Genomic DNA, 112,100 nt, shown 5'->3' with positions numbered 1-112,100 from the left:
ATGTCGTTCCTGATCGCGGTGCCGACGGGCGTGAAGTTCTTCAACTGGACGGGCACGATGCTCAAGGGCTCACTGTCCTTCGAGACGCCCATGCTGTGGGCGGTCGGCTTCCTGGTGTCGTTCCTGTTCGGCGGCCTCACCGGCGTGCTGCTCGCCTCGCCGCCGATCGACTTCCACGTCACGGACACGTACTTCGTGGTGGCGCACTTCCACTACGTGGTGTTCGGCACCGTCGTCTTCGCGACCTTCGCCGGGTTCTACTTCTGGTGGCCGAAGCTCACCGGCAAGATGCTCGACGAGCGCCTCGGCAAGATGCACTTCTGGACGCTCTTCGTGGGCTTCCACACCACGTTCCTCGTCCAGCACTGGCTGGGCGCGGAGGGCATGCCCCGGCGGTACGCCGACTACCTGGACGCCGACGGCTTCACGGTGCTCAACACCATCTCGTCCATCGGCGCCTTCCTGCTGGGCCTGTCCACGCTGCCGTTCCTCTACAACCTCTGGAAGACGGCCAAGTACGGCGAGAAGGTCGACGTCGACGACCCCTGGGGCTTCGGCCGCTCCCTGGAGTGGGCCACCTCCTGCCCGCCGCCGCGGCACAACTTCGTCACGCTCCCCCGGATCCGCTCGGAGTCCCCGGCGTTCGACCTGCACCATCCGCGGTACGCGGCGTTCCGGGCGCCGGACGAGCAGACGGAGCACCCCGGTCCAGGGCCCGGCTGAGCAGGTCCCGGGCCGCCTCGATCCGGTCGAGCAGCTCCACGGGCTCGACCACCTCGAACTCGAAGCCCAGGAACAGCACGTGGAAGACCAGGAACTCCAGGCTGGCCGCCCCCGTGCGCAGCAGGCAGGTGCTCTCGGTCTCGGCCTCCAGGGTGCCGTCCAGGGGCCGCACCCGCCGCGTGGCCTCCTCCAGGGAGACGAACAGGCGGACCGTGGACCGCTCGGCGTACGCGCCCGTGGACACGCCCCGCGAGACATACGCGGCGAGGTCGTCGGCGGGCGGTGTGCGCGGGGCGCAGCGCGGGCCGTGCGGGGGCTTCGGCGTGATCCGGTCGACGCGGAAGGTGCGCCAGTCGTCGCGGTCCAGGTCCCAGGCGACCAGGTACCAGCGGCGCTCGGTGCACACCAGGCGGTGCGGCTCGACGACGCGGCGGCTCGAACTGCCGTGGTGGTCGCGGTAGTCGAAGCGGAGCCGCTCGGAGTCCCGGCAGACCGCCGCCAGTTCGGTGAGGACGGCGGAGTCGACCGGCTCCTCGTGCGGGGTGTGCAGCATCGGCACGGTGAACGCGTTCAGGGTGCTCACGCGGCGCCGCAGCCGGTGCGGCAGCACCTGTTCGAGCTTGCCGAGGGCGCGTACGGAGGTCTCGCCGATGCCCTCGATGCCCTGCCCGGCGGCGGTGCGCAGGCCGACGGCGACGGCGACCGCCTCGTCGTCGTCCAGGAGCAGCGGGGCAGCTCGGCCCCCGCGCCGAGCTGGTAGCCGCCGCCGGTGCCGGGGCTGGCGTTGACGGGGTAGCCCAGCTCGCGCAGGCGGTCGACGTCGCGGCGGATGGTGCGGGGCGTGACGCCGAGCCTCTCGGCGAGGTCGGCGCCGGACCACTCGCGGTGCGCCTGAAGCAGGGACAGAAGACGGAGCAGCCGTGCGGAGGTCTCCAACATGCGGCCATTCTCCCGCCCATTGCGGACATCCCCTGTCCTCAGCCCCCCTCCCACGAGAGCCACCCAGCCCATCCGACACTTGAGGACGAGCAGCGCCACATCAAGCCCGCCCGGCGTTTGAGGGCGAGCGCGCAGCGCGACAATCAAGCCCGTCCGGCGTTTGAGGACGAGCCGCGAAGCGGCAATGAAGGCGGGGGTGCCAGGGGGCGGCAGCCCCATGGTTTCGGGAAAGGGGCGGGTCAGGGGCGCCCCGCGAGGATCAGCCCCCGGCCACCACCCGCACCCGTACGGACAGGTCGTTGTCGTTCGTGTAGTACGGACCGACCTCCACGCCCCCGACCCGCGTCACCGGGTACGTGAAGATCGGCTTCTTGTCCGCCACGTCGTCCAGGAGCCGGGCAAGGCGGACCCGGGGCCCATCAGAACCGCGGGGGCGCAGCCACAGGTCCCAGGGGCCCTCGCCGTCGGCGAGGTCGGCGTAGCGCAGGGCGAAGGTGAACTCCGGCGGCTCCGGGGCCGCCTCGACCGCGACCACCCGCTGGGGGTCGGCGCGCAGCACGGCCTCGACGGACGCGGCGGCGGTCAGCTCCGTGCCGTACACGCGGGCCCGGCCCGTCAGCCCGGCGTCGGTGATGTCCAGCTCCCCGGCCTCGGCGTGCGGGGCGCGCACCCAGCTCCGTACGGAGAGGTTGCCCTGCTTGGTGGCGTAGGGGATGCGCACGGAGACGTGGCCGCGGCTGCCGCTGGGGGCGCGGTCCACGAGGGAGCGCAGGTCGTTGACGCCGGGCACGAGGCGGCGCGGCTCGCCGCCCTCGACCAGGGCGTAGGCGTTCCAGCGGCCCTCGGCCAGCTCCACGCTGCTGGGCAGCGCGGCCCGCAGGCGGCCGTCGGCGGACGGCGTGAGCGGCAGCCGGACCTCGTCGGCGGGGTCGGAGTCCCGCAGCCGCAGCAGCAGGTGGACGGCGCCGCGCTCGCCGGGGTCGGTGACGTCGAAGGTGAGCCCGCCCGCGGAGTCGGCGATGCAGTCGGCGCGCGGCGCGGGCGCCTGGTCACGGGCGCCGGTGCCGTCGCTCGCTCCGTCTCTCGTGTCCCGCGTGAACACGGCCGTCATGCCAAGCGCCCCTTCGTCGGTGCGGTCCTTCCGGCGTCACGAACGGCGTACGCCCGGGTGAGCAGGGCGCCGCGCGCGCGGTGCAGCGAGCCGCGCATCCGGCCGCCCAGCGAGCCGCCGCGCTGGAGCATGCCGGTGAACATCGCCTCGTAGCGCTCGGCGATGCGGGTCGGGTCGAAGCGCTCGGAGTCCTTGAGCGCGGCGCCCGCCATGCGCTGGCGGAGCGCGTCGTCGTTGATCAGCTCCAGCAGTCCGCCCGCGATGGCGTCGGCGTTGCCGACCTCCACGAGGCGGCCGTCGACGCCGTTGGAGATGATCTCGCCCGGGCCGTGCGGGCAGTCCGTGGAGACCACGGGCAGGCCGCAGCGCATCGCCTCGACGATGGTCATCCCGAAGGACTCCAGGTTGGAGGAGACGGCCGCGATGGAGCCCTTGGCCCACTCCGGCTCGATGGGGTGGGCGGGCCCCATGAGGAACACGTGGTTGTACAGGCCGAGGTCGTCGATGAGCCTGCGCAGCTTGTCCTTCTGCTTGCCGCCGCCGTAGATCCGCAGGCGCCAGTCGGGCCGCTCGCGGCGGACCGTGTCGAAGGCGCGGATCAGCAGGTCGTACCGCTTGACCGGGGCGAGCCGACCGGCCGCGACGACCCACTTGTGGGAGCCGTCGGCGGGCTCGATGCCGGGGGCGGGCACCGGGTTCGGCACGGCCTGGACGTGCACGCCGGGCAGCCGCATCCGCTTGCGGTAGGCCTCCGCGTCGGCCTCGGTGGTGGTGGTGAGGACGTCCAGGCGCGGGTAGACCCGGCGCAGCTGGAGGCGCAGCTCCTTGGTGTGGCTGTCGAGCGTGAGGTGCTCCTGGCCGACGCGCAGCACGCCGCGCCGGGTCTGGCGCGCGATGTGCACGTTCAGACCGGGCCGGGTGCCGACGACCACGTCGGCCCTGAGGGCCCCGAGGTGGGCGGCGATGCGCTCGTCGGTCAGGGCGCTGTACTGGGCGTAGCGCCCCTCGGCGCTGGGGAAGACCCGGGCGGGCGTGCGGTGGGCCTCGCTGTCGCCCTCGTAGCCGGGGGCGTCCTTCCTGATGTCGACGAGGTGGCTCAGTCTGATGCGCGGGTCAGGCGCGAAGACGGGCTCGTCCCGGTGCCTCAGGACCGAGACGATCTCCACGTCGTGCTGCTCCGCCAGCGTGTTGGCCAGGTTGTATGTGGTCCGGATCGTCCCTCCGATCCCGTAAGCGTTGTGAATCAGGAAAGAGATATGCATACGTACCCGTATTCCGCGCTTCCCTGCGGACAGTCCGTCTCGTCCGCCTAGCAAGGGGTTAGACGGGAATCTCAGGCCAACGGTTGGGTCGGATTCACGTCTTGTTTCCGAAGGGATGCCCGATCGACACCCGGAACCCGGAACTCCCTGGGGGGTACATCGATCATGGCTGGTAGGAGAGCTGCGGCACCGTGAAACAGGTGCGATCCATGGCACCCTGTGTGACCCAGCCCTCGTCGTCCTTCCAGCGGGCCACCGACACGCACGTCCTGCGGGTCGCGGGCGGCTCGGCGCGCCGCTGGTACGTCACGGGCAGCAGCAGCCCGTCCGCGTCGTAGGGCTTCCCGCGGTCCATGAAGCGGTCCACGCACCGGCTCGTGACCTCGGCCGCGGCAGCCAGGCAGGACTTCGCGGCGTCGGTGAACCACAGGGCGGCCGCCCAGCCCTCCAACTGCCACTGGGACAGCGCGTCCGGCCCCTTGCCCGCCGCCTTCATCCCGGCGCGGAACGCCCGCACGGCCGGGTGGTCCGCGTCCTCGTAGTTGCGGCTTGATCCCGTCGCCCACAGGGCGTTGCGGCAGCGGGGCGCGTCCTTGTAGTCGTCGGCGACGGAGGCCGACCAGTTCTGGACGTTGGTGACCTTCGCGGTGACGTCGGCGCCGACGTCGTCCATCGCCGCGCACAGGCGCGCGTTGCCGTGCGTGTCCATCGCGTCGAAGACGACGTCGGCGCCCTGGTCCTTGAGGTCGGCCGCGGCAGCGCGGAAGTTCGGCAGGGCGAAGTCGACCTGCTCGGTGACCACCTTGTAGCCCTCCCGCTCCAGGCCGCGCTTGACCAGGCGGGCGTACGCGGCCGACGCGGCCTGGTTGTACGAGACGACGGCGGCCGTGCGGGCGCCCTGCTCCCGCTTGAAGTAGCGGTACACCTCCGTGCCGCCGACCAGCTTCCCGTCCCAGCCCGTCTCGCCGTCGCGGGGCGCGAGGCTGCCGTAGATCCCGTACAGGTGCGGATGGGCGTCGTACGCGGAGCCGATGGGCTGGCCGCCGATGTCGGGCACGCCCGCCTTCGACACCCGGGAGGCGCCCGCGTAGTCCAGGACGGTGGTGGCGACCAGGGCGACGACCTTCTGCTCGTCGAGGAGCTTGTGCACGCAGTCGTTGTTGCCGACGCCGCTGCCGCCGTCGTCGCAGGTGTGCACCTCGACCGTGCGGCCGCCGATGCCGCCGCGCTCGTTCAGCCGCGCGAAGTAGGCCTTGGCGCCGTCGCGCGGCCCGGTGAAGGCGGAGCCGCCGACGGGGCTGGTGGCGCTGGTGATGATGCCGACCCGCACGGGCGGGCCGCCGCCGTCGGGGGCGCGCCGGTCGGGCGTCGCTCGAAGTCGCTCTCCGGGAGGCGGCTGCCGCAGGCGGCGCTCGCCAGGAGCGCCGCCGCCGTCAGCACGGCCGCGAGGGCCCGCCCCCGGCCCCGGGCCTCAGCAGCCCGGGCCCGGCGACGCATTGCCGCTCAGCTTCACCAGCGCGCACAGGGTCTTGACGGACACCTTCCAGGTGTCGTCCTGGTTCACGGCGGTGCCGCTGGCGCCGGGCAGCGCGGTGGCGCCCTTCAGGGTCAGCGCGTAGGTCACGTCGGCTTCCTTCGCGGAGGTGAACTCGACCTTGGCGACCCGCGCCTGGACCTGCCTGCCGCGCTCGTCGCCGCTGAAGGCCTGGAGCACCTGCCGCATCCTGGGGCCGTTCTCCAGGACGGCCTCCTTGTCCTTCAGGGACACCTTCGGGTCGAAGAACCTCTGCCAGTTCTCCCGGACCTCCTTCTCGGCGGCGGCCGGGTCGGCGGGCGCGGTGGCCGCGCGCGACGGGGCGCTCGACTCCACGGACGGCTCGGGCGGCGGGCTGCTCTCGTCGCCCCCGCTGTCGTCTCCGCAGGCCACGGCGGCCGGGGCGATCAGCAGGACCGCGGCGGCCGCCAGCGCCGCGCTCCGCACCCTTCCCCGCCGGGGAACGCTCCCCCGCCTGGGACCTGTCCAGAGAACCATCTGGCTCACCACCGGATGTTGATCCGGGCCATCAGCGCCCGGTGCTTTCAGGGTCAGCTTCCAGAAGGCATAGTGCAAGCCATCGACGGACATGAACAGACCCGCACGGACCCATGACGTCTCCCAGGGGGCCTGGATGACCTCTCCCGCCGCCTCGCGCACGGCCCGGCTGCGGGCGGTGCACCCCATGCTGTGGGCGGCCTTCGCGGCGCTCGCCACGGGCGCGGTGCTGTGCGTGATCGGCTGGTACGGCATCTCCGGCGAGCGCTTCGCCGAGCGGCAGCTGCCCTATCTGGCGTCGTGCACGGTGCCCGGCGCCGCGCTGATCATCGCGGGCGCGATCCTGCTCGCCCACGGCCGGAGCGCCCTCGCGGCGGCGCGCGTGGAGGAGCTGTACGGGCTGCTCGTCGCCGTCGAGGGGCAGGACCCGGCGTCCGTGCGCGCCGAGCGCGCGGCGGCCCCGGTCGCGACCAGCGACGCGCTGCGGGCGGTCCCCGGCGGCACCCTGTGGCACCGCGCGGACTGCCCGCTGGTGGCGGGGAAGCCGGAGGCGGCCCCGGTGGACGCGGTGGCCCTCGCGGAGGGGGCGCTGACGCCGTGCCCGATCTGCGCGCCGCCCCCGCCCCAGAACACCACCGGCACCGATACCCGCACCGACAAGGGCGCCGCCACGCCCGACGCCCCGGACGAGTCCCCCGCCGCCCAGGACCCGGAGGGCTGACCCGGTGGCGTCCCTGAGCTACGACCTCACCCTGGCCGGGCTCTCCGTCGGCGGCGCCGCCGCCCTCACCGGCATCGGACTGATCGTCACCTACCGCGCCACCGGCGTGCTCAACTTCGCGCACGGCGCCATCGCCATGGTCTGCGCCTATCTGCTGCGCCAGTGCACCGTCGCGTGGGGCTGGCCGCTCTGGCTCGCCGCGGCGGTCACCCTGCTCGTCGTCGCGCCCGCCCTCGGCCTCCTCCTGGAAGCCGCCGTGTTCCGCCCGCTCGCCGTCCTCGGCGGCGACCCGGCGCAGACGCTCGTCGCGTCGATCGGCGTGTTCGTCCTGCTCGTCGGCGGCGCCGCCCTCGTCTGGGGGCAGGGCGCCCGCGACGACGTGCCCACGCTGGTGTCCGCGGACCCCTGGGGCCAGCTCGCGGCCGCCGTGGCACTGGCGCTCGGCGTGTGGGCGCTCACCCGGTTCACCCGCTTCGGCGGCGAGCTGCGCGCGGTGGTCGACGACCGCCGCCTCGCCGTGCTCGCCGGGATCGACGCGGACCGCGTGGCCTCGGCGGGCTGGGCGTTCGGCTCGTTCACGGCGGGCCTGACGGGCGTGCTGCTCGCTCCGTACGTCCGCCTCGACCCGTACGGCATGCCGCTGCTGGTGATGGAGGTCGTGGCCGTCGCCGTGGCGGCCCGGATGCGGTACCTGCCGGTGGCGATCGCCGTGGCGCTCGGCGTCGGCGTGGCCCAGAGCCAGCTGACCCGTCTGCACCCCTCCGGCTGGGCCGAGCCGCTGCTCCAGGCGGTCGGCGCCAACCTGTTCGTGGTGGCGCTGCTGGTCGCCGCGCTGGTCCTGCCGGGCATCGGCACCGGTGACGCGCTGCCCCGCACGGCCACCGCCCGCGTCCCGACACCGCCCGGCGCCTGGATAGTGGCCGTGGTCCTCTTCCTGCTGCCGCTGGGCCTCGCGGGCTCGGACCTCACCACGTCCGTGCAGGTACCGGCGCTCGGCGTCATCCTGCTCTCCCTGGTGGTCGTCACCGGCAGGGGCGGCCAGATCTCGCTGGGCCAGGCGGCGTACGCGGGCCTCGGCGCCCTCTTCACCGCGCTGCTCGCCAGCGGCCGCTTCCCCGGACTGCCCGAGCTGCCCGCGCTCGTCGCCCTGGGCGTCGCCGTGCTGCTGGTCGCACCCCTCGGCCTGCTCACGGGCTGGCCCGCGATCAGCCGCCACGGCCTGGCGCTCGCCCTCGCCACGTTCGCCGTGGGCGTCGGCGTGAGCCGCTTCGTGTTCGCGCAGCCGTACGCCACGTCGGGCCTGACCCTCGACCGGCCGTCCGGCTTCGGCGGCGACCGCGCGTACTACCTCCTCGAACTGGTCCTGCTCGGCGGCGCCCTGCTTCTGGTGGCGGCGCTGCGCCGGGGCCGCACCGGCCGCGCGCTGGCCGCGATGCGCGACCACGAGGCGGGGGCGGCGGCGTCAGGGGTGGCGGTGCGCCGCCTGAAGCTCGCCGCGTTCGTCGTCGGCGCCGCGCTGGCCGCCCTGGGCGGCGGCATGCTCGGGATGGGGCTGCGCGCCTTCGACCCCGGCTCGTACGACCCCGTGCGCGGGCTGCTGTGGTTCGCGGCGGTCGTCGTGCTCGGGGCGGACAGCCTCCTGGGGGCGCTGCTGGCCGCCGCGCTGCTGGTGGGGCTCGACGCCGGGACGCGGGGCGGGGTCGCCGCCGCCGTCATCGGGGTCCTCGCCATCCTGGTGGGGCGGTTCCCCGGGGGGCCGTACGAGGCCCTGCGGGCGGCGACCCGGCGGCTGCGCCGACGCGCCTCGCTCACTCCGCTGGGGCTTCGGGTCAGGGCGGCCCTGGCGACCGGGACCCCGGCGCTGGCGGGCGCCTCGGCGGCGGGCACCCGGCAGCCGGGCGGCGCCCTCCCGTCCCCGGGTTCCCGGCTCCGCTCGGACCGGGGAGGCCCCACGCGCCCGCCCGGCGGACCAGCCGCCCACACGGGCGACGGCACGACTCCGCCCACGCCCAAGAGGCGCACCCCGCAGGGGGCCGCCCCCAAGGGGCTCACCCGCGGCGTGGCGCACGACGCGCTCCGTGCCCGTCACCTCCGCCTCAGCTACGACGGATTCACCGCCCTCCACGACGTCTCCCTCGTCGTGGCCCCCGGCCAGGTCACCGCCGTCGTCGGGCCCAACGGGGCCGGGAAGAGCAGCCTCTTCCACTGTCTGGCCGGGACGCTGCGGCCGCAGCGGGGGCGGGTGCTGTTCGGGGAGCGGGACATCACGCGGCTCCCGGCACACGCGCGGACCCGTATCGGGGTGGCGCGGACCTTCCAGCAGCTGGCCGTCTTCCCGACGCTGACCGTGGCCGAGAACGTGCGGGTGGGCGCCGAGCAGGGGCGGGTGCGCGACCCGGCGGCGCCGGAGCGGGCGCTGCGGCTCCTCGGCCTGGAGGGCGTGCGCGACCGCCCGGCCGCCGGGCTGCCCACCGGTACGCTGCGCCGCGTCGAGCTGGCCCGCGCCCTGGCGGGCGACCCGTACGTGCTGCTCCTGGACGAGCCCGCCGCGGGCCTCGACACCGCCGAAGTGGCCGCGCTCGCCCGGATCCTGCGCGCCCTCGCCGCGGACGGCACCGCGCTGCTGGTGGTGGAGCACGACCTGGACCTGGTGGCGGGCCTCGCCGACACGGTGCACGTGCTGACGGCGGGCCGGATCGTCGCGTCGGGCCCGGCGCACGAGGTCCTCGACGGCGGGACGCCCCCGTGAGCACCCTCGAACTGCGCGCCGCCCGCGTGCGCTACGGCCCCCTTGAGGCGCTGCACGGCGTGAGCCTGGCCGCGCCCGCGCCGGGCCTGACGGTGCTGCTCGGCCGCAACGGCTCCGGCCGCACCACCGCGCTGCGCGCCCTCGCGGGCGCGGTGCCGCTGTCCGGGGGCGCCGTCGTGTGGGAGGGCGTGGACGTCACCCGGCTCGCCGCGCACGAGCGCGCCCGCCGGGGCGTGTGCTTCGTGCCGGACCGGCGGGCGGTGTTCGGCTCGCTCACCGTCCGCGCGAACCTGGAGCTGGCGGGCGCCGACACCGGAATCGCCCCGGCCCTCGCGGCGTACCCGGAGCTGGGCCCGCTGCTCGCCCGCCGCGCGGGCACGCTCTCCGGCGGCGAGCAGCGCATGCTGGCGGTCTCCCGCGCCCTGCTGGCCGGGGCCCGCGCGGTCCTGGTCGACGAGCCCGTGCAGGGCATGGCGCCGGAGGTGGCGCGGCGTACGTACGGCCTCCTCGCGGCGCTGCCCGCGTGCGTGGTGGTCGCCGAGCAGCACCTGCCGTCCGGGCTGCGCAGGCGCGCGGGCCGGACGGTGGTGGTGCACGAGCTGCGCCGCGGCGCGGTGGTGTTCAGCGGGGAGGCCGCCGAGCACGTGAACCGCGCCGACCGCGCCGGGCGGGGCCCCGGCGGGGGGCCGCTCACTTCGCCGGGATGACGAGGACCGTCCCCACGGCCAGGCGGTCCGGCTTCGGCCCGATCACGCGCCGGTTGGCCTGGTAGAGGGCCTTCCAGCCGCCCTTGACGCGGTAGCGCCGGGCGAGGGAGCTGAGGGTCTCGCCCGCCTTCACCACGTGGGTGCGCCGCTCGGGCCGCAGCGCGTCGTCGGCGAGGTCGGCCTCCTTGACCTTCTTCGAGCAGACCGGCCAGGCGCCCCAGCCCTGGTTGAGCAGGACCTTGCGGGCCACCTTGATCTGTTCGTCGCGGGTGGCGAGGTCCGCGCGGGGCGCGTACGCGAGCCCGCCGTGCTCCTCCCAGGTGGACTGCTTGAACTGGAGCCCGCCGTAGTAGCCGTTGCCGGTGTTGATCTGCCACCGGCCGCTGCTCTCGCACTGGGCGAGGCAGGCCCACGGCCCCTTGGCGCGGGTGCATTCGCCCATGGAGACGTACGCGGTGGCGGGTGCGCCGGGCCGTGGGGGTGGCGGCGCCGCGGTGACCGACGGCGCGTCCACGGCCGCCGCGCCCAGGGACAGGGCCGCGGCGGCGAGCAGCGTCACGGACCGCGGCCGGTTGCGGGGCCGCGAGTCCATCGGGTGCGTCGAGTGCATCGGGCCACGTTACGCAGGGCCCGCGCGGGCCCCGGCCGTGACGCGCCGTCACGGGCGCGGCCCCACCCGGTCGGCGGACGGGGCGGGGCCGCGCGTGCGTGCTCCGCGGCCGACGGCGCGTCGGCGGCGGCGCGGGGACGGGGTCGGCTCAGACCGTCAGGCGCTGGCCCGGCACGATCACGTTCGGATCACCGCCGATGACGGCCCGGTTGGCGGCGAAGACCCGCTGCCAGGAGGTGCCGTGGGCGGCCGCGATGCGGCTGAGCGTGTCGCCCTGGCGCACGGTGTGGTTGCCGTGGCCGCCGGGCGCGGTGCGCTGGTTGCTCCGGTCGCTGTGGCCGGGCGCGCGGTACTGCTTGACGGGCTTCGGCACGGCCTGCCGGGGTGCCGTGGACCGGGGCGCGGGCTGCGGGGCGGCCGCCCCGGCGCCGCGCCGGACGCACCGGCGCGGGCGGAGCAGGACGGCCAGGCCCCCCAGCCCTGGGCGCGCTGGACCTTGGCGGCGATGGCGATCTGCTGCGCCTTGGACGCCTTGTCGGCGGTCGGCGCGTAGGCCGTGCCGCCGTACGCGCGCCAGGTACCGGCGGAGAACTGGAGTCCGCCGTAGTAGCCGTTGCCGGTGTTGATCTGCCAGTTGCCGCCGCTCTCGCAGCGGGCGATCCGGTCCCATACTCCGCTGTCCGCGGCGGCCTGACCGGTCGCGGCAAGCAGTCCCAGCGGGGCGAGGAGCGCGGCGCCGCCGATCACTGCGGTCTTGCGAAGGTACTGGGGACGATCGGACATGACTTTCCCTCTCCAAGGACCCGGGCTCCCCCGGGCTCCGCGGCCCCGCACGCATCCGGCGCCGGGTGCCGCCGAGCCCCGCCCGCCGAGGGTGTCGCTTGGCCGCACCGTGGTTCGGAACAGCTCGGTGGTGCGATCGGCGGGCGTGCCCGAGCGGTGCTCGTTGCACACGGCGGTGGAATCTAGGAGCCCGCTCGCCCTGATATCAACCGACTCCTTGTCATTCCAGGCCAGTTGACTGTTACTGCGGGTATCATCGATTTTCGGACACCCGCTTTCTCCATAGATGTCCGCATTTACCTCCCCGCCCGCCCGGGGATCTGTGACTCACTTCACCGCGTCAACTCCCTTGCGCCCCGCAGTCGTTGGCGCGGAGTGACGAATTCCGGGCGCATTCTCACGCTCCGCTGCGGATCGTTCAATCCCATGCCCTCCCGCGCGTGACTTGTGCCACTGATCGCCCGTTGTCTCCTTTATGAGCCGGGCACCACCCGGACCACCCACGCATCGATCCCGAGGAGCCACCCGTGCCGCGCATGCTCGACCTCAGCGACGAGGTACGCGCCGAGATCGGCGATGAAGAAGCCGACCGCCTGCTCGCCGGAGAGAACGCCCCGGGCGCCTACGACTGCACGTCGTGCCGGACGCCGGGCGACTCGGAGCGCGAGCGCACCAGCACGGTCCTGTTCGTCGGCGACGAGACCGCCGTGCTCGCCTTCGCCCACGCCGCCTGCCTGCCGTCCCAGATCGTCGAGGTCTCCGAGGAGCAGCTCCAGGGCGCCGTGCGGTCCATCACCGGCGAGGACGCCACGGCCGCCGCCGCGCCGGACGCCGCCCCCGACCACGCCGTGCTCGGCGTCACCAGCGGCCTCGTCCTGATCGAGGGCGAGCTGCGCCCCGCCCTCGTCGTCGAGCCGACCGGACCCATCGCCCGCCCCGGCGCCGCGCCCGGCGGCGGCGACGACTTCCTGCCGCTGCTCATCGAGCACGGCTTCATGCCGGTGACGTCGCTCGCCGGCGTCCCGCCGACGCTGCACGGCTGGTCGGTGCTGCTCGCCATGGGCCAGCTGCACGCCATCCTCCAGCCCGGCACCGGCGGCGGCCCGCAGGTCGCCTGGTGGCAGGCCCACCAGCCGCTCCAGGTCACCGAGGCCTGGCGCACCGCCGCCACCAAGTACCAGTCCGCGCTGCTGTTCGCGGCCCCCGCGGGCGCCATCGGCCGCCAGCCCCGCGAGGACCTGCTGCGCGACGCCCTGGACCGCGCGGCGTCCCAGGGCCAGCTGGTAGCGGGCACCATGCCCCTGGCAGGCACGTGACCGCCGTCGCCGCGCGCCGTGGCCGCGGGGGCGGTGCCGTGGCGGTGGGCGCCGGGCACCGCTCCACCGGGCGGACACCCAGGAGGACCCCGGACAAATGCGGGCGCGGCCCCCGCATCCCGACGGCCCCCCGCCTCGTTGGCACTGACGTGCACGTATACGAGCCCTCACACCACCGGCCGTACCAGAGCCCCATCCCCTCCATGCGCGCCGCGCAGGACACGATGGCGCCCGCCTCGGCCACGCCGATCTACGACGCGCTGTACTCCGAGTACCTCAGGGCGTTCCGGGCCCTGCCCGGCGACCGGACCGGCGAGGAGGAGCTGAGGTTCACCGGCTTCGGCCCCGGGCCCTACGGCACCCAGCACGGCCGCCCCGACCCCCGCCACCACACCCCCCGGCACGACCCCCGCCAGCCCGGCTTCCACGTCGCCCGGTACGGCCAGCCCAGCCAGGCCGACCACCACGGCTACGGCCACCTGTTCCCGGCCGCGCTCCCCCCGGGCCCGCGCCGCGGCTGACCGGCCGCCCCCCGAACGCCGATGCCCGGCCCTCCCCCGTGGGAAGGCCGGGCATCGGCACGCCGTGGCCGCGGGCGGCGGCGTCACCGCGTACGGCGGCTACTTCTTCTGGCTCTTCTGGCCGCGCTTCTCGCGCACCCGCACCGAGATATGGATCGGCGTGCCCTCGAAGCCGAACTCCTCGCGCAGCCTGCGCTCCACGAAGCGGCGGTAGCCGTGCTCGATGAAGCCCGAGGCGAACAGGACGAACCGCGGCGGCTTGGTGCCCGCCTGCGTGCCGAACAGGATGCGCGGCTGCTTGCCGCCCCGGACCGGGTGCGGGTGGGCGGCGACCAGCTCGCCCAGGAACGCGTTCAGACGGCCCGTCGGCACGCGCGTCTCCCAGCCCGCGAGGGCCGTCTCGATCGCCGGGACCAGCTTCTCCATGTGCCGCCCGGTGCGCGCCGACACGTTCACGCGCGGCGCCCAGGCCACCTGGCCCAGCTCCGTCTCGATCTCCCGCTCCAGGTAGTAGCGGCGCTCCTCGTCGAGGGTGTCCCACTTGTTGAACGCGAGGACGACCGCGCGGCCCGCCTCCACCGCCATCGTGACGATGCGCTGGTCCTGGACGCTGATGGATTCGCTGGCGTCGATGAGGATGACCGCGACCTCCGCCTTCTCCACGGCGGCGGCCGTGCGCAGCGAGGCATAGTAGTCGGCGCCCTGCTGGAGGTGGACGCGCTTGCGGATGCCCGCCGTGTCGACGAACTTCCAGGTGACGCCGCCCAGTTCGATCAGCTCGTCGACCGGGTCGCGGGTGGTGCCCGCCAGTTCGTTGACGACGACGCGCTCCTCGCCCGCGACCTTGTTCAGCAGGGAGGACTTGCCGACGTTCGGGCGGCCGATGAGGGCGATGCGGCGCGGGCCGCCGACGGCCGTGCCGAAGGTCTGCGCGGGCGCCTCGGGCAGCGCCTCCAGGACGGCGTCCAGCATGTCGCCGGTGCCGCGGCCGTGCAGCGCGGAGACCGGGTGCGGCTCGCCGAGGCCGAGGGACCACAGCATCGCCGCGTCCGCCTCGCCGCTCGGCCCGTCGACCTTGTTGGCGCACAGCACGACGGGCTTGCCCGCCTTGCGCAGCAGGCGCACCACGGCCTCGTCGGTGTCGGTGGCGCCGACCGTGGCGTCCACGACGAAGACGACGGCGTCCGCCGCCTCGATCGCGTACTCCGCCTGGGCGGCGACGGACGCGTCGATGCCGAGGACGTCCTGCTCCCAGCCGCCGGTGTCGACGACCTTGAAGCAGCGCCCGGCCCACTCGGCCTCGTACGTCACCCGGTCGCGGGTCACGCCCGGCTTGTCCTCGACGACGGCCTCGCGGCGGCCGATGACGCGGTTCACCAGCGTCGACTTGCCCACGTTCGGGCGGCCGACGACGGCGAGGACCGGCAGCGGGCCGTGCCCGGCCGCCTCGATGGCGCCCTCGACGTCCTCGACGTCGAAGCCCTCTTCGGCGGCGAGCTCCATGAACTGCGCGTACTCGGCGTCGCCAAGCGCACCGTGGTCGTGCTCGACGTGCTCCGCCGAGCCCGCGTCCTCGGGCTGGTTCTGGTCGTTCATGAAGTCCGTACCTCGTCGTTCATCGTGGTGATCGGTGACCCGTCGTACGACAGGCCACTACTGAAAGTCTTACTCAGCGCCCGGTGAGGCGCCTGGCGTTTTCCAGGTGGGCGGCCAGCTTCTCCTGGATGCGCACGGTCGCCTCGTCCAGCGCCTTGCGCGTACGCCGCCCCGTGCCGTCGCCCGCCTCGAAGGGGTCTCCGAAGACGACGTCGACGCGGGCGCGCAGCGGCGGCAGATGCCGTACCAGGCGGCTGCGCCCCTCGGTGCTGCCGAGGACCGCCACCGGCACGATCGGCGCCCCCGAGCGCACCGCGAAGTACGCGAGCCCGGCGCGCAGCGACGCGAAGTCGCCGTCGCCCCGGGTGCCCTCCGGGAAGATCCCGAGGACCCCGCCGCCCTCCAGGACGGCCAGGGCGTCGGTGATCGCGGTGCGGTCGGCCGTGGACCGGTCGACCTCGATCTGCCCGATGGAGTGCAGGAACGGACCGAGCGGCCCGACGAACGCCTCCTTCTTGATCAGGAAGTGCGCCGGGCGGGGCGCGACGCCCATGACCATGGGGCCGTCGAGGTTGTGCGAGTGGTTCACGGCGAGGATCACCGGGCCGCTCGCCGGGACCCGCCAGGAACCGAGCACCCGCGGCTTCCACAGGCCGTACATCAGGCCGACGCCGATGCGCCGTCCGACCTCGGCGCCGCGCTCGGATGCCGCTGCGGTCACTTCCCGGCCCGCTTCTCCTCAACGAGGGTGACGACGCACTCGATGACCTGCTGGAGCGTGAGCTCGGTGGTGTCCACCTCGACGGCGTCGTCGGCCTTGGCGAGCGGCGACGTCTTGCGGCTGGAGTCGGCGGCGTCCCGCTTGATCAGGGCCTCGCGCGTGGCGTTGACGTCGGCGCCCTTCAGCTCGCCGGAGCGGCGGGCGGCACGGGCCTCCGGCGACGCGGTGAGGAAGATCTTCAGGTCGGCGTCGGGCAGGACCGTGGTGCCGATGTCCCGGCCCTCGACGACGATGCCGCCGGTGGCCGCGGCGGCGATGGAGCGCTGCAGCTCGGTGATGCGCGCGCGCACCTCCGGGACGGCGGAGACCGCGGACACCTTGGAGGTGACCTCCTGCGTGCGGATCGGGCCCGCGACGTCCGTGCCGTCCACCGTGATCGTCGGCGCGGACGGGTCGGTGCCGGACACGATCTCCGGCTTCGCGGCGACCGCGGCGATCGCGGACGGGTCGGTGAGGTCGATGCCGTTGTGCACCATCCACCACGTGATCGCCCGGTACTGGGCACCGGTGTCCAGGTAGCTCAGGCCGAGCTGCGCCGCGACGGCCTTGGAGGTGCTGGACTTGCCCGTGCCGGAGGGCCCGTCGATGGCGACGATCACGGTGCCTGCGGCGCTGTTTTCCACGGTTTCCACGGGCTGCGGGTGCCTTTCTCGGGGCGCGGGTCGGGGTGCGGGACGCGTACGACGCCCCGCACAAGGTTACTGGCTTCCGAGCCCCGCCGTCCGGGCGTCCCCACCGGGGCGGTCACTGCCGCAGGGCCCAGCCCCGCTCCCGCAGCGCGGCCGCCAGCGGCCCGGCCGCCGCGGGCTCCACCATGAGCTGCACCAGACCGGCCTGCTGGCCCGTGGCGTGCTCGATGCGGACGTCCTCGACGTTGACCCCGGCGGCCTCGGCGTCGGCGAAGATCCGGGCGAGCTGGCCCGGCTGGTCGTTGATGAGGACCGCCACGACCTCGTACGCGGACGGCGCCGAGCCGTGCTTGCCGGGCACCCGGGCCTGCCCCGCGTTCCCCCGCCGCAGCACCTGCTCCACGCCCGCGGCGCCCTCGGCCCGCTTGGTCTGGTCGGCCGACGCGAGGCCCCGCAGCGCGGTGACGGTCTCCTCCAGGTCGGCGGCGACGTCCGCGAGCAGGTCGGCGACCGGGCCGGGGTTGGCGGACAGGATGTCGATCCACATGCGCGGGTCGGAGGCGGCGATGCGGGTGACGTCCCTGATGCCCTGGCCGCACAGCCGCACCGCCGACTCCTCGGCGTTCTCCAGGCGGGCCGCGACCATGCTGGAGACCAGGTGCGGCATGTGCGAGACCAGCGCGACCGCCCGGTCGTGGGCGTCGGCGTCCATCACCACCGGGACGGCCTGGCACTGCGCGACCAGTTCCAGCGCCAGGTTCAGCACCTCGGTGTCGGTGTCCCGCGTGGGCGTGAGTACCCAGGGGCGCCCTTCGAAGAGGTCGGCGGACGCGGCGAGGGGGCCGCTGCGCTCACGGCCCGACATGGGGTGCGTGCCGATGTACGGCGTCAGGTCCAGGCCGAGCGCCTCCAGCTCGCGGCGCGGGCCGCCCTTGACGCTCGCCACGTCCAGATAGCCGCGGGCCAGGCCGCGGCGCATGGCGTCGGCGAGGGTCGCGGCGACGTGCGCGGGCGGCACCGCGACCACGCACAGGTCCACCGGGCCCTCGGGCTCCCCCGCCGTCCCGGCGCCGAGCGCGGCGGCCGTGCGGGCCTGCTCGGAGTCGTGGTCGGCGAGGTGGACGGCCACGCCCCGGCGGGCCAGGGCCAGGGCGGCGGAGGTGCCGATGAGGCCGGTGCCGATGACGAGGGCGGTTCTCACTGGGCTCTCACTGGACGGTGTCCCCCGTAGCTTCCGTGCCGCTGCCGTACGTACCGACGTACGGCAGCGCCTGTCTGTCGTCCGTACAGCCTAGTCACCGCCGGTGACACGCCCGCCCGGCGCTCACCCGCCGGGCGGGCGGGCGCCGGGCGGCGCGGGCCTCAGAGCCCCTGCTCCTTGATGATGTCCTCCAGGGAGCCGCTGGGCACCTGCCCCTGCGGCGTCAGCTTGTCGACGACCTGCGGCAGGTCCTTGGCGATCTCGTCGGCCGCCTGGTCGGGCGAGACCCCGGCCTGCTGGGCCACCTGCTGGAGGGTGTCGTCGGGCAGGGCCTGCTTGAGCTGCTCACCGGTCACCGGCTGGTTCTCGCCGGTGCCGACCCACGACTGGGCCTGGTCGGCGAGGCCCGCCTTGGTGAGCCCGTCGAGGAGGCCGCCCAGCGGGTTGCCACCGCCGCCCTTGCTCGTGAGCGCGCCGAGCAGGGCGCCGAGGATGTTGCCGCCGCCGGAGGGACCGCCGCCCTGGCCGCCTCCGCCGAGGAGACCGCCGAGGAGACCGCCCAGATCGTTACCCGCCATGGTCGTGCCTTTCGCTTCGCTGGCCGGACCCTGCCAATGTCACCTGATCGCAGGCGCTTCGCCACTCAGGCCCGGCTCCCTCGCGGGTGCGCCCCAGCCCCAGACCCGCCCCTTCCCGAACCAGGGGCGGCTGCCCCTGGCACCCCGCTTCCATCACCGCTCCGCGGCTCGTCCTCAAACGCCGGACGGGCTTTCTCCCGGCGGAACCGTACGCTGCCGCCATGGACAGCCCCCACGACCTGGTCACCGCCCACACGATCTACGCCTGCGTCATGGGCTCGCACGCCTTCGGCCTGGCCACCGACGACAGCGACACCGACCGCAGGGGCGTCTTCCTCGCGCCCACGGAGCTGTACTGGCGCTTCGAGAAGCCGCCCACGCACGTGGACGGACCGGCCGAGGAGCGGTTCAGCTGGGAGCTGGAGCGGTTCTGCGAGCTGGCCCTGCGCGCCAACCCGAACGTCCTGGAGTGCCTGCACTCCCCGTACGTGGAGCAGCTCACGGACACCGGTCGCGAACTGCTCGCGCTGCGCGGGGCCTTCCTGTCCCGGCAGGCCCACGAGACCTTCGCCCGCTACGCGCTCGGCCAGCGCAGGAAGCTGGAGGCGGACGTCCGCACGCACGGCGCCCCGCGGTGGAAGCACGCCATGCACCTGCTGCGCCTCCTGATGAGCTGCCGCGACCTGCTGCGGACCGGCGAGCTGACCGTCGACGTGGGCGACCAGCGCGAGCCGCTGCTCGCCGTCAAGCGCGGCGAGGTGCCCTGGCCCGAGGTGGAGGCGTGGATGGCGCGGCTCGCCGCGGCGGCCGACGCGGCGGCGGACCGCACCCCGCTGCCGCCGGAGCCGGACCGCCGCCGCGTGGAGGACTTCCTGTTCCGCGCGCGCCGAGCGTCAGCCCTGCGGGCCTGCCAGGCGCACCCGGACGACCAGGTCGTGCAGGGCGGTGAAGGCGTCATGGGCGCCCGGCAGGGCTGAGTCGGCCTGCGCGGCGTCCAGGGCGGCGTGCAGCCTCCCGACGTCGGCGGCGACCCGCGCGCGGTCCACGTCGGCGCCGCCGTGCTCGGCCTCGCTCTTGGCGGCGACCAGCTCGGGCAGGTACGCGGGCGCCTCGGCGACCTCGTCGGCCAGCGTCGGCAGATGGGCCACGACCGCCCCGGCGCGCATCAGGTGGATCCCGGTGAGCAGCACCCGGAAGGTGTAGAGCAGCGGCTTCAGCTCGCCGTTCTTCTCGAACAGCCGCCACTGGGTCTTGGCGAACCCCCGGTAGTGGTGGGCGTGGTGGCTGGTCAGGACGCTCGGCGCAAGCGCGGCCAGCTCGGCGTGGGTGTCGGTGGTGTGCGCCACCAGCGGGGACAGCAGCTGTTCCAGGACATAGCCGTTGTGCCGCAGCATGAGGCGGGCGAACTTCCGCAGATCGTGCGTGACGAGGTCCATCTCGACGCCGTCGCGGACCCACATCCGCGACCGGGTCTCCTCCGGCTCCCGCAGCCCCACGAGCGCCGCCACGGGCAGCAGGTGCACGCCCCGCAGGTCCACGTCGGAGTCCCGGGAGGGAAACCCGTACAGATGCGCCCCGGAGACCGTCGCGAACAGCAGGGGGTCGGTCTGCTCGGCCACGACGGCGCCCAGGTCGACGCCGATGTCGATGCCGGTGCCCAGGTCCACGCTCATGCCTCGCCGTCCCAGAGCGCGCCGAGTTCCAGCAGCTCGCCCCGGTAGGGGTGCTCGATGTGGTCGGTCCACGCCGCGGGCCAGGTGTCCGCGCCGCCGTGCGCCCCGGCGAACGCCCCCGCCAGGCAGGCGATGGAGTCCGAGTCGCCCGCCGTGCACGCGGCCCGGCGCAGCGCGGTGACCGGCTCGTCGACGAAGAGCAGGAAGCACAGCAGACCGGTGGTCAGGGCCTCCTCGGCGACCCAGCCCTGCCCGGTGGCCCCGCACGGGTCGGCCTCCGGGTCGGGGCCGCGCAGGGCCGCGGCGAGCCGGTCGAGGGCGCCGAGGCACTCGTCCCAGCCGTACGCGATGAACTCCTCGGCGCTCGCGGCGTCGCCGTGCGTCCACAGGTCGCCGAGCCAGCGCTCGTGGTACGTGCCGCGCTGCTCGGCCGCGTACGCCCGCAGGTGCCCGACGAGCTGCCCGGGGTCCGTGCCCTCGGCGAGGAGGCGGACGGCGTACGCGGTGAGGTCGGAGGCGGCGAGCGCGGTGGGGTGGCCGTGGGTGAGGGCCGCCTGGAGCTGGGCGGCGCCCGCCCGCTCCGCCGCGCCGAGGCCGGGGGCCAGCGCGACCGGCGCGACCCGCATGTTGGCGCCGCAGCCCTTGGAGCCCACCTGGCTCGCGTCCTGCCAGCGCACACCGGTCTTGAGGCGGTAGCAGGCCTGGAGGCAGGTGTTGCCGGGCGCCCGGTTGTTCTCCGGCGACCGGTACCAGTCCACGAACTCCTCGCGCACCGGCCGCTCCAGGCCCGCCGGTGTGAGCGGCCCGTGCTCCAGGGCGGTGCGCAGGCCGTGGCCGAGCGCCAGCGTCATCTGGGTGTCGTCGGTGACGATCGCGGGCCGGGGCAGCTCCATCTCGCGCCAGGGGCCGCACTTGGCGAGGATCGACGGCACGTCGTTGAACTCGGTGGGGAAGCCGAGCGCGTCGCCGAGGGCGAGGCCTATGAGGGCGCCGGTCGCGGGGCGCTGCGTACGGGTCATGCGGAGGGGCGTCCTTCCGTGGGGCCGGTGCGGGAACGGCGACGGCCGCCCGCGCGCGGGTGCGCGGGCGGCCGTCAACGTATCCGGCGCGGGGCCTACAGGTCGACTTCCTTCATCAGCATGCCGACCTCGGTGTTGGACAGGCGGCGCAGCCAGCCCGACTTCTGGTCGCCGAGCGTGATCGGGCCGAAGGCGACGCGGACCAGCTTGTCCACGGGGAAGCCCGCCTCGGCGAGCATGCGGCGCACGATGTGCTTGCGGCCCTCGTGCAGGGTGACCTCGACGAGGTAGTTCTTGCCGGTCTGCTCCACGACGCGGAAGTGGTCCGCGCGGGCGTACCCGTCCTCCAGCTGGATGCCGTCCTTCAGCCGCTTGCCCAGGTCGCGCGGGATGGGCCCGACGATGTGCGCCAGGTAGGTCTTCTTCACGCCGTACTTGGGGTGGGTCAGGCGGTGGGCCAGCTCGCCGTGGTTGGTGAGCAGGATGACGCCCTCGGTCTCGGTATCGAGACGGCCCACGTGGAACAGGCGCGTCTCGCGGTTGGTGACGTAGTCCCCGAGGCACTGCCGCCCCTCGGGGTCCTCCATGGTGGAGACGACCCCGGCGGGCTTGTTCAGCGAGAAGAACTGGTACGACTGCGTGGCCACGGTCAGGCCGTCGACCTTGATCTCGTCCTTCTCGGGCCGGACCCTGAGGCCCTGCTCCAGGACGATCTCGCCGTTGACCTCGACGCGGGCCTGCTCGATCAGCTCCTCGCAGGCGCGCCGCGAGCCGTAGCCCGCGCGGGCGAGGACCTTCTGGAGGCGCTCGCCCTCCTGCTCGGCGCCGGGGAAGGTCTTGGGGAGCCTCACGTCCTTCTTGCCCGCGTACCGCTCGCGGTTGCGCTCCTCCATGCGCGCCTCGTACTCGCGGGAGCGCGCGGGCGCCGGACGGCCGCGACCGGTGCCGCGCTGGTCCTGGGAGCGCTTGGGGCCGCCCTTGGCGCCGCCGCGCGCCGCGGAGCCGCGGCCCGACTTGGGGCCGTCCTGGGTGGCGCCGGGGCCCACGTCGTAGCGGCGCTCCTCGGGGCGGGGCTTCTTGGGGCGGCCGCCGCCCTGCTTGTCGTCGCGGTTGTTCCCGGCGCCGCGGTAATTGCCGCGCCCACCGCTGCTGCCGCGGCCGCCGCTGTTGCCACCACGGCTCCCGCCGTTGTTTCCGCTGCTGTTCCTGCCGCTGCTGCTTCGCATCAAAGTTCCGTCTTAGGTCGGCTGCGTCTCGTCGTCCGGTGCGTCGGGCGCGTCCGGATCGAACGACGGAAGTCCTTCCTGCGTCTCGGCCTCGATCGCCTCCGCCTCCGGGAGGAAGGGCGCGAGCTCCGGGAGCTCGTCCAGACCGCGCAGGCCCATCCGCTCCAGGAAGTAGTTCGTCGTCCTGTACAGGATCGCACCTGTTTCGGGTTCCGCGCCCGCCTCCTCGACCAGACCCCGCTGGAGCAGGGTGCGCATGACCCCGTCGCAGTTCACGCCGCGCACCGCCGAGACCCGGGAGCGGCTGACCGGCTGCCGGTAGGCGACGACGGCGAGGGTCTCCAGGGCCGCCTGGGTGAGCCGGGCGTGCTGCCCGTCCAGGACGAAGCCCTCCACGGCCGGGGCGTACGCGGGCCGCGTGTAGTACCGCCAGCCGCCCGCCACCAGGCGCAGCTCGAAGCCGCGGCCCTGGGCGGTGTACTCGTCGGCCAGCTCCCGCAGGGCGACGGCGACGGCCCGCCGGGGCCGCTGGAGGACCTTCGCCAGGTGTTCCTCGGTGGCGGGCTCGTCCACGACCATCAGGACGGCCTCAAGGGCGGGCTTCAGGTCCAGCTCGGCGACCTCGGCCCGCAGCTCCCCCACGGGGCTGTCGATGCTCACGCCTTCTCCTCCCGAGGCTCGGGGGCCCGGTCGAACTCGTCGGTCACGGTCGGTTCCGCGTCGCCGTCCCCGCCCGTCCAGCGCACCCTCAGGTCGCCGAGGGCGTCCTCCTGCTCCAGGGCGACGGCCTTCTCCCGGTACAGCTCCAGGAGGGCCAGGAAGCGGGCGACGACGGTGAGGGTGTCGTCGGGCCCCAGCTCCTCGATCAGGCCGCGGAAGCTGACCTCGCCGCGCTCCTTGAGCCGGGCGACGACGACGGCGGCCTGCTCCCGCACCGACACCAGCGGGGCGTGGATGTGGTCGACGTACACCTGCGGCTTCGCCTTGGGCTGCATCGCCTTCACGGCGAGCTTGGCGAACCCCTCGGCGCCGATGCTGATGACGACCTCGGGCAGCAGCTCGGCGTGGTGCGGTTCGAGGCCGACGGTACGGGGGTAGCGCCGCGCCTCGTCGTCGAGCCGCCCGCTGAAGATGTCCGCGATCTGCTTGTACGCGCGGTACTGGAGCAGCCGTGCGAACAGCAGGTCCCGGGCTTCGAGGAGGGCGAGGTCGGCCTCGTCCTCGACCTCGGCGGCGGGCAGCAGCCGGGCCGCCTTCAGGTCGAGCAGCGTCGCGGCGACGACCAGGAACTCGGTCGTCTGGTCCAGGTCCCAGTCCGGCCCCATGGCGCGGATGTGCGCCATGAACTCGTCGGTTACCTTGGAGAGCGCGACCTCGGTGACGTCCAGCTTGTGCTTGGAGATCAGCTGGAGCAGCAGGTCGAACGGCCCCTCGAAGTTGTCGAGCCGCACCGTGAACCGGCCGTCGTCCGGCTGCTGGCGCTCGTCGACGTCGTGGGCCGTCGCACCGGACCCTTCCGGAGCGTCATCAGGGGGGTCCGCCGGGTGCGGCCCCTCGGTTTCGGGAGGGGGCGGGTCCGGGGAAGCTCCCGCAGCCGCCCCGCCCCACCCCAACCGGCGGCGTCCGGACGGCGAGGGTGCGGCGGCGCTGCTCGCGGAGGTGCTGGACATCACGCGGAAAGGTACCGCTACCGCCCGCGCAGACGTCGTACGAGGATGCTCGCGTCCCCCCGCGATTCGAGGTCCGCGAGGACGACCGCGACGGCCTCGCGCACGATGCGCCCGCGGTCCACGGCGAGCCCGTGCTCGCCGCGCAGCACGAGGCGCGCGTGCTCCAGGTCCATCAGCTCCTCGGCGGAGACGTACACGGTGATCTTCTCGTCGTGCCGCTCGCGTCCGCTGGGGCGCCGGTTGGCGGCCCGGCCGCGGCGGCGCGTCTGCGTGGTGGCGGCGCCGCTCGCGGACTTGGCCCCGGTGCCAGAACCTTCCTGCGCGGAGCGGCGTCCGCCGCGCTTGCCGCCGTCGCCCTCGGCGCGGCCGCGGGGCGCGGCCGCCGGCTCGGCGCCGTCCGCCGGGTGCTCGCCGGACTCGGCCTCGCCCTGCGCGTCGGCGGGGGCGTGCGACTCCTCCGCCGCGGCCTCGTCGCTCTCGCCCGCGGGGGCGGGCACCCGCGCCTCGCCGTTGGTCTGGCGCCGCGGGCTGGACGGCTGGAGCGCCATCCCCCCTGTCGTACGGAACAGTTCGTCGGCTCCGGGCAGACTCACTCGGCGTGACACCGGGCGAGCACCTCCCTGGCGAGCTGGCGATAGGCGGCCGCGCCCACCGAGTTCGAGGCGTACGTCGTGATCGGCTCACCGGCGACCGTGGTCTCCGGGAAGCGCACGGTCCGCCCGATCACCGTGTGGTAGACGTGGTCGTCGAAGGCCTCGACCACGCGGGCGAGGACCTCGCGGCTGTGCACCGTGCGCGAGTCGTACATCGTCGCGAGGATGCCGTCGAGCTCCAGGTCGGGGTTGAGCCGCTCCTGGACCTTCTCGATGGTCTCGGTGAGCAGCGCCACGCCGCGCAGCGCGAAGAACTCGCACTCCAGCGGGACGATGACCTTGTGGGCGGCGGTCAGCGCGTTGACCGTGAGCAGGCCGAGCGAGGGCTGGCAGTCGATCACGATGTAGTCGTAGTCGGCCATCAGGGGCTTGAGCGCGCGCTGGAGCGTGGACTCGCGCGCGACCTCGCTGACGAGCTGCACCTCGGCGGCGGAGAGGTCGATGTTGCTGGGCAGCAGGTCCATGTTGGGGACCGCGGTCTTCAGCAGGACCTCGTCGGCGGACATGCCCCGCTCCATGAGCAGGTTGTAGACCGTGAGGTCGAGCTCCATCGGGTTCACCCCGAGGCCGACCGAGAGCGCGCCCTGCGGGTCGAAGTCGACGAGCAGGACCCGGCGGCCGTACTCGGCGAGCGCGGCGCCCAGGTTGATGGTCGACGTGGTCTTGCCGACGCCGCCCTTCTGGTTGCACATCGCGATGATCTTCGCGGGACCGTGGTCGGTCAGCGGGCCCGGGATCGGGAAGTACGGCAGCGGGCGCCCGGTGGGGCCGATGCGCTCGCGGCGCTGGCGGGCAGCGTCGGGGGCGAGCGTGGCCGCGTACTCGGGGTCGGGCTCGTACTCCGCGTCGGGGTCGTAGAAATGACCCTGGGGCAGTTCCTCGTAGTCGGCGAGGGGGGTAGGGGTGGTGTTGTCGCCACTCCGGTCGCCGGCCATGGCGTTCACGTGTTGGCCATCCATGATCTGGGGTGCTGACTGTGTCGGCTGCGGACTCTGGCGGGCTTCGAAGGTGCGGACAGCGACGGAGCCGACACCTTGGAGCCCGACGGGGCCCTGGCCCCTTCCAGGCATTCCTGGTTGACCACCCCCGGGAGCAAATGTCGACTCATTCACAAGTCGTCTTACCTCCTTGGTGACCAGGAAATTTCTAGATAGGTCAGCGTGGCACCATGCCGACGGTTGGCGACTCTATGGCGTGTCACCGCTCCGCAGCAACACAATCCGCCGGACCCGGCCCGATGTGTCGGCAACCGAACACCCCGGTGTCAAGGGCGTGTGGTGGGTCGCGCACACGTTTCCGGGGTGGGCGAAACGGTTAAAGGGTTACGTTCACGGCGAGTTGACCGTGTCCGCGCCGAACCGCCGACGGCCGGACCCCTCGCAAGGTCCGGCCGTCGGCGTGAGATTGACGACTTTTGTTGACGTTCTTGCCGTTCGTCGTCGGTCGCGGCGTCAGCCGAGCAGCGAGTCCAGCTCGACGTGCTCGTAGCCGTGCGCCTCGGCGACCTCCTTGTAAACGACCTTGCCGTCGTGGGTGTTGAGGCCGAGGGCGAGCGCGGGGTCGCGGCGCAGGGCCTCGACCCAGCCGCGGTTGGCCAGCTCCACGATGTAGGGCAGCGTGGCGTTGGTCAGCGCGTAGGTGGAGGTGTTGGGCACCGCGCCGGGCATGTTGGCGACGCAGTAGAAGACCGACTCGTGCACCGGGAAGGTCGGCTCGGCGTGGGTGGTCGGACGGGAGTCCTCGAAGCAGCCGCCCTGGTCGATCGCGATGTCGACAAGGACACTGCCCGGCTTCATGCGCGAGACCAGCTCGTTGGTGACCAGCTTCGGGGCCTTGGCGCCCGGGATGAGGACGGCGCCGATGACCAGGTCCGCCTCCAGGCAGGCCTTCTCCAGCTCGAAGGAGTTGGAGACGACGGTCTGGATCTTCGTGCCGAAGATTTTGTCGGCCTCGCGGAGCTTGTTGATGTCCTTGTCGAGCAGGGTCACGTGGAAGCCCATGCCGATGGCGATCTGCGCGGCGTTCCAGCCGGAGACGCCGCCGCCGATGACCACGGCCTTGCCCGCGGCCACGCCCGGGACGCCGCCCGGCAGGACGCCGCGGCCGCCGTTGGCGCGCATCAGCTGGTAGGCGCCGACCTGCGGGGCCAGGCGGCCCGCGACCTCGGACATCGGGGCGAGCAGCGGCAGCGCGCGGCTGGGCAGCTCCACCGTCTCGTACGCGATGGCGGTGGTGCCGGACTCCAGGAGGGCGTCCGTGCACTCCTTGGAGGCGGCCAGGTGCAGGTAGGTGAAGAGCGTCTGGTCCTTGCGGAGGCGGTGGTACTCCTCCGCGATGGGCTCCTTGACCTTCAGGAGCAGGTCGGCCGAGGCCCAGACCTCGTCGGCGGTCTCCAGGATCTCGGCACCGGCCGCGACGTACTCGTCGTCCGTGATCGAGGAGCCGACACCGGCGTTCCGCTCGATGACGACCTGGTGGCCGTGGCGCACCAGCTCGTGCACACCGGCGGGGGTGATGGCCACCCGGAACTCGTTGTTCTTGACCTCGCGGGGGATGCCGACCTTCACGTCGATCACGGTCCTTGGCTCAGAGGGGGATATGGGGCAAAGCAGTACAGACCGGTACGCACTGAGCGCATCGGAAGACACCACGTGAGAACGCGGCGGAGCCATTCTAATTAAGGATTTCTCGCTGTCTAGCCTTCCAAAGCATCAATCCCGGCCGGATGCACTACGGATTTCGTAGGCGGAAGGGCCTGCTTCATCGGGGTGGTCCAGCCCCGCGACCTCGGCACTTCCGCCGGAACCGGCACGTCCAGGGGACCCGTCGCGCCCGCCGGGCCCCACGGATCCCGTACGCGGTTCCCCTCCCAGGATGCGCTCGGCGGCGGCGCGGTGCAGCCGGGCGGCGGCCGGGTCGCCGAGCCGGTCCTGGGTGTCCGCGAGGCGCACCTGGAGCGCCGCGAGCAGCCGCGTGTCCTCCGCCCGCCGCGCCCACTCCAGCGCCTCCTGGCAGGTGCGCAGGCTCTCCTCGGGCCGCCCCGCGTACTCCTGCACCCGCGCCATCTCGCTCAGCGCCCGCGCCCGGCTCGGCACGTCACCGGTCTTGCGGTACCCGGCGGCGGCGGAACTCCAGTTGCGCAGCGCCTCCCCGTAGCGGCCCGCGTAGGTGTGCACGGTGGCGATGCGGCCGTGCAGCCGGGCGGCGTCGGCGCGCTCGCCGCGGGCCTGGCGGTGGGCGAGTGCCCGCCCGTACCAGTCGGCGGCCCGCTGGAAGTCGCCCAGCTCCTGGTGGGCGCCGCCCACGGATTCCATCGCGCGGCCCGTCGCGTACGGGTCCTGGGCGGCCCGGGCGCAGTCCAGGGCCGCCCGGTAGCGGGCCAGGGCGTCGTGGGTGCGGCCCGTGCGGGCGTCCAGGTCCCCGAGGTTGAGCAGCGCGGCGGCCTGCTCGCGCGGCAGGTCGCGGCGCTCGGCGACGTCGAGGACGAGCTGGTGGATGCCGTACAGCTCCGCGGCGGCGCCCTCGGTGCCGCGGTGTGCCACCAGGGCGCGGGCCAGGGCCGACATCAGGCGCCGGGCGAGCGTGTCCAGCTCCCCGTCGGCGACCGCGAGCCGGGCGGCGGCCAGCAGCGCGGGCTGCCGGATCCGCAGCCACTCGGCGGCGGCGCGCGGGGTCGGGAAGCGCAGGGCGCGGGGCAGCCCGGCGAGCCGCTTGCGCGCGGCGGAGTCGGCGGGTTCGGTGACGGCGCGGCAGGACTGGAGCAGCCGCACGGTCCGCTCCAGCATCCGGGCGCGCGCCAACTGCACCTCCCCGGGCCGGTCCTGGGTCTGCGTCAGCTCCTTGAGCAGCGGCACCAGGCAGCCCGGCACCTCGTACTGCGGCAGGGCCGAGGCCACCGACCGCAGCAGGCCGAGCGCGACGAGGTCGTCGAGCGTGGCGTGCGCGGCGGACACCGAGCAGCCCGCGAGCGCGGACGCCGTGTGCGGGTCGACGTACCCGGCGGGGGCGAGGCTGAGCAGCCGCAGTATCCGCGCGGCGGGGGCGGGGAGCCCGGTGTAGGCGTGCCGGAAGACGCGGGCGAGGCCGGTGTCCGGCCCGCCCGGGGCGTCGGTGCCGCTCTCGGGGTGCTCGCGGACCTGCTTGGCGAGGTCGGCGACGGCGGCCTTGGGCCGGGCGGCGAGCCAGCCCCCAGCCAGGACGAGCGCCGCCGGGTGCCCGCCGCAGGCCTCGACCAGGCTCTCCGCGGAGCGCGGGTCGACGGTGATGCGCACCGAACCGGCGCTGCGGGCCAGCAGGTCGAGGGCGGCCTTGGTGTCCAGGCCGCCCAGGGTGCAGGGCCGCACGTCGGGGATGCCGGTGAGCGGGCCGCCGGACACCGCGACGGCCAGGCAGTCGGGGGCGTCCGGGAGCAGCGGGTCGACCTGCTCGGCGCCGAGGGAGCCGTCCCCGGCGGCCACGTCGTCCAGGATCAGCAGGGCGCGCCGGTCGGCGAGCGCGGTGCGCAGGATCGCGGACAGGTCGTCCTCGTCGGCCCCGGCGGGGGCGGGCACGCCGAGCGCGTCGAGGAGTTCGCGGGCGGTGCGCTCGGTGGGCACGGGGGTGCCGTCGGGGTCGGTGAGCCGGGCGCGCAGGACGCCGTCGGGGTAGTCGCCCTGGATCTGCCGGGCCAGCTCCTCGGCGAGCGCGGTGCGCCCGGAGCCGGGGCGGCCCGCGATCAGCAGGACGCGGGCGCGGGGTGCCTTGCGGCCCGCGAGGGTGTCGAGCCCGGCGCGGTCGATGTCGGCCCGGAGTTCCTTCAACTCCCGGTGGCGGCCCACGAATTGGCCCGGGCCCGGGTCGGCCGCCGCGCTCGGGGGCGGCGGGGCGGCGCCGCTCGCCGCCCCGTCCGTGTCGAGGGCCTGATCCGTCACGGGTACCGCTCCCGTCCGCCTGCGCACGAGCCCGCCGGGACTCCGGTCGGGACGCTTTCAGAGCCTAGTTCAGGCCCGGCCGCCTTCCCGGCCGTACGCCGCGCACAAGTCGCCCGATCGGATCAGGAGATGGTCACACCAGCGCGCGGCGCGACCCCCGCCGAGGGCGTGAACGGCTCCGCTCAGGCCGTGAACGGCCGCGCGGGCCACGGCGCCTCGGCCGGGCGCAGCGCGTCCAGGCCCTCGCCCCGGAGCGCGGCCGTGAGCGACAGGACGCCCACGACCAGGCAGTTGTTGTGCAGCTCCCCGGCGAGGACACCGCGTACCAGGTCGTCCAGGGGAACCCGCGCGATCTCCATGTCGGCTTCCTCCTCCTCGACCTCGAAGCGCTCGCCCTCGGCCTCGGCGAGGTCCCGGGCGAGGAAGATCCGCACGGCCTCGTCGCAGCCGCCCGGCGTGGTGTAGACGTCGGTGAGCACCCGCCAGTCCTCGGCCTTGATGTGCGCCTCCTCGTACAGCTCGCGCTGCGCGGCGTGCAGGGGGTTCTCACCGGGCACGTCGAGCAGGCCCGCAGGGATCTCCCAGAGCTTGTGGCGCACGGGGTGGCGGTACTGGCGCACCAGGACGACCCGGCCGTCGTCGTCGAGGGCGAGGACGGCGACGGAGCCGGGGTGCACCTGGTAGTCGCGGCGGGACACCGAGCCGTCGGGCATGACGACGTCGTCGGTGCGCACGGAGGTCTTGTTCCCGACGAACGGCGTGGCCGTCGCCGTGACCTGCCACTCCTCCGCGGTGTCCTTGATCGTCATGTCGTCCTGTCCTCCCACACGCGCATACGAAAGCCGGGGTGCGCGCCCCCGTGAGGGCGGCACCCCGGCAACCGTATCGCTCTTGGACTACTTGCCCGTCTTGCGCTGCACGGCGGCCTTCACCAGGCCCGCGAACAGCGGGTGCGGGCGGGTCGGGCGGGAGCGCAGCTCGGGGTGCGCCTGGGTGGCGACCAGGTAGGGGTGCACCTCGCGCGGGTACTCGACGTACTCGACGAGCTTGCCGTCCGGGGAGGTGCCGGAGAACTGGATGCCCGCCTTCTTCTCCAGGTCGGCGCGGTAGGCGTTGTTGACCTCGTAGCGGTGGCGGTGGCGCTCCTCGACGTACTCCTTGCCGTCGTACACCTCGCGCACGATGGAGCCCTCGGCGAGCTTGGCCGGATACATGCCAAGGCGCATGGTGCCGCCCATGTCGCCCTCGCCCGCGACGATGTCCATCTGCTCGGCCATGGTGGAGATGACCGGGTGGGAGGTGGCGGCGTCGAACTCGGTGGAGTTGGCGTCGGGGATGTCCGCGAGGTTGCGGGCGGCCTCGATGACCACGCACTGCAGGCCCAGGCAGAGGCCGAGCAGCGGGATCTTGTTCTCGCGGGCGTAGGTGATCGCGCCGACCTTGCCGGTGACGCCGCGGTCGCCGAAGCCGCCGGGGATGCAGATCGCGTCGACGTCGGCGAGCTGCTTCTTGGCGCCCGCCGGGGTCTTGCAGTCGTCGGAGGTGACCCACTTGACCTTGACGCGCGCCTTGTTGGCGAAGCCGCCCGCGCGCAGCGCCTCGGTGACCGACAGATAGGCGTCGGGCAGGTCGATGTACTTGCCGACGAGCGCGACGGTGACCTCGTGGTCGGGGTTGTGGACGCGGTCGAGCAGGTCGTCCCAGGTCGTCCAGTCCACGTCGCGGAAGGGCAGGTCGAGCTTGCGCACGACGTAGGCGTCCAGGCCCTCGGTGTGCAGCACCTTCGGGATGTCGTAGATCGACTTGGCGTCGATGGCGGCGACCACGGCGGCCTCGTCGACGTCGCACATCAGCGAGATCTTGCGCTTGATGGCGGTGGGCACGTCGCGGTCGGCGCGCAGCACGATCGCGTCGGGCTGGATGCCGATGTTGCGCAGGGCGGCGACGGAGTGCTGGGTCGGCTTGGTCTTCAGCTCGCCGGACGGGCCGATGTAGGGCAGCAGCGAGATGTGGACCACGAAGACGTTGTCCCGGCCGACCTCGTGGCGGACCTGGCGGACGGTCTCCAGGAACGGAAGGGACTCGATGTCGCCGACCGTGCCGCCGACCTCGGTGATGACGACGTCGACGTCGTCGGTGGCCATGCGGCGGATGCGGTGCTTGATCTCGTTGGTGATGTGCGGGATGACCTGGACGGTGTCGCCCAGGTACTCGCCGCGCCGCTCCTTGGCGATGACCTGCGAGTAGACCTGGCCGGTGGTGACGTTGGCCGAGCCGTCGAGGTCGACGTCGAGGAAGCGCTCGTAGTGCCCGATGTCCAGGTCGGTCTCGGCGCCGTCGTTGGTGACGAACACCTCGCCGTGCTGGAAGGGGTTCATGGTGCCCGGGTCCACGTTCAGGTACGGGTCGAGCTTCTGCATCGTGACCCTGAGGCCCCGGGCCTTGAGGAGCGCACCCAGGCTGGAGGCCGTCAGACCCTTGCCGAGCGAGGAGGCGACACCCCCTGTGACGAAGATGTGCTTGGTCGTCGTGGATGTGGGTGGCATGGCCAAGAGGGGGCTCCCGTGCGTCGCGGTCTGGGGTGCGTACCGGCGCCTCCCGGCGGTTCGGGGGGAGGTGCCGTCGCTGCGGTTCGGGGGTTCGATGACCACCGGCTCACGGGCTACCAGGGTATCAGCGACGGGAGGGGGCCGCTTCCGGCCACGTCTTGACACGCGCCTTCACGTCACGTACATGATCTCCACTCCGCGCACACGTCGGTCACGCGGTGTCATCGCGGAACGGTCCCCTCGCGGTCCCGAACTCGTTCGGCCTAACCGGGTTGCCCGGACGAGGCGACAATCCCCGGGTATGCCGATGTATCTTGCTCGGACACTCACTGCCGAGCCGAGTACGCGGGTGGAACCATCCCCCGTCGGCTTTCTGGACATCGCCGGAAACATCCGGGCCCGGCAGTTCGTTTCAAACGTTTTGAGCGAACCCTTGACCGTAGGACGAGCGCCCTTGAGCGGGCGAACGTGGCCGTTTGAATGGGGATGCACGTGGCCGGGCGCATCGAGGATTACGCACTCATCGGAGACATGCAGACCGCGGCGCTGGTCTGCCGGAACGGCACGGTCGACTGGCTGTGTCTGCCCCGCTTCGACTCCCACGCCGTCTTCGCCGGTCTGCTCGGCACCGAGGAGCACGGCTTCTGGCGCCTGGGCCCCGCCCACGCGCCGGGCGCCGAGCCCCCGGCGGCGACCCGGCGCACGTACCGGGGCGACTCGCTGATCCTGGAGTCCGAGTGGGACACCCCGCGCGGCACGGTCCGGGTCACCGACTTCATGCCGCCGCGCGACACGGACGCCCCGCAGCTGGTGCGGATCGTGGAGGGCGTCAGCGGCCGGGTGCCGATGCGCTCGGCGCTGCGGATGCGGTTCAGCTACGGGCGCGTGGTGCCGTGGGTGCACAAGGTCGACGGGCGCACGGTGGCCGTCGCCGGACCCGACTCGGTCTGGCTCGACACCCCCGCCGAGACCTTCGGCAAGAACCTCACGACGTACTCGGACTTCACCGTCGCCCCCGGCGACCGCATCGCCTTCACCCTGTCCTGGCAGCCCTCGCACAAGCAGCCGCCCGCCCACCCCGAGCCGGAGTCCGCGCTCACCGCGACCGAGGAGTTCTGGCGCGAGTGGGTCGAGCAGTGCACGTACCACGGGCCCTACCGCGAGGCCGTGGTCCGCTCCCTGATCACGCTGAAGGCCCTGACGTACGCGCCCACCGGCGGCATCGTCGCGGCCCCCACCACCTCGCTGCCCGAGGACATCGGCGGCTCCCGCAACTGGGACTACCGCTTCACCTGGCTGCGCGACGCCGCCATCACGCTCTCCTCGCTGCTGCGCACCGGCTACCGCGAGGAGGCCCGCGCCTGGCGCGAGTGGCTGCTGCGCGCGGTCGCGGGCGACCCGGAGAACCTCCAGATCATGTACGGCATCGCGGGCGAGCGCGAGCTGGGCGAGGCGGAGCTGGACTGGCTTCCGGGGTACGAGAACTCGGCCCCCGTACGGGTGGGCAACGGCGCCGCCCACCAGCTCCAGCTCGACGTCTACGGCGAGGTAACCGAGGCCCTGCACCTCGCCCACATGACCGGCCTCGCCCGCAACGACTACGCCTCGCTGCTCCAGCTCAAGCTGATCCGCTACCTGGAGACCCACTGGGACCAGCCGGACGAGGGCATCTGGGAGGTGCGCGGCCCGCGCCGCCACTTCGTGCACTCCAAGGTGATGGCCTGGGTCGCCGTCGACCGCACCATCAAGCTCATCGAGTCCGGCGACGCCGACGGCCCCCTGGACCGCTGGCGCGACCTGCGCGACGACATCCACCGGGACGTCTGCGAGAAGGGCTACGACAAGGGGCGGAACACGTTCACGCAGTCGTACGGCTCCAAGGAGCTGGACGCCTCGCTGCTGCTGATCCCGCAGGTGGGCTTCCTGCCCCCGGACGACAAGCGCGTCATCGGCACCATCGAGGCCATCCAGCGCGAGCTGTCCACGCCCGACGGCTTCATCCTGCGCTACCCGACCTCCGGTGACGACGCGGGCGTGGACGGCCTGGAGGGCGACGAGGGCGCGTTCCTCGCCTGCTCGTTCTGGCTGGCCGACGACCTCGCGATGATCGGCCGCGTGGACGAGGCCCGCAAGCTCTTCGAGAAGCTGCTCGCCCTCCGCAACGACCTCGGTCTGCTCGCCGAGGAGTGGGACCCGCGGCTGCAGCGCCAGGTGGGCAACTTCCCGCAGGCGTTCAGCCACGTCCCGCTCATCGACACCGCGCTGCGGCTCACGGCCTCCGGCGCCTACGGCGGGTAATCGGTCCTGCGGTGCCCCGGCCCCCTTCCGGGGCCCCGTCGGCGGCCGGGTCCCGGCCGCCAGGACACCGGTACGGCGACTTCGCGCCAACCTCCGTCCACCGCGGTACAACCGGAATGGGATCTTCCGTTCGAATGCGGTCGGGTAGCGTCCGCCCCATGGACAGTCAGGACACCCAGGGCGGCATCACCGTACAGCGGGCGCTGGAGCTCCCGGGCCTGCGCGGCGGGCTCCCGGAGGTCGTCGCGGGCGCCGACCGGCTCCAGCGGACCGTGCGCTGGGTGCACGCGGGCGAGGTGCCGAACATCGCCTCCCTCCTCAAGGGCGGCGAACTGCTCCTGACCACCGGCCTCGGCCTCGGCGCCCGCCCCGCCGAACAGCGCGCCTTCGTCCGCGACCTCGCCGCGCGCGGCATCGCCGCCCTGGTCGTCGAGCTGGGTCCGCGCTTCTCCCGGCTGCCCGCCGCCCTCGTGGACACCGCGCGCACCGCCGGACTCCCCCTGGTGCAGCTGCACCGCGAGGTGCCGTTCGTCGCGGTCACCGAAGAGGTCCACACCGAGATCGTCAACGGCCACTACGCCCTCCTGCGCCGCGCCGACGAAATCCACCGGCGCTGCACCCAGGCCCTCCTCACCGGCGGCGGCGTGCCCCAGGTCCTGGCCGTCCTCGCCGAGTTCAGCGGCAACCCGGTGTTCCTGGAGACCGCCGAGGGCCGCCTGCTGTACGGGGCCGGGGCCGACGGCGCCTGCGCGGACCCGCTCCAGGTGTGGGAGGGCCTGCGCGGACGCCCGTCCGACCGGGACGAGCCGCCCGCGGGCACGGTCCTGGTCGACGTGCCCGGCGGCGGCCCCGGCACGGGAGCGGTACGGGCCCGGCTCGTGCTGCTCGCCGTGGAGTCACCGCTGCTGCCGGTCCACCGAACGGCGGCCGAGCGGGCGGCGAGCAGCCTCGCGGTGGTCCTGATGCAGGCCCGCCAGGAGGAGGAGTTGGCGGCCCGCGGCCGCGGCGACTTCCTCACCGACCTCGCCGAGGGCCGCATCACCGCCGACGACGCCCCCGCCCAGGCCCGCGTCCTCGGCTTCAAACCGGGCGCGAGCCCGCTGCTCCCCGTCGTGATGCGGCTCGCCGACGCGGCGGCCGGGCCCCCGCCGGGCGGCGGCTGGGCCCAGCTCGCCCGCACGGTCGCCGAGGAGCTGGCGGCGGTGGGCGCCCCCGTGCTGCTCGGTGTGCGCCCCGTGGAAGGGCGGGTTCCGCTGCTGCTCGCGCTGCGCTCGGAGGCGGAGCGCACGGCCGTCGCCGACCGGGTCGCCGCGGCGCTGCGGGCCGGGGTCGAGCGGGCCGGGATGCGGCGGGCGGGCGGACCGCCACCCATCGTGGTCGTCGGCGTCCCGGGCGGCTGGGCCGCGGCCAGCGCCGGGCTGCGGCACGCGGCCGAGACCGCGACGGCCGCCCAGGGCCTGCCGGAACGGCCCTGGTACGACGCCCGGCGTCTCGACATCGACCTGCTGCTCTGGCGGCTGCACAGCCATGACAACACCGCCCTCGCCGCCTTCGTGGACCGCGCCATCGGCCCGCTGCGCGCCCACGACCGGCGCGCCAAGCCCCCGCTGCTGCCCACCCTGGAGACCTACCTGGCGCACGCGGGCCGCAAGGCGGAGACCGCCCGCGAGCTGCACCTGAACCGCCAGACCCTCTACAACCGCCTCGCCCGCATCGGCGAGCTGCTCGGCACGGACCTCGACGACCCCCAGACCGTGCTCGCCCTGAGCCTGGCCCTGCGGGCGCGGCGGCACGTGCCGGTGCGCTAGGCCGTGTGCGCCGCTACAGGGCCCGGGGCTACAAGGCCCGGGGCTACAGGGCCCGGGGCTGCGTCAACTCGTCGTACACGCTGAGGACTTGCGCGACCGTCTCGTCCTCGGTCGGCCAGGTCGCCGCCTGCGCCGTGCCCCGGTCCCGCAGCGCCGCCCGGCGCCCCTCGTCGGGGAGCAGGCCCACCACGGCGTCGGCCAGGGCCCGCGCGTCGCCGTACGGCACCAGCTCGGCGGCGTCGCCGACCAGTTCGGGGACGCCACCGACCGCCGTCGCCACCAGCGGCACCCGGGCGTGCAGCGCCTCCTGGGCGAGCAGCGCCCGCGACTCCCAGCGGCTCGGCAGCACCGCGAGGTCGGCGGCCGCCAGCAGATCGGGCACGTCCTCGCGCCGCCCCACCAGGCGCACCGGCAGGCCCTCCGCGTCGACGCGCGCCTGGAGCGCGGACCGCAGCGCCCCCTCCCCCGCGATCACCAGCAGCGGCGCCGGGTCCAGACGGCTCCACGCGTGCACGGCGTCCAGCAGGACGTCGTACCCCCGGTGGGCCTCCAGGGCGCCGACCGCGAGCAGCAACGGGCGGTCCACCGCACCCAGTTCCGCCCGCAGCTTGTGGCGCGCCCCACCGCCCTCGCCGTCCGCCGTGGGCACCGGGCGGCGCGGCGCGGGCAGCGTCACCGGCGCGAGCCGGGCATCGCGCGCGCCCCGGCTGCGCGCCCGGTCGACGAGGTCGGACGAGGTGCCGAGCACCACGGCGGCGGCCCTGGCGACCCGCCGCTCAAGCAGCCGCACGGCGTGGGCCCGGGCGCCCGAGGCCTGCGCCCGGGTGTGCCAGGTGACCACGAGCGGCACCCGGCGGCCGGTCAGGGCGAGGGCGGTCCGCAGCCCCGCGTGCAGACCGTGCGCGTGCACCAGGTCGGCGTCCGCGCACGCCGCGCGGAGCGAGGCCACCGAGGCCGGGTCGCCACGGCGCGGTACGGCGATGTGGCGGGCGCCGCTGCCCGCGAAGTCGTACACCTGGTCGGCCTCGTCGGGGGCGCACACCGTGACGCGCACGCCCCGCGCCGCGAGCCCCACGGACAGCGACCTGACGTGCGCGCTGCTTCCGGCACTGCCGCCGCCCAGGACTTGCACAGCGTGCAGCGGCGTCTGGCCCTGCGGTGCGGGGCTGCTCACGTGGCTCACGTGGCCGGGGCTCCTGGGTCGGGTCGGCGGCGGGCGGCGCGCCGACGGGTGGGTGGGCGCCGGCTGACGAGGCGGTCGGTCGACCGCCTGTTGCTGCGCCAAGGATGCCAGTCCCTGGGGACCGTCCGGCACTGCCGAAAGGTCCCTTCGGCATCGGGCCGGACAACTTCGCGTACGGGATCACCCACACGGATGAGCGCGGGCGACGCGTGGCGCCGGTCCACGCATCTTCGCAACCCCGGGCCCCACCCGAAAGCCTCCGACACCATTCGGCGCGCCCTCGCTCGCGGACCGCGCCGGGGCCGCCCCTGGCACCCCGCCTTGTCGCCGCTTCGCGGCTCGTCCTCAAACGCCGGACAGGCTGGAAATAGCCCGTCCGGCGTTGATGCAGCGGGGGCCACCCGGCAGGGCCCGGACCCCGGCGTCAGCCTTCGCGCGCCGCCGCCAGCAGTTCCTCCGCGTGGGCCCGCGCGGTCACCGAGTCCTCCTGGCCCGCCAGCATCCGCGACAGCTCCCGCACCCGGGCCTCCCCCTCGAGCACCTGCACCCCGGACCGCGTGACGGACCCGTCGTTGGTCTTCTCGACCAGCAGCTGCCGATCGGCGAACGCCGCCACCTGCGGCAGATGGGTCACGACGACGACCTGCGCGGACTTGGCGAGCTTGGCGAGCCGCCGCCCGATCTCCACCGCGGCCTTGCCGCCGACGCCCGCGTCGACCTCGTCGAAGAGGTACGTGGGCACGGGATCCGTCCCGGCGAAGACGACCTCGACGGCGAGCATCACGCGGGACAGCTCACCGCCGGACGCCCCCTTGGCGATGGGCCGGGGCGGCGCCCCGGGGTGCGGGGCGAGGAGGAGTTCGACCTCGTCGACGCCCGCGGGCCCGTACGCGACCGTACGCCCGTCGATCTCCACGCCGTCGGGGTCGTCGGTCTGCCGGACGTCGATGGTGACGCGGGCGTGCGGCATGGCGAGCGAGGCCAGCTCCTCGGTGACGGCGGCCGCGAAGCGGGAGGCCGCCTCGACCCGGGCCTCGGTCAGGGCGCGGGCCAGCTCGGCGAGTTCGGCGCGCAGCGCGTCCCGCTCGGCGGTCAGCTCGGCGAGCCGGTCGTCGTCGCCGTCGAGTTCGGCGAGCCGGGCCGCGCCCTGCTCGGCCCAGGCGAGGACCGCGCCGACGTCCTCGCCGTACTTGCGGGTGAGCTGGGTGAGCGCGGCGCGGCGCTCCTCGACGGCGGCGAGCCGCAGCGGGTCGGCGTCCAGGTCGTCGGCGTACCCGGCGAGTTCGCCCGCCACGTCGGCGACGAGGATGCCGATCTCGCCGATGCGGTCGGCGAGATCGGCGAGCGCGGGGTCGTGGGAGCGCACGGACTCCAGGGCGCGGTGGGCGCCGCCGACGAGGGTGGTGGCGTCGACGCCCTCGGGGTCCTCGGGGTTGCCCGCGAGCGCGGCGTGCGCGGCCGTGGCGGCGGAGGCGAGCGCCTCGGCGTGGCCCAGGCGCTCGGCCTCGGCGGCGAGTTCCACGTCCTCGCCCGGGCGCGGCTCGACGGCCTCGATCTCCTCCAGGCCGAAGCGCAGCATGTCGGCTTCCTGGGCGCGCTCGCGCGCGCGGGTGGTGATCTCGTCCAGCTCCACGGTGACGGCCCGCAGCCTGCGGTACGCGGCCGTGTACTTCTCCAGGGGCACCGAGACCCGGTCGCCCGCGTACCGGTCGAGGGCGCCGCGCTGCCGGGCGGGCTTGAGCAGGCCCTGCTGGTCGCTCTGCCCGTGGACGGCGACGAGGTCGTCGGCCAGCTCGGCCAGGACGCCGACGGGCACGGACCGGCCGCCGAGGTGGGCGCGGGAGCGGCCCTCGGCCGAGACGGTGCGGCTGATCAGGAGGGCGCCCTCGTCCAGCTCGGCCCCGGCCTCCTCGGCGCGCAGCGCCGCGGACGCGCCCGCGGGCACGGCGACGCGCCCCTCCACGACCGCCGACTTGGCCCCGATCCGCACCAGGGCCGGGTCGGCGCGGCCGCCGAGCAGCAGGCCGAGGCTCGTGACGACCATCGTCTTGCCCGCGCCGGTCTCGCCGGTCACGGCGGTGAAGCCGGGCGACAGCTCGACGACGGCGTCGTCGATGACTCCGAGCGACCGTATCCGCATCTCCTCCAACACGCACCTGACCATACGAGGTTTCCCCCCGGGTCGCGACGTCGCCCCTGCGTTCTCCGGGGAAGCCGCTGCTCGAAGCCCGCTCGGTGCACCCGCGCGGCGTCACCTTTTCGGCTGCGACGCGTTGACCCGGTGGCTCCCCACGGGAGTGGGGTTAACCCCCGGCCGACCCTCGGGTGATCTCCATGGCGGGCGGTGGCCCTGGGGCCCCACCATGATCACCATGACTACGGGACTGGCACGGGCGGCGCTGCGGGCGCACCGCCCCGCGTTCATCGGCACGGCCGTGGCGGCGCTGTTCGCCGCGACGGTGGTGAGCGCGTCGACGATGGTGCTCCGCAGCACGAGCACGGACGGGCTCTCCGCCGAGGCCCGCCACCGGCTCACGGAGAACGCCGTGGGCGACATGGCGGCGGTGCTCCTGATCGGCTCCGTCTACATGTCGGTGTTCGTGGTGGCCTCCACGATGGGCACGGCCGTCGTCCAGCAGCACCGCGAGCTGGCCCTGGTGCGCTCCATCGGCGCCCGGCCCCGGCAGGTGCGCCGCGCGGTGGCCCGGCAGGCCCTGGCGGCCTCCGTCCCCGCGGCCCTGGTCGGCTTCGCGCTCGGCGGGGTGCTGGCGCGGGTGTGGTTCACGGGGATGGTGGAGCACGGCCTGGTCCCGGCCGAGGTGACGTTCCGGTTCAGCTGGCTGGCGCTGCCGGTGTGCGTGGGCGTCGCGGTGGTGACCTCCGCGCTCGCCGCCGTGCTGTCGGCCCTGCGGTTCTCGCTGCTGCGGCCCGCCCGCGCGCTGGCCGAGGCGACGGCGGGGCGCAAGGGGCTCGGCTGGCTGCGGGCGCCGCTCGGGGTGCTGGCGATCGCCGGTGCCGTGGCCCTGTCGGTGCTGCTCTCACGGCAGCCCGCGGACGAGGCCAGCGAGGGCGCCTTCCTCGTCCTCATCCTGTTCTGCGCGGGCGCGGGGCTGCTCGGCCCGCGGATCATCGGGCCCGCCGCCTGGCTGGTGTCGGCGGCGGTCGGCCGGTTCGGCGGCTCCGCGGCGCGCCTGGCGATGCTGAACGTGCGCTCCCAGCCGCGCCGCTTCTCCGCGGCGGTGGTGCCGCTGCTGCTCGTGGTCGGCTTCGGCGTCACCAAGGTGGCCATGCACACCACGGCCGAGCACCACACGGGCTCGGCGGGCAGCACCGGCGAGGTCTGGCTGGACTACATGGGCACGTCGCTGTACGCGGGCTTCGCCGCGATCGCCTCGGCGAACACGCTCGCCATGATCTCCTTCGAGCGCCGCCGCGACCTGGCGCTGCTCAGGGTCGTCGGCTCCCAGCGCCGCCAGGTGCGGGCGATGGCGGCGTGGGAGGCGGTGGTCGTGGCGGGCACGGCGCTGCTCGTCGGCGGCGCGATCGCCCTGGTCACCCTCGCGCCCATCCTCAGCACGGCGTTCGGCTCGGCGGTGCCGTATCTGCCGGGCGCGGTCGTGGCGGGCATCGCGGCGGGCGTCCTGCTGCTGACGCTGGGGGCGACGGGCCTGCCGGTGACGGCGGTGCTGCGGCGCCGGGCGATCTCGGTGGTCAGCGGCACCTGACGCGCCGACGGGCGCGCCCGAGCGGCGTACGGCGAGTCCAGCGGGAGCCCCTTGGGCGACGTACGCCGAGTCCAGCGGGAACCCCCTGGGCGGCGTACGCCGAGTCCAGCGGGAGCCCCCTGGGCGGTGTACGCCTAGTGCGGCGCCCCGCGCCACCCCGACACCGGCAGGGCGAACTTCGCGACGAGCCGGTCCGTGAACGACGCGTGGTGCAGCCGCGCCAGCCGCACCGGCACGGCGCCCCGGCGCACCTCGACGCGGGCCCCGGCGGGCAGCTCGACGGTCCGCCGCCCGTCGCACCACAGCACCCCGTGCGGCGTGTGCGGCTGCACCTCGACGGCGAGCACCGAGTCCGGCGACGTCACCAGCGGCTTGGCGAACAGGGCGTGGGCGCTGATCGGCACCATCAGCAGCGCCTCCACCTCGGGCCACACCACGGGCCCGCCCGCCGAGAACGCGTACGCCGTGGAGCCCGTCGGCGTGGCGCACACGATGCCGTCGCAGCCGAAGCCGGTCACCGGGCGCCCGTCGATCTCCAGGACGACCTCCAGCATCCGCTCCGCGGACATCTTCTGCACGGCGGCCTCGTTCAGGGCCCAGTCGCGGTGCACGACGTCGCCGTTGCTGTGCACGACGACGTCGACGGTCATGCGCTCCTCGACCTCGTAGGCCTTGGTGACGACCCGGTCGACGACCTTGTCGAGGTCGTCGCGCTCGGCCTCGGCGAGGAAGCCGACCCGGCCCAGGTTCACCCCGAGCATCGGCACGCCGGAGGCGCGGGCGAACTCGGCGCCGCGCAGCAGCGTCCCGTCACCGCCGAGCACGATCAGCAGCTCGCACCCGTCGAGGCAGGCGGGCGTCGCCTCCTTGACGAGCCGCACCTCGTCGGGCAGCGGCAGGTCCACCGCCTCCGCCTCCAGGACCCGCACGCCCAGGCCGCTGCGCAGCAGCCCCTGCACGACGAGTTCGGCGCTGCGGATGGCCGCGGGCCTGCCGGTGTGCGCCAGGAGAAAAACAGTACGAGCTCGGGTCTGACTCAACGGGGCCCCTCCGCCACGGCACGGTCGACGTCCGCCGGGTCCAGTTCCGGCGCACCGGCGCGCAGCCACAGAAAGTACTCGACGTTGCCGGAGGGCCCGGGCAGCGGGCTCGCGGTCACCCCGCGCACGCCGAGGCCGAGTTCGCCCGCCTGCCGGGCCACCGTGCGCACGGCCTCGGCGCGCAGGTCGGGCGAGCGGACCACGCCGCCGCTGCCGAGCCGCTCCTTGCCGACCTCGAACTGCGGCTTGACCATGAGCACGAGGTCCGCGTCCGGGGCGGCGCACCGCACCAGCGCGGGCAGGACGAGCCCGAGCGGAATGAAGGACAGGTCGCCGACGACCAGGTCGACGGGCACGCCGTCGATGAGGTCGAGCGTCAACTCGCGTACGTTCGTACGGTCCTTGACGGTGACCCGGTCGTCGCTCTGCAGGGACCAGGCGAGCTGGCCGTAGCCGACGTCGACGGCGACGACGTGCGCGGCGCCCGCGCGCAGCAGCACGTCCGTGAAACCGCCGGTGGAGGCGCCCGCGTCCAGGGCGCGGCGCCCCTCGACGACGAGCCCGCGCGGGACGAAGGCGGCCAGTGCCCCGGCCAGCTTGTGGCCGCCGCGCGAGACGTAGTCGGGGTCGCCGTCGTCCTGGGCGACGACGATCGCGGCGGCCGTCTCGACCTGCGTGGCCGGTTTGGCCGCGACGGTCTTGCCGACGGTCACGCGACCGGCGGCGATCAGTTGGCTTGCGTGCTCGCGCGAGCGCGCGAGCTTCCGGCGCACCAGCTCGGCGTCGAGGCGACGGCGTGCCACTCCTGCCACGGTGGGTTCAGCTCCTGTTGTCGTACGAGGGACCCGGCACGGGTGGTCCGGGGCGAGCGTCAAGGGCGGTCAGCGCGTCGCGCAGGCCCCGGTGGACATCCTCGTACACCTCGATGTGGCCGTCCGTGGCGAGGTGGTCGACATCGCCGAGGCGGCTCAGCCCGGCGTCCACGTCGGCGTCGCCGGTGGGGGTGCGGGGCACGCCCAGGGGGGCGGGGGCCGCCGGGTCGTGCTCCGGGTCGGCGGGCGGCCCGGCGGCCGGGGCCTGGGGGGCCTCGGGCCCGGCGGCGGGCGCGCCCGGAACTTCCAGCTCCGGGCCCCCTTCGGGCCCGTGGGAGTCGTCGCTCATGCCATGACGCTACCCCGAAGCGGCGCGGTACCGTCGATCACGATGGCGACCTTGGCGGAGTGCCGCAGCGCGCTCGACCGGCTTTCGGACAACCTCGCGGGCGCCGACGGCGACGTGCGCGCCGCGGCGGCGCTCGACCGCACCCTGAGCTGCCACGTCACCGACCTGGACGCCACCTTCACCGGCCGTCTGCGGGGCGGCCGGATCGAGGTGGCGGGCCACCACGGCGGCCCGCCGCGCGAGCGGGCCCGGATCCGCCTGGCGTTGACGGGCGACGACCTGGTGGCGCTGGTGTCCGGTCGACTGGACTTCGCCCGCGCGTGGGCCTCGGGCCGGGTGCGCCTTGAGGCGGGCCTGGGGGACCTGCTGCGGCTCAGGAAGCTGCTGTAGCCGCCTGGCGGGCGCGGCGCGCCGCGGGCACCACCAGCGGCGTACCGGTCTCCGGGTCGTCGATGACCTGGCACGGAAGCCCGAAGACCGCCTCCACAAGCTCGGCGGTGACGATGTCGGACGGCGCGCCCTGGGCGAGGACCTCGCCGCCGCGCAGGGCGATGAGGTGGGTGGCGTAGCGGGCGGCGTGGTTGAGGTCGTGCAGCACGGCGACGAGGGTGCGGCCCTGCTCCTCGTGCAGCTCGGCACAGAGGTCGAGGACGTCGATCTGGTGCTGGATGTCGAGGTACGTGGTGGGCTCGTCGAGCAGCAGCAGCGGTGTCTGCTGGGCGAGCGCCATGGCGATCCACACGCGCTGGCGCTGCCCGCCGGACAGCTCGTCGACGTACCGGTCGGCGAGTTCGGCGACGCCGGTGGACTCCATCGACTCACGCACGATCCGCTCGTCGTCGCGCGACCACTGGCGCAGCAGCCCCTGGTGGGGGTAGCGGCCGCGGGCCACCAGGTCGCTCACGGTGATGCCGTCGGGCGCGATCGAGGACTGCGGGAGCAGCCCGAGGGTGCGCGCGACCTTCTTCGCGGGCAGCGCGTGGATGGCCTCGCCGTCGAGCAGGACGCGTCCCGAGGTCGGCTTGAGCATCCGCGACAGGGCGCGCAGGAGCGTGGACTTGCCGCAGGCGTTGGGGCCGACGATCACCGTGAAGGAGTTGTCCGGGATCTCCACGGAGAGCTTCTCCGCGATGACCCGCTGGTCGTAGCCGAGGGTCACGTCGTCGGCGATGAGCCGGTTCACTGGGCACGCTCCTGGTCGTGGGGTTCTGCGAGGGAGAGGGCGGGGCGCGGTCGGCGCGCCGCTCCGCCCGGCGGTCTGCGGCTCATATCCGGCCCGCCTTGCGCTCGGTGACGAGGAGCCACAGCAGGTAGACGCCGCCGAGGACGCCGGTGACGACGCCGACGGGCACCTGGTCGGCGCCGAACACCCGCTGCGAGGCCCAGTCGGAGACGATCAGCAGGGTGGCGCCCATGCACATCGCGGGCAGCAGGTTCGGCCCCGGCGAGCGGGTCAGGCGGCGGGCGAGCTGCGGCGCGGTCAGGGCGACGAAGCTGACGGGCCCGGCGGCGGCGGTCGCGGCGGCCGTAAGCAGCACGGCGGAGCCCATCAGGACGAGCCGGGTGCGCTCGACGGGCACCCCGAGGGCGTACCCGGTGTCGTCGCCCATCTCCAGCATCCGCAGCGGCCGGGCGTGCGCGACGATCAGCGGCAGCAGTACGACGCACAGCCAGAACAGCGGCCACACCTGCTCCCAGTCGCGGCCGTTGAGGGAGCCGGTCATCCACACGACGGCCCGGGTGGCGTCGACGAGGTCGGCCTTGGTGAGCAGATAGCCGTTGACGGCGACGGCCAGGGCGTTCATGCCGATGCCGACGAGCACGAACCGGTAGCCGTGCACGCCCCGCTTCCAGGCCAGCAGGTACATGGCGGCGCCGGTGGCGAGGCCGCCGACGAGCGCGCCGCCCGCGACCTGGGCCGCGCCGCCGGAGAAGACGACGATGACGACGAGGGCGCCCGCGGTCGCCCCTTGGCCGAGGCCGAGGACGTCCGGGCTGCCCAGCGGGTTGCGGGAGATCGACTGGAACAGGGCGCCGCCGAGCCCGAGGGCGGCGCCCACGAGCAGGCCTACGAGGACCCGCGGCAGCCGCAGCTCGTTGATGATGAAGTCCTGCCCGGCCTCGCCCTGGCCGAACAGGGTGCGGACGACGTCGGCGGCGGGGATGGGGAAGTCGCCGGTGCCGATGAGTACGACGCTTCCGGCGAGGGCGGCGGCGAGCAGCGCCACCACGACGACGGCCGTGCGGACGTCGAGGCGGACGGAGAGGCCGCCCCGGGTGCGTATCGCCTTCACAGCTTGGCCATCCTCTGCCGTCGTACCAGGAAGATGAAGACCGGGGCGCCGATGGCCGCGGTGACGATGCCGACCTGGAGTTCCGCGGGGCGGGACACGACGCGGCCGAGCACGTCGGCGCCGAGCAGCAGCACGGGCGACAGGACGGCGGCGTACGGCAGGATCCAGCGCATGTCGGGCCCGGTGAAGGAGCGCACGACGTGCGGCACCATCAGGCCGACGAACATGATGGGCCCGCAGGCGGCGGTCGCGGCCCCGCACAGCAGGGTCGCGGCGGCGATGGAAAGGCCCCGGGTGCGGGTCAGGTGGGCGCCGAGGGCGCGGGCGGTGTCGTCGCCCATGGCGAGGGCGTTCAGCGGCCGGGCGAGGCCGAGGGCGAGCAGGATGCCGACGCCGAGGAACGGCAGGACCTGCTCGATGGTGTCCATCTTGGCCGAGGCCAGCGAACCGACCGTCCAGAAGCGCATCCTGTCGAGCGCCGCGTTGTCCGTGATCATCACGGCCTGGAGGTAGCCGGAGAGGGCCGCGGTGAGCGCCGTACCGGCGAGCGCGAGCCGCACGGGTGTGGCGCTGCGGGTGCCGCCGAGCGCGTACACGAGGACGCCGACGACCGCCGCGCCCGCGAAGGCGAACCACACGTACCCGGTGAGCGAGGTGACGCCGAGGAAGCTGATGGCGGTGACGACCGCGGCGGAGGCGCCCATGTTGATGCCGAGCAGCCCGGGGTCGGCCAGCGGGTTGCGGGTCAGGGCCTGGAGGACCGCGCCGGACAGGCCGAGCGCGATGCCCGCGAGCAGCCCGAGGAGGGTGCGCGAGACCCGCTCGCCGACGACCACGTCGGCGTACGTCCCCGTGTCCTGGAAGAGCCCGTGCCAGACCTGCCCCATGGAGAGCTGTTCGGCGCCGACGGCGACGCTGGCGAACACCACGACCAGCAGCAGGGCGGCGGAGAGCACGAGCCCGACGCCACGCAGCAGGCGGCGACCGGGCGGCGCGGGAGCGGTCTCCGCGCAGGGTTCAGGAGGACTGTCGACCAACACGAGGTTAGGTTAGCCTACCCTCCGCCTAGAGCCCGTCCGGCGTTTGAGGGCGAGCCGCGCTGCGGCGATGGGGCGGGGTCCCAGGGGCGGCAGCACCTGGTTTCGGAGAAGGGGCGGGCCCGGGGCGCCCGGCGAGGACGTCCCGGCATGACACCCCGCCCGGCGAGGACATCTCGGGATGACACCCCGCCCCGCGAGGGCACCCCCGCCCCAAGGCCCCCTACACCCCCAGCCGCCCCAACGCCTTCCCCGCGTCCAGCCCGCAGCGCCCGCTCCCCGCCGCGCTCCAGGCCACCGCGCACAGCGCCCGCACCCCGTCCAGAACCGCCCCGTCCCCCTCCAGCACCAGCTCGTCCCCCGGGCGGACGCGGTCCACCCTCCGCACCCGAACCCCTCCCCCACGGAGGCCACTTCGGGCTGTCCCACCAGCAACCCCCGCAGATCCGCGTCCACATACGTGGGCCGGTGCTCGGGCGGCGCGGCCAGCACCCCGGCCACATCCGTCACCCCGGTCAGCACCAGCAGCGAGTCCACGCCCCCGTTGAACGCCCCCTCGATGTCCGTGTCGAGCCGGTCCCCCACCACCAGCGGCCGCTCGGCTCCCGTCCGCAGGATGGTCTCCCGGTGCATCGGGGGCAGCGGCTTGCCCGCCACCCGCGGCTGCGCCCCCGTGGCGATGCGGACGACCTCCACCGCCGCCCCGTTCCCCGGCGCGATGCCCCGGCCGCTGGGAATCGTCAGGTCCGTGTTGGACGCGAACCACGGCACGCCCCGGGCGATCGCGTAGCACGCCTCCGCGAACCGCCCCCACGGCAGCTCGGGCCCCCCGTACCCCTGCACCACCGCCACCGGCGAGTCGTCCGCGGACTCCACCGGCTCAAGGCCCCGCTCGCGCAGCGCGACCCGCAGGCCCTCGCCGCCGACGACCAACACCCGTGAGCCCGCGGGCACTTCCTCGCTCACCAGGCGGGCCACGGCCTGCGCGGAGGTGATCACGTCCGAGGCGTCCGTGGGGATGCCCAGCTCGGTCAGGTGCGCCGCCACCGCGTCCGGTGTGCGCAGCGCGTTGTTCGTCACGTACGCGAGGCGCATGCCCGTCGAGCGGGCCGTCTCAAGGGAGTCGACGGCGTGCGCGATCGCCCGGCCGCCCGCGTACACCACCCCGTCCAGGTCGAGCAGGGCCGTGTCGTACGCCTCGTGGAGCGCCCTCGTGCTTCCCTCCGGCCGGGTCCTGCCGGTGGGGCTGCCGGTCTGGCTCATTACGTATCGCTCCTTGATAAATCCGCTCCCCCGATCATCGCTCATGCCACTGACACACTTACGATGCACTAATGAACACAGTGGGTCACACGGACGTCCAAGGCCTCGACCTGGTCCCGTTCCGGGGCGTGCGGTACGACCCCGAGCGGGTCGGCGGTCTGGCCGCGGTGACCTCGCCTCCGTACGACGTCGTGGTGCGTCCGGACGGACTGCTGGAACTGGAGTCCTCCGACCCGCACAACATCGTCCGGCTGATCCTGCCGCAGGCCACCACGCAGGCCGCCCGCGACCGCCAGGCCGCCGACACCCTGCACGACTGGCTCGCCGACGGCATCCTCGCGCCGGACCCGCTGCCCAGTCTGTACGTGTACGAGCAGCACGGCTCCGGCCTCGTGCAGCGCGGCATCATCGGCGCCCTGCGCCTGTCCGAGCGGTCGGACGGCGTCGTCCTGCCGCACGAGGACGTCATGCCGCACGTGATAGACGACCGCGCCGCCCTGATGCGCGCGACGGCCGCGAACCTGGAGCCGCTGCTCCTCACGTACCGCGGCGACGGCCCCGAGGGCGCCACCGCCACCGCCATAGAGCGCGCCACCCACCACAAGCCGCTGCTGTCGACGACCACGCAGGACGGCTTCAGCCACCGCCTGTGGGCGGTCACGGACCCGGCGGAGATCGCCGCGATCCGCGCGGATCTCGCGCGCCACCAGGCTCTCATCGCGGACGGCCATCACCGCTGGGCCACGTATCTGCGGCTGCGGCGCGAGCACGCCTCACCGGGCCCGTGGGACTTCGGCCTGGTCCTGCTGGTGGACACGGCCCGCTATCCGCTGCGGGTGCGGGCCATCCACCGCTATCTGCACCGGCTGCCGGTCGCGGACGCCGTCGCGGCCCTGGACGGCCTGTTCCGGGTACGGGCCCTGCGGTGCCCGCTCTCCGAGGCGCTGGCGGCGCTGGCCGACGCCGCGGCTCAGGGCAACGCCTTCCTGCTCGCGGGCGACGGCGCCTTCCACCTGGTCGACCGCCCCTCCCCGGAGCTTCTCGCGCGCACGGTGCCCACGGGCTTCCCGGAGGCCTGGCGCACCCTGGACGCGACGGTCCTGCACGCCACGCTCCTGGACCACGTGTGGCGCGTCCCGGACGCCGCGGAGCACATCGCGTACATCCACCACACGGAGGCGACGGTGGAGAAGGCCGAGCGCGAGGGCGGCACGGCGGTGCTGATGCACCCGGTCCGCGAGGAGGTCGTCCGCGACCTGGCCCGGCAGGGCGTCACGATGCCCCGCAAGTCGACGTCGTTCGGCCCGAAGCCCGCGACGGGCCTGGTCCTGCGCGACTTGGCGTTCTGACATCCGCACGCTGAGTACGTCGAAGGGGGCGGGCCTCGATCGAGGCCCGCCCCCTTCGACGTACTCAGCGCTACGCCGCTACGCCGCTACGAGCGCTGCGACGGGTCAGTCACCGTCCCGCTCGACCGCGCCCTCGGCACCGGCGTCACCCTCGGCGCCCTTGTCGCCACCGGCATCCGCATCGGCATCGACATCGACATCCGCATCGTCGGCATCGGCGTCGGCGTCTTCCTGGAGGGCGTCCACGAACTCGACTCCGTCCAGCTCGGCGAGCCGGTCGGACGCGTCGGTGCTGCCGTCCCGGTCGGACTCGACGGCCTTCGCGAACCATTCCCGTGCCTCGTCCTCGCGCCCGGCCGCGAGCAGCGCGTCGGCGTACGCGTACCGCAGGCGCGCGGTCCAGGGCTGCACCGAGTGGGAGGCCAGCTCGGGGCTCTGCAGCGTGACGATGGCCGCGTCGAGCTGCCCCATGTCGCGCCGCGCACCGGCGGCGACGAGCCGCATCTCGACCTGTCCGGCCTTGTCGAGCTTCTGCACCTCGGGCGCCCCGGCCATGTCGAGCGCCCGCTCGGGCCGCCCGAGCCCGCGCTCGCAGTCGGCCATCAGCGGCCACAGCTCGACGCCCCCGCTCATCCGCCGCGCGGCCCGGAACTCTCCGAGCGCCTCGCCGTACTTCTGGGTGGCGTACGCGGCGAAGCCCGCCGCCTCGCGCACGGCGGCGACGCGCGAGGCGAGCCGCAGCGCGACCTTGGAGTAGCCGTAGGCCGCCTCGGGGTCCTCGTCGATCAGCCGGGCGACCATCACCAGGTTCTTGGCGACGTCCTCGGCGAGCGTCTTGGGCAGGCTCTGGAGCTCCTGCCGTACGTCGCTGTCGACCTCCTCGCCGGTGACGTCCTCCGGGATCGGCAGCCGCTTGATCGGCTCCCGCTCAGTGCGCTCACGGTCCTCGCGCCGGAACCCACCGCGGTCGTCACGCCCCCGGAAGCCGCCGCCGGGCCGCCCCCGACCGTCGTCCCGCCGGGGCCCACGCCCACGGAACCCACCACCGTCGCGCCGGTCGTCCCGCCGGTCATCGCGACGCTCATCCCGCCGGTCGTCGCGGCGGAAGCCGCCGCGGTCACCGCGGTCGCGGTCATCGCGACGGTACGAGGGCCGGTCGCCGTCACGCCGGTCATCGCGCCGGAAGCCACCGTCCCGGCGGTCGTCGCGCCGGAAGCCACCACGGTCACCACGGTCACGATCGTCACGGCGGTACGAGGGCCGGTCACCGTCACGCCGGTCATCCCGGCGGTCATCGCGTCGATCGTCCCGCCGGTCATCGCGGCGGAAGCCGCCGTCCCGGCGGTCGTCGCGCCGGAAGCCACCACGGTCACCACGGTCACGGTCGTCACGCCGGAACCCCGGCCGGTCCCCATCACGCCGGAACCCACCACGATCACGGTCATCGCGGCGGAAGCCGCCCCGGTCACCGCGGTCGCGGTCATCGCGACGGTACGAGGGCCGGTCGCCGTCACGCCGGTCATCGCGCCGGAAGCCACCGTCCCGGCGGTCGTCGCGCCGGAAGCCACCACGGTCACCACGGTCACGATCGTCACGGCGGTACGAGGGCCGGTCACCGTCACGCCGGTCATCCCGGCGGTCATCGCGTCGATCGTCCCGCCGGTCATCGCGGCGGAAGCCACCGCGGTCGCCCCGGTCACGGTCGTCACGCCGGAACCCCGGCCGGTCCCCATCACGCCGGAACCCACCACGATCACGGTCATCACGCCGGTCGTCGCGGCGGAACCCGCCGCGCTCACCGCGCTCACCACGGTCGCGGTCGCGGTCGCGGTCATCGCGACGGTCGTCGCGCCGGTAACCACGGTCGAAGTCACGACGCGGCCCGCCGCGGAAACCTCCCCGGTCGCCACCGTCCCGGCGGCGCTGGTCGCGCTCCGGTCGCTCGTCGGGGGAGTTGGGGGACATCGGTGACTCCTAGTCTTCGGTACCGCAGTCATTCTGACGCAGCCACGTGGGCCGCGCTCTTCGGCAAAACAGAAAGGACCCCTGGTCCCAGCGTGAACGCTGGGACCAGGGGTCCTCCAAAGATTGTTCGGCGGCGTCCTACTCTCCCACAGGGTCCCCCCTGCAGTACCATCGGCGCTGTAAGGCTTAGCTTCCGGGTTCGGAATGTAACCGGGCGTTTCCCTCACGCTATGACCACCGAAACCCTATGAAACATCCCGCCACGACGGCGGAATCTCAAACAGGGCAGCGAACAAGCACACTCTTCAATTAAGCAGTGCGACGTTCAGCCGACACGACTGTTCGTGGTTTCAGAACCAACACAGTGAACGCGAGCAACTGAGGACAAGCCCTCGGCCTATTAGTACCAGTCAACTCCACCCCTCACGAGGCTTCCATATCTGGCCTATCAACCCAGTCGTCTACTGGGAGCCTTACCCCATCAAGTGGGTGGGAGCCCTCATCTCGAAGCAGGCTTCCCGCTTAGATGCTTTCAGCGGTTATCCCTCCCGAACGTAGCCAACCAGCCATGCCCTTGGCAGAACAACTGGCACACCAGAGGTTCGTCCGTCCCGGTCCTCTCGTACTAGGGACAGCCCTTCTCAAGACTCCTACGCGCACAGCGGATAGGGACCGAACTGTCTCACGACGTTCTAAACCCAGCTCGCGTACCGCTTTAATGGGCGAACAGCCCAACCCTTGGGACCGACTCCAGCCCCAGGATGCGACGAGCCGACATCGAGGTGCCAAACCATCCCGTCGATATGGACTCTTGGGGAAGATCAGCCTGTTATCCCCGGGGTACCTTTTATCCGTTGAGCGACGGCGCTTCCACAAGCCACCGCCGGATCACTAGTCCCGACTTTCGTCCCTGCTCGACCCGTCAGTCTCACAGTCAAGCTCCCTTGTGCACTTACACTCAACACCTGATTACCAACCAGGCTGAGGGAACCTTTGGGCGCCTCCGTTACCCTTTGGGAGGCAACCGCCCCAGTTAAACTACCCATCAGACACTGTCCCTGATCCGGATCACGGACCCAGGTTAGACATCCAGCACGACCAGAGTGGTATTTCAACGACGACTCCCACGACACTGGCGTGCCGCTTTCACAGTCTCCCACCTATCCTACACAAGCCGAACCGAACACCAATATCAAACTGTAGTAAAGGTCCCGGGGTCTTTCCGTCCTGCTGCGCGAAACGAGCATCTTTACTCGTAGTGCAATTTCACCGGGCCTATGGTTGAGACAGTCGAGAAGTCGTTACGCCATTCGTGCAGGTCGGAACTTACCCGACAAGGAATTTCGCTACCTTAGGATGGTTATAGTTACCACCGCCGTTTACTGGCGCTTAAGTTCTCAGCTTCGCCCCACCGAAATGGAGCTAACCGGTCCCCTTAACGTTCCAGCACCGGGCAGGCGTCAGTCCGTATACATCGCCTTACGGCTTCGCACGGACCTGTGTTTTTAGTAAACAGTCGCTTCTCGCTGGTCTCTGCGGCCACCCCCAGCTCCAGAGGTAAACTCCATCACCGGGTGTGGCCCCCCTTCTCCCGAAGTTACGGGGGCATTTTGCCGAGTTCCTTAACCATAGTTCACCCGAACGCCTCGGTATTCTCTACCTGACCACCTGAGTCGGTTTAGGGTACGGGCCGCCATGAAACTCGCTAGAGGCTTTTCTCGACAGCATAGGATCATCCACTTCACCACAATCGGCTCGGCATCAGGTCTCACCCCTTATGCGCGACGGATTTACCTACCGCGCGGGCTACACCCTTACCCCGGGACAACCACCGCCCGGGCTGGACTACCTTCCTGCGTCACCCCATCACTCACCTACTACCAGCTTGGATCAGCGGCTCCACCACTCCGAGATCACCCGAAGGATCACCCGGCGGCTTCACGGCCTTAGCATCACTGGATTCGATGTTTGGCGCTCCATAGCGGGTACCGGAATATCAACCGGTTATCCATCGACTACGCCTGTCGGCCTCGCCTTAGGTCCCGACTTACCCTGGGCAGATCAGCTTGACCCAGGAACCCTTAGTCAATCGGCGCACACGTTTCTCACGTATGTATCGCTACTCATGCCTGCATTCTCACTCGTGAACCGTCCACCACTGCCTTCCGGCGCAGCTTCACCCGGCACACGACGCTCCCCTACCCATCAACACGGACGTTGGTCCTCATGTGTCAATGACACGACTTCGGCGGTACGCTTGAGCCCCGCTACATTGTCGGCGCGGAATCACTAGACCAGTGAGCTATTACGCACTCTTTCAAGGGTGGCTGCTTCTAAGCCAACCTCCTGGTTGTCTCTGCGACTCCACATCCTTTCCCACTTAGCGTACGCTTAGGGGCCTTAGTCGATGCTCTGGGCTGTTTCCCTCTCGACCATGGAGCTTATCCCCCACAGTCTCACTGCCGCGCTCTCACTTACCGGCATTCGGAGTTTGGCTAAGGTCAGTAACCCGGTAGGGCCCATCGCCTATCCAGTGCTCTACCTCCGGCAAGAAACACACGACGCTGCACCTAAATGCATTTCGGGGAGAACCAGCTATCACGGAGTTTGATTGGCCTTTCACCCCTAACCACAGGTCATCCCCCAGGTTTTCAACCCTGGTGGGTTCGGCCCTCCACGACCTCTTACAGCCGCTTCAGCCTGCCCATGGCTAGATCACTCCGCTTCGGGTCTTGAGCGCGCTACTCAACCGCCCTATTCGGACTCGCTTTCGCTACGGCTTCCCCACACGGGTTAACCTCGCAACACACCGCAAACTCGCAGGCTCATTCTTCAAAAGGCACGCAGTCACGAGAACAAGGCAAGCCTTGTTCCGACGCTCCCACGGCTTGTAGGCACACGGTTTCAGGTACTATTTCACTCCGCTCCCGCGGTACTTTTCACCATTCCCTCACGGTACTATCCGCTATCGGTCACCAGGGAATATTTAGGCTTAACGGGTGGTCCCGCCAGATTCACACGGGATTTCTCGGGCCCCGTGCTACTTGGGTGTCTCACAAGCAAGCCGCTGACATTTCGACTACGGGGGTCTTACCCTCTACGCCGGACCTTTCGCATGTCCTTCGCCTACATCAACGGTTTATAACTCGCCTCATGACCGGCAGATCATGAAAGTGAGATCCCACAACCCCCCAAGCGCAACCCCTGCCGGGTCTCACACGCTTGAGGTTTGGCCTCATCCAGTTTCGCTCGCCACTACTCCCGGAATCACGGTTGTTTTCTCTTCCTGCGGGTACTGAGATGTTTCACTTCCCCGCGTTCCCTCCACACCGCCTATATATTCAGCGGCGGGTGACAGCCCATGACGACTGCCGGGTTTCCCCATTCGGAAACCCCCGGATCAAAGCCTGGTTGACGACTCCCCGGGGACTATCGCGGCCTCCCACGTCCTTCATCGGTTCCTGGTGCCAAGGCATCCACCGTGCGCCCTTAAAAACTTGGCCACAGATGCTCGCGTTCACTGTGCAGTTCTCAAACAACGACCAACCACCCACCACCCTGCTAGACAAGCCAGCAAGTTCACTGGGGTCGGCATTGAGGACGGGAACAAGCCCGCACCCTCAGATACCCAACAGCGTGCCCGACCAGTTCCTGTCCGAAGATCATGCGTTCCACGCTCTGACGAGCAGTACTAACAGCCTCCGACCCAGAACCTGGCCGAGTAGTCAACGTTCCACCCATGAGCAACCAGCATCAGACGTTCGCTGATGTACTGGCCTCTGACCTCACCCCGAAGGGATCGGTAAGAAGTGCTCCTTAGAAAGGAGGTGATCCAGCCGCACCTTCCGGTACGGCTACCTTGTTACGACTTCGTCCCAATCGCCAGTCCCACCTTCGACAGCTCCCTCCCACAAGGGGTTGGGCCACCGGCTTCGGGTGTTACCGACTTTCGTGACGTGACGGGCGGTGTGTACAAGGCCCGGGAACGTATTCACCGCAGCAATGCTGATCTGCGATTACTAGCGACTCCGACTTCATGGGGTCGAGTTGCAGACCCCAATCCGAACTGAGACCGGCTTTTTGAGATTCGCTCCACCTCGCGGTATCGCAGCTCATTGTACCGGCCATTGTAGCACGTGTGCAGCCCAAGACATAAGGGGCATGATGACTTGACGTCGTCCCCACCTTCCTCCGAGTTGACCCCGGCGGTCTCCCGTGAGTCCCCACCACCCACAAAGGGGCGTGCTGGCAACACGGGACAAGGGTTGCGCTCGTTGCGGGACTTAACCCAACATCTCACGACACGAGCTGACGACAGCCATGCACCACCTGTACACCGACCACAAGGGGGCGACCATCTCTGGCCGTTTCCGGTGTATGTCAAGCCTTGGTAAGGTTCTTCGCGTTGCGTCGAATTAAGCCACATGCTCCGCCGCTTGTGCGGGCCCCCGTCAATTCCTTTGAGTTTTAGCCTTGCGGCCGTACTCCCCAGGCGGGGCACTTAATGCGTTAGCTGCGGCACGGACAACGTGGAATGTTGCCCACACCTAGTGCCCACCGTTTACGGCGTGGACTACCAGGGTATCTAATCCTGTTCGCTCCCCACGCTTTCGCTCCTCAGCGTCAGTATCGGCCCAGAGATCCGCCTTCGCCACCGGTGTTCCTCCTGATATCTGCGCATTTCACCGCTACACCAGGAATTCCGATCTCCCCTACCGAACTCTAGCCTGCCCGTATCGACTGCAGACCCGGGGTTAAGCCCCGGGCTTTCACAACCGACGCGACAAGCCGCCTACGAGCTCTTTACGCCCAATAATTCCGGACAACGCTCGCGCCCTACGTATTACCGCGGCTGCTGGCACGTAGTTAGCCGGCGCTTCTTCTGCAGGTACCGTCACTTGCGCTTCTTCCCTGCTGAAAGAGGTTTACAACCCGAAGGCCGTCATCCCTCACGCGGCGTCGCTGCATCAGGCTTTCGCCCATTGTGCAATATTCCCCACTGCTGCCTCCCGTAGGAGTCTGGGCCGTGCCTCAGTCCCAGTGTGGCCGGTCGCCCTCTCAGGCCGGCTACCCGTCGTCGCCTTGGTGAGCCACTACCTCACCAACAAGCTGATAGGCCGCGGGCTCATCCTGCACCGCCGGAGCTTTCCACCACCAGACCATGCGGTCAGTGGTTGTATCCGGTATTAGACCCCGTTTCCAGGGCTTGTCCCAGAGTGCAGGGCAGATTGCCCACGTGTTACTCACCCGTTCGCCACTAATCCACCCCCGAAGGGGCTTCATCGTTCGACTTGCATGTGTTAAGCACGCCGCCAGCGTTCGTCCTGAGCCAGGATCAAACTCTCCGTGAATGTGAACCCGTAATCGGGTGCAACACACACGAGAGCGGAACAACCAGGAGGAATAATCCCAGTCGTTCACAGCGTCCTCGCTGTGCGCCTCCCCCAACGATTCGCGGGGAAGGACTTTTCCAAAGGAACCTCGTCCCAACCGGTGATCCGGCCGGAGACGGGGTATCAACATATCTGGCGTTGACTTTTGGCACGCTGTTGAGTTCTCAAGGAACGGACGCTTCCTTTGTACTCACCCTCGCGGGCTTTCCTCCGGGCGCTTCCCTTCGGTATTTCGTGTTTCCAACTCTACCAGATCCGTTTTCCGTTCCGTTCCCGGTTCGGATTTCATTTCCGGTGGCCGTTGGAGGGCCTTGCCTTTCGGCGTGTCCACTACGTTAGCGGATTTCCCCGGCATCTCATAATCGAGTTCCGCGGAATCGAATTTCGGCATGCGGGCACGCCAAAAAGGACCCCGTTGAGGGAAGTCGTAGGTAGTGGTTGGCCGCTTCCGGCTGCTGGCTGAATGCCGTACCCGGGTCAAGCGGCTCGGGCCACATTACGGACCTGCCAAGGCCCCGTCAAGTTCGGCGGCGGCGAGGAGCGTGGGCCCGGTAGGGGCTCACCGTCGGGTCGTCGGCCTCCCAGAAGCGCCAGGGGTGGACGCTGCCCTCGCCGCCGACTCCCGTGCGCGGACCGCTCTTCACCTGGTCGGGGTGGGTGGGTATGCCGGTGAGGACGGCGAGCGGGGCGTGAGGGCCCGCGCAGACGTCGGCGCCGTTGAGGGCCCGGTCCACGTCGAGGGCCGTGGCCAGGCGGGCGGGCCCTTTGGCCAGTTCCTTGTCGTTTCGGGCCGATAGTCGACGTTTGCGGGCCAGGTCGGCGCCTTCGATGACCTCCCCGGCACGCAGCAGGACCCCGCTCGCGTGGCCCTCCGGGCCGCACACGAAGTTGAGGCAGTGCCACATGCCGTACGTGAAGTAGACGTACGCGTGGCCGGGCGGGCCGAACATCACGGCGTTGCGGGCAGTACGGCCCCGGTAGGCGTGGGAGCCGGGGTCCGCCTCCCCCGCGTACGCCTCCACCTCTGTCAGGCGCAGGGCGATCGGGCCGTCGGGAGAGTTGCGGACGAGGACGCGGCCCAACAGGTCGGGGGCGACCTCCAGGACGGGTCGGTCGAAGAACTCTCGGGGCAGGGGCGTACGGTCAGGTCCCGCGATCATGCCGCACGAGCGTAGTGCACCGAACGTGTACGGGTTTGGCGTGGAGGGTGGCCTCCGGGCGCTCCCGTAGAGAGGGTGAGGGCGCGGGGTGGGCGGTGGGAACCGCGCGCCCGCCGATCGCGTTTGTAGGGATCACACCGAAGATCCGTCGACCGAGTCGAGCCACAGGCAGCGCCTGGGGAGGAGAGTCATGGGGTTCAAGAAGCTGCTGGCGAGCCTGGGGGCCGGAGGCGCGTCCGTGGAGACGGTCCTCACCGAGGCCAACGTCGTGCCCGGTGGTGTCGTCCAGGGCGAGGTGCGGATCCAGGGCGGCTCCGTCGACCAGCAGATCGAGGCGCTGTCGGTGGGCCTCCAGGCCCGCGTCGAGGTCGAGGGGAACGACCAGGAGTTCAAGCAGGACGTCGAGTTCACCAAGCAGCGCCTCGGCGGGGCCTTCGAGCTGAAGGCGAACGCGGTGCACGCGGTGCCGTTCGGGCTCGACATCCCCTGGGAGACGCCGATCACCCACTTCGCCGGGCGCGAGCTGCACGGCATGAACATCGGGGTGACGACGGAGCTGGCGATCGCCCGGGCCGTGGACTCCGGTGACCTCGACCCGATCCACGTCCACCCGCTGCCCGCGCAGCAGGCCATCCTGGACGCCTTCGGGCAGCTGGGCTTCCGCTTCAAGAGCGCGGACATGGAGAAGGGGCACATCCGGGGCACGCGGCAGAAGCTGCCGTTCTACCAGGAGATCGAGTTCTTCCCGCCGGAGCAGTACCGCGGCCTTAACCAGGTCGAGCTGAGCTTCGTCGCCGACGAGCGCGAGATGGACGTCGTCCTGGAGATGGACAAGAAGCCGGGCCTGTTCAGCGAGGGCAGCGACTCGTACAAGGCGTTCAAGGTGGGGCTGCACGACTACCAGGGCACCGACTGGGCCGCGTTCCTGAACGCCTGGCTGTCCGAGGTCGGCAGCCGCCGCAACTGGTTCTAGGCTCGTCGGCGGCGCGGATCACCGTCCGCGCCGCATCGACGCGGTCGGCCCGGCCGACGTACGCGTCGTCATCGACGTAGCCCAAACCGATCAGGAGGTGCCCACGTGACCGACGTCAACAGGCCGCCGCTGCCGCACGACTTCCACCCGCCCGTGCCGTCGTTCACGGTCGCGAGCGCGGACTTCGAGCCGGGCGCGGTGCTGCCGGACGCCCAGGTGTACGCGGAGGGGAACACGTCGCCGCAGCTGCGGTGGGAGGGCTTCCCGCCGGAGACGAAGAGCTTCGCCGTGACGTGCTTCGACCCGGACGCCCCGACGGGCAGCGGGTTCTGGCACTGGGTCGTGTTCGACATCCCGGCCTCGGTGACCGAGCTGCCCGCGGGTGCGGGCAGCGGCGCGTTCGAGGGTCTTCCGGAGGGCGCCGTGCAGGCGCGCAACGACTACGGGACGAAGGACTTCGGCGGCGCCGCCCCGCCGCCCGGCGACCCGGCGCACCGCTATGTGTTCACCGTATACGCGGTGGACCAGGAGAAGCTGGGCCCGGACTCCGACGCCTCGCCCGCGGTGGTCGGCTTCAACCTCCGGTTCCACACGCTGGCGCGTGCGCAGGTCATCGCCGAGTACGCGGCGGTCGCGGAGAACTGACCGTTCACGCAACGTTTGCCCGCCCCCGGTCATGGAAGTGATCAGGGGCGGGCACCTTTTTTATTGCGTTGTCCATCTCGGCGTGCCCGGCCAGAGTTGATCCCAGCCCGCCAGGGGGTGGGCCGGTGCACACGGGAGGTGGGCGAGATGCGAGACACGCTGGTCCTGAACGCGAGCTTCGAGCCGCTGTCGACGGTGACGCTGAACCGCGCCGTCGTGCTGGTCCTCCAGGACAAGGCCGTCGTGGAGCACGCCCACCCCGGTCTGCGCGTGCGCGCCGCCGACGTGGACCTTCCGGTGCCCCGCGTGATCCGGCTGTGCCGGTACGTCCGGGTGCCGTTCCGAAGACGCGCGCCATGGTCGCGTCGGGGGGTCCTGGTGCGGGACCAGCACCGGTGCGCGTACTGCGGCAAGCGCGCGACGACCGTGGACCACGTGGTGCCGCGTTCCCAGGGCGGCGCGGACACCTGGCTGAACACGGTCGCCTCGTGCGCGGTGGACAACCACCGCAAGGCGGACCGCACGCCGGAGGAGGCGGGGATGCCGCTGCTGCGGCAGCCGTTCGAGCCGACGCCCGCGGACGCGATGCTGCTCGCGCTCGGCCGGGACGGGCGGAACGCGCTCCCGGACTGGCTGGCGGGGTCCGCCGCCTGACGATCTGACGCGTGTACGCACATGGGGGCGCCCTCTTGGCGGAGGGCGCCCCCACGTCGTATCCGTACGCGGTGTCAGTCGGTCAGTCGATCGGCGGCTGTTCGCGGCGCTCGACGCCCGCCGGGGCCTTGGGGGCGCCGCCTCCGCCGCCGGTGACGGGGCCGAAGTTGCCGAGGGCGCCGCCGAGGCCCTTCAGGGCGTCGCCGATCTCGCTGGGCACGATCCAGAGCTTGTTGGCGTCGCCCTCGGCGATCTTCGGGAGCATCTGGAGGTACTGGTAGGAGAGCAGCTTCTGGTCGGGGTCGCCCGCGTGGATGGACTCGAAGACCGTGCGGATCGCCTGGGCCTCGCCCTCGGCGCGCAGGGCCGCGGCGCGGGCCTCACCCTCGGCGCGCAGGATCGCGGACTGCTTCTCACCCTCGGCGCGCAGGATCTCCGACTGGCGGACACCCTCGGCCTGGAGGATCGCGGCGCGCTTGTCGCGGTCGGCGCGCATCTGCTTCTCCATCGAGTCCTGGATGGAGGTGGGCGGCTCGATGGCCTTCAGCTCGACGCGGTTGACGCGGATGCCCCACTTGCCGGTGGCCTCGTCGAGGACGCCGCGCAGGGCCGCGTTGATCTCCTCGCGGGAGGTGAGGGTGCGCTCCAGGTCCATGCCGCCGATGATGTTGCGCAGGGTGGTGACGGTGAGCTGCTCGATCGCCTGGATGTAGCTGGCGACCTCGTAGGTCGCGGCGCGGGCGTCGGTGACCTGGTAGTAGATGACCGTGTCGATGTTCACGACCAGGTTGTCCTGGGTGATCACCGGCTGCGGCGGGAACGGCACGACCTGCTCGCGCAGGTCGATGCGGTTGCGGATGGAGTCGATGAACGGGACGACGATGTTCAGGCCCGCGTTGAGGGTGCGGGTGTAGCGGCCGAAGCGCTCCACGATGGCGGCGCTGGCCTGTGGGATGACCTGGATCGTCTTGATCAGGGCGATGAAGACCAGCACCACCAGAATGATCAGGACGATGATGATTGGTTCCATCGTGGTTCCCCGTACCCTTCATGCCTCGGCGTTTCCGGAAGATCTCCTCGGCGATCCCCCCGGCGTCTCCGGAAGATCTTGAGGATCTCGCTGGTCGAGTGTGTCAGAACACGGCGTGTCCCGGGGCGCGTTCGGATCACCTGCTGGCGCGATCTCACATGACGACGGCGGTGGCTCCGTCGATCTCCACGACGTCCACCTCCTGGCCCGCCTCGAAGCTCTGGCCGGGGTCGAGCGGCCGGGCCGACCAGACCTCCCCCGCGAGCTTGATGCGGCCGCCGGAGGCGTCGACCCGCTCCAGGACGGCGGCCCGGCGGCCCTTCAACGCGTCGATTCCCGTGGCGAGTTCGGGTCGCTGGGCGCGGTGGCGCGCCGCGATCGGGCGTACGACCGCGATCAGCGCGACCGACACGGCGGCGAAGACCACCACTTGAAGGGCCACTCCGCCGCCGAGGCTCGCGACCACGGCGGCGGCCACGGCGCCGACGGCGAGCATGCCGAACTCCGGCATCGCGGTCACTACGAGCGGGATTCCCAGGGCGACCGCGCCGATCAGCCACCACACCCATGCGTCGATGTCCACGTGGTCATGGTAGGTCCGCGACTCCCCTTCCCGACAGGGCGTGACCGATCAGCTCAGCGGCAGGCCCTGGGCCGTCCAGCGGTCGCCGCGCTGCTCGACGACGAGCGGCAGGCCGAAGCAGAGGGACAGATTGCGGGAGGTCAGCTCCAGCTCCAGCGGGCCCGCGGCGAGGACCTTGCCCTGGCGGATCATCAGGACGTGCGTGAAGCCGGGGGCGATCTCCTCGACGTGGTGCGTGACCATGATCATCGAGGGGGCGATGGGGTCGCGGGCGAGGCGGCCGAGGCGGCGTACGAGGTCTTCGCGGCCGCCGAGGTCGAGGCCCGCGGCGGGCTCGTCCAGGAGCAGCAGCTCGGGGTCGGTCATCAGGGCGCGAGCGATCAGGGTGCGCTTGCGCTCGCCCTCGGAGAGGGTGCCGAACTTCCGGTCCAGGTAGTCGCTCATGCCGAGGCGGTCGAGGAAGGCGCGGGCGCGCTGCTCGTCGATGTCCTCGTAGTCCTCGCGCCAGCCCGCCGTCATGCCGTACGCGGCGGTGAGGACGGTCTGCAGGACGGTCTGGCTCTTGGGCAGCTTGTCGGCCATGGCCATGCCCGCCATGCCGATGCGCGGGCGCAGCTCGAACACGTCGACCTTGCCGAGGGTCTCCCCGAGGACGGTGGCGGTGCCCTTGCTGGGGAAGAGGTAGCTGGACGCCACGTTCAGGAGGGTGGTCTTGCCCGCGCCGTTCGGGCCGAGGATGACCCAGCGCTCCCCCTCCTTGACCGACCAGGAGACCTGGTCCACCAGAGCCCGGCCCTCGCGGACCACGGATACGTCCTTAAGCTCCAGTACTTCGCTCATGAGCGCGGTCTCTCCCATTGCAGTCTCGGCTGTCGCGTGCGTCTGTGGACTTTGTGTGGACGCAGCCCCCGGATAAAACCTACGCCACCGGGCGGGCGTTCCCGTCCCGAGGCCGGTCCTTAGGCTGTGGGCATGCTCTCCGAACCACGCTCTGGACGCCTGGCCGCATGGGGAAACGCCCTTTTGGCCGGACTTGTTTCGCCGGATGACGCGGTGCTCGCCGTCGTGGGCGACGACGCGGTGCACCGGGTCGAGGGGCTGCCCGGTGAGTCGGGGCCCGTGGGTCTGACGCTCGCGCTCGGGCGGCTGCGGGCGCTCGGCGTGACGGGGTTGCGCGTGGCGCTGCCCGCGCCGGGGCATCCGCTGGGCCTGAGCGGGCCGCCCGCCTTCAACGAGCGGGCGCTGGAGGCCGAGGAGGCGGTGGTCGCGACGGGCGCTCCGTACGGGCTCGTGCCCGAGGTGTCCGAGGCGGGGCCGGACGGCGATGTGCACGTGGAGGTGGTCTGGCACTGTCTGCCGGTGCGGGAGGCGCCGCCCGCGGACGTGCCCTCGCTGGGCGAGGCGGAGCGGGAGCTGGCGGAGGCCCTGCGGGAGGCGACGGCGGTCCTGTCGCGGCTGGACGTGGCGGCCTCCGGGCCGGTGGCTGAGGCGGCGCTCGACGCGTACCGGGCGCGGGTCGAGCGGGGGCGCGAGCTGCTCGCGCCGGGGTATCCGCCGCGCGCGGTGCGGGTGTTGGAGCTGGCGCAGCGGGTCGGTCTGCTGGTGTCGATGGCGTACGAGAACGGGCACGGCGGCGCGGTGAGCGCCGCCGAGATGGCGGCGCGCGCCCAGGCGCTCAGACCCGTGGAGCGGACGGCCCGGCGGGCTCAGGTCGCCGCGTACAACGCCTACGTCGAGTCCCAGGGGCGTGGGTGATCGGCTGGCCTTCGGCGGGCCGGGGCGCGGGGGTGGTCGCGGTGTGCTCGGACCGCCGGTCAGGGAGGGGTGGCTTGGACCGCCGGTCTAGGAGGGGTGGGGGGCTCGCCGCCGCGGCGGAGTGAGACACCCGGCAGGGGCGGGGCCCCGGGAACGCGCGGGCCCCGCGGGCCGGGATGGTCCGCGGGGCCTTGGCGCCGTGCGTGTGTCAGTGGTTGAGCGTCTGGTTGGCGAACGCCGGGTTGAGGATGCCGACCACGTTGGCGCTGTTGCCGGTGGCGTTGACCGGGACGTGCACCGGGACCTGGGCCTGGTTGCCGGAGCCGACGCCCGGGGAGCTGGTGGCGTGGCCGTTGGCGTCGGAGGCGGCGACGGCGGCTCCGGAGGAGGCGCCCGCGGCCAGACCGGCGGCGACGACGGCGAGGGCGGCCTTCTTGGCGATGCTCATGGGGTGTGTTCCTTCTGGGGGCACTCGTGACGGGGGTGTCCGGACGGGGGGTGTCCGGCCGTGCGGGGGGATGCTCGGTGGCGCGGGGCGCGGCCGCTGTGGGTGGGCCGCGCCGCCGCCGTCAGACGTTCTCGCAGACGTTCCCGAAGGTGGGGTTCAGGACGCCGACGACGCTGACGCTGTTGCCGCAGGCGTTGACCGGGATGTGCACCGGGGCCTGGACCAGGTTCCCGGAGACGACGCCCGGGGAGTTCTTGGCCACGCCGTCGGCGTCGGCGCCGTGGGCGGAGGCGACACCGGCACCGGCGGCCAGCAGGCCACCCGCCACCATCGTGATGGCCGCGGCCTTCTTCACGTTCTTCACTGCTGAAACCCTCCTAGCGGAAGCTGCGGCGAGGCGCCGCAGCACGCATTGGAGAACGGCCGGACCGCGCCGGGGATGCGCCAAGTGGGGGACATCCACACGACGGTATGAATCTCTGTCCGGAAGGAGACGGTCCGCACTGACCCGCACCGGCGTGCGGCTGCCCCGCTCCGGCGTGCGCCGGGGCGGGCCGGGACGAGGCGGGGCGGGGCCGGGGCCCGGGGGGCCGCGGTCAGTCCGTCACGCCGTGCCGCACGGCCCACAGGGCGGCCTGGGTGCGGTCCGCGAGGTCGAGCTTCATCAGGATGTTGGACACATGGGTCTTGACGGTCTTCTCGGAGAGCACGAGGGCGCGGGCGATCTCCCTGTTCGACCGGCCGTCCGCGATCAGGCCGAGCACCTCGCGCTCCCGCTCGGTGAGCGAGCCGCCCCGGCCCTGCGTGTGGTTGGCCTCCTCCTGGGAGAGCAGGGCGCCCGCCACCTCGGGCTGGAGCAGGACGTGCCCGGCGTGCACGGAGCGGATGGCTCCGGCGAGGGCCTCGGGGTCCACGTCCTTGTACACATAGCCCGCGGCGCCCGCGCGCAGGGCGGGCACGACCGTGCGCTGCTCGGTGAAGCTGGTGACGATGAGCACCCGCGCGGGGTTGGCCAGCTCGCGGAGCTTGCGCAGGGCCTCGACGCCGTCCATGCCGGGCATCTTGACGTCCATCAGGACGACGTCCGGGCGCAGCTCCTCGGCGGCGGCGACGCCCTCGGCGCCGTCGGCCGCCTCGCCGACGACCTCGATGTCGTCCTGGATCTCCAGGAACGTACGCAGTCCTCGGCGGACCACCTGGTGGTCGTCGACCAGCAGCACCCGGATCCTGTTCTCAGCCACCGGGAACCTCCATCTCGATCGTGGTGCCCTCGCCGGGCTCCGATTCCACGGTCAGCCGTCCGCCGACCCCGCCCGCGCGGTCCCGCATGGAGACCAGGCCCAGATGGCGCCCGGCGCGGCGCGTGGCGCGCGGGTCGAAGCCCCTGCCGTCGTCCGTGACGCGCAGCACCGCGCCGGGGCCGCGCTTCTCCAGGGTGACCGTGACGTGCTCCGCCTGGGCGTGGCGCAGGGCGTTGTGCAGGGCCTCCTGGGCGACGCGCAGCATGGCCTCCTCCTGGGCGGCGGGCAGGGCGCGCACGCCGGTGCTGTCGAAGCTGACCCGAGCCGAGTGCGCCCGGTCCAGGACCTGGGTGTGGGTGCGCAGCGTGGCGACCAGGCCGTCCTCGTCGAGGGCGGCGGGGCGCAGCTCCACGACCGCGGCGCGCAGCTCGTCCGCCGCCTCGGCGGCGAGGGCGGCGACCTGCTGGAGCTCGCCCTTGGCCCGCGCGGGGTCCCGGTCGACGAGGGTGGTGGCGGCCTGGGCGGTCAGGCGCAGCGAGAACAGCTTCTGGCTCACGGCGTCGTGCAGCTCGTGGGCGAGGCGGGAGCGCTCCTCGGCGATGGTCAGCTCGCGGCTGCGCTCGTAGAGCCGGGCGTTGGTGAGGGCGATCGCGGCGTGCTGGGCGAGGATCGACAGCAGTTCCTCGTCGTCCGCGTCGAAGCCGCAGCCGCTCGGGGGCTTGCGGCTGGGGGTGCCCGGGGGGTGGCCCCGCGGGGTGCGGAGCTTGTTGGCGAGGAACAGGGCGCCGAGCGTCTCGTCCCCGTACTTGATGGGGAGGCCGAGGAAGTCGGACATGTCCGGGTGGGCGGCGGGCCAGCCCTCGAAGCGGGGGTCCTCGCGCACGTCGGCCAGGCGCTCCGGCTCGCCCTTCTGGAGCATGGCGGCGAGGATGCCGTGCTGGCGCGGGAGCGGGCCGATGGCCCTCCACTGCTCCTCGCTGACGCCGTCGACGACGAACTGGGCGAAGCCGCCGTGGTCGTCGGGGACGCCCAGCGCCGCGTACTCGGCGTCGAGCAGCTCCCGGGCGGAGACCACGATCGTCTTGAGGACGTCGCGCACCTCCAGCTGGCTGCTCATGGCGAGCAGCGCCGCGCTCACTGCGGAGAGCCCGGAGCGGGGACCTTGACTCATGGGATCACCGTACCGGCGGGGTGTGACAGCGCGTATCCGTCGTGTGGCGGCCGCGGGGTAGGCCCGGGGGCCTAGGTCGCTGGGCCCCGCGCCCGGGCCTCGCGAGGCACGAGTCCGGGGGCGTTCCCCTCCCCCGCGGGCAGGGCGACGCTCACCGAGCGCATTGCTCACGCAACGGATGGTGAGACTGTTACACGTTCGATGTGAGCCCGGGCATAGGACGCACATCACGTACGAAGCGCGCTAGTGGACGCCACCACCCCGTAAAGGTGGGCTAAACGGGGGCGTGCGAGGCGGTCGGGCACCCCCTCGTCCACTATCCGGCTTCGTATGTCACTTCTTTGCCTCGCATTTTTGCGCCCGCTAAGAATTGCTCCCGTCGCTCGGCGCCGCGGTCCCGCACCGCGGCGCTTTGCCGGTCACCAGCTCCTGTCCCCACCGGCGCAGAGCGGCCTCCCGAACCACGAAGAGGTCCCCCTCCCATGTCCCAGCGCGTCCCCTCTGGTCATAGTCGTGCCGCTCTGACCAAGACCCAGAAGCTCTCGATCGCCGGTGTCGCCACGCTCGGTGCCGCCGCCCTCGCCTTCTCGATCGTGCCGGGCGGCTCCGAGGCCCAGACCGTGCGGACCGAGGCGCTGGGCAGCCACACCGCCGCCTGGTCCGTCCCCGCGCAGGCGCAGGCCGCGGTCCACGAGAGCGTCAGCAAGCAGCAGGCGCACGCCGACAAGCGGGCCAAGGACGCCGCGGCGAAGAAGAAGGCCGACGACGAGGCCGCGGCGAAGCGGAAGGCCGAGGAGGACCGCAGGAAGCAGGAGGCCGCGAGCCGCGCCGCCGCCCGCAAGCCGGTCTACGCCAACAACCTCGACGGCTGGATCCGCCAGTCCCTCGACATCATGAAGGCCAAGGGCATCCCCGGCTCCTACGAGGGCCTGCACCGCAACATCATGCGCGAGTCGACGGGCAACCCGAACGCCGTGAACGGCTGGGACGTCAACGCCCAGAAGGGCACCCCGTCCATCGGCCTGCTCCAGGTCATCCAGCCCACGTTCAGCGCGTACCACGTCGAGGGCACCTCGACGAACATCTACGACCCGGTCGCCAACATCACCGCCGCCGCCAACTACGCGGCCCACCGGTACGGCTCGATCGACAACGTCAACGGCGCCTACTGAGTCCCACCGCTCCTGGAACCGGACCTCCCAGAGCGAGGCCGACCTCAGACGCCGAAGGGCGGCACCCCCCGCGGGGTGCCGCCCTTCTTGGCGTACGGATCTTGGCGTACGGATCTTGGCGTACGGACCCGGCGTACCGGTCGCGGTCCGGCGTACCGCGTACCGCGTACTCGCGCTACTTGCGCATGACCTCCGGCTCGTGGCGGCGCAGGAAGCGGGCGACGAGGACGCCGCAGAGCGCGCCGAGGGCGAGCAGGGCGGTGATGTCCATGAGGTAGGCACCGGCCTCGTGGTCCCACAGCGGGTCCGTGCTGCCCGGGTCGTCCGGATTGGGGCTGATCTTGTTGAAGTCCAGCGTGGTGCCCGCGGCGGCGACGGCCCAGCGGGACGGCATCAGGTACGAGAACTCGTTGACGCCGACCGTGCCGTGCAGGATGAACAGGCAGCCGGTGAACACGACCTGGATGATCGCGAACATCACCAGCAGCGGCATGGTCTTCTCCGCGGTCTTCACCAGGGCGGAGATGATCAGGCCGAACATCATCGAGGTGAAGCCGAGCGCCATGATCGGCAGGGAGAGTTCGAGCAGCACCTGGCTGCCCAGGACCAGGCCCTTCTCCGGGATCTCGCGGGACGAGAAGCCGATCGCGCCGACCAGGGCGCCCTGGAGCACCGTGATCATGCCGAGGACGATGACCTTGGACATCAGATACGCCGAGCGCGACAGGCCGGTCGCGCGCTCGCGCTCGTAGATCACCCGTTCCTTGATCAGCTCGCGTACGGAGTTCGCGGCGCCCGCGAAGCAGGCGCCGACCGCGAGGATCAGCAGGACCGTCGTGGCCGTGCCATTCGGGATGATCTTGCCGGTCTGCGGGTTCACGTTGGGCAGCAGGCCCTTGTCCGGGTCGATGAGCAGGCTCACCGCGCCGAGGACCGCGGGCAGGATCAGCATCAGGGCCATGAAGCCCTTGTCGGACGCGATCACCGAGACATAGCGCCGGACCAGGGTGATGAGCTGGGAGCCCCAGCTCTGCGGCTTGGGCGGGCTGAGCGCCTGCGGCGGCGGCATGTGTACGGACTGCGCGGCGACCGAGTCGATGTCCGCGGCGTACATCTGGTAGTGCTGCGAGCCCTTCCAGCGGCCCGCCCAGTCGTAGTCGCGGTAGTTCTCGAACGCGGAGAACACGTCGGCCCAGGTGTCGTAGCCGAAGAAGTTCAGCGCCTCCTCGGGCGGGCCGAAGTACGCCACCGAGCCGCCCGGCGCCATCACCAGGAGCTTGTCGCACAGCGCCAGCTCGGCCACCGAGTGCGTGACGACCAGGACCGTGCGGCCGTCGTCAGCGAGGCCGCGCAGCAGCTGCATCACATCGCGGTCCATACCCGGGTCGAGGCCCGACGTGGGCTCGTCCAGGAAGATCAGGGACGGCTTGGTGAGCAGTTCCAGGGCGACCGAGACGCGCTTGCGCTGACCGCCGGACAGGGAGGTGACCTTCTTGTCCTTGTGGATGTCGAGCTTCAGCTCGCGCAGCACCTCGTCGATGCGCTGGGCGCGCTCCTGCTCGCTGGTGTCGGCGGGGAAGCGCAGCTTGGCCGCGTACTTCAGGGCCTTCTTGACGGTCAGCTCCTTGTGCAGGATGTCGTCCTGCGGGACCAGACCGATGCGCTGGCGCAGCTCGGCGAACTGCTTGTACAGGTTCCGGTTGTCGTAGAGGACGTCGCCCTGGTTGGCGGGCCGGTAGCCGGTGAGCGCCTTGAGCAGGGTGGACTTGCCGGAGCCCGACGGGCCGATGACCGCGATCAGGGACTTCTCCGGGACGCCGAAGGTGACGTCCTTGAGGATCTGCTTGCCGCCGTCGACCGTCACGGTCAGATGGCGCGCGGAGAAGGAGACGTCACCGGTGTCGACGAACTCCTCGAGGCGGTCGCCGACCAGGCGGAACGTGGAGTGGCCGACGCCCACGATGTCGTTCGGGCCGATCAGGACCGTGGACGACTTGGCGATCGGCATGCCGTTGACGTACGTGCCGTTGTGCGAGCCGAGGTCGCGCAGCTCGAAGCGGCCGTCGGGCGTCGACGTGAACTCGGCGTGGTGCCGCGAGACCTGGAGGTCGGAGACCACCAGCTCGTTCTCCAGGGCGCGGCCGATGCGCATCTTTCGGCCAAGCGCGAGCTGGTGGAACGTGGTCGGGCTGCGGTCGCCGTAGACCGGCGGGGCCCCCGCCGCGCCACCGGCCCCCACGCCCGCGCCCGGGCCCTGCTGCTGCGGTACGTGCGCCTGCTGCGGTACGTGCGCCTGCTGCGGCTGCGGCGCCTGGTGCTGCGGCGCCTGGTGCTGCTGCGGGGCCTGCTGCCAGGCCTGCTGCGGCGGCATCTGCTGCGGCTGCGGCTGGTACGGCGCCTGGGGCTGTGCCTGCGCGGCCCAGCCAGGTGCCTCCTGCTGGCCCACCTGACCTCCGGCCTGGCCGGGCTGGTGCGGCGCGGCGTGCTGCGCCTGCTGCGCCGCGCCAGGCGCCGACACGGCCGCGGCCGCCGCGCCCGCCGACAGGACGAACTGCGGGCCGTCCGTCGCGTTGCCCAGATGGACGGCCGAACCAGGGCCGATTTCCATCTGGTGGATGCGCTGCCCGTGGACGAAAGTGCCATTGGTGGACCCGTGGTCCTCAATGACCCAGCTCCGGCCGTTCCAGCTGATCGTCGCGTGCCGCCAGGAGACCCTGGCGTCGTCGAGCGCGATGTCCCCCTGCGGATCCCGTCCGAGGGTGTACGCCCTGGACGAATCCAGCGTCCAGGTCCTGCCATTCAATTCCAGTACGAGTTCCGGCACTCCATGCCCCACTGAGTTGTCCCCCGAGTTGCCCCCATCATGGGGAGTCTAGGGATGTCGAACATCGGGAGGAACTATTTCAGGCGGAGGGCTCTGACCGAAAGTCGGGCCTTGTGAAGACTGCGTACGGGCCACTATGACTGCCCCGTTGACGGGGCAGATACCACCCCGGAAAGTGGTAAGGGCTCTCAGCGGGTGCGGATAGCGGCCATGTCTCGCATTTCACCCAAGTCGGCCTCACCGGCTGTGCTGGCCGTGCTGGCCGTGGTGGCCGGGACGGTGGGGTCGGCCGCGGCTCCCGGTCCGCCGGTCCGCCCGCCCGCGCACGGAGGGCGACGCGCTGCGAGCTCGGGGGGTCTGATGGGGACCGGCGAGTACGAGGACGCCCGGCGGGGGGTGCCGTGGGGCGACGTCCTGCTCTCCGCGGTCGCCGCGGTCAGCTGGGCGCTGATCGGCATGGCGGGCACGGCCGCCCTCGGCCTGCACCTGCTCGGCGCGGACGCGGCCGGGTCGCTGGGGCCGATGACGGCGGCGGCGATCGCCCTCGGGGTCGGCGGCGCCGTCACCCCGTCCGGTGACGTCTCCGCGTTCGGCCTCAAGGGGGCGGAGGCGAACACCGCCATCGACGTCTCACCTCTCGGTGTGGGACTCGTGGGGGCCGTGCTGCTCTCCTTCTTCTTTTTACGCTCCCTGCGCGGCGCGGGCCTGGTGATCTCGCCCGCCGAACTCGCCGCCCGCGCCGGAGCGGTGATCGCCCTCTTCCTCGCCATGCTCGGCGGACTCGCCTGGGCCGGGCACGACGTCATCACGATCGACGGCGCACAACTGGGCCTCGACAAAGGAATGGACAACGGCATCGACAAAGGCGTCGACGGCCTTCCCGACAGCATCCGCGACCGCATCCCCGACGGCCTCAAGGACATCGGCGGCATCGGTGACATCGGCGGGCTGCTCCCCGACCGGCTACGCGGCCTGGTCGACGCGAAGGCCGCGGTCGGCTTCACCGTGGACACCGGCGCCACGCTCCTCGGCGGTGCCGTCTTCGTCACCGGCGTGCTGCTCATCGCGCTGCTGGCCTCGCGCCGCACCCCGCTGCCGCGGGGCTGCGACGCCGTCCACCGGGTGCTGCGGCCCGCCGCGTCCGCGCTGGTCGGCGTGGTGCTGATGGCCGTGGTCGCGGGCCTCGCCGCGGCGGCGTACGCGGCGATCGGCGACGACCATCCGAAGCGGGTCCTCGGCGGCGCGCTCCTCGGCACCCCGAACGGCGTGTTCCTCGGCCTGCCCGTCGGCCTCCTCGTCCCGTACGACGGCGAGGCCTCCGGTGTGCTCACCCGCTTCCTGCCCGACCCCGTCGACGACCTGCTGCGCGACTCCGACGACCCGCTGACGCTCGCCCGCCTCGCCGAACTCGACGGCAGGGTGTGGCTGCTCGGGGTCGCCGCGGTGGTGATGATGCTGTTCGCGGGGGTGCTCACGGCCGTGCGCAGTCCGCTGGGGCGGACGGCCGGGGCGGGTCCGGCCGGGGCGGGTCCGGCCGGGGCGGTACGGGATGACGGGGCCGCCCGGTTCGTGGCGCGGTGCGCCGTGCCGCTCGCCGGGGCCACCGCGGTGGCGCTGCCCCTGATGACCTGGCTCACCGGGGTGTCCGCGGACGCCTCCCTCTCGGTGCTCGGCATCGACACGGTCGGCGCCCGCCTCGACCTGCACGGGAAGGTCGGCATGGCGGTGCTCCTGGGCGCGGCGTGGGGAGCGGCTGCCGGGACGGCCGGTGCGCTGCTCGCGCGGGCGACGGGAGCGGCCGGGGGGCGGGCCGCGCCGTTCGCGTACGGGGTGGGGGGTGCTGGGGCCGGTGCCGGTACTGGTCGGGCGGAGGCCCCGGTGGCGCCGGTGCCCGGCCCGTACCAGCCGAGTACGCCGTACCGGCCGCCGCGCGCCGAGACCAACCCCTATCTGCGTGTGCCGGAGGAGCCGCGGGACGCGGGCCCCCGCGGGGCGGCTCCCCCGCCGGTGAGCGGGGCGCCGACGGTGAGCAACCCCACGACACCACCGCCCCGCAGGCCCCGACGGGGCCCGGAGGGGCCACCGCCGCCACCGCCGCCGCCACCACCGGCGGGCGGGGGGCCTCGGCGGGGCAGGTGAGCGGGGCCGCGCGGTGCGAGGAAGGGGCGCGGTGCACCGGGGCTCGGGCTGAGGCTGGGGCTGGGGCTGGGGCTCTGGGCGATGCCGAGCGTGGCCCCCCACACCCTTCACATGTCCGCCAGGCGGTGTCCGGGGAAAGCGGGGGCCAAGCGGAGGGGAAAGGCCTGTCCGGCAGCCGGACACCCTCGTCGCCCGGCAGGCGGGGCCAGCTACCGTGGGGATCACCATGAGTGCCTCCACGCCCCCCGCGCCCCCGGGCGCCCCGGCACCGGCCGGTGCCGCAGCCGACGCTCCGACGCTCCTTGTGAAGATCTTCGGCAAGGACCGTCCAGGAATCACCGCCGGGCTCTTCGACACCCTCGCCGCCTACGCCGTCGATGTCGTGGACATCGAGCAGGTCGTCACGCGTGGCCGGATAGTGCTCTGCGTCCTGGTCACCGCTCCCCCGCACGGCCTGGAGGGCGATCTGCGGGCCACGGTGCACAACTGGGCGGACTCCCTGAAGCTCCAGGCGGAGATCATCTCGGGCCGGGGCGACAACCGCCCGCGCGGCGTCGGCCGCTCCCACGTCACGGTGCTCGGTCACCCGCTCACCGCCGAGTCCACCGCCGCCATCGCCGCCCGCATCACCGCCACCGGCGGCAACATCGACCGCATCTTCCGCCTCGCCAAGTACCCGGTGACCGCGGTGGAGTTCGCGGTGTCCGGCACCGAGACCGAGCCGCTGCGCACGGCGCTCGCGCTTGAGGCCTCGGCGCTGGGCGTGGACGTCGCCGTCGTCGCCGCAGGCCTGCACCGCCGCGCGCAGCGCCTGGTCGTGATGGACGTCGACTCCACGCTGATCCAGGACGAGGTGATCGAGCTCTTCGCCGCGCACGCGGGTTGCGAGCCGGAGGTCGCGGAGGTGACGGCCGCCGCGATGCGCGGCGAGCTGGACTTCGAGGAGTCCCTGCACGCGCGCGTCGCCCTGCTCAAGGGCCTGGACGCCTCGGTGGTGGACAAGGTCAGGTCCGAGGTCCGGCTGACCCCGGGCGCGCGCACGCTGATCCGCACCCTCAAGCGCCTCGGCTTCCAGGTCGGCGTGGTCTCCGGCGGCTTCACCCAGGTCACCGACGACCTGAAGGAACGTCTCGGCCTGGACTTCGCCCACGCCAACACCCTTGAGATCGTCGACGGCAAGCTCACCGGCAGGGTGACCGGCGAGATCGTGGACCGGGCGGGCAAGGCCCGCCTCCTGCGCCGCTTCGCCCACGAGGCGGGCGTGCCGCTGGAGCAGACCGTGGCGGTCGGCGACGGCGCGAACGACCTCGACATGCTCAACGCGGCCGGTCTCGGCGTCGCCTTCAACGCCAAGCCGATGGTCCGCGAGGCCGCGCACACCGCGGTGAACGTGCCCTTCCTCGACACCGTCCTCTATCTCCTCGGCGTCACCCGCGAAGAGGTCGAGGCCGCGGACATGCACCTGGACCACGACTAGCGGGACCGGTCGTCGCCGCTCACGCGTGACCGAGGCCCGGCACCCCCTTGGTGCCGGGCCTCTCTCACGGACCGGAGGGTGCTACTCGGACGGCGCCCAGTAGTCCACCAGCGTCGCCGTGCCCGGTTCGAGGCTCTTCCACGATCCGGTGTAGGTCAGGACGGCGAACGCGGCCGTCGGGAAGCCGCGGCGGTTCATCCGCACCTGGGCGTCGCCCTCGGCCTCTCCGGCGAGGACGTCGGCGAGGCCGTGGACGCCGGGGTTGTGGCCGATGAGGATCAGGTCGCGCACGTCGTCCGGTGTTTCGTTGAGCACGGCGATCAGCTCGCCGGGGGAGGCTTCATAGACCCGGTCCTCGTACACGGTCCGGGGGCGCTGCGGGAGCTCCTGGACGGCGAGCTTCCAGGTCTCCCGGGTCCGGACGGCGGTCGAGCACAGGGCCAGGTCGAAGGCGATGCCGCTGTCGGCGAGCTTGCGGCCGACGACGGGGGCGTCCTTGCGGCCGCGCTCGGCGAGCGGACGGTCGTGGTCGGACACCTGGGGCCAGTCGGCCTTCGCATGCCGGAGAAGGACAATCCTGCGGGGTTCTGCGACGCTCATGGGTCCCAGCTTCGCATGAAACACGCCACCGGGCGCAGGGAGTTGACGGGGTCTCCCGACAGGGGTGACGAGGCCTTCACAGCGTGACGTACGAGGTCGGAGGGCGGTCAGAGGTCGGTCAGAGGGCGGTCGGGGGTGCCGGGTGAGGCGGGCGGGCGGTGGTGCCCGCTTCCCTGGCGGTGGGCTGGGGCGGCCTCAGAAGGCGGCGCTCAGGACGGACTGGATGCGGTCGAGGACGTGGGCGAGGAAGGGCTCGCCGCCGCCGGTCGCCGCGTGCGCGTCCGCGGGGTTCAGGATCAGCAGGAGGAGGGCCGCGAAGGCGATCGCGGGCAGGGCTATGGCCCACCAGGGGAGCTGGATCTCGACCCCGGCCGGTTCCGCCCGGGGTGCCGGGTCGGGTCGGGTGTGCGCGCGGGCCGCCATGCCGCCTCCAGGGTCTTCGAGTGCTCCCGGCCGCGTCCTCGCGGCCACATCTCGAAGGTACGGAACCGGGGCCTCTCAACCCATCCGGTGATCCACCCAGATAACCCTGACACTGACCCCCTAGGGGATGGTAGGGCTAGCCCTACCATCCGGCTGCTGAGAAGGCGTCAGGGTGACGCCACGGTGGCGACGATGCCAATGATCACGGTGATGGCCAGCATCGCGCCCAGCACGATGAGCAACTTCTTCTGGCCGTTCTGGGGGTTCGGGTCGAGCACGGGCATACGGCAAGTCTCGCACCCTCTCCTCGCCGGGGGCGTGGCGGGGGGCGGTCCGTCCGGCGGGCCCGGGGCCGCGTCGCGCGGGTACGGCGGGGCCGGGGCCGCCAGCCGGGGGGCAGCGCCGGTGGCACCGGACACCGGCGGTGGCCCCGGCAGCCGACCAGCCCCGTGCCGAGCCCGACAGCCGCTCAGTCCGTGCCGAGCCCGGCAACCGCCCAGCCCCATGCCGAACCCGACAGCCGCTCAGTCCGTGCCGAGCCCGACAGCTACTCAGCCCCGTGCCGAGCCCGGCAACCGCTCAGCCCCGCGTCGCGCGGGACGCCCGCGCCGCCGCCTCGTCCTCCACCGTGCGGTCGCGGCCCGCGAGGACGCCGATGAGGATCTGGGGGACCATCAGGGCCGCCATGAGGGCGATCGGCAGGCCCCAGCCGCCGCTGTGCTGGTAAAGGACGCCGACCAGGAGCGGGCCGGGGATGGAGATCAGATAGCCGGTGCTCTGCGCGAAGGCGGACAGCTTGGCCACGCCCGCGCTGGTCCTGGCGCGCATGCCGACCATCGTGAGGGCCAGCGGGAAGGCGCAGTTGGAGATGCCGAGCAGCACCGCCCACGCCCAGGCGCCGCCCGCCGGAGCCACGTACATGCCGAGGTAACCGGCGAGACCGCACACGCCGAGCGCGGCGACGGCCGGGCCCTGGTGGGGCAGGCGCGTGGCGACCCGGGGGATGACGAAGGCCAGCGGCACGCCCATCGCCATCGTGACGGCGACCAGCACGCCCGCCAGGCCCGCCGAGACGCCCGCGTCGCGGAAGATCTGCGCCATCCAGCCCATCGTGACGTACGCGGACGACGCCTGGAGCCCGAAGAAGACGGCCAGGGCCCACGCGGTGCGGCTGTGGGTGATGCGGAACCCCTCGTCCCGCTCCCCCTCGGCCGCCGTGGCCCGCTCCCCGTCGGCCCCCGCGTCCCGCTCTCCCTCGGCCACCGGGGGCCGGGCCCCCGCCCGCGCCGCCTGCCGCGCCGCGCGCCAGTCGGTGCGGGACAGCACGAGCCACGGCAGGAACGCCAGCGCGGGCAGCACCGCCCACACCGCGAGACCCGTGCGCCAGCTGCCGCCGAGGGCGTCGGTCATCGGCACGGTCAGGGCGGCGGCGAGCGAGGTGCCGAGCGCGAGCGCCATCGAGTACAGGCCGGTCATCGGGCCGACCCGGTCGGGGAACCAGCGCTTGACGATCACCGGCATCAGGACGTTGCTGACCGCGATGCCCATCAGCGCGAGCGCGCTGGCGGCGAGGAAGCCCGCGGTGGAGCCGAGGAAGGGCCGCAGGACCAGGCCCGCGGCGATGGCGGCCATGCCCGCGCACACCACAGTGGCGGGCCCGAAGCGGCGAGCGAGGCGCGGCGCCATGACGCCGAACGCCGCGAAGCACAGCGTCGGCACCGACGTGAGCATCCCGGCGACGGTGCCGCTCATGCCGAGCCCGTCCCGCACCTCTTCGAGGAGCGAGCCGAGGCTGGTGATGGCGGGCCGCAGGTTCAGCGCGGCCAGGACGATGCCGACGGGGATCAGGCGCAGCGCCCATGTGCGCGCGGCGGCGCTCCGCGCGTCCGCGCCCTTCGCGTCCGCCCCAGGGCCGCCCCCGGGCGCGCTGGGCACGGCGGCCGCCCCCTCGGGCGCCTCCGCGTCCGTACAGGCCGTGGTCTCGGAGCGTGCCGATCCGTCCGCCGTCCGGGTCTGCGCGCCCGTCGGCGGTGTGGTCGCCGGTATCGGCGCCTTCGTCTTCGTCGTCTCCTCACGCACCATGGTGCCATCATAGAATCATGGGATGATTGGTTGTCCAATCCGTTTCCCGGCCATCGGCCCCGGGCCCCGTACTCGTACGCGTACCTGTATGAAGGAACGTCGGCCCCGGCCCCCGTACGAAGGAACGTCATGCCGCTGACCACGCCCCGTCGCTCCGCGCTCTCCGAGCAGGTCATCGCCGAGCTGCGCAACCAGATCTCGTCGGGCGAGTGGCCGGTCGGCTCCCGCATCCCCACCGAGCCCGAGCTGGTCGAGCAGCTGGGCGTGGCCCGGAACACGGTCCGCGAGGCCGTGCGCGCCCTCGCCCACAACGGCCTGCTCGACATCCGGCAGGGCTCCGGCACCTATGTGATCGCGACCAGTGAGCTGGCGGGCGTGATGCACCGCAGGTTCGCCGACGCCGACCCCACGCACATCGCGGAGCTGCGGTGCACGCTGGAGGCGAGCGGGGCGCGGCTCGCGGCGCGGCGGCGCACGGACCGCGACCTGCGGCAGCTGGACGCGCTGCTCGCGCAGCGCGAGGCGGCCTGGGAGTCGGGCGACGCGGAGGCGTTCGTGGCGGTGGACGCCACGTTCCACATGGCGGTCGTCGCGGCCTCGCACAACGAGGTGCTCACCGCGCTGTACGCGGACCTGAACGAACTGCTGCGCGCCTGGCTGCGCCTGGACGTGGGCGAGGAGCTGACGCCGGAGAGCTACATGGACCACGACCGCCTCGTGGCGGCCATCCGGGCGCGGGACGCGGAGACGGCGGCGGCGGAGGCGGCCAGCTACCCGTACCAGTGCCACCGTCGGCACACGGACGCCGGGGACCAGCCGGACTCCGCCGACCTATCGGACGCCGGGGACCTGTCGGACGCCGGGGACCTGTCGGGCGCCGCGGGCTGAGGCCCGGCTACCGCTGGTGGCTGACCCACACCGCGCGGATCTCCTTCCAGCAGCGCCCGGTGAGCCGCACCGTCATGGCGGGCCCGGCCGCGACGGGGCGGCTGTCGCTGTCGAGGTCCCACCACCGCTCGCACTCCACGTGCAGCCGGACCCGGTCGGTGTCCGGGTAGGGGTTGTGGCAGTACGCGACGGCCTGGGAGCCCACGACGCTGCTGCGGCACTCCGCGCCGAACGGCCGTGCCGCGGCCGCCCGCCGGGCCCGCTCGGCCGCGCTTCCGGCGTCGTCGGCGCCCCCGCCGCGCGCGGCCTGCGCGGCGGCGTGGGACACGGCGTCGTACGGCAGCGTGCTCAGGAGGGCGAGGGCGGCGAGCGCCGCACCAGGGGACCAGCGCACACTCCAGGGTGCGCGGCACCGGCCCGCGCCCGCGCGACGGGCGGGCCGAACGGGCGACGCCCCGCCCCCGCGCGTACGCGGGAACGGGGCGTCGGCACCGTACGAAGAGCCCGTACGAAGAGCCCGTAGAGAGAAGGGCTCAGGCGCCCATCATGTGCACGCCGCCGTCGACGTGGATGATCTCGCCGGTGGTCTTCGGGAAGAAGTCCGAGAGCAGCGCGACGATGCCGCGGCCCGCGGGCTCCGGGTCGGCCATGTCCCACGTGAGCGGGGAGCGGGTGTCCCAGACCTTCGCCAGCTCGGTGAAGCCCGGGATGGACTTGGCGGCCATGGAGCCGATGGGGCCCGCCGAGATGAGGTTGCAGCGGATGTTCCGGGAGCCCAGGTCGCGCGCCAGGTAGCGGTTGGTGGCCTCCAGGGCGGCCTTGGCCGGGCCCATCCAGTCGTACTGCGGCCAGGCGAACTGCGCGTCGAAGGTGAGGCCGACGACCGAGCCGCCCTCCTCCGGCATCAGCGGCAGGCAGGCCATGGTGAGCGACTTCAGGGAGTACGCCGAGACGTGCATGGCCGTGGCGACGGACTCGAACGGCGTGTTCAGGAAGTTGCCGCCGAGGGCGTCCTGCGGGGCGAAGCCGATGGAGTGGACGAGGCCGTCGAGGCCGCCCAGCTCCTCGCGGACGACGCCCTCCAGGCGGTCCAGGTGCTCCTGGTTGGTCACGTCCAGCTCGATGACCTTGGCGGGCTTGGGCAGCTTCTTGGCGATGCGCTCGGTGAGCGTGGGCCGCGGGAACGCGGTCAGGATGATCTCGGCGCCCTGCTCCTGCGCGACCTTCGCGGCGTGGAAGGCGATGGAGGACTCCATCAGCACGCCCGTGATCAGGAGCCGCTTGCCGTCGAGAATTCCGCTCATGGTGATCAGTGACCCATGCCCAATCCGCCGTCAACCGGGATGACGGCTCCAGTGATGTACGAAGCGTCGTCCGAGGCCAGGAACCGCACGGTGGCGGCGATCTCCTCGGGCTGCGCGTAACGGCCGAGCGGCACCTGCGACACGATGTTCGCCCGCTGCTCTTCCGTGAGCGCCTGGGTCATGTCGGTGTCGACAAAACCGGGCGCGACGACGTTGAACGTGAGGTTGCGCGACCCGAGCTCCCGGGCGAGCGAGCGCGCGAAACCGACCAGGCCCGCCTTGGAGGCGGCGTAGTTCGCCTGGCCCGGCGAGCCGTAGAGGCCCACGACGGAGGAGATGAGGACGACGCGGCCCTTCTTGGCGCGCAGCATGCCCCGGTTGGCCCGCTTCACGACGCGGAAGGTGCCGGTGAGGTTGGTGTCGAGGACGGACGTGAAGTCATCCTCGGACATGCGCATCAGGAGCTGGTCCTTGGTGATGCCCGCGTTGGCGACGAGCACCTCGACCGGGCCGTGCTTCTCCTCGATCTCCTTGTAGGCCTGCTCCACCTGCTCGGCGTCGGTGATGTCGCACCTGACGGCGAGCACACCGGCCGCGGTGAGGTCCTGGGGCGGCTCACCCGAGCGGTAGGTGATCGCGACCTGGTCGCCCGCGTCGACGAACGCGCGGGCGATGGCGAGGCCGATGCCCCGGTTTCCTCCAGTGACGAGAACCGAGCGGCTCAACGGATCACCCTTCTCCTTGACGGTGTGGTCACTCGAAAACCTATCGGTCCCGTACCCGATCCGGGGAATCGGCGACCGACAGTGGCATGAAGTGCTCACTGTTGGATCCCTACAGAAGGGTGCGTGCCGCCACCGCGGAAAGGTATGGCCGAGCGGCCGGTCGGCGCGCGATGATCGGACGTGACCGACGCCCCGGGGCGGCCGCGGACGGGGGCCGACCACGGCGGGCCGGAGCCCACCACTGGTGACAGCAGGGAGACTTTCCGTGCCTCATTCGATCGATGAAGCCTTCACGGCGCTGCCGCTGAGGGCCCTCGCCGACGCCGCGCTCGCCCGCGCGCGGGCGCTGGGCGCCGAGCACGCGGACTTCCGCCTGGAGCGGGTGCGCGGCGCGGCCTGGCGGCTGCGGGACGCGCGGCCCGCCGCGTCGTCCGACACCACGGACCTGGGCTACGCGGTGCGGGTGGTGCACGGCGGCGCCTGGGGCTTCGCCTCCGGCGTCGACCTGACGATGGACGCGGCGGCGCGGGTCGCGTCCCAGGCCGTGGCGATGGCGAAGCTGTCGGCGCGGGTCATCGAGGCCGCCGGGTCCGACGAGCGGGTGGAGCTGGCGGACGAGCCGGTGCACGCCGACAAGACGTGGGTCTCCTCGTACGACATCGACCCGTTCCAGGTGCCGGACGAGGAGAAGACGGCGCTGCTCGCGGACTTCAGCGCGCGGCTGCTCGCCGCCGAGGGCGTCGCGCACGTGGACGCCTCGCTGCTCACCGTGCGCGAGAACAAGTTCTACGCGGACACGGCGGGCACGGTCACCACACAGCAGCGGGTGCGCCTGCACCCGCAGCTCACCGCGCACGCGGTGGACGAGTCGAGCGGCGAGTTCGACTCGATGCGCACCCTCGCGCCGCCGGTCGGCCGGGGCTGGGAGTACCTGACCGGCACCGGCTGGGACTGGGACGACGAGCTGGCCCGGATCCCCGGCCTGCTCGCCGAGAAGATGCGCGCCCCGAGCGTCGAGCCCGGCCTGTACGACCTGGTGGTCGACCCCTCCAACCTGTGGCTGACGATCCACGAGTCCATCGGCCACGCCACGGAGCTGGACCGCGCCCTCGGCTACGAGGCGGCGTACGCGGGCACGTCGTTCGCGACCTTCGACCAGCTCGGCAAGCTGGCGTACGGCTCGTCCCTGATGAACGTGACGGGCGACCGCACCGCCGAGCACGGCCTCGCGACCATCGGGTACGACGACGAGGGCGTGGCTGCGCAGTCCTGGGACCTGGTCAGGGACGGCACCCTGGTCGGCTACCAGCTGGACCGGCGCATCGCGCGGCTCACCGGCTTCGGGCGCTCCAACGGCTGCGCGTACGCCGACTCCCCCGCGCACGTGCCGGTGCAGCGCATGGCGAACGTCTCGCTCCAGCCGGATCCGGCGGGCCGGTCCACGGAGGATCTGATCAGCGGCGTGGAGCGCGGCATCTACGTGGTCGGCGACCGGTCGTGGTCCATCGACATGCAGCGGTACAACTTCCAGTTCACCGGGCAGCGCTTCTACCGGATCGAGAACGGGCGGCTCGCGGGGCAGCTGCGCGATGTCGCCTACCAGGCGACGACCACGGACTTCTGGGGGTCGATGGCCGCGGTCGGCGGCCCGGAGACCTATGTCCTGGGCGGCGCCTTCAACTGCGGCAAGGCCCAGCCGGGCCAGATCGCCGCGGTCTCCCACGGCTGCCCCTCGGCCCTCTTCACGGGCGTCAACATTCTGAACACCACGCAGGAGGCCGGGCGATGACCGCGCGTACGAGCAAGCCGCACGAGATCGTCGAGCGGGCCCTTGAGCTGTCCACCGCCGACGGGTGCGTGGTGATCGCCGACGAGGAGTCGACGGCGAACCTGCGCTGGGCGGGCAACGCCCTGACCACCAACGGCGTCACCCGGGGCCGCACCCTCACCGTCATCGCCACCGTCGACGGCGCCCAGGGCACCGCGTCCGGCGTGGTGTCCCGCTCGGCGGTCACCGCGGACGACCTGGAGCCGCTGGTGCGGGCCGCCGAGGCCGCCGCGCGCGGGGCCGGGCCCGCGGAGGACGCGCAGCCGCTGGTGACCGGCGCCCCGGCCGCCCCCGACTTCACGGACGCCCCGGCCGAGACGTCCTCGGCGGTGTTCGACGCGTTCGCGCCCGCGCTCGGTGAGGCGTTCGCCCGCGCCCGCGCGGGCGGCCGCGAGCTGTACGGCTTCGCCAGCCACGAGCTGACCTCGACCTACCTGGGGACGTCGACGGGGCTGCGGCTGCGCCACGACCAGCCGACCGGCACCCTGGAGCTGAACGCGAAGTCGCCGGACCGCGCCCGCTCGGCGTGGGCGGGCCGGGCCACGCGGGACTTCAAGGACGTGGACCCGGGCGCCCTCGACGAGGAGCTGGCCCGGCGGCTCGCCTGGGCCGAGCGGCGCGTGGAGCTGCCCGCCGGGCGGTACGAGACGCTGCTGCCGCCGACCGCGGTCGCCGACCTGCTGATCTACCAGCTCTGGTCGGCGGCGGCCCGGGACGCCGCCGAGGGCCGCACGGTGTTCTCCAAGCCGGGCGGCGGCACCCGCGTCGGCGAGCGGCTCGCGCGGCTGCCGCTGACCCTGCGCAGCGACCCGAGCGAGCCGGGCCTGGAGGCGGCGCCGTTCGTGATCGCGCACTCCTCGGGCGACTCGGCGTCCGTCTTCGACAACGGCCTGCCGCTGGTGCCGACGCGGTGGATCGACGGCGGCGAGCTGACGCGCCTGACGACGACCCGGCACAGCGCGGCCCTGACCGGCCTGCCGGTGGCCCCGGCCGTCGACAACCTGATCCTGGAGGGCGGCTCGGACCGCTCCCTGGAGGAGATGGTCGCCGCCACCGAGCGCGGCCTGCTGCTCACCTGCCTGTGGTACATCCGCGAGGTGGACCCGGCGACGCTGCTGCTCACGGGCCTGACCCGGGACGGCGTGTACCTGGTGGAGAACGGCGAGGTGGTCGGCGAGGTGAACAACTTCCGGTTCAACGAGTCGCCGGTGGACCTGCTGTCGCGGGCCAGCGAGGCGGGCCGTACCGAGCGGACGCTGCCGCGCGAGTGGGGCGACTACTTCACCCGGGCCGCCATGCCCGCGCTGCGGGTGCCGGACTTCCACATGAGTTCCGTCAGCCGGGGCGTATAACCTCGTAGACCGCACCCCGCGCACCCCCGAGGCGCGCGTACTGATCACTCCCGAGGAGACAAGAGACCCGTGACGGACATCGTCGACGAGCTGAAGTGGCGGGGGCTGTTCTCCCAGTCCACCGACGAAGAGGCACTGCGCAAGGCGCTCGCGGACGGTCCCGTCACGTTCTATTGCGGCTTCGACCCGACCGCGGCCAGCCTGCACGTCGGGCACCTGGTGCAGGTCCTGACCGTGCGCCGCCTCCAGCTGGCGGGCCACCGCCCGCTGGCCCTGGTGGGCGGCGCCACCGGCCAGATCGGCGACCCGCGCCCCACGGCCGAGCGCACCCTGAACGACCCGGAGACGGTCGCGAACTGGGTGAGCAGGCTGCGGACCCAGATCGAGCCGTTCCTGTCCTTCGAGGGCGAGAACGCCGCGGTGATGGTGAACAACCTGGACTGGACCGCGGGGATGTCCGCGATCGAGTTCCTGCGGGACATCGGCAAGCACTTCCGTGTGAACAAGATGCTCACCAAGGAGTCGGTGGCCCGCCGCCTGGAGTCGCAGGAGGGCATCAGCTACACGGAGTTCAGCTACCAGCTCCTCCAGGGCATGGACTTCCTTGAGCTGTACCGGCGCCACGGCTGCGTGCTCCAGACCGGCGGCTCCGACCAGTGGGGCAACCTCACGGCGGGCATCGACCTGATCCACCGCCTGGAGCCGGAGGCGACGGTGCACGCCATCGCCACGCCGCTGATGACCAAGGCGGACGGCACCAAGTTCGGCAAGACCGAGGGCGGCGCCGTCTGGCTCGACCCGGAGATGACCACGCCGTACGCGTTCTACCAGTTCTGGCTGAACGTGGACGACCGGGACGTCACCCGCTACCTGCGCATCCTGTCGTTCAAGTCCCGCGAGGAGCTGGCGGAGCTGGAGCGGCAGACCGAGGAGCGCCCGCAGGCGCGGGCCGCGCAGCGCGCGCTCGCCGAGGAGCTGACGACCCTGGTGCACGGCGCCGACCAGTGCGCCGCCGTGATCGCCGCGTCGAAGGCCCTGTTCGGCCAGGGCGACCTCGGGGACCTGGACGCGGCGACGCTGGCCGCGGCGCTGTCGGAGCTGCCGCGCGCCGAGGTCGCCGAACTGGGCCCGGTCGTGGACCTGTTCGCCGAGGTCGGCCTGGTGGCCAGCAAGTCCGCCGCGCGCCGCACGGTCAAGGAGGGCGGCGCCTACGTGAACAACGTCAAGGTCGCCGCCGAGGACGCCGTCCCGGCCCGCGAGGAGCTGCTGCACGGCCGCTGGCTGGTCCTGCGCCGCGGCAAGAAGAACCTGGCGGCGGTGGAGTTCACGGGCTGACGCCGTCGCTCCCGCACGGGGGAGGGGCCGGTCCTGGTGGACCGGCCCCTCCCCGTGTGCCCGCGCTGTCAGGTCGTGCGCCTGTTGCCCCTGACCGCCTTGTACAGCATGTCGCCGACCGCCACGACCACGAGTGCCGCGACGAGCTGGAGCGCGTGCCGCCCCCAGTCGATGCCCTTGGTCTCGTCGATGCCGAACCCGGCCGCCAACGAGTTGCCGATCACCGCGCCGATCATGCCGAACACGGTCGTCAGCCAGAGCGGACTGTGCTGCTTCCCCGGCAGGATCGCCTTGGCGAGCAGTCCCAGCACGAAGCCCACGATGATCGCCCACAACCAGCCCATAGCTGCCTCCTCAGACGGCTCGACATGAGCATTACGCTCAGTGTCGGCCCATCCGCCGTACGGCGCATGTCGGGCGGGGCCGTACGTGGCGTGACGCAGCGGATACGCCGTGGCATGGCGAGCCCCGGTCTACGCGGCTGCGCAGCCGCGGCGTAACGTGGTGGGGCGTCCAGGCCGGGGAGAGTCTGGCGGGAACGGGCAGGCGGTGGAATGTGATGCGGAAGCGGAGCGGCACGGAGGTCTTCCGGATCACCGGAGCCCGCCAGGGCCTCGCGGAGGACGTGCGGGGCCGCCAGCGCCGGTATGTGATCTCGATGAGCGTCCGTACTGTTTCGGTCATTGCCGCCGCGGTGCTGTGGAACGTCGAACGCCACGTCGCTCTCGTCGCGCTGGTGCTCGGAGTGCTCCTGCCGTACGTCGCCGTGGTGATCGCCAACGCGGGCCGGGAGAACGCGCCGTCGCTTCCGTCAACCTTCGTACCGGCGCCGTCGCGGCCGATGCTGGCCTCCGCGCCACCACCCGATCGGGCTGCGGAACCGGTCCCGGAGGACGCCGTCCACCCGGGTCGGAGCCAGCCGCACGCGCCGTCGCGCGAGCAGGGCTGACCGTCGAGCTTACGCCAAGCTCAAGAAATGCTCAGATCAATCATGGAGTTCCGGTGCCAGGCGGCCGGTTCCCCGTGACATACTTCGTACGCGCTCCGCATCCCCCGTCGGAGCGACAGACCGACGCCGGGCAGCTCCCCCGTGGCTGCTCGGCGTCGCCTTGTTTGGGATGACTTACGTGACCGACGAAACCCCCCTCTGTTCCGCCAAGGGCTGCCGCGCCGACGCGGTCTGGGTGCTCGCGTGGAACAACCCGAAGCTGCACACTCCGGACCGGCGCAAGACCTGGCTGGCCTGCGAGGAGCACCGCGAGCACCTGTCCCAGTTCCTCGGTGTGCGCGGCTTCCTCAAGGACGTCGTCACGCTGGCCGACTGGGAGCGGGACCGGGGGGCGTCAGCCGCCGATCGCTGACATGGGGCGCTCCGGCTGGAGGAACGCCGGGTCGTCCAGGCCCGATCCCGCCTTCTTGCCCCACATGGCGAGCTTCCAGACGCGGGCGATGTCGTCGTCCGAGCCGTGCTCGGCGCGCAGCGCGGCCCGCAGGTCGGTCTCCTCGGTGGCGAACAGGCAGGTGCGCACCTGGCCGTCGGCGGTGAGCCGGGTGCGGTCGCAGGCCGCGCAGAACGGGCGGGTGACGGAGGCGATGACGCCCACGCGGTGCGGGCCGCCGTCGACGAGCCAGCGCTCGGCGGGCGCGGAGCCGCGCTGCTCGGTGCCCTCCGGGGTGAGGTCGAAGCGGGTGCGCAGCGAGGCGAGGATGTCACCAGCCGTGATCATGCCGTCGCGCTTCCAGCCGTGCTGGGCGTCCAGGGGCATCTGCTCGATGAAGCGCAGCTCATAGCCCTGCTCGAGGGCCCAGGCGAGGAGGTCGGGGGCCTCGTCGTCGTTGAGGCCCGGCATCAGGACCGTGTTGACCTTCACCGGGGTGAGGCCCGCGTCGCGGGCGGCCGCGAGGCCTTCGAGGACGTCGCGGTGGCGGTCGCGGCGGGTGAGGGTCTTGAAGACGTCGGGGCGCAGCGTGTCCAGGGAGACATTGACCCGGTCCAGGCCCGCGGCCTTGAGGGCGGCGGCCGTGCGCCCCAGGCCGATGCCGTTGGTCGTCAGGGACATCCGGGGGCGCGGGTCGAGGGCGGCGCAGCGCTCGACGATGCCGACGAGGCCGGGGCGGAGCAGCGGCTCGCCGCCGGTGAAGCGGACCTCCTCGACGCCGAGGCGGGTGACGGCGATGCCGACGAGGCGGACGATCTCGTCGTCGGTGAGCAGATCGGGCTTGGCCAGCCACTGCAGGCCCTCTTCGGGCATGCAGTACGTACAGCGCAGATTGCAGCGGTCGGTCAGCGAAACCCGCAGATCGGTGGCCACTCGGCCATACGTGTCGATGAGCACGTGGGCCCCCTCCCCGGTCCGGATCGGTGCGTCGGCGACGGTTCGTCCTGTGACCATGAGCCTACGTGACCCCACTGACACCGACAGAGACCGATCCCACCACGTGGGACGCGGCCGCGTCGTAGGGATCTACGACACGGCCGCGCCGGGGGCCGGGGCGGGGGCGCGGGTCAGTGCGCGCCGGTGCCCGTGAGGGAGCGCACCTCCAGCTCCGCGTACTTCTTGGTGTCGGGCTCCTCCTTGGACAGGACGGTGCCGAGCCAGCCGAGCAGGAAGCCGACGGGGATGGAGATGATGCCGGGGTTCTCCAGCGGGAACCAGTGGAAGTCGACGCCCTTGAACATGGAGGTCTTCGCGTTGCCGGAGACCACCGGCGAGAACAGCACCAGGAACACGGCCGTGAACAGGCCGCCGTAGATCGACCACAGCGCGCCCTGGGTGGTGAACCGCTTCCAGAACAGGCTGTAGAGGATCGTCGGCAGGTTCGCGGACGCGGCGACGGCGAAGGCGAGGGCCACCAGGCCCGCCACGTTCAGGTCGCGGGCGAGGGCGCCGAGGGCGATGGAGACGACGCCGATGAACACGGTCGCCCAGCGGGCGGCCTTGACCTCCTCCTTCTCGCTGGCCTGGCCCTTCTTGATGACGTTGGCGTAGATGTCGTGGGCGAACGACGAGGATGAGGCGAGGGTGAGGCCCGCGACGACCGCGAGGATCGTGGCGAAGGCGACGGCGGAGATCGTGGCGAGCAGGATCGCGCCCCAGTTGGAGTCGACGCCCCCCAGGTGGAGGGCGAGCAGGGGGGCCGCGGTGTTGCCCGCCGGGTTGGAGTCGGTGATCTCCTTGGGGGTGATCAGGGCGGCGGCGCCGAAGCCGAGGGCGATCGTCATCAGGTAGAAGGCGCCGATGATGCCGATGGCCCAGTTCACGGACTTCCGGGCGGCCTTGGCCGTGGGCACCGTGTAGAAGCGGATGAGGATGTGCGGCAGGCCCGCGGTGCCGAGGACCAGGGCGATGCCGAGCGAGATGAAGTCGATCTTGGATGTCGTCGTGAGGCCGTACTTGAGGCCGGGCTCCAGGAACGGCGCGCCCTTGCCGCTGTTCTCGGCGGCGGTGCCGAGCAGATCCGAGATGTTGAAGTCGAACTTCAGGAGCACGAGGAAGGTCAGCAGGAGCGCGCCCGCGATGAGCAGGACGGCCTTGACCATCTGCACCCAGGTGGTGCCCTTCATGCCGCCGATGGTGACGTACACGATCATCAGGACGCCGACCAGGGCGACGATGCCGATCTTGCCGCCGTCGCTGGTGATGCCGAGGAGCAGCGAGACGAGGACGCCCGCGCCCGCCATCTGGGCCAGCAGGTAGAAGATCGACACGACGATGGTGGAGGTGCCCGCGGCGGTGCGCACCGGGCGCTGGCGCATGCGGTAGGCGAGGACGTCGCCCATGGTGTAGCGCCCGGAGTTGCGCAGCGGCTCGGCGACCAGGAGCAGGGCGACGAGCCAGGCCACGAGGAAGCCGATGGAGTAGAGGAAGCCGTCGTAGCCGAACAGGGCGATGGCGCCCGCGATGCCGAGGAAGGACGCGGCGGACATGTAGTCGCCGGAGACGGCGAGGCCGTTCTGGAAGCCGGTGAACTGCCGTCCCCCGGCGTAGAAGTCGGCGGCGCTCTTGGTCTGGCGTCCGGCCCAGACGGTGATGACGAGGGTGGCGACGACGAAGACGGCGAACAGGCTGATGATCAGCGGCCGGTGCTCGCTGGCCTCGCCCGCGGCGAGGACGGCGGCGCCCGCGTCGGGGACGGCCGAGGCGTTCAGGGTGCTCAGGGTGCTCATGCGCCGCCCTCCATCCGGGACTTGATGGCCTCGGCGCGCGGGTCGAGCTTGGCCGCGGCGTGGCGCGAGTACCACCAGGCGATGAGGAAGGTGGTGAGGAACTGGGCGAGTCCGAACACGAACGCCACGTTGATGTTGCCGAACAGCTTGTTGCCCATGAAGTCACCGGCGTAGTTCGACAGGAGCACGTACAGCAGGTACCAGGCGATGAAGGCGATCGTGAGGGGGAACGCGAACGAGCGGTGGGCGGTGCGCAGTTCACCGAACTCCTGGCTCTGCTGCACCTCGACGAACTCCTCCGTGGAGGGGGTCGGAGGCAGGGATTCGGTGCCGCCCTTCGATGGTGGGGGTGCGTCGGGGGCCACGGAGTCTCCTCGTGGTGCGGGGGTGGTTGGGGTTGGCGGTGGGCCGGACGGGGGCGTGGGGACGTCAGGGGCCGACTCGGGGACGGACTCAGGAACGGAAGCGATGTGGTCCATGCGCTCTCTGCTTCGGGAGTGACACGGATCACGTGGGCCGCGGTTGGTGATGCTAAGCCCAGGGAGACGTGATCCGACAGGGGGTTGATGTTGCGTCTGTCGGCTGTTCAACGTCACGGCGGCGCGCCCGACTCGGTTCGCCGTGCCGGTTTCCCTGGTTTCTTCACACGGTCATTGCTGGCCAAGGAGTCCGGGGGATAGCTTCACCCTGCACACCCGTCATGCACCTGCCCGAGCACCAGAAGTGTTCGGGCAGTTCCGTATTCGGATGATGTGGAGATTCCATGGCTCTTCCGCGCTCCTCGCGTTCGTCGCGTCCCTCCAGACGCCTCGCGCTCGCCCTGCCGCTCGGCGTCGCGCTCGCCGCGTCGGTCGGTTTCGCCCCGGGCGCCGCGACCGCGGCCCCGCTCGACGCCCCCGGAACCACCACGGCCCGCGCCGCCCAGGCCCCCGCCACGGGCAAGCTGGCGTACGTCGTGAACTCCCGCACGGACGGCAAGACCCTGGACCGGGTGCGCAAGGCGATCGCCGCGGCCGACGGCACGGTCGTCGAGACGTACGCGAAGATCGGTGTGACCGTCGCGCACTCGGCCAACCCGGACTTCGGCAAGCTGCTGCGGAAGGTGCGCGGCGTGCAGTCCGCGGGCGCCACCCGCACCGCGCCGCTCACCCCGGCGGCCACCACCCAGGAGGGCGCCCCGGTCTTCCTGTCGAAGGACAAGGCCAAGGCCCTTCAGGGCGCGGCGGCTGCGGGCCGCGGCGGCGCTCCGGCGCAGGAGCCGCTGGAGGCCGACCAGTGGGATCTGCGGGCCATCGGCGCCGACAAGGCCGCCAAGGTCAACCCGGGCTCCAAGAAGGTCACCGTCGGCGTCATCGACACCGGCGTCGACGACACCCACCCGGACCTCGCGCCCACCTTCTCCGCCCAGCAGTCGGCGAGCTGCGTCGGCGGCAAGGCGGACACCTCGCCCGGCGCCTGGCGCCCGGCGAAGCCGGAGCACTACCACGGCACGCACGTGGCGGGCGAGATAGCCGCGGCCCGCAACGGCATAGGCGTCGCCGGGGTGGCACCCGGCGTCAGGGTCGCGGGCATCAAGGTGGCCGACCCGGTCAGCGAGCTGTTCTACCCGGAGAGCGTGGTCTGCGCCTTCGTGTTCGCCGCCGACCACGGCATCGAGATCACCAACAACAGCTACTACGTGGACCCGTGGCTGTACAACTGCAAGGACGACCCGGACCAGCGGGCCATCCTCGACGCGGTCGACCGCGCCCAGCGGTACGCCCAGCGCAAGGGCACCCTCAACCTCGCCTCCGCGGGCAACTCCAACCACGACCTGGACGCGGACGAGATCGTCGACGACTCCAGCCCCGACGACTCCACGCCGGTCAAGCGCGTCATCGACCCGCACGAGTGCCTGGACGTGCCGACCCAGCTCCCGGGCGTCGTCACGGTCAGCGCGACGGGCGTCTTCAAGGCCAAGTCGTACTACTCCTCGTACGGCAACGGCGTCGTGGACGTCGCCGCCCCCGGCGGCGACCGCCGCTACCAGAAGCCCACGGACACCCCGTCGAAGGACGGCGGCATCCTCTCCACCATGCCGAACGGGCAGTACGCCTGGCTCCAGGGCACCTCGATGGCGTCGCCGCACGCCGCGGGCGTCGCGGCCCTGCTGAAGTCCACGCACCCCAAGGCCTCCCCCGCCCAGCTCCAGAAGCTGCTCAAGCAGCAGGCGGACAACCCGGGCTGCCCGGACAAGCCGTACGACCCGGACGGCGACGGCAAGGTCGACGCCGTGTGCGAGGGCGGCAAGAACCGCAACGGCTTCTACGGCCACGGCATCGTCGACGCGCTCGACGCCGTCACCAAGTGAGGGGGGACCGCGCCATGACTCAGCACTCCGGGAACTCCGGCCGCACCGGCCGCTCCGGGCCCCGCGCGCGCCGCGCCCTCGCCCTGCCGCTGGGCGTCGCGGTGGTGTCCGCGCTCGCCTTCCTGCCCGGCACCGCCGCGGCGCAGCCCGACGCTCCCGCGGCTCCGGCGGCCGCGGGCGCCACGGCCGCCGACACCGCGGCCGCCGGGACGATGTCGTACGTCGTCAACGTCCGCAAGGGACACGGCGGTTCCGTCAAGCACGTGCGCAAGGCCATCGCCAAGGCGGGTGGCACCGTCGTCATCGCGTACGACAAGATCGGTGTGATCGTCGCGCACTCCTCGGACCCGGACTTCGCGAAGACGATCCGCAAGGCCAAGGGCGTGCAGTCGGCGGGCGCCACCCGCACGGCGCCGCTGTCCGCGCAGTCCAGCGACGACATCGACGTCGCGCGCCCGCTGTCGGCGGCCGAGGCGAAGGCCGCCAAGGGCAGGGCGGCGGCCGGGCAGGACGAGTACCAGCCGCTCCAGTGGGACCTGCCCGCGATGAAGGCGGACAAGGCGCACGAGGTGTCCCTGGGCAGCCCGAAGGTCACGGTCGCCGTCCTGGACTCCGGCGTCGACGACACCCACCCGGACATCGCGCCGAACTTCGACCGGGAGGCGTCCGCGAGCTGTCTGGGCGGCGTGCCCAAGCAGGACAACGCCTGGCGTCCGGTCAAGGGCGAGAGCGACCACGGGATGCACGTGGCGGGCTCCATCGCCGCCGCGAAGAACGGCACCGGCGTGGTCGGCGTCGCGCCCGGCGTGAAGGTCGCGAGCCTGAAGGTGGCCGAGCCCGCCACCGGCATGTACTACACGGAGGCCGTGGTGTGCGGCTTCATGTGGGCGGCCGACCACGGCGTGGACGTGACCAACAACAGCTACTACACCGACCCGTGGCTGTTCAACTGCCGCACCGACGACGACCAGAAGGCCCTGGTCGACGCGGTCGGCCGGGCCGCGCGGTACGCCGAGCGCAAGGGCGCGGTGAACGTGGCGGCGGCGGGCAACGCGGAGACGGACCTCGCCCAGGAGGAGATCGTCGACGAGTCGAGCCCGGACGACACCACGCCGGTCAAGCGCGTCATCAAGACCGCGGACTGCTTCGACCTGCCCTCGCAGCTCCCGGGCGTGGTGACGGTGTCCTCCACCGGCGCCAAGGGCCTGAAGTCGTCGTTCTCGAACTACGGCAAGGGCGTCATCGACATCACCGCGCCCGGCGGCGACGCGACGGCGTTCCAGAAGCCCGCTCCCCCGGCCACCAGCGGGCTGATCCTGTCGACGCTCCCGAACGGCAAGTTCGGCTACAAGGCGGGTACGTCGATGGCGTCGCCGCACGCCGCGGGCGTGGCCGCACTGCTCAAGTCGACGCACCCGAAGGCCTCCCCGGCCCGGATCAAGGCGCTGCTGTACCGCCAGGCCGACGCCGTGGAGTGCACCAACCCCTACGACATCGACGGCGACGGCAAGGTCGACGCGGTGTGCGAGGGCGGCAAGAACAAGAACGGCTTCTACGGCGTGGGCATGGCCGACGCGCTGGACGCCGTGCGCAAGTAGCGGTGCGAGCGCGGGGGCCGGGCGGTCGCGGACCGCCCGGCCCTCCGCGAGAGGATGCCGGGCATGTACGCCTACCAGGACGCGACCTTCGTCCACAGCGGCCCCGAGCGGTGGCACGCCGAGCCGGTCCGCCCGGCCGCGCGGCTCGTGCCGCTGTTCCTCCTCACGCTCGTCGTGCTGTCCCTGTGGTGGGCGCTGCTGCTGGCGCTGTTCGCCGTGCTGATCGTGGTGGCGATGTTCGCGGAGATCTTCACGGTGATCCCGGGCTTCGAGCGCGGCGCGGAGCGCGTCATGGACGCCGTCATCGGCCGGATCGCGATCTGGCCGCGCTGGACGGTGACCTGGCCGGAGCTGCGGCACGAGGGCGACACCGCCTTCTACGGAGCGCGGGTCGACGCCTGTCTGGACAGGTGGACGAAGCGGGCGGCGGCCCCCAGGAAGAAGGGCACGAGCCCGACCACCGAGTGCGAGGTGCCGCTGCGCACGTACCGCGGCGTGGGCGGCCGCTACGTGGTCGAGGCGGCGGCCGCGCGCGGCTGGGAGCTGCGGCCGTCCGACCCGCGGGAGGAGATCCGGCTGTGGTGGTCGGCGGCGTCGGAGCCGGGGGCGACCGGGCCTACGGGAGCCGCGGGGCCGACGGGGTGACGGGCCGACGGGCCGACGAGGCCGACGAGGCCGACGGGCTGACGGGCCGACGGGGCCGCGTGGGGCGGGAGGCGCTGGACGCGGCATAGTGGGTGTATGACCCAATCACCTTTGGAGCAGGGCGGATTCCGGGGCGCGGCAGCCGTGGCGGGCGAGGCGGCGCCGCTCCGTGTCGCGACCGCGTGGGACGCGCTCGGCGGCGCCCCGGAGCTGCTGGACCGCCTCGCCCCGGCCGTACGCGACGACACGCTGCCCGCCCGGCTCCCCGTGCGCGCGCTCGCGCGGGCCTGCGTGGGCGCCTGCGCGCTCGCCGCCGCCGAGCTGACGGGCCGCCGCACGGGCGGGGACGTGCCCCTGGCGCGCGTGGACGACGGCGCGGTGGCCACGGCGTTCACCAGTGAGCGGCATCTGCTGGTCGACGGGCGCGCGCCCGAGACGTTCGCGCCCCTGTCACGCTTCTGGCGCTCCGCCGACGGCTGGGTGCGCACGCACGCCAACTACCCGCACCACCGGGAGCGGCTGCTGGCGGCGCTCGGTCTGACGGCGGACGCCGCGTCCGTGGAGTCGGTGGCCGCGCTCCTCGCCGGTCTGCCGGGCCATCAGATCGAGGAGGCGGTGTACGCCGCCGGGGGCCTGGCCGTCGCGGTGCGGACGCCCGAGCAGTGGGCCGCGCACCCGCAGGCCGCCGCCGTCGCGCGGCTGCCGCTGGTCGAGCGGGTGCGGATCGGCGGCGGCGCGCCGCGCGCCGCCCTGCCGCCGCTCGCGGGCGACCCCCTGCTGCCCGCGTCCGGGGTGCGCGTCCTCGACCTCACCCGCGTCATCGCCGGGCCCGTCGCGACCCGTACCCTCGCGCTGCTCGGCGCGGACGTGCTGCGCGTCGACGCCCCCGGGCGCCCGGAGCTGCCCGACCAGCAGGCCGACACGGGCTTCGGCAAGCGGTCCACGACCCTCGACCTGGGCGACCGCGCCGACGCGCGGACCTTCGAGGACCTGCTCGCCGGGGCCGACGTCGTCGTCACCGGCTACCGGCCCGGCGCCCTCGACCGGTTCGGCCTCTCCCCCGCCGCCCTCGCGGAGCGCGCGCCCGGCATCGTGGTGGCGCAGCTGTCGGCGTGGGGCGCGAGCGGGCCGTGGGCCCACCGGCGGGGATTCGACAGCCTGGTGCAGGCGGCGACGGGCATCGCCCTCACCGAGGGCTCCCCGGAGCGCCCCGGGGCGCTGCCCGCGCAGGCCCTGGACCACGGCACGGGCTATCTGCTGGCGGCGGCCGTGCTGCGCGCGCTCGCCGAGCGCGCCGCCGACCCCGCGGGCGGCACCCGCGTGGCCCGGCTCGCCCTCGCCCGGACGGCGGCCTGGCTGACGGGCGGGGCCGACGACGACGGCGCGGCGGCGGCTCCCGGGGGCGACGGCTACGACCCGGCGCGGTGGCTCGCCCACACGGACGGCCCCCTCGGACGGCTGCGACACGCCCTGCCGCCGGTGTCGTTCGCCGGTGGCCCGGTGAACTGGACGCGCCCGCCGGGCCCTTGGGGCGCGGACACACCCGTGTGGCGGTGACCGGGGGCGCCGGGCGGAAGCGCCGTACGCCAGTTGTTTGCCCAGACTTGCCCAGAAGTGGGATGCCTGGTGAAGATCGTGCAGTGACCATACGACCCACCGCACGCCCGTCCGCGCAGCCGACCGCAGAGCCCTCTGCGGGGCCGACCTCGGAGCCGTCCGTGGCGGGGCCGACCTCGGAGCCGTCCGTGGCGGCGCCGGTGGGAGCGTCCATGGCGACGGCGGTCGCCGACCCGGCCGGTGCTTCGCCGCGCGCCGGGCGGCGCGGCGCGCGGCGCGGCCCCGCGCCGGGACGTGCCGTCGCCGTGCTCGTCCTCGTAGCCGTCGCCGCCGTGATCCCGCTGCTGGGCCCGGCGGTCGCCCTGGACGGGACCGGTGAGGCCGAGGCGCCGGGCACACCGGGGATCACGTTCCTGCGGACCGTGCTGTTCGCCGCGCTGTGCGTGCAGACGGGCGAGGTGTTCATCCGGCGGCTCGCGCGCCGGGTGCCGGGCGCGCCCCGGGGCGCGGCGCCGCCGTCGTGGGCGTGGTGGGCGGCGTGCGCGGGCTTCGTGGCGGCGCTCGGTCTCGCGTCGGTCGTGGCCAGCGGCAACCTGGTGCCGCAGCACCCGTCCGACCTCGACATCGGCGGGCTCGCCCAGTCAAGGGACGGGCGTCTGGCGCTCCTTGAGGTCAACGCGTTCGTGGTGGCCGCCCTGTGCGCGCGCTCGCGCCGCCCGGACAGCGCGGTCCTGCCGCTCGCCGCGGTGGTCGTCGCCGAGGCGCTGCGCGCCCATCCGCCCACCGAGGCCTCCCCGCTCGTCGGCTCCGGGCTCACCCTGGTGCATCTGACGTGCGCGTGCCTGTGGGCGGGCGGGCTGCTGTACGCGCTGCGGACGCTGTGGCGCTGGCGCGCGCACGCCCCGGCCGCGGGCGTCGCCGTCCTCGGGCTCTACGCGCGCGTGGCCGCCGTCCTGTTCGCCGCCATCACCGCGACCGGGACCGTCAGCACGCTGCGCCGGATGCCGCCGGACACGGTCGTGGACCAGCTGACGGAGACCGCCTACGGCCGGACGCTGCTCGCCAAGGCGCTGCTCGTGGCGGTGGTCGCCGTCCTCGCGCTGCTGGCGCGGCGGCGGCTGCGCCGACCGGTGACGGCCGACCGGCTCGCCGCGTTCGTGCCCGCGCGCGGCGAGGTCCTCGTGCTCGGCGCCGTGGTCGCGGTGTCGGCGCTGCTCACGGCGCTGCCGGTGCCGATCCGCTGGTGACGGGGGCGCGCGCCAGGACGCCCCGGGCCAGCAGCAGTTGCGCCGCCAGATAGGTGAGCATGATCCAGAAGTCGGGGCGCGGCGCCTGCGGCCAGTCCGCCACGTCGGTCGCGATGAGGGTGTCCGACAGCAGGAACAGCGCGCCGCCGACGGCCGCCGCGGGTCCGAGCCGGGTCGCCGCGTACGCCATCGCGGTGAGCAGCAGACTGTAGCCCGCCACGGGGCCGCGCAGGTCCGACGGGAGGTCGGGCCACAGGAGCGCGACGGTGACGGCGAGCGCCCCGGCGTACGCGACGACCAGACCGGCGCCCCGCGTGCGCGGGTGACCGCTGCCGTGCCTCCGGAACAGGGCCAGGTAGCAGACGTGGCCCGCGGCGAAGGAGGCCATCCCCGCGAGGAACGCCGGGTCGGCGTCCAGCAGGAGGAGGGTGTCGCCGCCCCAGCCCAGGAGCAGGGCGGCGACCAGGAGGCGGGGGCCTCCCCGCACGGTGACGTACGCGGCGAGGAGGGGCATCAGCAGGGGCTTGAAGACGGTGTGGGCGGTGTCCGAAGCGGTGAGTACGCCGATGAGGTCGCCCAGGGCCGCGAGGGCGAAGGCCGCCGCGATCCAGGTGCCGTAGCGGTCTCGCGGGGTGGGCGTCCCGGGCGCGGATTCCGGCGTCCCGGGCGCGGCCCCCGGCGCCTCGGGCTGTGCCCACCGGCTGCCCGCGGCGCGTGCGGGGCGGGTCATGCCGTGGGCTCCGGGGTCCGCCGCGCCTGTTCGGCGCGCTGGGGTTCCGGTGCGCGCCGGGGTTGCCAGCCCGGCCCCCGGAACAGATGGCCCGCGCGGTCGCGCCAGCGGTCGGCCCTCCTCATGTCCCGTGCGATCGCCACGTACTCGTGGGTGGCGACCCGCAGCGGGTTGTAGGTGTCGATGTTCTTGGTCAGGCCGTAGACGGGGCGCTCCGTCTCGGGGACCCAGGAGCGGAAGAGGCGGTCCCAGACGATGAGGATGCCGCCGAAGTTGCGGTCCAGGTAGCCGCCCTGGGAGGCGTGGTGGACGCGGTGGTGCGAGGGGGTGTTGAAGACGTACTCGACGGGGCGGGGCAGCCTGCCGACGCGCTCGGTGTGGATCCAGAACTGGTACACCAGGTTCACCGACGAGCAGAACGCCACCGCGGCCGGGTGGACGCCGCACAGGACCATCGGGACGTAGAACGGCCACACCGTCAGCGTCGTCCACGGCTGGCGCAGCGCGGTGGTGAGGTTGAACTTCCTGCTGGAGTGGTGCACCACGTGGCAGGCCCACAGGACGCGGATGACGTGGTGGCCGCGGTGCGACCAGTAGTAGAAGAAGTCCTGGGCCAGCAGCATCAGCGGCACCGTCCACCACAGGACGGGCACGCGCAGCGGCGTCAGGGAGTACAGCGCCGAGTAGACCGCGACGATCGGGACCTTCCACAGCAGGTCGAAGACGAGGCTGCCGAGCCCCATGGTGACGCTGGTGGCGGCGTCCTTCGCCTCGTACCCGGCGGCGTCGTCGTCCGGGTGGAGCCGGACGCTGACCATCTCCACCACGGTGAGCAGGACGAAGGCCGGTATGGACCAGAGGACGACATCGGGCAGGTTCGGGGACGACATGCGTGCAAGGTAGAACGGCCGTTCGGCGTGCCGCTAGGGGTTGTTACCGACAAGTATTACCGCCGGTACGGACCGAGAGTTGGCGACCCCCGCCAATCCGCCGCGCCACCGGGCCCCGGGTGCCGACTCGCGCCGCCCGGCGAGGAGTTCGGGCAGCCCTCGGACGGATCGGCGTACGGCGCCGCCCGTCGCCGGAGGCGCCGGGGCACCGCTCCGGAGTGAGGGAGGGCGGGCATCGCGCACCGCGCCCCGGCACGGTGGTCCGCGAACGCGGCCTGACGGAGCGGACGTTCCCGGCGCCCGCCCAGGAGGCGCGCGCGGAGCCGGGTACGTCTCGACGGCCGGGGCGCGGGAGGGCGCGGCCCTGGGGACGGGTTGTCAGTCGTGGCCCGTATCCTCATGGACCATGCTCGAAGACCGCACGACCGCAGCCACGACGGCAGCCTCCGGGGCCCCCTGGCCGACCGCGTATCCGCAGGGGTACGCGGTCGTCGACGTCGAGACCACCGGCCTGTCCCGGGACGACCGGATCATCTCCGCCGCGGTCTACCGTCTGGACGCGCGCGGCGAGGTCGAGGACCACTGGTACACGCTGGTGAACCCGCAGCGCGACCCGGGCCCGGTGTGGATCCACGGCCTGACGAGCGAGAAGCTCGCCGACGCGCCGCTGTTCGCGGACATCGCCGAGGAGTTCGGCGAGCGCCTGCGCGACCGCGTCCTGGTCGCGCACAACGCCGTCTTCGACTGGTCGATGATCGCCCGGGAGTACGCGCGCGCGGAGCGCACCGCGCCGGTGCGCCAGCGCCTGTGCACCATCGCGCTCTCCAAGGAGCTGGGCCTGCCGCTGCCCAACCACAAGCTGGAGTCCCTCGCCGCGCACTTCGGCGTCGTCCAGCGCCAGGCCCACCACGCCCTGGACGACGCGCGCGTCCTCGCCGAGGCGTTCCGGCCCAGCCTGCGCGCGGCGGCGAGCGGCGGCGTCCGGCTGCCCCTCCTGGAGTGCCGCCCGCTGACCGAGTGGACGGACGGGCCCCGCATCGGCCGCCAGGCCACCGGCTCGCCCAACTCGGCCTACGGCACGACCGGTTGGCGCCCCTCCCGGAAGCGCCCGGCCTGCCCGTATCCGAACCCGGGGCGGTACGAGGACGGCAAGCCCCTCAAGCAGGGCATGCGCGTCGCCTTCTCCGGGGACACCTCGGTGGACCGCGAGCTGCTGGAGGACCGCGCCTTCGAGGCGGGCCTGCACATCGCGACGAGCGTGTCCCGCCTGACCAGCCTCCTCGTGACGAACGACCCGGACTCCGGCACGTCCAAGACGACGAAGGCGCGCGCGTTCGGCACGCCGGTGGTCGACGAGGCGGCGTTCGGACAGCTGCTGCGGGACGTGGCCCCCGCGGACGGGGTGCCCCCGGCGTCAGACGGGTGATTGCCGGGCGACTCGCCCGCCCGCCGCTCGCCCCGTGCCGCCGCCGCGTCCCACGCTGTGGCGCATGGCACGTTGCGAGGTCTGCGGAAACGACTACGGCATGTCCTTCGAGGTCCATGCACAGGGCGCGGTGCACGTCTTCGACTGCTTCGCCTGCGCCATCCACCGCATGGCGCCGATCTGTGAGCACTGCCGGGTCCAGGTGATCGGGCAGGGCGTGGAGGCCGAGGGGCACTGGTACTGCGGGGCGCACTGCGCCCGCGCGGAGGGGCGGGTGGGCATCGTCGACAGGGTGTGACGCGGCCCGCCCGGCCGCCACCGGCCCCCGACCGGACCCTCCCGTCGGGGGCCGCCGCACGCACAGGTACCGTCAAGGGGTGTACCGCTTCCTGTTGTCCCGCCAGTGGGTGATCCTCACTCTCCTCGGCCTCGTCCTCATCCCCGTGATGATCGAACTGGGCTTCTGGCAGCTGCACCGGCACGAGAAGCGCGTGGCGCGCAACGAGCAGATCGCCGAGGCCCTCGACGCCCGGCCGGTCCCCGCGGAGCGGCTCACCGCCCCCGGCCGCGAGGTGCCCCGCTCGGCCGTGTACCGCCGGGTGACGGCCAAGGGCACGTACGACACCGAGCACGAGGTCGTGGTGCGGCGCCGCACCAACTCCGACGACGAGGTCGGCTTCCACGTCCTGACGCCGCTGCTGCTGCGCGACGGCAAGGTGCTCCTCGTCAACCGCGGCTGGGTCCCGGCCGACGGCCCCCAGACGGCCTTCCCCAAGATCCCCGCCCCGCCGAAGGGCGAGGTCACCGTCACCGGCCGCCTGATGGCTGACGAGACGTCGGCGGCCAGCGGCATCAAGGACGTCCGGGGCCTGCCCGACCGGCAGATCATGCTGATCAGCAGCGGCCAGCAGGCCCACGCCCTGGGCAAGAAGGTCCTCGGGGGCTATATCGAGCAGACCGCCCCCGAAGCGGACTCCCCCAGCTCCTCCCCGACCCCGACCACAGCGGCATCGGTCCCCACATGGCGTACGCGGTGCAGTGGTGGCTGTTCGCGGCGGGGGTTCCCGTGGGGTGGGTGGTGCTGGTGCGCCGCGAGGTCCGCGACCGCCGTGAGGCCCTGCGGGCGGCTGAACCGGAACCCGCCGCGGCCTGACGCCCCGCCAGGGGTGCCCCACGCCTCCGTCCCGCCGCTACCGCGGCGGCTTCTTCCCGCCCGCCCACCCCAGACGCTTCCGCGGACGCAGACGGCGGCGATCCCACGCGAGGGGCATCCACCGGCAGGGGGACAACGCACGCGCCCGCGGACGCCGACGGCGGCGCGCCCCCGCGAGGGGCGTCCACCCCGCGAGGGGCGGTCACGGGCGGGGCGGTGGGAGAGGACCGCGGCTAGAAGCTGCGCAGGGCGCCGCCGTCGACCGGCAGCATGACGCCCGTCACATACGCCGCCGCGGGCGACAGCAGGAACGCCGCGACCCGCCCGAACTCGTCGGGCCCCCCGTACCGACGCAACGGAATGCCTGCCTCCGCGCTCCGTCGCGCCGCCTCGGGGTCGTCGGACAGCTCGTCGATCTGCCGCACCCGTTCGGTGTCGATGCGCCCCGGCAGCAGCCCGACCACCCGGATGCCCCGCGGCCCCAGCTCCTGGGCGAGGGACTTGGCGAAGCCCGCGAGCCCGGGGCGCAGGCCGTTGGAGATGGTCAGGACGGGCTGCGGCTCGTACACGGACGTGGACAGGACGAAGCCGATGACCCCGCCCTCGTCGAGTGCGGCCGCCGCGGCCCGGGCGAGCCGCACCGCGCCCAGGAACACGGACTCGAAGGCCGCCTGCCACTGCTCGTCCGTGGCGTCGGCGGCGAAGCCGGGCGGGGGCCCGCCGACGCTGATGAGGATGCCGTCGAAGCCGCCGAACCGCTCGCGCGCGGTGGCGATGAGCCGGGCGGGCGTCCCGGGGTCGGCGTTGTCCGCGGCGACGCCGACCGCGCCGGGGCCGAGTTCCTGGGCCGCCGCGGTGGCGGCCTTCTCGTCGCGGCCGCTGAGGACGACCTTCGCGCCGTCGGCGACGAGGGCGCGCGCGGAGGCGTTGCCGAGACCGCGCGAGGCGCCGGTGACGACATAGACACGGTTGTTCAGGCCAAGATCCATGGCCCCATCCTGCCGCTTCGCCCCGCCGTTGTGTCCCCCGCACCCGGCAAAGCCGCGGCCCCCACACCCAGGAGGCGCCCGGGAAACGCCCGGGAACGCCGTGGCCGCCGCCCGCACGGAGCGGGCGGCGGCCACGGCTTTGCGTCAGGCGGCTTTGCGTCAGGCGGCCTTGACCAGCGTGGACCGGTCCTGCCGGGCGGCCGCCGCGGCGGTCGCGGGGCTCGGCACGGCCCCCCGCCCGTCGTGGCGCGGCCACAGGAGGACGGCGCCGAGCGCGCCCGCCCCGGCCAGGGCCGCGAGGACGGTCCAGGTGAGGGCGAACCCGGCGTTCGTACCGAGCCAGCCCGCGACGGGGTAGGTGACCAGCCAGGCCAGGTGCGACAGCGAGAACTGGGCCGCGAACGCCTCGGGGAGCGCGCTCCGCCCGACGGAGGCCCGCAGGACCTTGCCGGTCGGCGTGATGACCAGCGCCATGCCCGCGCCGATCGCGCTCCAGACGGCCGCCGTCGCGGCCCAGACGGCGAACCCGGTCGCGGCGAGCGCCACCGCGGCGGCCGTGCCGCCCACGAGGACCCCGGCGCCGGTCAGCATGACCGTGCGGGCGGCGACCCGGTCGAGTACGCGGGGCAGGGCGAGGGCGGCCAGGAGGGTTCCGGTGCCGGAGGCGGCGAGCATCCAGGCGACGTCGGACTGCGAGCCGCCCAGCTCGTCGCGGACGTAGTTGAAGGTGTTGACGACGACGATCGAACCCGCCGCCGCGACCACCAGGTTGAGCGCCATGACGCCGCGCAGCCGGGGCGTGGTGAGGAAGGTCCGCACACCGGCGGCCACCTTGTCCCACGCCTTGGTGTGGGCGCTGGGGCGAGCGTCGGGGACGCGTGTCGCCAGGACCAGCAGCGCGGAGAGGAGGAACCCGGCGGAGGTGCCGAGGAACAGCCGGTCGAAGCTCATGAACGTCAGGGCGACGGCCGCGAGGACGGGGCTGAGCAGGCTCTCCATGGTGGAGGCGACCTGGGAGGCGGACAGGGCCCGCGTGTAGGCGGCCTCGTCGGTGACGATGTCGGGGATGACGGCCTGGAACGTCGGGGTGAACGCCGCGGCGGCGGCCTGGAGCAGACCGATCAGGACGTAGATGTGCCAGACCTCGGTGACCAGCGGAAGCGCCAGGACCACCGCGCCGCGGATGACGTCGAGGACGACCAGGAGCGTTCTCCTGGGGAGCCGGTCGACGTACGCGGCAGCCAGCGGGGCGATGACCACGTACATGACCATCTTGATGGTGAGGGCGGTGCCGAGGACCATGCCCGCGCGCTCTCCCGCGAGGTCGTAGGCGAGCAGTCCGAGGGCCACGGTGGTCAGGCCCGTGCCGAACAGGGCGATGACCTGGGCGCCGAACAGATGGCGGTAGTCGCGGATGGCGAACAGTCGCATGGCGGGTTCCTTCCGTGTCCATGCGGCGGGGCACGGCCCCGGGGCGGGGGCCGTGCCCCGCGGGTACAGGCGGGGTGGGTGGCGCTACGCACGGGCGGTGCTCTCCGGAGTGAGGCCCGCGAGCAGGTTGAAGGCGCCGGTGAGGACGTTGAGGGCGACGACGCCCACGACGTCGGCGATCGCGCGGTCGCTGAAGCCGTGCTCGCGCACCGCGCTGACCTGCTCGTCCGTGATCGTCGTCGGTTCGCGGTGGACCTGGAGGGCGAGGGCGATGATCGCCGCGGTCGCGGGATCGGCGGAGGTGCCCTTGCGGGCCCGCTCGATCTCCTCCTCGTCCACGCCCAGGGCGCGGGCGGCGCTGACGTGCGCGTCGAGGCACAGCCCGCAGCCCTGGACGGCCTGGACGGCGATCGAGATCCGCTCACTGGTCCGGCGGTCGAGCTTGGCGCGCCCCATGGCGCGGCTGAGCTGGAGGTAGCCGCCGAGGACGGCCGGTGAGTGGGCCATCGTGGAGACCATGGCGCCGATCTGCCCGTGGCGGGAGACCAGGTCGGCGAGGAGGTCCCGCGAGGCGCCGACGGCCGTGTCGGGCGTGAGGCGGGCGAGGCGGGGCATGGCGGCGCTCCTTCCAGTGGGCGCGTTCACGGTCAGTGGTGGGCGTGGTGGCCGTGGTGCTGACCGTGGTGACCGTGGTGGGTGTGCTGGGCGTGGTGGCCCGCGTGCTCGGGGGCGGGCGCGGCCGCCGCGGTGTGCACCGTGAACTCGGCCGTCCGGACGACACCGTCGTGCTGGAAGTCCAGGTACAGGCGGTAGGTCCCGGCCGTGGGCGCGACCGCCATGAAGGCGATCTCGGGGCCCGGGGCGGTGGTGCCGTCGCCCGGCTCTCCCTCCGGGTGGACGTGGAGGTAGCCCAGGTCGCCGACCCGCAGCGCCACCAGGTGCCCGTACGCCGCCAGATAGGGCTGGAGGTCGGTGACGTGGCGGCCGTCCCGGCTGACGGCGAGGGTCAGCTCGCTGGCCTCGCCTGGGACGAGGTCGCCGTCGAGGGCGACGGTGTACTCGCCGACGCGGGCGGTCCGTGCGGCCTCGGGAAGCGGCCTCGGCTCGTACGCCCCGGCGACCGCGGCGTCGATCCCGAGGGTCATGGTCCCGCCGTGGGCGGCCGGGTGGATGTCGGCGAAGAATCTCCAGTCCCCGGGCTCCAGCGCCAGTTCGGTGGTCCAGGTGCCCTTCTCGTCCCGCACCGGGTGCACGTGCTGGAACCCGGCCGTGTCACGTCGTACGGCGATGAAGTGCAGCTCCTTCTCGTGCTCGGGCACGAACTCGGTCACCGGCCGCCCGTCGGGGCCGATCACGCGGAAGCCGATCTCCCGCACGCCCGCGGTCATGGTCGTCGCGTCGAGTTCGAGGGTGTACCCATGCTCCGAGACCGAGAGGCCGCCGGGCTGGGTGCCGTGACCGGCGTGACCGCTGTGAGTGCCGTGAGTGCCGTGGCCGGTGTGGTTGTTCATGACGTCTCCCCTGGGTGATGCGCCTCGCGGCGCCGCCCGTCCTCCCGGGCGTTGATCACAACCATATACCCCCAGGGGGTATTCCGGTAGCCCGATGGGGGAAATCCTGTGCGGGACTCCGGGAGGCGGGTCTAGTCCGCCGTCCGGCCGCCCGTGCCGAAGAGCGTGAAGGCCGTCACGGCGAGCCCGACGTGGCTGAAGGCCTGCGGGAAGTTGCCGAGCTGCCGTCCGTGCACGGGGTCGTACTGCTCGGCGAGCAGCCCCACGTCGTTGCGGAGCGCGAGCAGCCGCTCGAAGAGGTCGCGGGCCTCCCGTGTGCGCCCGGTCAGGTGCAGCGCGTCGGCGAGCCAGAACGAGCAGACGAGGAAGGCGCCCTCGCGGCCGGGCAGGCCGTCCACCACGGTGCCGTCGGTGCTGTAGCGGCGTACGAAGCCCTCGCGGGTGGCCAGGTCCTCGCGGACGGCGTCGACCGTGCCGAGGACGCGCGGGTCGTCCGGCGGCAGGAAGCCCACGCGCGGTATGAGCAGCAAGGCGGCGTCGAGCTCCGCGGAGCCGTACGCCTGCGTGAAGGTGCGGCGCCGGGCGTCGTAGCCGTGGGCGCACACGTCGGCGTGGATCTCGTCGCGCAGCCGCCGCCACCGGTCCGCGTCGCCGCTGAGCCGCGGGTTCTCCTCCAGGGCGCGCACGGTGCGGTCGGCCGCGACCCACGCCATCACCTTGGAGTGCACGAACTGGCGGCGCGGGCCGCGCACCTCCCACAGCCCCTCGTCCGGCTCGCGCCAGGCGCCCCGCAGGAACTCCAGGAGCGCGAGCTGGATGTGCCAGGCGTGCGGGCGCGTGGCCAGGCCCGATCGGCGCGCGAGCGCGAGGGAGTCGACGACCTCGCCGTACACGTCGAGCTGGCGCTGGCTCACGGCCCTGTTGCCGACGCGCACCGGCGCCGAGTCCGCGTAGCCGGGCAGCCAGCCCACCTCGTACTCCGGGATGCGCCGCTCGCCCCCGAGGCCGTACAGGATCTGGAGGTCGGCCGGGTCGCCCGCCACGGCGCGCAGCAGCCAGTCGCGCCAAGCCTCGGCCTCCTCCACGTACCCGGCGCCGAGCAGCGCCCCGAGCGTGAGCGTGGCGTCGCGCAGCCAGCAGTAGCGGTAGTCCCAGTTGCGTACGCCGCCGAGTTCCTCCGGCAGGGACGTGGTGGGCGCGGCGACGATGCCGCCGGTCGGGCCGTAGGTGAGGGCCTTGAGGGTGATCAGGGAGCGGACGACGGCGTCGCGGTGCGGGCCCTCGTAGGGGCAGCGGGCCGCCCAGGCCCGCCAGTCGGCGACGCTCTCGCGCAGGGCCCGGTCCACGTCGATCAGCTCGGGGCGGGGCTCGTGCGACGGGTGCCAGGTGAGCACGAACGCGACGCGCTCGCCCGCGGCGACGGTGAACTCCGCGTGCGTGGCCTGGTCGCGGCCCCACGCCCGCACTTCCGGCTGCACCCGCAGCCACACCGAGTCGGGGCCCGCCACGGCCACCCGGTGCCCGTCCACGCGGCGCACCCACGGCACGACGGAGCCGTAGTCGAAGCGCAGCCGCAGGGTGCTGCGCACCGTCACCTCGCCGCTGAGGCCCTCGACGACGCGTACGACGTCCGGGGCGCGGTCGCGCTGCGGCATGAAGTCGGTGACGCGCACCGAGCCCTCGGGGGTGTCCCACTCGGTGTCCAGGACCAGCGAGTCACGGCGGTAGGCGCGGCGCGCGCACGTGTCGGCGCCCTTCGGGGCGATGCGCCAGTGGCCGTGCTCCTCCCCGCCGAGCAGGGCGGCGAAGCAGGCCGCGGAGTCGAAGCGGGGGAGGCAGAGCCAGTCGATGGAGCCGGTGCGGGTGATGAGGGCGGCGGTCTGGTGGTCGCCGATGAGGGCGTGGTCCTCGATGGGTCGCTGCACGGGTGACGGCTTCCCGGTGCGGGTAGCCGTCGATCTCGGGGGTTCCCCTCGCCCACCCGCCCGCCCGTGACCGCCCGCTGCGGGGTGGACGCCCCCTGCGGGGGTTCGCCGCCGTCGGCGGCCGCGGGTGCGTGGCGGGTTTCGTTTCCCACCCGCCCACCCGTTACCGCCGCTTGCCGGGTGGGCGCCCCTCGCGAGGGTTCGCCGCCGTCGGCGTGTGCGGGGCTGGGCATGCCGCCGGAGGCTGTCGGCGGAAGCGTCTGGGGGGCCGACGGAGGCGGCGGCAAGGGCTAGTTGACGCGTCCGGGGCGGTGCTTGGCGGTGCGGAGCTGGACCGTCGCGGGGAGCCGCGCCAGGCCCGCCGAGTCCCGGGCGCGGGCGAGGGTCTCGGTGGACAGCCGGTGCAGGGCCTCCGCGGGCACCGCCTCGGCCTCTAGGACGAGGCGGACCCGCGCTTCCGGCGCAGTACGGCGGCGGCCGGTGAGCAGCACCCGCGCCCGCCCCACCCCGTCAAGCGCCGCGGCCTCACTCTCCAGGACGTCCTCCAGCGCCCGCCCGCGCAGCAGCGCCCCCTGCCCGTCCCCGGTCTCGACCAGGACCTCCGCGAGGCGGCGGCGCCGCAGCTGGGCGGTCAGCCACCACAGGGACAGCAGCACGAGCACCGCGAGCACCGCGATGACCGTCGGCCACCACCAGCCGTCCTCCCGCCACCGCGTCCGGTCGGCGTCGCTGAGCAGCACGTCATGGCGGCCGTCGTGCACCCACCAGGACGGCGGCCGCGCCCCGAGCCCGATGGCGAGGACCGAACCGCCGAGCACCACGAGCGCCAGGCCGACGAGGCCGAGCAGCACCCGGTTCACCGTGCGCAGCATGCCGCGCTCACCCCTTCCTGCCGGGCCGCGCCACCCGCACCGAGAGCGCGGGCTGCTTGCCGAGGCCGAGCTTGTGGATGCCGTCGGCGAGCGCGGTGTCCAAGTCGCCTCGTACGTCGTCGAGTTCGCGGAAGTGGGACACGGCCCGCACATCGACCTTGGACCGCTTCATCCGCACCCGCACCGACCGCACGCCCGCCACGTCCAGGGCCCGGTCGCGCAGCACCATCGCGGCGGCGCCGCGGTCGAGCCCGGCGCGCACGTCGGCGTGGCCGCGCCGCATCGGCAGCACCGACCGCAGGCCGGGGGTGGCCGCGAGGACGACGAGCCAGAGCCCGAGCACCGCGGCCACGGCGGCGCCGACGAGCACGGCGGTGTCGTCCAGGGGCCGCTCGGACAGCTCGCGCGCCAGCTCGCGGCGCCAGCGCATCGCCGGGTGGTCGGCCCGTACGGCGACGACGTCGTACAGGAGCAGGCCCGAGCCGCCGAGGAGCAGCAGCGCGAGCAGCGCGGCGGGCACGCGGCGCCGTGACCAGAAGCGCCCGGCCCCGTCGCCCTCGTCGTCGGGGGTGAGGGTGGGATGGGGCCGGTAGGCGGCCGCGGACGCCGACTGGTCGAGGTCGGCTCCGGCGCCTTTCTCCTGTTCGACGGCGGGCAACTGCTGGGTCCCACCGGCTTCCTGGGGGTCGCTCATCGGGTCCTCCCCTGTGCGGCGGCCCGCGCCCGCGCCGAGTGCAGCCGCTCCACCTGGACCGCCACCTCGGGCACTTCCATGCCCGCCAACGCCTCTACCCGCTGGGTGACGTGGCGACGCACGGCGGCGCACTGGGCGCCGATGTCGCTGGGGTAGTCCAGCTCCAGGCTGACGCGGACGCGGGCCAGGTCGGTCGGGGTCTCCCCGGTCCTGGCGGAGCCGAGGGCCCGGGGGAGACGCTGACGGTGGCGTGCGGCGGCGCGGCGTCCGGCGGGAGGTCGCCGAGGGCCTCCCGTGCGGCGCGCGCGGCGATCTTCGCGACGACGCGGTCGGCGACGCGGGTCGCACCGCGCTCACCGGGCGCGACCTGCCCCACGACCTCGGTCGCCACCGCTCACCGCCGCCGGTCGCCGCGCGTGCGGAAGAAGTCCCCGGGCTCCAGGTCCCCTTCGAGGAACCGCCCGGCGACGAAGCCGATGGCGCCCAGTGCGGCCACAAGGAGGAAGGCCCCGAACCCGCCGAAGTACCCGGCGAAGCCGAGGGCCATCCCGGCGATCATGCCGATGACGGCCATGCTCATCGTGCGCTCCTTCGCTGTGCGCGTGCTTGCTGTGCGGGTGCTTGCTGCGCGCGTGGTCTCGCTCGCTGCGCGCGTGGTCTCGGTCGTGCGCGTGGTCGCGGTCGTACGTGGTAGCCGTGCCGGTCCGCCGCCGCGCGGCTAGGTGCGGCCGGTGGGCTACTGGAGCCGCGGCTGCTCCTCGTCCTCGTCGTCGGGCAGCTTCACGTCGCTCACCGCGATGTTCACCTCGACGACCTCAAGGCCCGTCATGCGCTCGACCGCCGTGACGACGTTCTCCCGCACCGCCTTGGCGACATCGGCGATCGACACTCCGTAGTCGACGACGATCTCCAGGTCGAGGGCCGTCTGCACCTCACCGACCTCGGCCTTCACGCCGCGCGTGACGGACTTCGAGCTGCCGGGCACGCGGTCGCGCACGGCGCCGAAGGTGCGGGCGAGCCCGCCGCCCATCGCGTGTACGCCGACCACGTCGCGGGCGGCGAGACCGGCGATCTTCTCGACGACGCCGTCCGCGATGGTGGTGCGCCCGCGCGTCGCCGGGTCACCGCCCCCGCGCCGGGGCCCGCCGGTCCTCCCCGGCCTCGTCGGACGACTCCTTCTCAAGCTTCTGCGGCGTCACGCTCTGTCCGGTTCCGGTCATCGCCGTCAGTCCTTTGCGACAGGGGATGTTCCTCCGTCCACACTAAGCGCGGCTCCGCCGTCGCGCCCCGGGATGGGGCAGGCTGGAGCCATGACGGGTGACGGATGGAGCGCGGCGGTGCGGCGCCAGCTCGGCCTTGGACGGGTGCTGCCCCTGGGCGGTCCGGGGGACGGGGCGTGGCTGACGGAGTCGGCCGCCGCGACAGTGCTGCGGGAAGCGGCCGAGCGGGTGACGGGCGTGCGCCTGACGGCGGTGCGCCTGGACCTCGCCGACCCGGCGGCCACCGCGCGGGAGCTGTCCGCGAACGGGTACGGATCCGGGGACACGGCAGCGGTCCCGGCGCCGCCGAGCGCGCTGCCGCCTGGGCCGCTCGGCATCAGCGGGGACGTGGCGGCGGCCGCGGGCGAGCCGCTGCCGGTGGCGGCGGCCCGGCTGCGTACGGCACTGGCGGCGGCCGCGGCGGACCGGCTCGGCCTGGTGGTGGCGCGGGTGGACCTGCGGGTGACGGCACTGCTGGAGGAGCCGGGCGCGGCCGGTGCCGCCCCGGGGCCGGATGCCGTTCCCGACGCCGCGGAGGCCGAACCGAAGCACACGGACGCCGGACCGGAGGACGCGGAGGCCGAGCCGAAGCACGCGGACGCCGGACCGGAGGCGGCGGGGCGGTCCGGGGGCGACCTCGTGGACGGCGAGAAGCCGATGGACGGTGAGGAGCCGGTGGCCGCCGACGCGGACCGCGTGGCGCGGACCGCGCGTGCCGTGCCGGGCGTGACCCGGCTGACCGGCGCGCTCGGTGGCCTGGGGCGCGCCGTCCACATCGAGGAGCGCCCGGCGGTGAACGCCCTGCCACGCCGCCACATCCGCCTGGAGCTGGCGGTGGCCGCCGACCGCCGGGCCCTGGACGTGGCCCGCGCGGTCCGCGCGGCCGTCGGCGACGCGCTGCCGGACCACCCGTCGGTGGCGGTCCTGGTCACGGCGGTGGAGTAGCCGCCGGGCGGCGGGGGCGTCAGTCCCCGAGGCCCGCGAGGTCGCGCAACCGGCGGGCCTGCGCCGCGCGCTCGGCGGTGCGCTGCTCGTCGTACGTACGGCCGGTGGCGCCCTGGAGCAGGGCCTTGGTCTCGATGACCGCGTCGCGGGGCGCGGCGAGGAGGGCTGCGGCCAGGTCCCGCGCGGTGGCGTCGAGCTGGTCGCCGGGCACGACGAGGTTGGCGAGGCCGACGCGGTCGGCCTCGTCGGCGCCCACGAAGCGGCCGGTGGCGCAGATCTCCAGGGCGCGCGCGTAGCCGACGAGGGAGACGAGGGGGTGGGTGCCGGTGAGGTCGGGCACCAGGCCGAGGCTGGTCTCGCGCATGGCGAACTGCGCGTCGTCGGCCGCGATCCGCAGGTCGCAGGCGAGCGCGAGCTGGAAACCGGCGCCGATGGCGTGCCCCTGGACGGCGGCGATGGACACGAGGTCGCTGCGCCGCCACCAGGTGAACGCCTCCTGGTACTCGGCGATGGTCGCGTCGAGGACGTCGTCGTCGCCGCGCGCGAGGTCGATGAACGACGGCTCGCCGTCGAAGCCCTCGGGCGTGAACGCCTGGCGGTCCAGGCCCGCGGAGAACGACTTGCCCTCGCCGCGGAGCACGACGACGCGGACGCTGCCCGGCAGGGCGCGGCCCGCCTCGGCCAACGCCCGCCACAGCGCGGGGGACTGCGCGTTGCGCTTGGCGGGGTTGGTGAGCGTCACCGTGGCGACGGCGTCGTCGACGATGAGGCGCACGCCGTCCTTGTCGAGTACCGGTGCCGGTCCGCCGGGTCCGCTGTCGGGCGAAGCCATGGGTGCCTCCGATGGGTGCAGTCGTGGGTCCGGGCGCGGGAGGGCGCCCGTAAGTGACTGCACAGTAACCACCCGGTCGAGCAGGGCGTCGACCGGGTGGCCACCATCGGGCCACGCGGGTCAGGGCCGACGAGCGGTCGCCGCGGAGCGGTGCCGGACGACGTCAGACGGACGACGACGTCAGACGGACGACGACGTCAGAGGGACGACGACGTCAGAGGGACGACGACGCCAGACGGAAGGCAGCCTCAGACGGAAGCGGCCTTCTTGCCCCGCGTCGCTCCGCCACGGCCGCGCAGCACGACACCCGACTCGGTGAGCATGCGGTGCACGAATCCGTAGCTGCGACCGGTTTCCTCCGCCAGTGCCCGGATGCTCGCACCGCCGTCGTACTTCTTCTTCAGGTCTGCCGCGAGCTTCTCGCGCGCGGCGCCGGTCACCCGGCTGCCCTTCTTCAGAGTCTCGGCCACCCGTGCCTCCTCATGGGAAGTGCGCTCTGGACTTCCCATGATCACCCCTCCTGAGCCTCCTGGCCACCCATTCGACAAGGTCGGTACCGTCCGATTGGCCGCCCAGGACGGGGCCCTCACGAGCGGAATTAACGATTCCGCACGGCTCGCGCGGCGCGCGATCCACTCCGCCGAACGGGTTTGGCGGGGAAGCGGCAGGTCAGCGACGCGCCGGAGGAACGGGGCCGTCCGGGGCCCGTCGGGCGCCGATATGCGTGTATCGCACACCTCGGTACGAGGGCGGCTCACACAGATGAAGGATCACGGATGGGCCGAATGATCCATACGGAGTGGATCATTGCATCGATCAAGCAACCCCGGCGGCCCCGCGCGCGTGCGGCCCGGCGGCACACGGCCCGCGCGGGCCCGGCGGCGCGCCGGGCGAGGGGCCCGGGGCGTGCGTCAGGCGAGCGCCACCAGATCCGCGTAGTCCTGGCCCCACAGGTCCTCGACGCCGTCCGGGAGCAGGATGATCCGCTCCGGCTGGAGCGCCTCGACGGCGCCCTCGTCGTGCGTGACCAGGACGACCGCGCCCTTGTAGGTGCGCAGCGCGCCGAGGATCTCCTCGCGGCTGGCCGGGTCCAGGTTGTTGGTCGGCTCGTCCAGGAGCAGGACGTTCGCCGACGACACGACCAGGGTGGCGAGCGCGAGCCGGGTCTTCTCGCCGCCGGACAGGACGCCCGCGGGCTTGTCGACGTCGTCACCGGAGAACAGGAACGAGCCGAGCACCTTGCGCACCTCGACCAGGTCGAGGTCGGGGGCGGCGGAGCGCATGTTCTCCAGGACCGTGCGGTCCGGGTCGAGGGTCTCGTGCTCCTGGGCGTAGTACCCGAGCTTGAGGCCGTGGCCCTCGATGACCTCTCCGGTGTCCGGCTTCTCCACGCCGCCGAGGAGGCGGAGCAGGGTGGTCTTGCCCGCGCCGTTGAGCCCGAGGATGACGACCCGGGAGCCCTTGTCGATGGCGAGGCCCACGTCCGTGAAGATTTCGAGCGAGCCGTACGACTTCGACAGGCCCTCGGCGGTGAGCGGGGTCTTGCCGCAGGGCGCGGGCTCGGGGAAGCGCAGCTTGGCGACCTTGTCGCTCT

The 112,100-nt window shown here is 72.9% G+C and carries 95 protein-coding genes, 3 rRNA genes and 8 pseudogenes (2 of these 106 only partly in view); 34 read left to right on the top strand and 72 right to left on the bottom strand.

Features of this window, described 5'->3' with window-relative positions:
• Window positions 1–723, top strand: a pseudogene (gene ctaD / locus ACOBQU_RS30680) (cytochrome c oxidase subunit I); it begins 965 nt to the left of the window's first position.
• On the opposite strand, the pseudogene ACOBQU_RS30675 reads toward ctaD, so the two are convergent.
• The 5 genes and pseudogenes from ACOBQU_RS30675 to ACOBQU_RS30655 all read right to left on the bottom strand — a co-directional run bounded on the left by ACOBQU_RS30675 (window position 608) and on the right by ACOBQU_RS30655 (window position 6,067).
• Window positions 608–1,662, bottom strand: a pseudogene (locus tag ACOBQU_RS30675) (helix-turn-helix transcriptional regulator). The pseudogenes ctaD and ACOBQU_RS30675 sit on opposite strands and share 116 nt — an antisense overlap.
• Window positions 1,663–1,921: 259 nt before the next feature.
• The gene (locus ACOBQU_RS30670) at window positions 1,922–2,773 is read right to left on the bottom strand and encodes a hypothetical protein (RefSeq protein WP_423631518.1); all 852 of its coding nucleotides are present in this window, start codon (window positions 2,771–2,773) and stop codon (window positions 1,922–1,924) included.
• A complete protein-coding gene (locus ACOBQU_RS30665) occupies window positions 2,770–4,035 on the bottom strand; it encodes a glycosyltransferase family 4 protein (RefSeq protein WP_423631516.1) in 1,266 nt (421 codons plus the stop codon). The genes ACOBQU_RS30670 and ACOBQU_RS30665 overlap by 4 nt, the downstream gene beginning before the upstream one ends.
• Window positions 4,036–4,198: 163 nt before the next feature.
• Window positions 4,199–5,532 (bottom strand): annotated as a pseudogene (locus tag ACOBQU_RS30660) (ABC transporter substrate-binding protein).
• Entirely contained in the window at window positions 5,507–6,067 is a 561-nt protein-coding gene (locus ACOBQU_RS30655; RefSeq protein WP_423631514.1) for a hypothetical protein, read from the bottom strand. The pseudogene ACOBQU_RS30660 and the gene ACOBQU_RS30655 overlap by 26 nt, the downstream one beginning before the upstream one ends.
• A 136-nt stretch (window positions 6,068–6,203) precedes the next feature.
• Here ACOBQU_RS30655 and ACOBQU_RS30650 point away from each other — a divergent pair, with 136 nt between their 5' ends.
• Genes ACOBQU_RS30650 through ACOBQU_RS30640 form a run of 3 tightly spaced genes read left to right on the top strand, consistent with a single transcriptional unit; the run spans window position 6,204 to window position 10,244 of the window.
• Window positions 6,204–6,788: a hypothetical protein gene (locus ACOBQU_RS30650; protein WP_423631512.1), complete on the top strand. Its 585-nt coding sequence runs from the start codon at window positions 6,204–6,206 to the stop codon at window positions 6,786–6,788.
• Between the two features lie 4 nt (window positions 6,789–6,792).
• Window positions 6,793–9,537, top strand: a complete 2,745-nt coding sequence (locus ACOBQU_RS30645; RefSeq protein WP_423631510.1) for an ABC transporter permease subunit — start codon at window positions 6,793–6,795, stop codon at window positions 9,535–9,537.
• A complete protein-coding gene (locus ACOBQU_RS30640) occupies window positions 9,534–10,244 on the top strand; it encodes an ABC transporter ATP-binding protein (protein WP_423631508.1) in 711 nt (236 codons plus the stop codon). Before ACOBQU_RS30645 ends, ACOBQU_RS30640 begins: the two co-directional genes overlap by 4 nt.
• Here the strand turns inward: ACOBQU_RS30640 and ACOBQU_RS30635 are convergent.
• Window positions 10,228–10,854, bottom strand: coding sequence for a transglycosylase family protein (locus ACOBQU_RS30635; RefSeq protein WP_423631506.1), 627 nt, complete (start codon window positions 10,852–10,854; stop codon window positions 10,228–10,230). The two genes, ACOBQU_RS30640 and ACOBQU_RS30635, sit on opposite strands and share 17 nt — an antisense overlap.
• Window positions 10,855–11,002: 148 nt before the next feature.
• Window positions 11,003–11,637, bottom strand: a pseudogene (locus ACOBQU_RS30630) (transglycosylase family protein).
• A 527-nt stretch (window positions 11,638–12,164) separates the two neighbouring features.
• On the opposite strand from ACOBQU_RS30630, the gene ACOBQU_RS30625 reads away from it, so the two are divergent.
• Together ACOBQU_RS30625 and ACOBQU_RS30620 are read left to right on the top strand one after the other, a co-directional pair.
• A complete protein-coding gene (locus tag ACOBQU_RS30625) occupies window positions 12,165–12,953 on the top strand; it encodes a hypothetical protein (RefSeq protein WP_423631504.1) in 789 nt (262 codons plus the stop codon).
• A 203-nt stretch (window positions 12,954–13,156) separates the two neighbouring features.
• Window positions 13,157–13,474, top strand: coding sequence for a hypothetical protein (locus ACOBQU_RS30620; RefSeq protein WP_423631502.1), 318 nt, complete (start codon window positions 13,157–13,159; stop codon window positions 13,472–13,474).
• Between the two features lie 99 nt (window positions 13,475–13,573).
• Here ACOBQU_RS30620 and der read toward each other — a convergent pair whose 3' ends face one another.
• The 5 genes and pseudogenes from der to ACOBQU_RS30595 form a co-directional block, all read right to left on the bottom strand.
• On the bottom strand, window positions 13,574–15,070 hold the full coding sequence (gene der / locus ACOBQU_RS30615; RefSeq protein WP_423631500.1) for a ribosome biogenesis GTPase Der: 1,497 nt from the start codon (window positions 15,068–15,070) through the stop codon (window positions 13,574–13,576).
• Window positions 15,071–15,143: 73 nt separating this feature from the next.
• A complete protein-coding gene (locus tag ACOBQU_RS30610) occupies window positions 15,144–15,731 on the bottom strand; it encodes a lysophospholipid acyltransferase family protein (protein WP_423634816.1) in 588 nt (195 codons plus the stop codon).
• Between the two features lie 56 nt (window positions 15,732–15,787).
• Window positions 15,788–16,474 (bottom strand): (d)CMP kinase, encoded by a 687-nt coding sequence (gene cmk / locus ACOBQU_RS30605; protein WP_423634814.1) that lies wholly within the window; start codon window positions 16,472–16,474, stop codon window positions 15,788–15,790.
• Between the two features lie 121 nt (window positions 16,475–16,595).
• Complete coding sequence (locus tag ACOBQU_RS30600; RefSeq protein ID WP_423631498.1) at window positions 16,596–17,681, bottom strand: prephenate dehydrogenase; 1,086 nt, start codon at window positions 17,679–17,681, stop codon at window positions 16,596–16,598.
• A 161-nt stretch (window positions 17,682–17,842) separates the two neighbouring features.
• Window positions 17,843–18,271, bottom strand: a pseudogene (locus tag ACOBQU_RS30595) (YidB family protein); the annotation flags it as partial.
• A gap of 209 nt (window positions 18,272–18,480) precedes the next feature.
• Here ACOBQU_RS30595 and ACOBQU_RS30590 point away from each other — a divergent pair.
• Complete coding sequence (locus ACOBQU_RS30590) at window positions 18,481–19,236, top strand: nucleotidyltransferase domain-containing protein (protein ID WP_423631496.1); 756 nt, start codon at window positions 18,481–18,483, stop codon at window positions 19,234–19,236.
• Here ACOBQU_RS30590 and ACOBQU_RS30585 read toward each other — a convergent pair.
• The 11 genes from ACOBQU_RS30585 to ACOBQU_RS30535 form a co-directional block, all read right to left on the bottom strand.
• Window positions 19,153–19,932 carry a nucleotidyltransferase domain-containing protein gene (locus ACOBQU_RS30585; protein ID WP_423631494.1) on the bottom strand — a complete coding sequence of 260 codons (780 nt, stop codon included), beginning with the start codon at window positions 19,930–19,932 and terminating at the stop codon, window positions 19,153–19,155. The genes ACOBQU_RS30590 and ACOBQU_RS30585 overlap by 84 nt on opposite strands.
• Window positions 19,929–20,951 (bottom strand): ADP-ribosylglycohydrolase family protein, encoded by a 1,023-nt coding sequence (locus tag ACOBQU_RS30580; RefSeq protein WP_423631493.1) that lies wholly within the window; start codon window positions 20,949–20,951, stop codon window positions 19,929–19,931. Before ACOBQU_RS30580 ends, ACOBQU_RS30585 begins: the two co-directional genes overlap by 4 nt.
• Window positions 20,952–21,046: 95 nt before the next feature.
• Window positions 21,047–22,177 carry a pseudouridine synthase gene (locus ACOBQU_RS30575; RefSeq protein ID WP_423631491.1) on the bottom strand — a complete coding sequence of 377 codons (1,131 nt, stop codon included), beginning with the start codon at window positions 22,175–22,177 and terminating at the stop codon, window positions 21,047–21,049.
• A 12-nt stretch (window positions 22,178–22,189) separates the two neighbouring features.
• The gene (scpB, locus tag ACOBQU_RS30570) at window positions 22,190–22,831 is read right to left on the bottom strand and encodes an SMC-Scp complex subunit ScpB (protein ID WP_423634812.1); all 642 of its coding nucleotides are present in this window, start codon (window positions 22,829–22,831) and stop codon (window positions 22,190–22,192) included.
• A gap of 2 nt (window positions 22,832–22,833) precedes the next feature.
• Complete coding sequence (locus ACOBQU_RS30565) at window positions 22,834–23,847, bottom strand: segregation and condensation protein A (RefSeq protein WP_423631489.1); 1,014 nt, start codon at window positions 23,845–23,847, stop codon at window positions 22,834–22,836.
• 17 nt (window positions 23,848–23,864) lie between these two features.
• Window positions 23,865–24,452: a hypothetical protein gene (locus ACOBQU_RS30560; protein ID WP_423631487.1), complete on the bottom strand. Its 588-nt coding sequence runs from the start codon at window positions 24,450–24,452 to the stop codon at window positions 23,865–23,867.
• Window positions 24,437–25,570, bottom strand: coding sequence for a ParA family protein (locus tag ACOBQU_RS30555; RefSeq protein ID WP_423631485.1), 1,134 nt, complete (start codon window positions 25,568–25,570; stop codon window positions 24,437–24,439). The genes ACOBQU_RS30560 and ACOBQU_RS30555 overlap by 16 nt, the downstream gene beginning before the upstream one ends.
• Window positions 25,571–25,951: 381 nt before the next feature.
• Complete coding sequence (gene ald / locus ACOBQU_RS30550) at window positions 25,952–27,076, bottom strand: alanine dehydrogenase (protein ID WP_423631483.1); 1,125 nt, start codon at window positions 27,074–27,076, stop codon at window positions 25,952–25,954.
• A 135-nt stretch (window positions 27,077–27,211) separates the two neighbouring features.
• Window positions 27,212–29,410, bottom strand: coding sequence for a tetratricopeptide repeat protein (locus ACOBQU_RS30545; RefSeq protein WP_423631481.1), 2,199 nt, complete (start codon window positions 29,408–29,410; stop codon window positions 27,212–27,214).
• A gap of 182 nt (window positions 29,411–29,592) precedes the next feature.
• Window positions 29,593–30,219 (bottom strand): NUDIX domain-containing protein, encoded by a 627-nt coding sequence (locus ACOBQU_RS30540; protein ID WP_423631479.1) that lies wholly within the window; start codon window positions 30,217–30,219, stop codon window positions 29,593–29,595.
• Between the two features lie 87 nt (window positions 30,220–30,306).
• Complete coding sequence (locus ACOBQU_RS30535; RefSeq protein ID WP_423631477.1) at window positions 30,307–31,956, bottom strand: CTP synthase; 1,650 nt, start codon at window positions 31,954–31,956, stop codon at window positions 30,307–30,309.
• A gap of 489 nt (window positions 31,957–32,445) precedes the next feature.
• Here ACOBQU_RS30535 and ACOBQU_RS30530 point away from each other — a divergent pair, with 489 nt between their 5' ends.
• Window positions 32,446–34,257, top strand: coding sequence for a glycoside hydrolase family 15 protein (locus ACOBQU_RS30530; protein ID WP_423634810.1), 1,812 nt, complete (start codon window positions 32,446–32,448; stop codon window positions 34,255–34,257).
• Between the two features lie 158 nt (window positions 34,258–34,415).
• Window positions 34,416–36,065 (top strand): PucR family transcriptional regulator, encoded by a 1,650-nt coding sequence (locus tag ACOBQU_RS30525; RefSeq protein ID WP_423631475.1) that lies wholly within the window; start codon window positions 34,416–34,418, stop codon window positions 36,063–36,065.
• Window positions 36,066–36,108: 43 nt separating this feature from the next.
• Here ACOBQU_RS30525 and ACOBQU_RS30520 read toward each other — a convergent pair whose 3' ends face one another.
• Together ACOBQU_RS30520 and recN are read right to left on the bottom strand one after the other, a co-directional pair.
• Window positions 36,109–37,248 (bottom strand): glycosyltransferase family 4 protein, encoded by a 1,140-nt coding sequence (locus ACOBQU_RS30520; RefSeq protein WP_423631473.1) that lies wholly within the window; start codon window positions 37,246–37,248, stop codon window positions 36,109–36,111.
• Window positions 37,249–37,672: 424 nt separating this feature from the next.
• Window positions 37,673–39,412, bottom strand: a complete 1,740-nt coding sequence (recN, locus tag ACOBQU_RS30515; RefSeq protein WP_423631471.1) for a DNA repair protein RecN — start codon at window positions 39,410–39,412, stop codon at window positions 37,673–37,675.
• 208 nt (window positions 39,413–39,620) lie between these two features.
• On the opposite strand from recN, the gene ACOBQU_RS30510 reads away from it, so the two are divergent.
• Complete coding sequence (locus ACOBQU_RS30510) at window positions 39,621–40,973, top strand: FtsX-like permease family protein (protein WP_423631469.1); 1,353 nt, start codon at window positions 39,621–39,623, stop codon at window positions 40,971–40,973.
• A gap of 134 nt (window positions 40,974–41,107) precedes the next feature.
• Here the strand turns inward: ACOBQU_RS30510 and ACOBQU_RS30505 are convergent, their stop codons facing one another.
• Genes ACOBQU_RS30505 through ACOBQU_RS30495 form a run of 3 tightly spaced genes read right to left on the bottom strand, consistent with a single transcriptional unit; the run spans window position 41,108 to window position 43,174 of the window.
• Window positions 41,108–42,013 carry an NAD kinase gene (locus ACOBQU_RS30505; protein ID WP_423631467.1) on the bottom strand — a complete coding sequence of 302 codons (906 nt, stop codon included), beginning with the start codon at window positions 42,011–42,013 and terminating at the stop codon, window positions 41,108–41,110.
• A complete protein-coding gene (locus ACOBQU_RS30500) occupies window positions 42,010–42,825 on the bottom strand; it encodes a TlyA family RNA methyltransferase (protein WP_423631465.1) in 816 nt (271 codons plus the stop codon). The genes ACOBQU_RS30505 and ACOBQU_RS30500 overlap by 4 nt, the downstream gene beginning before the upstream one ends.
• Before the next feature lie 7 nt (window positions 42,826–42,832).
• Complete coding sequence (locus ACOBQU_RS30495) at window positions 42,833–43,174, bottom strand: hypothetical protein (protein WP_423631464.1); 342 nt, start codon at window positions 43,172–43,174, stop codon at window positions 42,833–42,835.
• Between the two features lie 42 nt (window positions 43,175–43,216).
• Between ACOBQU_RS30495 and ACOBQU_RS30490 the strand changes: the two genes are divergently transcribed.
• Window positions 43,217–43,564, top strand: a complete 348-nt coding sequence (locus tag ACOBQU_RS30490) for an SCP2 sterol-binding domain-containing protein (protein ID WP_423631462.1) — start codon at window positions 43,217–43,219, stop codon at window positions 43,562–43,564.
• Here ACOBQU_RS30490 and ACOBQU_RS30485 read toward each other — a convergent pair.
• The 4 genes and pseudogenes from ACOBQU_RS30485 to ACOBQU_RS30470 all read right to left on the bottom strand — a co-directional run bounded on the left by ACOBQU_RS30485 (window position 43,548) and on the right by ACOBQU_RS30470 (window position 47,768).
• On the bottom strand, window positions 43,548–44,357 hold the full coding sequence (locus ACOBQU_RS30485; RefSeq protein ID WP_423631460.1) for an ABC transporter ATP-binding protein: 810 nt from the start codon (window positions 44,355–44,357) through the stop codon (window positions 43,548–43,550). The genes ACOBQU_RS30490 and ACOBQU_RS30485 overlap by 17 nt on opposite strands.
• 82 nt (window positions 44,358–44,439) lie before the next feature.
• On the bottom strand, window positions 44,440–45,468 hold the full coding sequence (locus tag ACOBQU_RS30480) for a FecCD family ABC transporter permease (protein ID WP_423631459.1): 1,029 nt from the start codon (window positions 45,466–45,468) through the stop codon (window positions 44,440–44,442).
• Window positions 45,465–46,508 (bottom strand): FecCD family ABC transporter permease, encoded by a 1,044-nt coding sequence (locus ACOBQU_RS30475; protein ID WP_423631457.1) that lies wholly within the window; start codon window positions 46,506–46,508, stop codon window positions 45,465–45,467. Before ACOBQU_RS30475 ends, ACOBQU_RS30480 begins: the two co-directional genes overlap by 4 nt.
• Window positions 46,509–46,728: 220 nt before the next feature.
• A pseudogene (locus ACOBQU_RS30470) lies at window positions 46,729–47,768 on the bottom strand (HAD hydrolase-like protein).
• A gap of 71 nt (window positions 47,769–47,839) precedes the next feature.
• On the opposite strand from ACOBQU_RS30470, the gene ACOBQU_RS30465 reads away from it, so the two are divergent.
• Window positions 47,840–49,117 (top strand): DUF1015 family protein, encoded by a 1,278-nt coding sequence (locus ACOBQU_RS30465; protein WP_423631455.1) that lies wholly within the window; start codon window positions 47,840–47,842, stop codon window positions 49,115–49,117.
• A 105-nt stretch (window positions 49,118–49,222) separates the two neighbouring features.
• Here ACOBQU_RS30465 and ACOBQU_RS30460 read toward each other — a convergent pair whose 3' ends face one another.
• The 6 genes from ACOBQU_RS30460 to ACOBQU_RS30435 all read right to left on the bottom strand — a co-directional run bounded on the left by ACOBQU_RS30460 (window position 49,223) and on the right by ACOBQU_RS30435 (window position 57,635).
• Window positions 49,223–50,026 (bottom strand): tetratricopeptide repeat protein, encoded by an 804-nt coding sequence (locus ACOBQU_RS30460; protein ID WP_423634808.1) that lies wholly within the window; start codon window positions 50,024–50,026, stop codon window positions 49,223–49,225.
• Window positions 49,918–50,952: a hypothetical protein gene (locus ACOBQU_RS30455; protein WP_423635043.1), complete on the bottom strand. Its 1,035-nt coding sequence runs from the start codon at window positions 50,950–50,952 to the stop codon at window positions 49,918–49,920. The genes ACOBQU_RS30460 and ACOBQU_RS30455 overlap by 109 nt, the downstream gene beginning before the upstream one ends.
• 255 nt (window positions 50,953–51,207) lie before the next feature.
• Window positions 51,208–51,324: ribosomal RNA gene (gene rrf, locus ACOBQU_RS30450) — 5S ribosomal RNA — on the bottom strand.
• Window positions 51,325–51,462: 138 nt separating this feature from the next.
• Window positions 51,463–54,585 (bottom strand): 23S ribosomal RNA (locus ACOBQU_RS30445).
• Window positions 54,586–54,902: 317 nt separating this feature from the next.
• Window positions 54,903–56,433, bottom strand: a 16S ribosomal RNA gene (locus tag ACOBQU_RS30440).
• Together the 16S, 23S and 5S rRNA genes form the textbook arrangement of a ribosomal RNA operon.
• A 560-nt stretch (window positions 56,434–56,993) precedes the next feature.
• Window positions 56,994–57,635, bottom strand: a complete 642-nt coding sequence (locus ACOBQU_RS30435; RefSeq protein WP_423631453.1) for a DNA-3-methyladenine glycosylase — start codon at window positions 57,633–57,635, stop codon at window positions 56,994–56,996.
• 190 nt (window positions 57,636–57,825) lie between these two features.
• On the opposite strand from ACOBQU_RS30435, the gene ACOBQU_RS30430 reads away from it, so the two are divergent.
• The 3 genes from ACOBQU_RS30430 (at window position 57,826) to ACOBQU_RS30420 (ending at window position 59,907) form a co-directional block, all read left to right on the top strand.
• A complete protein-coding gene (locus tag ACOBQU_RS30430; RefSeq protein WP_423631451.1) occupies window positions 57,826–58,608 on the top strand; it encodes a sporulation protein in 783 nt (260 codons plus the stop codon).
• A 105-nt stretch (window positions 58,609–58,713) separates the two neighbouring features.
• Window positions 58,714–59,253 carry a YbhB/YbcL family Raf kinase inhibitor-like protein gene (locus ACOBQU_RS30425; protein ID WP_423631449.1) on the top strand — a complete coding sequence of 180 codons (540 nt, stop codon included), beginning with the start codon at window positions 58,714–58,716 and terminating at the stop codon, window positions 59,251–59,253.
• A 147-nt stretch (window positions 59,254–59,400) separates the two neighbouring features.
• Window positions 59,401–59,907 (top strand): HNH endonuclease, encoded by a 507-nt coding sequence (locus tag ACOBQU_RS30420; protein ID WP_423631448.1) that lies wholly within the window; start codon window positions 59,401–59,403, stop codon window positions 59,905–59,907.
• A gap of 82 nt (window positions 59,908–59,989) precedes the next feature.
• On the opposite strand, the gene ACOBQU_RS30415 is transcribed toward ACOBQU_RS30420, so the two are convergent.
• The 3 genes from ACOBQU_RS30415 to ACOBQU_RS30405 all read right to left on the bottom strand — a co-directional run bounded on the left by ACOBQU_RS30415 (window position 59,990) and on the right by ACOBQU_RS30405 (window position 62,360).
• Window positions 59,990–60,937: an SPFH domain-containing protein gene (locus tag ACOBQU_RS30415; protein ID WP_423631446.1), complete on the bottom strand. Its 948-nt coding sequence runs from the start codon at window positions 60,935–60,937 to the stop codon at window positions 59,990–59,992.
• A 154-nt stretch (window positions 60,938–61,091) separates the two neighbouring features.
• Complete coding sequence (locus tag ACOBQU_RS30410; protein ID WP_423631444.1) at window positions 61,092–61,520, bottom strand: NfeD family protein; 429 nt, start codon at window positions 61,518–61,520, stop codon at window positions 61,092–61,094.
• Between the two features lie 48 nt (window positions 61,521–61,568).
• Entirely contained in the window at window positions 61,569–62,360 is a 792-nt protein-coding gene (locus tag ACOBQU_RS30405; RefSeq protein WP_423631442.1) for an ABC transporter ATP-binding protein, read from the bottom strand.
• A 132-nt stretch (window positions 62,361–62,492) separates the two neighbouring features.
• Here ACOBQU_RS30405 and ACOBQU_RS30400 point away from each other — a divergent pair, with 132 nt between their 5' ends.
• Complete coding sequence (locus ACOBQU_RS30400; RefSeq protein ID WP_423631440.1) at window positions 62,493–63,275, top strand: hypothetical protein; 783 nt, start codon at window positions 62,493–62,495, stop codon at window positions 63,273–63,275.
• Between the two features lie 208 nt (window positions 63,276–63,483).
• On the opposite strand, the gene ACOBQU_RS30395 is transcribed toward ACOBQU_RS30400, so the two are convergent.
• The 4 genes from ACOBQU_RS30395 to ACOBQU_RS30380 form a co-directional block, all read right to left on the bottom strand.
• Window positions 63,484–63,723, bottom strand: coding sequence for a chaplin (locus ACOBQU_RS30395; protein ID WP_423631438.1), 240 nt, complete (start codon window positions 63,721–63,723; stop codon window positions 63,484–63,486).
• Window positions 63,724–63,844: 121 nt separating this feature from the next.
• The gene (locus tag ACOBQU_RS30390; RefSeq protein ID WP_423631436.1) at window positions 63,845–64,087 is read right to left on the bottom strand and encodes a chaplin; all 243 of its coding nucleotides are present in this window, start codon (window positions 64,085–64,087) and stop codon (window positions 63,845–63,847) included.
• 232 nt (window positions 64,088–64,319) lie between these two features.
• Complete coding sequence (locus tag ACOBQU_RS30385; protein ID WP_423631434.1) at window positions 64,320–64,964, bottom strand: response regulator; 645 nt, start codon at window positions 64,962–64,964, stop codon at window positions 64,320–64,322.
• Entirely contained in the window at window positions 64,957–66,135 is a 1,179-nt protein-coding gene (locus tag ACOBQU_RS30380; protein WP_423631432.1) for a GAF domain-containing protein, read from the bottom strand. The genes ACOBQU_RS30385 and ACOBQU_RS30380 overlap by 8 nt, the downstream gene beginning before the upstream one ends.
• A gap of 482 nt (window positions 66,136–66,617) precedes the next feature.
• Here ACOBQU_RS30380 and ACOBQU_RS30375 point away from each other — a divergent pair, with 482 nt between their 5' ends.
• Entirely contained in the window at window positions 66,618–67,307 is a 690-nt protein-coding gene (locus ACOBQU_RS30375) for a transglycosylase SLT domain-containing protein (RefSeq protein ID WP_423631430.1), read from the top strand.
• Between the two features lie 175 nt (window positions 67,308–67,482).
• Here the strand turns inward: ACOBQU_RS30375 and ACOBQU_RS30370 are convergent, their stop codons facing one another.
• Window positions 67,483–70,143, bottom strand: coding sequence for an FHA domain-containing protein (locus ACOBQU_RS30370; RefSeq protein ID WP_423631428.1), 2,661 nt, complete (start codon window positions 70,141–70,143; stop codon window positions 67,483–67,485).
• Between the two features lie 348 nt (window positions 70,144–70,491).
• Here ACOBQU_RS30370 and ACOBQU_RS30365 point away from each other — a divergent pair, with 348 nt between their 5' ends.
• Together ACOBQU_RS30365 and serB are read left to right on the top strand one after the other, a co-directional pair.
• The gene (locus tag ACOBQU_RS30365; RefSeq protein ID WP_423631426.1) at window positions 70,492–72,270 is read left to right on the top strand and encodes a streptophobe family protein; all 1,779 of its coding nucleotides are present in this window, start codon (window positions 70,492–70,494) and stop codon (window positions 72,268–72,270) included.
• 226 nt (window positions 72,271–72,496) lie between these two features.
• Entirely contained in the window at window positions 72,497–73,747 is a 1,251-nt protein-coding gene (gene serB / locus ACOBQU_RS30360; protein ID WP_423631424.1) for a phosphoserine phosphatase SerB, read from the top strand.
• A gap of 81 nt (window positions 73,748–73,828) precedes the next feature.
• On the opposite strand, the gene ACOBQU_RS30355 is transcribed toward serB, so the two are convergent.
• The 4 genes from ACOBQU_RS30355 to ACOBQU_RS30340 all read right to left on the bottom strand — a co-directional run bounded on the left by ACOBQU_RS30355 (window position 73,829) and on the right by ACOBQU_RS30340 (window position 76,852).
• Entirely contained in the window at window positions 73,829–74,347 is a 519-nt protein-coding gene (locus tag ACOBQU_RS30355; RefSeq protein WP_423631422.1) for a SixA phosphatase family protein, read from the bottom strand.
• Between the two features lie 195 nt (window positions 74,348–74,542).
• Window positions 74,543–74,770 (bottom strand): hypothetical protein, encoded by a 228-nt coding sequence (locus ACOBQU_RS30350; protein ID WP_423631421.1) that lies wholly within the window; start codon window positions 74,768–74,770, stop codon window positions 74,543–74,545.
• Window positions 74,771–74,937: 167 nt separating this feature from the next.
• Entirely contained in the window at window positions 74,938–75,054 is a 117-nt protein-coding gene (locus ACOBQU_RS30345; protein WP_106967776.1) for an SGM_5486 family transporter-associated protein, read from the bottom strand.
• Window positions 75,055–75,349: 295 nt separating this feature from the next.
• On the bottom strand, window positions 75,350–76,852 hold the full coding sequence (locus ACOBQU_RS30340) for a CynX/NimT family MFS transporter (RefSeq protein ID WP_423631419.1): 1,503 nt from the start codon (window positions 76,850–76,852) through the stop codon (window positions 75,350–75,352).
• Between the two features lie 129 nt (window positions 76,853–76,981).
• On the opposite strand from ACOBQU_RS30340, the gene ACOBQU_RS30335 reads away from it, so the two are divergent.
• Window positions 76,982–77,740 carry a FadR/GntR family transcriptional regulator gene (locus ACOBQU_RS30335; protein ID WP_423631417.1) on the top strand — a complete coding sequence of 253 codons (759 nt, stop codon included), beginning with the start codon at window positions 76,982–76,984 and terminating at the stop codon, window positions 77,738–77,740.
• A 7-nt stretch (window positions 77,741–77,747) separates the two neighbouring features.
• On the opposite strand, the gene ACOBQU_RS30330 is transcribed toward ACOBQU_RS30335, so the two are convergent.
• The 3 genes from ACOBQU_RS30330 to fabG form a co-directional block, all read right to left on the bottom strand.
• On the bottom strand, window positions 77,748–78,134 hold the full coding sequence (locus ACOBQU_RS30330; protein ID WP_423631415.1) for a hypothetical protein: 387 nt from the start codon (window positions 78,132–78,134) through the stop codon (window positions 77,748–77,750).
• Between the two features lie 139 nt (window positions 78,135–78,273).
• On the bottom strand, window positions 78,274–79,044 hold the full coding sequence (gene fabI / locus ACOBQU_RS30325) for an enoyl-ACP reductase FabI (RefSeq protein ID WP_423631413.1): 771 nt from the start codon (window positions 79,042–79,044) through the stop codon (window positions 78,274–78,276).
• Window positions 79,045–79,049: 5 nt separating this feature from the next.
• Window positions 79,050–79,769, bottom strand: a complete 720-nt coding sequence (gene fabG, locus ACOBQU_RS30320; protein WP_423631411.1) for a 3-oxoacyl-[acyl-carrier-protein] reductase — start codon at window positions 79,767–79,769, stop codon at window positions 79,050–79,052.
• Window positions 79,770–80,034: 265 nt separating this feature from the next.
• Here fabG and ACOBQU_RS30315 point away from each other — a divergent pair, with 265 nt between their 5' ends.
• The 3 genes from ACOBQU_RS30315 (at window position 80,035) to tyrS (ending at window position 84,284) form a co-directional block, all read left to right on the top strand.
• Entirely contained in the window at window positions 80,035–81,558 is a 1,524-nt protein-coding gene (locus ACOBQU_RS30315) for a TldD/PmbA family protein (protein ID WP_423631409.1), read from the top strand.
• Window positions 81,555–82,949: a metallopeptidase TldD-related protein gene (locus ACOBQU_RS30310; RefSeq protein WP_423631407.1), complete on the top strand. Its 1,395-nt coding sequence runs from the start codon at window positions 81,555–81,557 to the stop codon at window positions 82,947–82,949. The genes ACOBQU_RS30315 and ACOBQU_RS30310 overlap by 4 nt, the downstream gene beginning before the upstream one ends.
• Window positions 82,950–83,018: 69 nt before the next feature.
• Window positions 83,019–84,284 (top strand): tyrosine--tRNA ligase, encoded by a 1,266-nt coding sequence (gene tyrS, locus ACOBQU_RS30305; RefSeq protein ID WP_423631406.1) that lies wholly within the window; start codon window positions 83,019–83,021, stop codon window positions 84,282–84,284.
• Window positions 84,285–84,352: 68 nt separating this feature from the next.
• On the opposite strand, the gene ACOBQU_RS30300 is transcribed toward tyrS, so the two are convergent.
• Window positions 84,353–84,628: a GlsB/YeaQ/YmgE family stress response membrane protein gene (locus ACOBQU_RS30300; protein WP_423631404.1), complete on the bottom strand. Its 276-nt coding sequence runs from the start codon at window positions 84,626–84,628 to the stop codon at window positions 84,353–84,355.
• Window positions 84,629–84,843: 215 nt separating this feature from the next.
• Here ACOBQU_RS30300 and ACOBQU_RS30295 point away from each other — a divergent pair, with 215 nt between their 5' ends.
• Window positions 84,844–85,233: a DUF3099 domain-containing protein gene (locus ACOBQU_RS30295; RefSeq protein WP_423631402.1), complete on the top strand. Its 390-nt coding sequence runs from the start codon at window positions 84,844–84,846 to the stop codon at window positions 85,231–85,233.
• 169 nt (window positions 85,234–85,402) lie between these two features.
• Window positions 85,403–85,645 (top strand): hypothetical protein, encoded by a 243-nt coding sequence (locus ACOBQU_RS30290; RefSeq protein ID WP_423631400.1) that lies wholly within the window; start codon window positions 85,403–85,405, stop codon window positions 85,643–85,645.
• Here ACOBQU_RS30290 and moaA read toward each other — a convergent pair.
• The 3 genes from moaA to ACOBQU_RS30275 form a co-directional block, all read right to left on the bottom strand.
• Window positions 85,628–86,620, bottom strand: a complete 993-nt coding sequence (gene moaA / locus ACOBQU_RS30285) for a GTP 3',8-cyclase MoaA (RefSeq protein ID WP_423634806.1) — start codon at window positions 86,618–86,620, stop codon at window positions 85,628–85,630. The two genes, ACOBQU_RS30290 and moaA, sit on opposite strands and share 18 nt — an antisense overlap.
• 170 nt (window positions 86,621–86,790) lie before the next feature.
• Complete coding sequence (locus tag ACOBQU_RS30280; RefSeq protein WP_423631398.1) at window positions 86,791–88,452, bottom strand: solute symporter family protein; 1,662 nt, start codon at window positions 88,450–88,452, stop codon at window positions 86,791–86,793.
• Window positions 88,449–88,817 carry a DUF485 domain-containing protein gene (locus ACOBQU_RS30275; protein WP_423631396.1) on the bottom strand — a complete coding sequence of 123 codons (369 nt, stop codon included), beginning with the start codon at window positions 88,815–88,817 and terminating at the stop codon, window positions 88,449–88,451. Before ACOBQU_RS30275 ends, ACOBQU_RS30280 begins: the two co-directional genes overlap by 4 nt.
• 398 nt (window positions 88,818–89,215) lie before the next feature.
• On the opposite strand from ACOBQU_RS30275, the gene ACOBQU_RS30270 reads away from it, so the two are divergent.
• The 5 genes from ACOBQU_RS30270 to ACOBQU_RS30250 all read left to right on the top strand — a co-directional run bounded on the left by ACOBQU_RS30270 (window position 89,216) and on the right by ACOBQU_RS30250 (window position 95,849).
• Window positions 89,216–90,802, top strand: coding sequence for a S8 family peptidase (locus ACOBQU_RS30270; protein WP_423631394.1), 1,587 nt, complete (start codon window positions 89,216–89,218; stop codon window positions 90,800–90,802).
• Between the two features lie 14 nt (window positions 90,803–90,816).
• Window positions 90,817–92,400, top strand: coding sequence for a S8 family serine peptidase (locus ACOBQU_RS30265; RefSeq protein ID WP_423631392.1), 1,584 nt, complete (start codon window positions 90,817–90,819; stop codon window positions 92,398–92,400).
• A gap of 63 nt (window positions 92,401–92,463) precedes the next feature.
• On the top strand, window positions 92,464–93,045 hold the full coding sequence (locus ACOBQU_RS30260) for a hypothetical protein (RefSeq protein WP_423631390.1): 582 nt from the start codon (window positions 92,464–92,466) through the stop codon (window positions 93,043–93,045).
• Window positions 93,046–93,141: 96 nt separating this feature from the next.
• Entirely contained in the window at window positions 93,142–94,602 is a 1,461-nt protein-coding gene (locus tag ACOBQU_RS30255; protein WP_423631388.1) for a CoA transferase, read from the top strand.
• Window positions 94,603–94,814: 212 nt separating this feature from the next.
• Window positions 94,815–95,849 carry a CopD family protein gene (locus ACOBQU_RS30250; protein ID WP_423631386.1) on the top strand — a complete coding sequence of 345 codons (1,035 nt, stop codon included), beginning with the start codon at window positions 94,815–94,817 and terminating at the stop codon, window positions 95,847–95,849.
• Here the strand turns inward: ACOBQU_RS30250 and ACOBQU_RS30245 are convergent.
• Window positions 95,818–96,579: a lysoplasmalogenase gene (locus ACOBQU_RS30245; protein WP_423631384.1), complete on the bottom strand. Its 762-nt coding sequence runs from the start codon at window positions 96,577–96,579 to the stop codon at window positions 95,818–95,820. The genes ACOBQU_RS30250 and ACOBQU_RS30245 overlap by 32 nt on opposite strands.
• Window positions 96,576–97,469 (bottom strand): sterol desaturase family protein, encoded by an 894-nt coding sequence (locus ACOBQU_RS30240; protein WP_423631382.1) that lies wholly within the window; start codon window positions 97,467–97,469, stop codon window positions 96,576–96,578. Before ACOBQU_RS30240 ends, ACOBQU_RS30245 begins: the two co-directional genes overlap by 4 nt.
• 406 nt (window positions 97,470–97,875) lie before the next feature.
• Between ACOBQU_RS30240 and ACOBQU_RS30235 the strand changes: the two genes are divergently transcribed.
• The 3 genes and pseudogenes from ACOBQU_RS30235 to ACOBQU_RS30225 all read left to right on the top strand — a co-directional run bounded on the left by ACOBQU_RS30235 (window position 97,876) and on the right by ACOBQU_RS30225 (window position 100,048).
• On the top strand, window positions 97,876–98,895 hold the full coding sequence (locus ACOBQU_RS30235; RefSeq protein WP_423631381.1) for a DEDDh family exonuclease: 1,020 nt from the start codon (window positions 97,876–97,878) through the stop codon (window positions 98,893–98,895).
• A gap of 64 nt (window positions 98,896–98,959) precedes the next feature.
• Window positions 98,960–99,193 carry a hypothetical protein gene (locus ACOBQU_RS30230; protein WP_423631379.1) on the top strand — a complete coding sequence of 78 codons (234 nt, stop codon included), beginning with the start codon at window positions 98,960–98,962 and terminating at the stop codon, window positions 99,191–99,193.
• Between the two features lie 79 nt (window positions 99,194–99,272).
• Window positions 99,273–100,048, top strand: a pseudogene (locus ACOBQU_RS30225) (SURF1 family protein).
• A 233-nt stretch (window positions 100,049–100,281) separates the two neighbouring features.
• On the opposite strand, the gene ACOBQU_RS30220 reads toward ACOBQU_RS30225, so the two are convergent.
• The 10 genes and pseudogenes from ACOBQU_RS30220 to ACOBQU_RS30175 form a co-directional block, all read right to left on the bottom strand.
• Window positions 100,282–101,037 (bottom strand): SDR family oxidoreductase, encoded by a 756-nt coding sequence (locus tag ACOBQU_RS30220; RefSeq protein ID WP_423631377.1) that lies wholly within the window; start codon window positions 101,035–101,037, stop codon window positions 100,282–100,284.
• 159 nt (window positions 101,038–101,196) lie between these two features.
• Window positions 101,197–102,468 (bottom strand): MFS transporter, encoded by a 1,272-nt coding sequence (locus ACOBQU_RS30215; protein WP_423631376.1) that lies wholly within the window; start codon window positions 102,466–102,468, stop codon window positions 101,197–101,199.
• An 84-nt stretch (window positions 102,469–102,552) separates the two neighbouring features.
• On the bottom strand, window positions 102,553–103,083 hold the full coding sequence (locus ACOBQU_RS30210; RefSeq protein WP_423631374.1) for a carboxymuconolactone decarboxylase family protein: 531 nt from the start codon (window positions 103,081–103,083) through the stop codon (window positions 102,553–102,555).
• 32 nt (window positions 103,084–103,115) lie between these two features.
• Complete coding sequence (locus ACOBQU_RS30205; RefSeq protein WP_423631372.1) at window positions 103,116–103,979, bottom strand: hypothetical protein; 864 nt, start codon at window positions 103,977–103,979, stop codon at window positions 103,116–103,118.
• Between the two features lie 131 nt (window positions 103,980–104,110).
• Complete coding sequence (locus ACOBQU_RS30200; protein WP_423631370.1) at window positions 104,111–105,904, bottom strand: glycoside hydrolase family 15 protein; 1,794 nt, start codon at window positions 105,902–105,904, stop codon at window positions 104,111–104,113.
• A 290-nt stretch (window positions 105,905–106,194) separates the two neighbouring features.
• A complete protein-coding gene (gene amaP, locus ACOBQU_RS30195) occupies window positions 106,195–106,776 on the bottom strand; it encodes an alkaline shock response membrane anchor protein AmaP (protein WP_423631368.1) in 582 nt (193 codons plus the stop codon).
• Window positions 106,777–106,783: 7 nt separating this feature from the next.
• The gene (locus ACOBQU_RS30190) at window positions 106,784–107,470 is read right to left on the bottom strand and encodes a DUF6286 domain-containing protein (protein ID WP_423631366.1); all 687 of its coding nucleotides are present in this window, start codon (window positions 107,468–107,470) and stop codon (window positions 106,784–106,786) included.
• Window positions 107,467–107,861 (bottom strand): annotated as a pseudogene (locus tag ACOBQU_RS30185) (Asp23/Gls24 family envelope stress response protein). Before ACOBQU_RS30185 ends, ACOBQU_RS30190 begins: the two are co-directional and overlap by 4 nt.
• A gap of 3 nt (window positions 107,862–107,864) precedes the next feature.
• Complete coding sequence (locus tag ACOBQU_RS30180; RefSeq protein ID WP_138959002.1) at window positions 107,865–108,050, bottom strand: hypothetical protein; 186 nt, start codon at window positions 108,048–108,050, stop codon at window positions 107,865–107,867.
• Between the two features lie 156 nt (window positions 108,051–108,206).
• Window positions 108,207–108,653: an Asp23/Gls24 family envelope stress response protein gene (locus tag ACOBQU_RS30175; RefSeq protein WP_423631364.1), complete on the bottom strand. Its 447-nt coding sequence runs from the start codon at window positions 108,651–108,653 to the stop codon at window positions 108,207–108,209.
• Between the two features lie 127 nt (window positions 108,654–108,780).
• Here ACOBQU_RS30175 and ACOBQU_RS30170 point away from each other — a divergent pair, with 127 nt between their 5' ends.
• Entirely contained in the window at window positions 108,781–109,674 is an 894-nt protein-coding gene (locus ACOBQU_RS30170) for a nucleopolyhedrovirus P10 family protein (protein WP_423631362.1), read from the top strand.
• Window positions 109,675–109,693: 19 nt separating this feature from the next.
• Here ACOBQU_RS30170 and ACOBQU_RS30165 read toward each other — a convergent pair whose 3' ends face one another.
• The 3 genes from ACOBQU_RS30165 to ACOBQU_RS30155 all read right to left on the bottom strand — a co-directional run.
• The gene (locus ACOBQU_RS30165; protein WP_423631360.1) at window positions 109,694–110,506 is read right to left on the bottom strand and encodes an enoyl-CoA hydratase/isomerase family protein; all 813 of its coding nucleotides are present in this window, start codon (window positions 110,504–110,506) and stop codon (window positions 109,694–109,696) included.
• 248 nt (window positions 110,507–110,754) lie between these two features.
• Window positions 110,755–110,976 (bottom strand): helix-turn-helix domain-containing protein, encoded by a 222-nt coding sequence (locus ACOBQU_RS30160; RefSeq protein ID WP_384797773.1) that lies wholly within the window; start codon window positions 110,974–110,976, stop codon window positions 110,755–110,757.
• Window positions 110,977–111,417: 441 nt separating this feature from the next.
• Window positions 111,418–112,100: the 3' end of an ABC-F family ATP-binding cassette domain-containing protein gene (locus ACOBQU_RS30155; RefSeq protein WP_423631358.1), read on the bottom strand. Its footprint extends 916 nt past the window's final position; the window shows 683 of its 1,599 coding nt (coding positions 917–1,599); its start codon lies off the right edge, out of view; its stop codon occupies window positions 111,418–111,420.

The organism is Streptomyces sp. G45, assembly GCF_049542095.1.
Taxonomy (GTDB): Bacteria; Actinomycetota; Actinomycetes; order Streptomycetales; family Streptomycetaceae; genus Streptomyces.
This window is presented reverse-complemented; position numbering and strand designations above follow the sequence as displayed.

What these genes read in the sequence shown, in the direction of transcription:
- ACOBQU_RS30670 (WP_423631518.1), bottom strand. Translation starts at nt 2,773, where the DNA reads ATGACGGCCGTGTTCACGCGGGACACGAGAGACGGAGCGAGCGACGGC.
- ACOBQU_RS30665 (WP_423631516.1), bottom strand. Translation starts at nt 4,035, where the DNA reads ATGCATATCTCTTTCCTGATTCACAACGCTTACGGGATCGGAGGGACG.
- ACOBQU_RS30655 (WP_423631514.1), bottom strand. Translation starts at nt 6,067, where the DNA reads ATGGTTCTCTGGACAGGTCCCAGGCGGGGGAGCGTTCCCCGGCGGGGA.
- ACOBQU_RS30650 (WP_423631512.1), top strand. Translation starts at nt 6,204, where the DNA reads ATGACCTCTCCCGCCGCCTCGCGCACGGCCCGGCTGCGGGCGGTGCAC.
- ACOBQU_RS30635 (WP_423631506.1), bottom strand. Translation starts at nt 10,854, where the DNA reads ATGCACTCGACGCACCCGATGGACTCGCGGCCCCGCAACCGGCCGCGG.
- ACOBQU_RS30620 (WP_423631502.1), top strand. Translation starts at nt 13,157, where the DNA reads ATGCGCGCCGCGCAGGACACGATGGCGCCCGCCTCGGCCACGCCGATC.
- der (WP_423631500.1), bottom strand. Translation starts at nt 15,070, where the DNA reads ATGAACGACCAGAACCAGCCCGAGGACGCGGGCTCGGCGGAGCACGTC.
- ACOBQU_RS30610 (WP_423634816.1), bottom strand. Translation starts at nt 15,731, where the DNA reads ATGTACGGCCTGTGGAAGCCGCGGGTGCTCGGTTCCTGGCGGGTCCCG.
- ACOBQU_RS30590 (WP_423631496.1), top strand. Translation starts at nt 18,481, where the DNA reads ATGGACAGCCCCCACGACCTGGTCACCGCCCACACGATCTACGCCTGC.
- ACOBQU_RS30585 (WP_423631494.1), bottom strand. Translation starts at nt 19,932, where the DNA reads ATGAGCGTGGACCTGGGCACCGGCATCGACATCGGCGTCGACCTGGGC.
- ACOBQU_RS30580 (WP_423631493.1), bottom strand. Translation starts at nt 20,951, where the DNA reads ATGACCCGTACGCAGCGCCCCGCGACCGGCGCCCTCATAGGCCTCGCC.
- ACOBQU_RS30575 (WP_423631491.1), bottom strand. Translation starts at nt 22,177, where the DNA reads ATGCGAAGCAGCAGCGGCAGGAACAGCAGCGGAAACAACGGCGGGAGC.
- ACOBQU_RS30565 (WP_423631489.1), bottom strand. Translation starts at nt 23,847, where the DNA reads ATGTCCAGCACCTCCGCGAGCAGCGCCGCCGCACCCTCGCCGTCCGGA.
- ACOBQU_RS30555 (WP_423631485.1), bottom strand. Translation starts at nt 25,570, where the DNA reads ATGCCTGGAAGGGGCCAGGGCCCCGTCGGGCTCCAAGGTGTCGGCTCC.
- ACOBQU_RS30540 (WP_423631479.1), bottom strand. Translation starts at nt 30,219, where the DNA reads ATGACGATCAAGGACACCGCGGAGGAGTGGCAGGTCACGGCGACGGCC.
- ACOBQU_RS30535 (WP_423631477.1), bottom strand. Translation starts at nt 31,956, where the DNA reads ATGCCACCCACATCCACGACGACCAAGCACATCTTCGTCACAGGGGGT.
- ACOBQU_RS30530 (WP_423634810.1), top strand. Translation starts at nt 32,446, where the DNA reads ATGCACGTGGCCGGGCGCATCGAGGATTACGCACTCATCGGAGACATG.
- ACOBQU_RS30525 (WP_423631475.1), top strand. Translation starts at nt 34,416, where the DNA reads ATGGACAGTCAGGACACCCAGGGCGGCATCACCGTACAGCGGGCGCTG.
- recN (WP_423631471.1), bottom strand. Translation starts at nt 39,412, where the DNA reads ATGGTCAGGTGCGTGTTGGAGGAGATGCGGATACGGTCGCTCGGAGTC.
- ACOBQU_RS30510 (WP_423631469.1), top strand. Translation starts at nt 39,621, where the DNA reads ATGACTACGGGACTGGCACGGGCGGCGCTGCGGGCGCACCGCCCCGCG.
- ACOBQU_RS30495 (WP_423631464.1), bottom strand. Translation starts at nt 43,174, where the DNA reads ATGAGCGACGACTCCCACGGGCCCGAAGGGGGCCCGGAGCTGGAAGTT.
- ACOBQU_RS30490 (WP_423631462.1), top strand. Translation starts at nt 43,217, where the DNA reads ATGGCGACCTTGGCGGAGTGCCGCAGCGCGCTCGACCGGCTTTCGGAC.
- ACOBQU_RS30465 (WP_423631455.1), top strand. Translation starts at nt 47,840, where the DNA reads ATGAACACAGTGGGTCACACGGACGTCCAAGGCCTCGACCTGGTCCCG.
- ACOBQU_RS30455 (WP_423635043.1), bottom strand. Translation starts at nt 50,952, where the DNA reads ATGACCGCGACCGCGACCGCGACCGTGGTGAGCGCGGTGAGCGCGGCG.
- ACOBQU_RS30435 (WP_423631453.1), bottom strand. Translation starts at nt 57,635, where the DNA reads ATGATCGCGGGACCTGACCGTACGCCCCTGCCCCGAGAGTTCTTCGAC.
- ACOBQU_RS30430 (WP_423631451.1), top strand. Translation starts at nt 57,826, where the DNA reads ATGGGGTTCAAGAAGCTGCTGGCGAGCCTGGGGGCCGGAGGCGCGTCC.
- ACOBQU_RS30420 (WP_423631448.1), top strand. Translation starts at nt 59,401, where the DNA reads ATGCGAGACACGCTGGTCCTGAACGCGAGCTTCGAGCCGCTGTCGACG.
- ACOBQU_RS30415 (WP_423631446.1), bottom strand. Translation starts at nt 60,937, where the DNA reads ATGGAACCAATCATCATCGTCCTGATCATTCTGGTGGTGCTGGTCTTC.
- ACOBQU_RS30405 (WP_423631442.1), bottom strand. Translation starts at nt 62,360, where the DNA reads ATGAGCGAAGTACTGGAGCTTAAGGACGTATCCGTGGTCCGCGAGGGC.
- ACOBQU_RS30400 (WP_423631440.1), top strand. Translation starts at nt 62,493, where the DNA reads ATGCTCTCCGAACCACGCTCTGGACGCCTGGCCGCATGGGGAAACGCC.
- ACOBQU_RS30395 (WP_423631438.1), bottom strand. Translation starts at nt 63,723, where the DNA reads ATGAGCATCGCCAAGAAGGCCGCCCTCGCCGTCGTCGCCGCCGGTCTG.
- ACOBQU_RS30380 (WP_423631432.1), bottom strand. Translation starts at nt 66,135, where the DNA reads ATGAGTCAAGGTCCCCGCTCCGGGCTCTCCGCAGTGAGCGCGGCGCTG.
- ACOBQU_RS30375 (WP_423631430.1), top strand. Translation starts at nt 66,618, where the DNA reads ATGTCCCAGCGCGTCCCCTCTGGTCATAGTCGTGCCGCTCTGACCAAG.
- ACOBQU_RS30365 (WP_423631426.1), top strand. Translation starts at nt 70,492, where the DNA reads ATGGGGACCGGCGAGTACGAGGACGCCCGGCGGGGGGTGCCGTGGGGC.
- serB (WP_423631424.1), top strand. Translation starts at nt 72,497, where the DNA reads ATGAGTGCCTCCACGCCCCCCGCGCCCCCGGGCGCCCCGGCACCGGCC.
- ACOBQU_RS30355 (WP_423631422.1), bottom strand. Translation starts at nt 74,347, where the DNA reads ATGAGCGTCGCAGAACCCCGCAGGATTGTCCTTCTCCGGCATGCGAAG.
- ACOBQU_RS30350 (WP_423631421.1), bottom strand. Translation starts at nt 74,770, where the DNA reads ATGGCGGCCCGCGCGCACACCCGACCCGACCCGGCACCCCGGGCGGAA.
- ACOBQU_RS30345 (WP_106967776.1), bottom strand. Translation starts at nt 75,054, where the DNA reads ATGCCCGTGCTCGACCCGAACCCCCAGAACGGCCAGAAGAAGTTGCTC.
- ACOBQU_RS30340 (WP_423631419.1), bottom strand. Translation starts at nt 76,852, where the DNA reads ATGGTGCGTGAGGAGACGACGAAGACGAAGGCGCCGATACCGGCGACC.
- ACOBQU_RS30335 (WP_423631417.1), top strand. Translation starts at nt 76,982, where the DNA reads ATGCCGCTGACCACGCCCCGTCGCTCCGCGCTCTCCGAGCAGGTCATC.
- fabI (WP_423631413.1), bottom strand. Translation starts at nt 79,044, where the DNA reads ATGAGCGGAATTCTCGACGGCAAGCGGCTCCTGATCACGGGCGTGCTG.
- ACOBQU_RS30310 (WP_423631407.1), top strand. Translation starts at nt 81,555, where the DNA reads ATGACCGCGCGTACGAGCAAGCCGCACGAGATCGTCGAGCGGGCCCTT.
- ACOBQU_RS30300 (WP_423631404.1), bottom strand. Translation starts at nt 84,628, where the DNA reads ATGGGCTGGTTGTGGGCGATCATCGTGGGCTTCGTGCTGGGACTGCTC.
- ACOBQU_RS30295 (WP_423631402.1), top strand. Translation starts at nt 84,844, where the DNA reads ATGCGGAAGCGGAGCGGCACGGAGGTCTTCCGGATCACCGGAGCCCGC.
- ACOBQU_RS30290 (WP_423631400.1), top strand. Translation starts at nt 85,403, where the DNA reads ATGACTTACGTGACCGACGAAACCCCCCTCTGTTCCGCCAAGGGCTGC.
- ACOBQU_RS30280 (WP_423631398.1), bottom strand. Translation starts at nt 88,452, where the DNA reads ATGAGCACCCTGAGCACCCTGAACGCCTCGGCCGTCCCCGACGCGGGC.
- ACOBQU_RS30270 (WP_423631394.1), top strand. Translation starts at nt 89,216, where the DNA reads ATGGCTCTTCCGCGCTCCTCGCGTTCGTCGCGTCCCTCCAGACGCCTC.
- ACOBQU_RS30265 (WP_423631392.1), top strand. Translation starts at nt 90,817, where the DNA reads ATGACTCAGCACTCCGGGAACTCCGGCCGCACCGGCCGCTCCGGGCCC.
- ACOBQU_RS30260 (WP_423631390.1), top strand. Translation starts at nt 92,464, where the DNA reads ATGTACGCCTACCAGGACGCGACCTTCGTCCACAGCGGCCCCGAGCGG.
- ACOBQU_RS30255 (WP_423631388.1), top strand. Translation starts at nt 93,142, where the DNA reads ATGACCCAATCACCTTTGGAGCAGGGCGGATTCCGGGGCGCGGCAGCC.
- ACOBQU_RS30250 (WP_423631386.1), top strand. Translation starts at nt 94,815, where the DNA reads ATGGCGACGGCGGTCGCCGACCCGGCCGGTGCTTCGCCGCGCGCCGGG.
- ACOBQU_RS30245 (WP_423631384.1), bottom strand. Translation starts at nt 96,579, where the DNA reads ATGACCCGCCCCGCACGCGCCGCGGGCAGCCGGTGGGCACAGCCCGAG.
- ACOBQU_RS30240 (WP_423631382.1), bottom strand. Translation starts at nt 97,469, where the DNA reads ATGTCGTCCCCGAACCTGCCCGATGTCGTCCTCTGGTCCATACCGGCC.
- ACOBQU_RS30235 (WP_423631381.1), top strand. Translation starts at nt 97,876, where the DNA reads ATGCTCGAAGACCGCACGACCGCAGCCACGACGGCAGCCTCCGGGGCC.
- ACOBQU_RS30230 (WP_423631379.1), top strand. Translation starts at nt 98,960, where the DNA reads ATGGCACGTTGCGAGGTCTGCGGAAACGACTACGGCATGTCCTTCGAG.
- ACOBQU_RS30220 (WP_423631377.1), bottom strand. Translation starts at nt 101,037, where the DNA reads ATGGATCTTGGCCTGAACAACCGTGTCTATGTCGTCACCGGCGCCTCG.
- ACOBQU_RS30215 (WP_423631376.1), bottom strand. Translation starts at nt 102,468, where the DNA reads ATGCGACTGTTCGCCATCCGCGACTACCGCCATCTGTTCGGCGCCCAG.
- ACOBQU_RS30210 (WP_423631374.1), bottom strand. Translation starts at nt 103,083, where the DNA reads ATGCCCCGCCTCGCCCGCCTCACGCCCGACACGGCCGTCGGCGCCTCG.
- ACOBQU_RS30205 (WP_423631372.1), bottom strand. Translation starts at nt 103,979, where the DNA reads ATGAACAACCACACCGGCCACGGCACTCACGGCACTCACAGCGGTCAC.
- amaP (WP_423631368.1), bottom strand. Translation starts at nt 106,776, where the DNA reads ATGCTGCGCACGGTGAACCGGGTGCTGCTCGGCCTCGTCGGCCTGGCG.
- ACOBQU_RS30190 (WP_423631366.1), bottom strand. Translation starts at nt 107,470, where the DNA reads ATGAGCGACCCCCAGGAAGCCGGTGGGACCCAGCAGTTGCCCGCCGTC.
- ACOBQU_RS30180 (WP_138959002.1), bottom strand. Translation starts at nt 108,050, where the DNA reads ATGAGCATGGCCGTCATCGGCATGATCGCCGGGATGGCCCTCGGCTTC.
- ACOBQU_RS30170 (WP_423631362.1), top strand. Translation starts at nt 108,781, where the DNA reads ATGACGGGTGACGGATGGAGCGCGGCGGTGCGGCGCCAGCTCGGCCTT.
- ACOBQU_RS30165 (WP_423631360.1), bottom strand. Translation starts at nt 110,506, where the DNA reads ATGGCTTCGCCCGACAGCGGACCCGGCGGACCGGCACCGGTACTCGAC.